A 115,343-nucleotide genomic window follows, 5' to 3' on the forward strand; every position below is an offset into this window, starting at 1 on the left:
GTAATCTATCTGCTCGCTTTATGCGATGTTTTTCTTTTGCTGGAGAAGCAATGCCTCTTCCCAATGCTGTGACGGTAGCTGAGGCACCGTTCAATAGACTGTCAATGGCATCGGTTAATGCACACCTTCGGCGTGAATGCATATCAGGCGTGACAAGTGACATTGTTTTCTTCAATATAGGATGAACATTCATGGTGTTTTCGGCTGGTTGTATTTGTTTGGCGATAGATCTGATCACCAAATGCCATGAATGTTCCCTAACGTATCAACTAGACCATTGATTATTAGTAATTATTTGTGGGGATAGCTCAGGCTCTGACCCTATTGATTATCCAATATCATTGAGAATACGTGCCATATCCTCCTCATTTTCAAATATGTCTTGACGGTTATTACCTCTATGCATAATATGCAAAGGCTGATTGGGTAACACCAAACGGGGAAGTCTAGCCATGTCGTTACATCCTTGTAGCGAGAAGATTGTTGTTTCGTTATTACATCAGTTTAAGAAACTAGAGTAAATCAAGTTTAAATCAAGTTGGCTGACTCCTTGATTGCCGTTGTGACAATGAAGCCCTTTTGATTTAACCGAATTATCAAATTGCACCAAAACACGACCACGATCATTTTCAGGCCGCCTAATTGTTCCCATTTCTCCTATTAGTGACCAATAGTTTTCACTAGGGTCGCACTCTTCATGGCATGTAGAAGTATTATTAAATGATTTTAATTTTACTTTCGTTCCTCTATCTAACAATTGATGCCTTCCTTAATAAACATAACGCCGCAATAAAAGGCGAGCGTTAGCGAGTCCAGCCCACGCCTTTTGTGGGCGATTTTTAATTGCCTTGTTATACATTCTTACCCCGCCGATCCAACTCGCACAAGAACACTTGTGACAGATACTACGATTGCAAGAACTGACAGCCACATGGAGATATTATGCTTTGCCTCCTGTTTTTTCATGTCTAGAAGCATGAGCAGGTGGTTATAGCTTTGAAACCATTTTTTTGAGTAATCACTACTTGGTTCATATGGTTTACGCTTTCCTTCATGTTCGGTATATGGAAAGTATTTATAGAGCTGTTGAAGCATACTCTTAATCTCTTTTTGGGAGAGTTCGGCAGTTTCAGGCTCAAAAACTTTACATTCAAAATCATAAACTTCATCAAAGGTAGACATTGATCATCCTTGGTATTAATTGCTGATATCTATAGGTGTATAACAGTGTCTTTTATGAAGCCTGTGGCTTCATAATAAATATTAAAGAAGTCGCTTCATAATTCCGGTTTAATATTTCCAAATATTTGATTCTTAATAAAAACGAGATTATTTTTTTTGGCAAATAGAGCCAAAAAGTTGAAATGGGCTGGAAAAATAGAGCCAGATTTTGATTCTCTTGGAAATGAATATTTCTGTGAGAAAAAGCGATATTCATATTGAATGCTCCATTTCTATGTTCCTTTAAATCCTTTACAAGCTGATGTTTAAATTGCATTGCAATCTATTGATATTAGGTCAATATTCCATAGTTTTAATTGTTGAGCAACATCCAGAAGGATCGAGCGATAAATATGTGATGTTCGCTAGCTCAATCTCAACCAGCGACCATTTTGTTCGTAGACTTCGAATTTCGCCCATTGACGGAAGGCTTCGCGTTCCAGCATGCCGGTGTTGTATAGGTCATTACCGGCTACATTTTTGTAGATAACCACATCATTTTTACTGCCCTCTTTGCCTTCATCTATGACTCGACGAACGGCCCATGTGTGACCAATTTTGCCATTGCTGTAGAACTTGCCTGTGCTGATTTTTTCTGGATGCTCGATATGCAGTAAGGCATTTTGTTTGGCTTTTTCGAGGAGTTCGCTTAAGCCTTCTTCGGTTAAATCGACAAAGGAATCCAGCTCACGAATAGCAGCATTAAAATCTTCGGTGGTCAGAGAGACGTCTTCGGATAGCAACTCTAATTGAACAGGTTCCGTAACAAGTCTGGATAAATGCACTGGGTAGCGTCGCCAGTGAAATAAAGCATTAAAGACAATCGCCACCAGCAGGATAGCAATGATATTCATCAACACAGGGAAAAGCAGATAGCTGTAGCCCAATTGTGTGATACCTGCTCCGCCCAGAACGGCATTTAATGCAGTGGCGCCTCCTGGAGGATGGATGCAACGGGTGTAATACATCAGCACAACCGCGATACCCACGGCAATAGCAGCTGCCAGTGGTGTTGCACCAAGAAGGTATTGGCAGGTCACACCCACAGCAGCAGAAACCAAATGACCTGCAATCACTTGCCATGGTTGCGATAAGGCACCATGAGGAACAGCAAACACCAACACGGCAGTAGCGCCAAAAGAGGCAATTATCAATAACTCTGACCCCGTACTGATTGCAATATACTGTGACAGCCATTTTGTCATCAGGATGGTCACTAAAATACCGACCATCGCCCCGAATGCTGAGATCACTTTTTCGCTATGGCTGGTTCTGTTTTTCTCAATCCCCAGCCACAGCATGAGTTGTTTTAAAACATGCGTCATAAGTTAAATTAATGGGATAAAAATAAGCATAAATTATACCTATTTAAAACATCCTCTTAATATAGCGATAGGATTTAATCAATCTCGCCCCACTCTCTCGGCAAATAAAATCGGGGTGTATTGATACAGGAAAATACTGTACGCCAGCACCCATAGCAGAGTACTGAGCCATAAACTCAATAAACTGGCTGAAAAGACGCTAAACATCAGCGTTCTGACAAAGCCAGCTATCAACACGCAGATAAAAGCGACTTTAATCTTTGAAGACGCAATAATCGGTCTGCCGGTATGCCCGAGTGATACCCGTGAGATCATGCTTAAAATAAGCCCGCCCATGCCGCCCACGGTTAACGCATGCAAGGCATCATTCATACTGACATCACCGCCTGCATAGTGATAGGACAGTAGACACAAGCCAAGAGGAATACACCAGTAACTTAGGTGTAATGACCATAATAAAGGATGAGATAATGTGGTGAAAAACCGCCAGCAGGCACATCTTATTGCTGTGAGACATGCCGCTATCACTAGCATTACTGCCAGAACACCAGCGGGTATCCAGTTCTGCAATTGCAGGAAAAACACAGCCACAATTAACCAAACAGAAAACAACGCTGCCCTGTCCAGCCATAGCAAACGTGGTCTGGCTTGAATCTGTGTGGCATTAGCTGTAAACATCGGAATAATACGGCCACCGATGACTGCCATCATCAGCGTAATCAGAAATACAGCTGAATATAAACTGTTACTTGCGGTTTCAAACTGCTGCGCCAGACTGGATAGATGAAAATAAATATTGGTAAAGATCAGTAGCAGCAACACCACCACTGCATAATAATTACGTGCTTGTTTCTTCTGATAAATCAATTTAGCTAGGAACAGCCCGGCATATATAAAGAAACTGCTATCCAGCAATATCACTAACCATGATGGCAAGCCGACTCCTGGCCACATCGCAATACGCCCAACAAGCCAACACCCTACTAATAATGCACATTGCAGACCATGAATGGAGCGTAAGCCTGTCCAGGTTTGTACGGCTGTTAGCAAAAAGCCAACCAACACTGCACCGACAAAACCGAACATCATTTCATGACCGTGCCAGAGTGCGGCGGGTAAGGCATGACTCGAATTTACCCATCCATTCCAGATACCGCCCCAATACAGCAAAGCGATGATGCCAAACAGACTGGCCAGTAAAAATAATGGCCTGAAAGCGAGATCAAACACAGGCAATGAAAAAAAGGCACGGCAAGATTTTATAGACATAAGCAGCTACCAGAAGATAAAACAGTGAGCCCTTTCGGGCTCAGCTGTTGCTTTGGGTTAAATAATGTCGTCATGTGGGCCGAATGTTTCAAAATGGATGCGCTCTGCTGGCACACCATTCACATGCAATTGCAGACGCACAAAGCGCATAAAGTCCAGTGGTCCACACAGATACACCTCGACATTATTAAAATCGACTTTGTCTCTGAGCAGGTTGATATCCATCAAACCCGTATGAATATCTTCTGAGACATTCGTTTCTTCGCTATACCAATAAAAATCATGCAGATTAGGACGAGCCTGTTTCAACACCGTCAAACGCTGTTTAAATGAATGTTGCTGAGCATTTTTGCAGGTATGTAAAAAGAAGATATCGTGCTGGTAGGCTTTATCACTGACTAAGGTTTCCAGCATAGACATCATTGGCGTTAAGCCGACACCGCCAGAAATCAACATCACCGGTCTGCTGGGCTTCGTCAAAAAGAAAGCACCCGCCGGTGGCATTAACTCGACTTTATCACCGACGTCCACCGCATCATGCAGATGATTAGACACCATACCTTTTATAGGAGAATGCTCACGTTTCACACTAATGCGGTAATGATCAGGGTGATATTTATCTGAAAGTGAATATTGGCGAATCTCAATATTCTCGGCATTATCAGGTTTCACTCTGACGGCAATATACTGGCCCGGCTGATACTGTCTTATCGGCTGACCATCCACCGGTTCAAAAATAAAACTGGTCACTAACTCAGACTCTTTGATTTTGTCTTTGACCCGAAACGCCCTAGGTCCGGTCCAGCCACCCTGCTCTTCTTTGCTGTTCTGATAAAGCGCTTTTTCGCGGTTGATTAATACCGTTGCCAATAACTGATAGGCTTTTATCCAGGCCTCAGCCACATCGTCGGTGAACTCATCGGGCGCTAACTCTCGTAAGGTTTCAATCAGGTGATGACCGACAATCTGATATTGCTCAGGCTGAATATCAAAGCTGGTGTGTTTCTGTGCAATACGCTCGACCAACTCGCCTAGCTCACCCAGGTTATCAATGTATTTGGCATAAGACGCCACCGCACTGAACAAGGCAAATTGCTGGCGACCGCTTTTTTGATTGCTCAGATTAAAGATATCTTTTAACTCTGGATTGGCGGTAAACATACGCTGATAAAAATGATCAGTGACTGCTGTGCCGGCCCCTTCCAGTAAGGGAATCGTGCTTTTTACGATTTGAATAGTATGTGTATCTAACATGTTGTCCTCGCTGTGCTGTTTTTATGTATTACTACTCACATATTGCAGAAGCTATGCCAGATAAACCCGCTTATATAATTCAATCACTTAGTCAGTTATACTTTATTAATCGTGTCTTTATGACCTAGATAATAACGGGTCATAATGACCTACTCATGTTTTTCTAACCTGATTAAAAAGAACAGCATAATGCCATTAAACAGCCATCACCTTTTAGTCGAAGTCGCCCTCGATTTAGCCAATAGTTTGAATACAGGAGATCGGTTTGATCGTCTGTTAGGTTCAATAAGAAAAGCCATCGCCTGCGATGCTGTGGTATTACTCGGTTTTCGTGATGACATGCTGACACCACTCGCCATGCAAGGCTTGTCTTCAGATGTATTAGGCAGACGTTTTTTACTTAAAGAACATCCCAGACTGCAACGCATTTGTGACTCAAGCAAACCACTGTTATTTGCTAACGACTGCGATTTACCGGATCCCTATGATGGCTTGTTGGTATCTCAGTTAGGTAATTTACCGATTCACTCTTGTATGGGCTTACCCCTTTACTCAGATGACCAGCTTATTGGTGTGGTAACGCTCGATAGTCTCAATGCTCACGCTTTTGATGACATTGAATTAAAAACACTGGAATTAATCACGGCTTTATCCGCCGCTACCTTAAAAACGGCACTGGAGTTTAAGAAACTGGAACTCAGTGCACACCATGCTCAAGAAGTCGTCAAAGAGTTAACCCAGGAAGCCTTATTAAAAGACGGCGGCGAGATTATTGGGCAAAGCCCAGTCATGCAAGCGCTGAAAAACAATATTGAGCTGGTGTCTGGCTCCAATTTTACGGTGTTAATTACTGGCGAAACCGGCGTCGGTAAAGAGCTGGTTGCCAGGAAAATTCATCAGCTTTCAGATCGTAAAACGGCTCCGCTGGTCTATTTGAACTGTGCTTCCCTGCCAGAGTCCTTGGTTGAAAGTGAATTATTTGGCCACACCAAAGGCGCGTTTACTGGTGCAGATAAAGCACGGGCTGGTAAATTTCAGCTGGCTAATGGTGGCACCTTATTTCTGGATGAGGTGGGCGAATTACCTCTGAGCACACAAAGTAAATTATTACGGGTATTGCAGTCGGGTGAGATTCAACCTGTCGGCCAAGATAAAGTCGAACATGTGGATGTGCGCATTATTGCTGCCACCAATAGAAATCTGGAAAAAGAAGTAGAAAATGAACAGTTCCGTTCCGACCTTTATCATCGTCTAATGGTGTACCCCATTCACCTGCCCAGCCTAAAAGATCGAGGGGACGACGTGTTGCTTTTGGCCGGATATTTTCTCGAACGCATCAGTCGCCAATTGAACATCCGCCAGCTTCGATTAACGTCAGAAGCCAACACCAGCCTGCTTAATTATTCCTGGCCCGGCAATGTACGTGAACTCGAACATGTAATCAGTCGAGCAGCGTTAAGAGCGAAAGCTGCTTCACCTCATCAGGCGATTGTGTCACTCACTTCTGAGTTACTTGAAATTACAGCTGATAAACCCGTATCTAGCCTCGCTGAGCTAGATACCAATCCAACTAACAACCTGCCCAATATGAGTTTAAAAGCAGCGACGGAAGCCTTTCAAAAAAGAGTCATCGCCCACGCATTACAACAAGCCGAAGGTAACTGGGCACATGCAGCAAAACAGTTGCAGATGGATCGTTCAAATCTTATCCGCATGGCGAAACGTCTTAACATCACCGTTCAAAAAAATACGCAGATAACGTTTAACTAACTCGATATAAGCACACGAGAAAAAGAGCAGACTTATTTTTCCAACTCACTGTCAGGTGTTCTAACGTTTTGATTCTCTGGTTCCATCTGGAGGGCAAAACTTTCTAACCTATGAAAATAATCAAGTTCGATGATCTCTTGACTCTTACCTATGAACTCTCTGCTCTTAAAAACATATTCTGCTCAGCCCCTGGGTAAGTTGGATTCCATTCTTTGTCCATTTCATCGCCTAAATAACGATATTCGGTGGTTGAGAAAACTATTTGAATTCCAAGGTTTTCACATAAGTCTTTTAGCGCTTTAATAAATCTGTCTAAGTCATGAACGTGTGTCTCATGTTGCTTAGGTGTATCGAGAATAAGAAATTTAAATCCAGATGCCTTATTCTCTGTTAGAAGCTGTAATAGGGCGGCGTGGTATGCCAGAATTGCCCTGCTTCGTGTGCTACCTTTTAGCTGTTTGATATTTTCTTTTCCAAGAATTGGAACAAAATCATCCTTGAATGTAATGTCTCGGCTGATATTGCTGGTGTGTATCTTCTCTAGCCAAATTAGATAGAGTTCTCTTAAATTAGCTTTTAACCTTGCCAATTCTGGAATGTTTACTCGTCCTGTAGATAAAGATTGAACATTCTCATATGCAGTCTTTCTTTCTAATAACAGCTTAAAATGATTCTTCTCAGTTTTTTCTAAGTCGATGACATCTCCTAACTTGTTTTGCAGTTCAAATATTGAATATTTTATCTCAGAAATGGCGTCAACTAGCGCTGTTGTGTAACCCTGCTCAATAGTTTTGTTTCTCTCTGAAGACAGTTCTTGTATTTCATTTTCTATATCATCCTTTCTTTTTTGTAGCTCCGATACTCTTAGTTGATCAGAAACGCTATTTCTCTCAAGATCTTTTATCTGGTCTTTTAGATATAGTAGGTTTTTACTATAGCTGGCTGAGCTTGGAGAAAATAACTGGCAGTTTGTGGAACCGCATATTTCATCAATTGATAAAAATACTCTTCTAGCTTCTTCATTCAAGTTTAATGTTTCTATTTCAGTATTTATTTCATGTACTATTTTTGAAGTACTTTTTGTCCTATTTTTCAATTCAATTATAGAGTTTTCTATCTTTCTTACTTCCGATATCTTTTTAGATATCATCCTTTCCAGTATATTTAATGCTTCATCTTCGCTTGATCCAGCTTGTTTTAATCCTTCAAACTCTGACGTTAGCTGAGATATTTCATTCTCAATTTCTGATGAGTTTTTATTGATATCCTTACAAGCCTCTTTTGTGCTTTCAAGTTTTCTGGAATGAACCTCAATTCGCCTATCTAGATCAGATAACCTCTCTTTGGCCGAGATCATCTTCTTTTTCTTTTCAAAGTAGTTTTTTGCAGGAAGTCTCAGTAAAAGCCTTATCATTTCAGAGAATTGATCTTTTATAAAATTTGCCTGCGAGTAATATATGTTCGAGTAACCTTCATCTTGATCGGTATAAAAAATTGGAAGCAATGTAGATAAGTAGGGTTTAGTTGCCTGATTGTTGTTTCCTACAAGATATGGGAAATCAATGTCAAGTAATCCAAATAAATATTCACTATAGTCTTGTTCATTATAAAATCGTTGTTTAATGTTGTTTTTTTCAGTTACCTCAATATCAACATCTCGACTATAAATTCTCTTTATTGATAATGGGTTACCATCTATAGATACCTTTAAGACTACGTGGCTGCATCTTTCATAAATGTCATTTCTAAAAGTTGTTGGGAATCCTAAGCAGAAAGGTATTGATTGAATTAGAGGGGTTTTCCCACATCCGTTTGGTCCGTATAACTGGGTGATGTCTCTTCCAAACTCAAGTACATTAGAGCTGAGCCCATTGCTTCCAATAGCAAAAACCTGAATGCTTATAAGCTTCATACTAGCTCCATCTTGAGTTGTTTAGATACGAGAATATTTCTGTATGCCATTTTAATTTTTGACAAATTGTAGGAAAGGTCATTGTCATTAGACATTGCTTTGTCAATTACTTTTTTCCCCAAATGGGTGATTTCTAGCTTTCCTTTTCTGTTTTGAATTTCAACTAGTTTGCAATTCTCTAAGAAAGTCATTGCTTTAATGGTGCGCACTCTCAAATTCGCTGACCAGCCAACATGCTGTGCAGATCCTTTAAAGCCGGGAACACTTTGCTCTAAGCTTTCGCCCACAAGTTGTCCTAGCTCTGGAATTCTTGGCTTTCTCCTGTCTTTAGCCATTAACAAAATGATTAGGCAGATTAGTGGTAGCTGGAATAGGGCTTCGTTATCTAGGAGGTGTTCGCTGTCTTTTTTATAAGACGAAGCTTCAATCCTTAGTCCAGAATTTTGCACTTGTTCATAGAATTCATCGATATTCATGATCTATCCCTAACAATCTCTGAAAAAAGGCCGCCCAGTGCCAATTTTTCATTTATTCCATAGCTAATATCTTCTGACTCTAAATCGGTGATAAATTCTTTAATTGGAATTCTTAATTTTTTAAATTCTATAACGCCACCACTCCCGATGACATTATCAATTACACCTTTAAGTTTTGATTGTATAGTGTAAAAGTCTAGATCTTGAATTATGTGTCTATTGTTTCTAACCCATTCATCCCAGTCTGTTTTACATTGTGAACAAAATTTTATGATTTCTTCGTTAGCCCCACTAGAGGATAAAGTCCTTTGTATTATTGAGGCATTTTTTATGGCCTTGGCGTCGCCACCTGATGAAAGAATTTCATATGCTTCGCTAGATATACTTAGAATTGATAGTAGATCTTTAACTGATATTCCTGCTTTTTTCTCAATATTTTCAGAAGTCCAATCTTTTATTACGCCCTCTGATTTATTCTCAACCAGTTCTAATAATTTTGATAGTATTTCGTTGGATTCAGTGTGCCCTAAGTCAATTTCACTATATTGATGAATCTTTTCTCTTGCTATAGGAATAAAGTTGGCATCACCGACTTTGAGGTACTGAATATCAGTTTGGAATTGGAGTTTTGATATTCTTTCTTTGATTTCCCCTTCTGCCAATGGGGCTTTTATATTGTCGGAATATAGATCGTTGAATTTTGAGACTAATAGTTTCGAAAACTTATTTGCAAAAACACCTTTTTCGATGTCGTCTATGAGGCTCTCAACATCGTCTGAATTGTTTATGTTTGTTTGAAATATTACATTGTTGCAATTACTATCGAAAACCACGGTGTTAAGTAATAGTTTTCCTATAAAGCTATTTTTTAGCTTGTCATTAGATTGCTTTTTGGGGTCATTTATTCTGCTGTTTATCCCAAGTATTTCGCTTAATGTCCAATTATGATTCTGTTTGCTATTCGTCTTTACCTGAAAAAATATGTAGCCAAGACCATTTTTATCCTGTTTTCTAATTACAAAGTCATCGTGTAGGTCGCAATAAACCCTGTCTATTGCTCTGTCTTCCAATATAGATAATGCGGCAATAGCTGCTGATCTGCATTGCGCCCGAAATCTTCCAAAAGAGTCTCTACCACTTTGTTCGCGAGGTTTTTTTGTTTCTAATACCATTTTTTAGATACTCAGTGTTCAATTTTAAGTTGCCAACGTCTGCTTTTTGTCGAAATCGGCCTTACTACACCCACGTATAACAGTGTCTTTTATGAAGCCTGTGGCTTCATAATTCCGACTTAATACTTCAAACATTTGATTATTAATAAAAACGCGATTAATTTTTTTGAGAAATAGAGCCAAAGAGATGGAATGGTCTGTGAAAATAGAGCCAGATTTTGATTCTCATGGAAGTGAATATTTCTCTGAGAAAAAGCGATATTCATATTGAATAATCCATTTCTATATTCCTTTAAATCCTTTACTAACTGATGTTTAAATCGCAGTACAATCAATTGATATTGGCTGAATATTCCATAAATTTAACTATTGAGCAACATTCAGAAGCATTGGATGATAAAAATCTGATGCTAACTCGCTTTACCTAAGCAATAACCATTTTTTCATACACTTCAAATTTTACCTATTGACATAAGTCTTTCTACTCCAGCGTGCTGATAATGTATCCGTCATTACTCTCTGTAGATAACCACATCCTTTTTAGTTCTCTCATTTTAAACCTATTACGAATCACACAATGCATTGAAGCTGAGATTGTAGTGTTTCCTATACCGATATATAGTTATACTTACTATCGATATTTAGAGACAATAAAAACCAAATGACTGAACGACATGCAGATATTACCTCCGCTTTATTCAGTCGTGGTCGTAAATACGATCATATGGCATTGCTTGAACAGATTGATGTCACTGGTTCAATTCGCGCAGCAGCATCAGCATTAGGCATGTCGTATAAAACAGCATGGGATGCTATTGAAGCTATCAATAATATGGCTGATAGTCCTTTGGTAGAGCGTCGTAAAGGTGGTCGTGATGGTGGAGGAGCACGGTTGACGGCTCATGGCCGCCGTCTTATCACCACATTTCACCAACTTGATCAGGAACGAGCGCGCGTGCTGCATCAATTAAATGAGGTCATTGATGACTTTGATGCCTATTATCAGCTCATCAGGAGATTTGATTTGAAAACCAGTGCTCGTAATCAGTTTCTTGGAAAAGTGAAAACGATCAAGCAAGGTGAAATTTCAAACGAAGTGATTTTGGATATCGGTGGTGATGATGAAATTGTTGCCAATATCACGTCGGATAGTCTCGAGCATCTTAAACTAAAGCAAGGAACAGAAGCCTACGCGATGATTAAGGCATCATGGGTGATTCTGACCTTGGATCATCAGTTAAAAACCAGTGCCCGTAATAAACTCACTGGTAAAGTCGCACGCTGCCATGAAGGTGCTATCAATACAGAAGTCATTATTGAACTCAACGGTGGCAAAACACTGGCCGCCACTATTACCAATGACAGTGCCAATGAATTGCAGCTTAAACCGGAAACACCCGTTACGGCGTTAATTAAAGCATCCAACGTCATCTTAGCTGTTGCGAATTAATACTGAGAGTTCACAATGACGACATTACAAAAATACCTTACCGCCCTTTTCTTTTTATTTGCCATTAGCAATGTTCAGGCGCAAACCGTGATGGTGGCCGTGGCCGCGAATTTCACCAAGCCGATGCAGGAAATTGCGGCTGCCTTTGAGGAAGAGACCGGTAATAAAACGGTCCTGTCTTTTGCCTCATCCGGTAAGTTTTTTGCTCAGATAAAAAATGGCGCGCCTTTTGATGTGTTTCTTTCTGCCGATACCGCCAAACCATTAGCGCTTGAAGAAGCGGGTCTCAGTGTCAAAGACACTCGTTTTACTTATGCTAAGGGCGCGTTAATTTTATGGTCCCCCAAACCCGATTTTGTCGATAGTCAAAGTTCGGATGTGCTGAAAACCGATCAGTTCAAACATCTGTCTTTAGCTAATCCTAAGCTTGCCCCTTATGGCTTAGCCGCAATCGAGACATTAAACAATCTGAGTGTTTATGAGGATGTTGCTAAAAAAATCGTGATGGGAGAAAACATTGCACAGGCCTATCAATTTGTTGCTACGCATAATGCCCAACTAGGTTTTGTGGCTTTGTCGCAAGTGATGAAACAAGGCAAGCTAAGTTCAGGCTCGGGTTGGATTGTGCCTAAAGACCTCTACTCGCCTATCCGTCAGGATGCGGTATTACTTAAAAAAGCAGAGCATAATGACGCGGCAAAGGCCCTGCTCGACTACCTTAAATCAGACAAAGTCCTGGCGATTATCGAATCCTATGGTTACTCACACTAAGCCCAAATTAACCTAAGACATCATGTTCAGCGACGCGAATCTCACTGCTATTTTACTGACGGCGAAACTGGCTAGTATCGTGACTATTTTGCTGTTACTCATCAGTACACCTATCGCCTGGTGGCTAGCCCGTACCCACTGTCGTGCCAAGGTGGCTATCGAGGCATTGGTAGCGATGCCGATTGTACTACCGCCATCGGTTATTGGCTTTTATTTATTAGTCGCCATGGGACCTGAAGGTCCGGTGGGACAATTGACTCAGGCACTTGGTTTGGGCACCTTACCTTTTACCTTTAGCGGGCTGGTGATTGCCTCTATTTTTTATTCCCTGCCCTTTGTCGTGCAACCGATACAGCTGGCCTTTGAAAATATTAGTGAACATTATCTGGAAGCCGCTGCCACGCTGGGTGCGAGTCCACTTGATCGCTTTTTAACGATTGCTCTGCCACTTGCTCTACCCGGCTTTCTGACGGGTGGGATACTGGGGTTTGCTCATACGGTCGGGGAATTTGGCGTGGTGTTAATGATTGGTGGCAATATTCCTGATGTCACTCGCGTGGTCTCTGTGCAAATTTATGACTACGTTGAGGCTTTAGAATACGACCAAGCATGGGAGCTATCGGCCATTATGATTGCGTTTTCATTTGTCACCTTGTTATTGCTCTACCTGTTTAACCCCAATAAAAGAAAACTCGCATGAGCAAGTCTGGCATCGAAACCCGCTTTTATCTGGAGCATCCCGGCTTTACACTGGATGTTGATCTGAGCATACCTGCTCAGGGTGTCACGGCTTTGTTTGGCCCGTCTGGTTCGGGGAAATCCACCATTTTGCGTTGTATGGCGGGTTTGGAAAAAGCCCAAGGCAAGTTCATGTTTAATGGTGATGTCTGGCAAGATGACAACACCTTTACCCCACCTCACCAGCGTCCAATTGCCTATGTGTTTCAGGAGTCGGCCTTATTCCCTCATATGAGTGTGATGGCCAATTTGAATTATGCTTTTAAACGCAGAAAACAAAGCAATACCGACTTTCCTCTGGATAAAACCATTGCTTTATTAGGCATTGAACATTTACTGGATCGTAAACCAGCCAAATTGTCGGGCGGTGAAAAGCAGCGGGTTGCCATTGCCCGAAGTCTGGCAGTGAACCCAAAACTGTTGTTAATGGATGAACCTTTAGCTGCACTCGATGTAGCCAGAAAACGAGAGTTTCTGCCCTTTTTAGAAAAGCTGCATGACACCTTAAAAATGCCGGTGATTTATGTCAGCCACTCCCCCACAGAAGTCGCACGATTAGCCGATCATATTGTATTGCTGAAAGAAGGTCAGGTTGAGGCTTCAGGTGCACTTAATCACACCCTTTCCCGACTGGATTTATCGTCACAACTGGATGAGCAGGCCAGTGTCATCATTGAAGCCAGGATTGAACAACTTCAGTCTGAATGGCACCTTGCTGAAGCCGAGTTTGATGGCGGCAAGATGTGGGTAAGAGATATGAACTTTGTTATTGGTAGTCAGGTTCGTCTGCAAGTGCTGGCGCGAGATGTCAGTCTCACCCTATCGCCTGATGAAGACTCCAGTATTGCCAATACAATAGAGGCCATCATCGAAGAAGTCGGCGCTGGTGATCATCCAGCCATCTTATTAGTGAGACTTAAGGTAGGTGCGAACTATTTGCTGTGTCGTCTTACCTCACGTTCGTTTCATCACCTTGGTGTCTCTGTCGGTGATGATGTCTGGGCACAAATTAAATCTGCCGCCATTATTGAATAAACGTACTGCATTTCTGGCTATTCAGCTCTTTCCATCTAAATAAATATCATTCGTTTTACACCATTCATGATCAGGATCAATGTGACGGTGGATACTCAGTTTTATCATTGCCGACAGCTTTTCGGAACACATAAATGTTCAGACCTACTCGACAATGGATAATTGAGGCTCAATAGCAATGAACTCAGATACAACCATAACCGCATCTTCTCTCTATGAAAGAGCCTTAGGCGCCTATCTTGGTTTTGCCTGCGGTGATGCGCTGGGTGCCACCTTAGAATTTATGACCCCGGAACAAATTCACGAAACTTACGGCCTTCATAAAGATATTACCGGTGGTGGCTGGTTAGGTTTACCACAGGGTCATGTGACGGATGCCACCGAGATGACACTCACATTAAGTCAGGCCATTATTGATGCTCAAGGCTGGGATATTAAAGTGGTGGCTGACTACTTTGTGGTGTGGTTGAGCAAACATCCGACTGACATCAGCGAGGCTGTGCTTCGAGGTATTCGTCGTTATAAAAATACCGGTGACTTGATGGCACCTTATGATGATCACGATGCAGGTAACGGTGCCTGTAGCCGTATATTGCCTCTGGCTTTGATTTGTCTATATCAGGATGAGGCGTTTGAAAGCTGGCTGTGTGAGCAAAATCATTTTACGCACCACAATAGCCTTTCTGACCGAGCCAGTCAGATGTTGGGCTATTTGATAAAACATTTAATTCGCCAAGAAACTGATTTGGCCGAAGAAACAGTTGCTGAATTCATTGAAAAAGAGCCCCAGTTTGCTTTCTCACCCTACCCTGGGCATAGCTCTGGCTATATCGTTGATACGATACAAACCGTGCTGCACTTTTTCCACACGACCGATTGTCTGGAAGCCTGTATCACTAAGACAGTGAATATGGGGGGAGATGCTAATACCGTCGGGGCTCTCGCCGGTATGTTAGCAGGCGCGAAATATGGTGTGGGAGCGATTCCAGAAAGATGGTTAAAACAACTCGATCCCGATATTTCTGAACTGATTAAAAAGCAGACCACGACCTTATTATCATTAGCTGAAAAACTCGCTGAACAAAATCCTTAACACCTTTCTGAGATGAAGACGAAGTGTTATGTCGCTTTGCACGGGTGAGCAAGGTATAATTCTTTCCTATATTCAATAGACTATAGCTCCCTGAGTTTATCTCTCTCCCTTTAAGAAGTTCAGTCTTGATTGCGGAACAACGCTAGGTCTTATTTTCATATCCTCTGAACAGCCATCACGCATATTCGTGATTATTAATTGAGTTCCTATGTCAGATACCGCTTTTTCGTCCCTCCCCTTATCTCAACCGCAACTGGATGCTTTAACCTCATTAGGTTATGACAGCATGACAGCCATTCAGGCAGAAACATTACCCTGGTTATTAAAAGGCCGTGATGTGGTCGCCCAAGCGAAAACTGGCAGTGGTAAAACGGCGGCGTTTGGTATCAGTGTTTTAGCTAGTATCAACCCACGTTTTTTTGGTGTGCAGGCATTAATTTTGAGCCCAACCCGAGAGCTGGCAGAACAAATCACCACCGAATTAAGAAAGTTAGCGCGTTTAATGCCGAATATAAAAGTCACGACTCTATGCGGTGGTAAACCTATCGGTCCACAAATTGCGTCATTAGAGCACGGTTCACATATCGTCGTCGGCACACCAGGTCGTGTGAATGACTTACATAGCAAAAACTGTTTAAAGTTAGAGCAACTAAAAGTACTGGTTCTCGATGAAGCGGATCGTATGTTGGATATGGGCTTTACAGAAGTCATTCACCATATCATTGATCAAACACCGTCATCACGTCAGACCGCCCTGTTCTCCGCCACCTACCCAGATACCATTCAGCAGATGAGTGAATCCATCCAAAAGTCACCGGTGTCAGTTAAGGTTATCTCAGAACATAAACAAGACATCATTGAACAACTGTTTTTTGATGTTAATAAAAATGAACGTGATCAGGCATTAATCAAGTTAATTCAACACTACAAACCAAGTAATGCCGTCATCTTTTGTCATACCAAAAAGCAGTGTGATGAAGTGGCTCAGTGGTTATCCAGTCAACAGATACAAGCAGCGGCTATTCATGGTGACCTTGAACAGCGTGATCGTGATCAGGCACTGATTCGCTTTGCCAATACCAGTTGCCCAGTCTTAGTGGCTACCGATGTCGCGGCCAGAGGTCTGGATATCGCCTCACTAGAAATGGTCATTAACTATGAATTACCACGTGATCCGGAAGTATATGTGCACCGTATTGGCCGCACTGGTCGTGCAGGACAAAAAGGCATGGCGATGAGTATTGTGACACCAGCTGATGCGCCACGTGTCGTCGCCATCGAAAACTATGTCTCAGAACCGGTTCACTATGGCAACTTATCTAAACTAAAAGCGGATTCTGGCTTCACGCTGCAAGGCAAAATGACCACCATCCAGTTGGATAGTGGTCGTAAAAATAAAATTCGTCCGGGTGATATTTTAGGTGCTTTGACCGGCGATGCCGGTTTAAACGGTCAGCAAATAGGCAAAATTGATATTCGCGATATGTCTAGCTACGTTGCCGTTGAAAAAAGTGCCCTTAGACAAGCCATGAATTACTTAGCTAAAGGCAAAGTGAAAGGCCGCTCTGTTCGCGCCAGACAAATTCGTTAAGTGATTCCTGTTTATCGCTTTTCAAGTACGTAAGTACGCCACATTGCATATTTAGGTAAAAAGTCGATGGCGGCTTTTATCTCAAAACCACTTTGTCTGAATTCATTTTCAATGGTTTGCTGATTAATCACAAAGCGGTTTTGGTAATCACGTGCGTGGCGTTTTTTCTCTAATTTTTTACGACGCCAGGCTTTAAAGTTACCATCCACCCATAACGAAATAATTACAGTTTTTTGGGTTACCCGGTGAAACTCTTTTAGCAATGCCAGTCGATCTTGTGCATCACCAATATGATGAATAAGACGAATACAGAAAATATTTTCCACGAAATTATCTGGAACATCCAAACTAAACGCAGACGACTGGAAGGCTTCAACCCGATCAGTAATGGCCTTGTCACGATAACGCATGCCGGTATTTATCATGTCTTGACTATAATCACTGGCAAAGATCTGGCGTTGTGGTTGTTCACATAATAAAGACCAGAATCGGCCTGTACCACAAGGTACGTCTAGTACCGTTTTTGGATCACCGGCTATATTCAGTGCTTTTCTAGCTACTTGATGATCACGCCAATTAGATAATTGACGCCATAAGCCATCCTGATGCTTTTCAAAATAGGCCTTCGCATGTGTATCATCATATTTACCTGAAAATTCAAGCGGTGTTTTAGTATCTGTCATCATCTCATCACCTACATCATGTGGAATGAAGTGAAGTATGGTGAACAAATATTAAAAGAGACTTAACGGTATATTTAAGTAATTCTAGAGAACGGTTCTAAAAAATAATGATATAAGGCCGTTTTTAATAACGCTGCCTTATTATCTGATAACACGTTAATAAACATTACGTTATCAATATATATGTAAAATCTGATTTTCTATAAGCGAGGATAATCGATGGAGTTACCACTCGATAAGCATGCTGTTTTACGGATTATGGCTAGACCCAGTGATGTCAATATCGCTGGTGATATTTTTGGTGGTTGGTTAATGTCGCAATGTGATATTGCCGGTGGCATTTATGCTAACCGTATTGCTGGAGGCCGTGTTGTCACTGTCGCCGTCAATAATTTTCAGTTTATCGCGCCCGTTCTCGTTGCTGATATTGTTAGTATTTATGTGGATACAATGCGTATTGGCACAACGTCTATTACCGTGAAAGTGACTGTATTAATTGAACGTCGCGATGGGAAGAATGAAACAACAATGAAAGTGGCAGAAGCCGATATTGTTTATGTGCATATTGATGAAAACCGCCAGCCCGCGGCTATTACTCAGAAATGAGCTCGATACATAAAATATAAGGCCTTAACGGCCTTATATTTATTTCTTAAAATGAGAAGTTTACTCAGACAGCTTGCTTGGTGGCAGTAGCTTCTTTTCTACCATTTTTTACCTGTTCAGCTGCCTCTTTAGCGATGGGATCAAGATCAGCACCACCCGCATCAAGATATTCCACTAAGTCTTCTTTCATTTTTCTGGCCCAAAAGCGTTTGATATGACTGGCAACACGTTCTGCTGCTTCTTTGTCTTCATAAGCGCGATTATTAGCCGCAATTTGGTTAATCATTTTGACCAAAGTTTCAACCGGACTATGACTCATTTTGTTACTTTCCTTACATTGCCCTACGGGCTATTTCGTTATCATGTTGAGTAAACGGATCGTGATAAATGACATGACGACCAGAACGGGCAAAGCCAACCAGCTTCAATCTAGCAAGCTGAGCTTGCTCAATCGCAAGTGAAGTAGGTGCAGATACCGCTACCAGACACCCAAAACCGGCACTGGCCGCTTTTTGCACCATCTCATAGCTGGCACGACTGGTGACCAATACAAACCCTTCGTGTGGTGATAAGCCGGCTTTAACATGTGCGCCGATTAATTTATCCAGTGCATTATGTCGGCCAACATCTTCTCTTGTCAGTACGATATTACCTTCAAGATCACACCAGGCAGCAGCATGGGTTGCTCCTGTCACTTGCTGTAACTGTTGGTATTGTTTGATGTTATTCAATCCGATCTGGATAACATCATCTGCGACTTGTACAGATTGAACAGGTTCAATAGGACGGATGGCTTGCTTAAGCGATTCAACACCACATAAACCACAACCTGTTCGCCCTACTAAGCTACGGCGACGTTCACGTAATGCATCAAACTTCTCATCATCAATCATCAAACGTACGCTGATGCCATTACTATTCGACTGCACATGGATATGGCTGACCTGATCGGCGTTATCAACAATATTCTCGGTCAAACTAAAACCCAAAGCAAAGTCAGCCAAATCAGCTGGTGTCGCCATCATCACCGCATGAGAAATCGTGTTGTAAACCAATGCAACAGGCGTTTCAACGGCAATATCGTCATGCTGATATTGGGTAGCCGATTCATTTTTATGAATGGCTACCTCAACATCGACCGTCGTTTTATCAACGCTTGTCATTACTCAGCTTCTACCTCTGAGTGAGCTGTGTCTGCTGCACCTTTCAGTAGTTTCATCTGCAAGGCTTCAAATGATTTGAAGTTTTGCTGCCACTCTGAAGGTTGGCTGACTCTCTCAACCTGAACGGCTGTCACTTTATATTCAGGACAGTTAGTCGCCCAGTCAGAGTTATCTGTTGTAATAACGTTAGCACCACTTCCAGGATGATGGAATGTGGTATAAACCACACCTGGCAAGACTTTATCAGTAATGCGAGCACGTAATACAGTTTGTCCTGCTCTACTGGTAATGCCTAACCAATCATTTTCCTTGATACCCCGTAGTTCAGCATCAGATGGATGAATATCCAATACATCCTCATTATGCCAAGCCTGATTGTCTGTACGACGGGTTTGAGCACCCACATTGTATTGAGACAAGATACGGCCTGTAGTCAGTAATAATGGGAAACGGCTGTTAGTACGTTCGTCTGTCGCTACATACTCTGTGACACTGAAACGGCCTTTACCAATCGGGAAGTCATCCACATGCATGGTTGGCATACCTACTGGATTTTCATCGTTACATGGCCATTGAATACTGCCCAGCTCATCAAGACGATCATAGTTCACGCCTGTAAATGTTGGTGCCAGTGAAGCAATCTCATCCATAATTTCTGATGGATGGTTGTAATGCATTGGATATCCCAGTGCATTAGATAAATCCACTGTGATTTCCCAGTCTTCCTTACCTGCTATTGGTGGCATCACTTTACGTACACGGTTGATACGGCGTTCTGCGTTAGTGAATGTGCCATTTTTTTCCAGGAATGAAGAGCCTGGTAATAAGACATGTGCAAATTTAGCAGTCTCATTCAGGAACAGATCCTGAACAATCAAGCATTCTAAAGAACGTAAGGCTTTTTCAACATGTTGTGTGTCTGGATCAGACTGAGCAATATCTTCACCCTGAACATATAAGGCTTTAAATTCACCGGCAATGGCTGAATCAAACATGTTTGGAATTCGCAGGCCTGGCTCATTATCCAGTTTCACACCCCAGACTGATTCGAAGTGTGAGCGTGCAGTATCATCTGCAACGTGTTGATAGCCTGGCAGCTCATGTGGGAAAGAGCCCATATCGCATGACCCCTGCACATTATTCTGACCACGTAATGGGTTTACACCTACACCTTCACGACCGATATTACCCGTTGCCATTGCCAGGTTGGCGATACCCATAACCATGGTAGAACCTTGGCTATGTTCAGTCACACCAAGACCGTAGTAAATAGAACCATTTTTCGCTGTTGCGAAGGTTCTGGCCGCTTGACGTACTTTGTCTGCTGCTACACCAGTTGTCGCCTCAACCGCTTCAGGTGAATGGCGTTCATCACGAATAAATTCACGCCATTTTTCATAACTTTCCATATCACAGCGACTTTCTACAAACGCTCTGTCTTCCAGACCTTCGGTAACTACAACGTGTGCAATGGCATTGACCAGCGCCACGTTAGAACCTGGACGTAAAGCTAAATGCTGTGCTTTTTTCAAATGCGGTGTTTTCAGCAGATCAATATGACGTGGATCGGCCACAATCAAATCGGCACCTTCACGCAGGCGACGGCGCATTAATGAACCAAACACTGGATGCGCATCCGTTGGGTTAGCACCAATGACCATGATGACATCAGATTTCATCACAGAATCAAAATTCTGCGTACCAGCTGATTCACCCATGGTTACTTTCAAACCATAACCCGTTGGCGAGTGACATACACGAGCACAGGTGTCGGTATTGTTATTACCAAATGCCGCACGAACTAATTTTTGAACCAAATAACTTTCTTCATTAGTACAGCGTGATGAAGTAATACCACCGACACTTTCACGTCCATATTTGGACTGAATATCTTTCAGACGTGTCGCCGCAAAGTTAATCGCTTCTTCCCAGCTGACTTCTTGCCAAGGCTCGGTAATTGACTCACGAATCATCGGTGCTTTGATACGGTCTTTATGCGTCGCATAACCAAAGGCAAAACGACCTTTCACACAAGAGTGGCCATGGTTTGCATCGCCGCCTTTGTAAGGCACCATACGCACCACTTTGTCGCCTTTCATTTCTGCTTTAAATGAGCAACCTACACCACAATATGCACAGGTGGTGACAACACTATGTTCAGGTTGGCCCATTTCGATGATGCTTTTTTCCATCAGTGTAGAAGTTGGGCACGCCTGTACACAGGCACCACAAGACACACACTCTGAATCCATAAAGTCTTCGTCTTGACCCGCAGCGACTTTGGAGTCAAAACCACGACCATCAATGGTTAAAGCGAAGGTGCCTTGCACCTCTTCACAGGCACGCACACAACGCGAGCAAACGATACATTTGCTTGGGTCAAAACTGAAATACGGGTTGGAATTATCCTTCTCGCTATCCAGATGATTTTCACCTTGATAACCATAACGGACATCACGCAAACCAACATCACCTGCCATATCCTGTAACTCACAGTTACCGTTGGCAGGACAGGTCAAACAGTCTAAAGGATGATCCGATATATATAGCTCCATTACGTTTCTGCGTAATTTCGCCAATTTGCTGTTTTGCGTAGTGACTTTCATGCCTTCATCAACTGTCGTTGTACATGAAGCCGGATAGCCACGTCGCCCTTCAATCTGAACAGCACATAAACGACAGGAACCAAAAGATTCCAGATTGTCGGTGGCACATAATTTCGGGATATTAATATTCGCTAAGGATGCTGCACGCATCACTGATGTCCCTTCAGGAACAGTGATTTCTACACCATCAATTTCTACGGTCACTAAGGTCTCAGATACACGAGCTGGTGTACCGTAGTCTTTATTTGGATTAAATGTTTCAACTCTCATTTCGTCACTCCTAGCGCGATGCGCTGAGTTCTTCTGGGAAATATTTCATTACGCTTTGTACAGGGAATGGTGTCATCCCACCCATGGCACAAAGCGAACCGTCTACCATGGTTTCGCATAAGTCTTCGAGTAAGACCCAGTTGGCATTGGCATTTTCTCCATTACGGATTCGGTCAATAACCTCAACACCACGTGTGGACCCGATACGACATGGCGTACATTTGCCACAAGACTCGACTTTACAAAACTCCATTGAAAAACGGGCTTGCTCTCCCATATCCACGGTTTCATCAAACATGACCACACCGCCGTGTCCTAATACGGCACCAACAGCAGCGAATTCTTCATAGTCAACGGGAGTATCCCATTGGCTGGCAGGTAGATAAGCACCTAACGGACCTCCTACTTGCACAGCTTTTAATGGTTTCCCGGTCAGCGTACCGCCGCCGAAATCTTCCATTAATTCACGCAGACTGATACCAAAAGCGAGTTCAACCAGCCCACCTTGCTTCACATTACCTGCCAACTGCAAAGGTAGTGTGCCGCGAGAACGACCCATGCCATAGTCAGCATACGACTGACCACCTTTATCCATGATGTAAGGCACAGCAGCAAATGACAGAACGTTATTTACAACGGTCGGTTGTCCAAACAAACCGACAATCGCTGGTAATGGTGGCTTGGCTCTAACTAAGCCGCGTTTGCCTTCCAGACTATCTAATAAAGAGGTCTCTTCACCACAAATATAAGCACCCGCCCCCAAACGCACTTCTAAATCAAATCGTTTGCCCGAGCCTAGAATATCTTCACCCAGATACCCAGCTTTGTAAGCACGTTCAATCGCCTCATTCAACAGTTTATGAGCGACTGGATATTCTGAACGGAGATAGATATAACCTTGTGTTGCATGTACGGCCAAACCAGCGATAGTCATGCCTTCAATCAGCATTAAAGGATCACATTCCATGACCAGACGATCTGCAAAGGTGCCAGAGTCACCTTCATCCGCATTACATACAATGTACTTTTGTTCCGATGGGGTATCTAAAACGGTTTGCCATTTAATACCGGTAGGGAATGCAGCACCACCACGACCACGCAGGCCAGAAGTTTTGACTTCGTCGACAATATTCTGAGGTTGCATTGCAATGGCATTTTTCAAGCCGTTAAAGCCATCCAAAGCAATATAATCTTCAATTGAAACTGGATCTGTAATGCCAGAACGGGCAAATGTCAGTCTTTGTTGCTTTTTGAGGAATGGATGATCCTCAACCAGACCAATGCAGCTCTCATGTTGTTGATTGCCTTCCAGCATGCCAGCATCAAATAACTCTGAAACTTGCTGGGCACTAACGGCACCATAACCAACACGACCCTGTGCGGTGTCAACTTCAACAAGAGGTTCAAGCCAAAGCATGCCACGGCTACCGTTACGAACGATAGTGGCATCCAGACCACGTTGTGTAATTTCTTGCTGAATGGCTTCTGCTAATTGATCTGCACCCAGAGAAAGTGCGGTTGTATCGCAGGGAATATAAATACGCTGACTCATTAGCCGACCTCCTTCATATCTTGCTGATGGGAAGCGACTAATTCATCAAAACGCTCCAGACTGACGCGGCCATGAATATCGTCATCAATTCTGATCGAGGGGCCGGTAGCACAGTTGCCAAGGCAGTAGACGGGTTCCAGAGAAAACTGTCTGTTTGCAGTGGTTTGATGATAATCAATACCGAGTGATTGTTTAGCATGGGCTTCTAAAGAACGGCAACCAACAGCCTGACAAGCTTCAGCACGACATATCTCAATGGTATGTTTGCCAGGCGGAGTAGTTCTGAAATGGTGATAGAAACTGATTACCCCATGAACTTCTGCACGCGTTTGCAATAAAGACTCAGCAATCTGTGCAACCGCTTTTTCAGGGATGTAACCAATTTCGTTTTGAATCGCATGCAAGATGGGCAACATCGCACCAGGCTTATGTTTTAGTCCATCTATAATTAATTGAATAGACTGTTCAGTCCATTCTTTACCAACTGTCATTATATATCTCTCCGTTATCTGAAATATGCACAACTTGACATATTTGATTTATCTTATTTTTATTATTGACAAGACATTAGCATAGAGATTCCGTGATAAAAATATGCATTTATACGCATATTTAAAAACTGTGAATTACTATCTAGTTTTTATAAAAGTATGACCAGAACAAAGTCATAAAATTTCCTGCTCAGGTATGGAGGCCGAATTAAGTGCAACCTGGTTTATATTCGCACCATCTCTGTGCATAAAAAACATCAGCTTTGGACAGAAACACACTAACTCATTGATTTTAATTAACAATAAAAACTGGCACGGTTACTGCTAACTATTAATTACAAACAACTTTTCAGCTGCATTTTGTTTGTATTTCTCTCTTGTCTACGTGCTGAGCCTTGGGGTGAACAAAAGTTCACCCCTTTTTTTTGTGTCAAATTCTTCGATTAGTTCTGTTAGCATAGCCATACTATTCATCGGCAAATATTCTCTGAATTCTATGCATCAGCGCACTATTGAAGACCTTCAACAAGATCATGATTTTGTCACGGTTAACCCACATGCTGAAAAGCGTACCCGATATGTACTTTTTCTCACCATCGTTACGATGGTTGCAGAAATTATCGCCGGTACAGTATTTGGCTCTATGGCCCTGCTTGCTGATGGCTGGCATATGGCAACTCATGTCGTCGCCTTCCTGATTACTTTATTTGCTTATTCTTATGCAGCAAAAAATAAAGCCAATGCGGCATTTGCTTTTGGTACAGGAAAGGTAAGTGTTCTGGGCGGTTTTGCCAGTGCGATTGCATTAGGCGTTGTGGCTTTAATGATGTTACTTGAGTCAGTTGAGCGTCTGGTTAACCCACATCAGATCGAATTCAGTGCCGCTGTCATTGTTGCTGTCATTGGCCTTGTTGTTAATCTGGTTAGTGCTCTGTTATTAAAAGATAACCATACGCACAGTCATGGGCATAGTCATTCACATCATGATCACAATTTAAAAGCAGCTTATATGCATGTATTAGCTGATGCCTTGACCTCCATTCTTGCCATCATCGCCCTCATTGGTGCGATGTACCTTGGTTGGCTATGGTTAGATGCCACGATGGGTATTATCGGTGCAGCCATTATTAGCATCTGGGCTATTGGCTTAATACGAGAAACCAGCCCAATCTTACTCGATGGCAGTATTGATAAGACCTATAGCCAAGCTATCCAGAACCGTATTGAAAGTGATGCTGATAATCGTATCGTTGATTTTCATATATGGCATGTCAGTGCAAACCACTTTGCTGCCATCATTTCTATCGTGACATCCGATCCTAAATCCACCCATCATTACAAGTCATTACTCAGCGAATTTGATCGTCTTTCTCATATCACTATCGAAGTCAATCAATGTCACGATAAGTTATGTGACCATTAAAAATTGATTTATAATGAATTTTTAAAGAAAACCTCCAGCTTCGCTGAATATTCTAAATAGGCGGTACGAATACTGCATTAAGCTACCCATAATCAATTAAAGCCACCTGAGAGATATGGATATGCTGAATATTGACATCAGCGACTTTCTTCAAAAACATCAATTACCTGATAGTTATCAAACTCTTGCACGAGACTGGTATCTGCCCATAATAGAAGAAATAGCTTCGCACCAAAATGATGCAAAAAGAACAATTACTGTTGGTATTAATGGTGCACAGGGATCAGGGAAAAGTACACTAGCGCAGCTGGCTGTTTATATTCTCACTCACCATTATTCCTTGAGTGTTGTCTCTCTATCATTAGATGATTTCTATTTTACACAGCAGGAACGAACACAACTGGGTCAGGGTATTCATCCTCTTCTAGCTACACGAGGCGTGCCAGGAACGCATGATATAACGCTTGCCAGAAGAACTATTACTCAGATCATCCATCAGCAATTTCCAGTGAGCATCCCACGTTTCAATAAAGCAGAAGATGATCGCTTCCCTGTTGAGTCTGCAGAAGTCATTAATCATCCTGTTGATGTGATCGTACTTGAAGGATGGTGCTTAGGTGCAGAAGCGCAACATGAGTCATCACTTATTCACCCTATCAATGATCTGGAAGAAATTGAAGACAAAGACCAGGCATGGCGTCGCTATGTTAATGAGCAATTAGCACGTTTTTATCCAAAACTATTTGAGCTGATTGATATCTGGATCATGCTGAAAGCCCCATCATTTGATTGTGTTTATCAATGGCGCTTGGAGCAGGAAAACAAATTAAAGCTAAGCTTGTCAGAGAGTGATAAGCAAACACAGATCATGGATGAAAAAGCGGTCGGACGCTTTATTAAATTTTATCAACGTATTACCGAAAATACCCTCAACACGCTGCCTAACAAAGTGAACTATCTATTTGAACTCGATGAAAACCGTCAGATAACAAAATTAACGACACCTGCTAGATCCGCTCTGAAGATTAACTCGCCTTGCCAATGGTTAGTGTTTACCGATATGGACGGTAGTTTATTGGATCATCACAACTATCATTTTGATGAAGCCATTCCAACCTTAACAGCGCTTGAACAAAATCATATTCCCGTCATTCCCGTGACCAGTAAAACCGCTGCTGAAGTTGAATTAATCAGAGACAGTTTGACTAACCAGCATCCGTTTATCATTGAAAACGGCGCAGCAGTTTATATTCCGGAAGGTTACTTTGAAAAACAACCGGAAGGGACTGAGAAACGAGGCAAGTACTGGGTGAAAAGTTTTGTCCAGCCGCGCAGCTACTGGCAGTCGCTCATTAATCAGCTTCGACCTCAATATCAACATGAATTTGTTACCTTTGCTGATGCAGGCATCGACGGCATTATTGCTATGACCGGTCTGAATGTGCACGCAGCGGCTTGTGCAGCCAGACGAGAGTTTGGCGAACCTATCTCCTGGCATGGCAACGGCAATCTCAAACAACAGTTTATTGCTGAGCTCTCCGCATTAGGTGCCAATGTCCTTGAAGGTGGTCGTTTTATTCATGTATCTGGGCAATGTGATAAGGGACAGGCACTAAAATGGTTAACAAATATTTATCAGGAAGCGATGCCTGAACAAGTTATACAAACCTTAGCGATAGGTGATAGCCAAAATGACAAAGCCATGCTTGAACAAGCGGATCATGCCTTAGTCATCCGTTCACCTGTGCATGGGCTACCTGATATCGACAGAACACATAATTTAACTGTGTCCACATTTTTTGGTCCTAAAGGTTGGGCTGAAGGCGTCACTCAAATCATCGATGCAAAGCTGCATTCCGATTCATTTAACTTACCCCGAGGCAATCATGGCTGATTTTCACCAGAATGGGATTATTACCACACTTCATAATCTAACCAATCGTCACTTAGCTGATTTAGAAAGTGATCTAGTACAGTTCAGCAAACAGAGACCGATGGGATTACTCCTGCCCTCTCTTTTTTCAGAGCTTGAAGGCGACGCCTTACCGCAAATTATTCAACAGTTAAAAACCGTCCCCTATTTATCTGAAATAGTCATTGGACTGGACCGTGCTGATGCTGATCAATATCGACATGCAATTCAGTTCTTTTCTACATTACCGCAACACCATCGCATTTTATGGAATGATGGCCCCAGACTCACTGCCATAGATGAAGAGCTACAGTCATTAGGGCTGGCACCGAAAGAAAAAGGCAAAGGTCGTAATGTCTGGTATTGCATGGGTTACATCATTGCTTCAGGTAAAACTGAATCTATTGCCCTGCATGATTGTGACATCGTGACTTACACCAGTGATTTACTGGCACGATTGATCTATCCAGTTGCTAACCCAATGTTTAATTATGAATTTTGTAAAGGCTATTATGCCCGTGTTGCCAGTGGAAAACTTAATGGCCGTGTAAACCGTTTATTGGTCACCCCGCTCATACGCGCATTAAAAATGGTCGTTGGCAACCAACCTTATCTTGAATATATGGATAGCTTTCGCTACCCATTAGCAGGCGAATTCTCTTTCAGACGTGATGTCTTATCTGATATTCGTATTCCCAGCGACTGGGGTCTGGAAATTGGTGTGTTATCGGAAATGCATCGTAACTATGCCAATAACAGACTGTGTCAGGTCGATGTTGCCCAAGTTTATGATCATAAACATCAGGAATTATCACCGGATGATCAACAGGCTGGCTTATCAAAAATGTCGATTGATATCGCCAAATCGCTATTCAGAAAATTAGCAACAAAAGGCACTGTTTTCACGCCGGAATCATTCCGAACACTGAAAGCCACCTATTATCGAATCGCTCTCGACTTTGTGGAAACCTACCATAATGATGCTGTGATGAATGGACTGCACTTTGATATTCATCAGGAAGAAGAGTCGGTGGAAATGTTTGCTAAAAATATTATGGATGCAGGCCAGATGTTCCTGGAAAATCCGATGGAAGTCCCCTTTACCCCGAGTTGGAGCCGGGTTCAAAGTGCACTTCCAGATATTTTTGAAAGAATATATGAGGCTGTTGAAGCCGATTATCAGGAATTTTCTGCATAAGGAACACCGAAAATGACACCTAGTGATGAGCAACTACAACAATTACAAGAGACAGTTCTCCATCATCTCACCGCTATTTATGCTGAAACTTCTCCTGAGTTATCGCTGGACACATTACGCGATGACATCATCAACATTATGCGCTTGAATCAGGACTACAAAGAAAGTTTTCCGCACCGAAATAACTGGGATCAAAACGACATTATCCTGATTACCTACGGTAATAGTGTTAAAAAAGAAGGTGAAGCACCTTTAAAAACACTACACCGTTTCCTGAATAAAGAAGTCAGTGGCTACATCAATGGTGTGCATATTTTGCCATTTTTCCCCTACTGTTCTGATGATGGCTTTGCTGTCATGGACTATTACGAAGTCAATAAAGCCTTAGGAGACTGGCAAGATATTGAAGCTATCGCCAATGATTACCGTTTGATGGCGGATCTTGTCATCAATCATGGCTCCAGCAGTGGTACCTGGTTTAAGAATTTTATTAAAGGGGATGGACCAGGCCATGATTATTTTTATACCACAGCACCTTCTACTCCGATAAGTCAGGTCGTCAGACCAAGAACCAGTCCCTTATTACGTGAAACAGAAACACATGATGGGACAAAATATGTCTGGTGTACCTTCAGTCATACTCAAGTGGACTTTGATTTTCGTAATCCTGTGGTCCTAAAGGAATTTATAAACATAGTCCGTTTTTATCTGGATAAAGGCGTTCATATTTTCCGACTGGATGCCGTCGCTTTTTTATGGAAAAAGATCGGTACTAACTGTCTTAATTTGCCAGAAACCCATGAAGTCGTCCGTTTAATGCGAAGTTTAATTCAGCATGCCGATCCGGATGCAGTCATCATTACTGAAACCAATATCCCTAACCGGGAAAACCTGAGTTATTTTGGTAACGCCAACGAAGCACACTGCATCTATAATTTTTCATTGCCACCATTACTGGTGAATACCCTTGTCACCGGTGATTGTTTTTATTTAAAACAATGGTTAATGAGTATGCCGCCAGCGCAACACGGTACAGCCTACTTCAACTTTATTGCGTCCCATGACGGTATTGGCCTTAGACCTGCTGAAGGATTACTCAGCGAAGCCGAAATTGCCTCTTTAATCAGTACTATGCAGCAATTTGGCGGACGTATATCCTGGCGTGAAGGTGAGAACGGCGTAAAAAAACCTTATGAAATCAATATTTCATTGTTTGATGCTCTGCAAGGCACAACTTCCGGCAAAGATGAGTGGAATATAGACCGTTTTATTTGTGCACATGCCATCATGTTGGCATTAGAAGGTATTCCCGGCATTTATATTCATAGTTTACTTGCCACCAGTAATGATATTGATAAGTTAGAACAAACTGAACAAAACCGTTCTATCAATCGTCATGAATGGGATGAAGAAGCTTTGATGACAGAATTGAGTACACCAAGCTCCCAGCATGCTCAGGTATCTGGTTTACTAAAAAAGCTGATTCATTTGAGAAAACAGCAACGGGCTTTTCATCCTAATGCCACTCAGTTTACACTTCACCTTGGCGAAAAACTGTTCGGTTTCTGGCGACAAAGTATGGACAGAAGACAAAGCATCTTCTGCATCTATAATATTACGGATACTGAGCAACCGCTTCGTATAGCTAACTTAAACTTAGTTGTCACAGATCGATGGTGGGATCTGATTAGCGGTGTTATTCTTGATGGTTCATCTGACGTTATTACAGTTGCACCATACCAAGTGCTATGGATTACAAATGGCTGAGGTATTGTCATCAGACTTTCATACCTATCAGCTAAGCTATATAAAAAATAAGGAACAATGAATGCAACCAGTTAAAAAAATACGCAAATGCCTATTCCCTGTAGCAGGTTATGGCACACGATTCCTGCCAGCAACCAAGGCTATGCCAAAAGAAATGCTTCCTGTCGTCAATAAACCATTGATTCAATATGGTGTTGAGGAAGCTATTGAAGCAGGTATCAACCAAGTTGGATTTATTACGGGCCGAGGCAAACGTGCTATAGCAGATCATTTTGATACCAGCTACGAATTAGAGCATCAGATTCTTGGTACAAGTAAAGAAAAACATCTCGAAGATATCCGTGCGGTCATGGATACCTGTGACTTTATCTTCATGAGACAGCGTGAAATGTTAGGTCTTGGTCACGCTATTCTGACAGGACAACCGATCATTGGTGATGAACCATTCGCTGTTATTCTGGCTGATGATCTTTGTGCCCGAACTGATGAAAACGTATCAAAGCGTGCCTTAGGTCAGTTAGTTGAATTATATGAAAAATATAATTGCAGCGTGATTGCTATTGAAGAAGTCCCTGGTGACAATATCAGCAGTTATGGTGTGATATCCGGCCGTGAAATCGAAGACGGTGTTTATGAAGTTGACGATATGGTGGAAAAACCAAAACCAGAAGATGCCCCAAGTCATTTGGGTATCATCGGACGCTATGTATTAACACCCGATATTTTCGAATACATTGAACAAACAGCGCCAGGCGCCAACGGTGAAGTCCAAATCACTGATGCTATCCGCACTTTAGCAAAAGAAAAACGTGTATTGGCACTGAAATTTAAAGGTCACCGTTTTGACTGCGGTAGTATCGACGGCTTTGTTGAAGCAACCAATTATTACTATCAGCGTGACCACGTAAAAAAATAAACCGTATTTGAGTTCGAAAAAAAGCCGGCTATATAGCCGGCTTTTTTATATCGTTTTACGGTGGCCTTTGGGCTTCCATGCAGGGGCAATTACATTCGGCATGGTAGATTTCTGTAATAGCCTGGCTGGTGCCAGAGTAAGCTCACCATAACGGTAATTCACTTTATCTACCGTCTCATTAAGATGTTCTCTGTGCAGATTAGGCTGTTCAAATAAATCCAGTTGTTTCCCTTGCCGGGGCGATATTGCTGTCACCTGTACTTGCCAAACACCTTGCCCTGACCAGTAAAAATCAACAAAGGCTTTGCATAGCTGATAAATAACTTGTCCATCATCCGTATAGACACCCGCATGTGCTTTTGTTTTAAGCCAACCCCTCTCCGTTTTTAAGCCGATAAAATAACACTCGGCCTGATAACAAAAACAACGCATCCTGACCGCTACTTTTTCTGCCATATGCTGTAAGTATGTCAGGATGATATTTTTTTGAGCCGTTTTAGGTGGCAAAACTTTTCCATGCCCAATTGTCTTGGGTGCTTTCACATTAAAATTTAAAGGTTCCGGATCCAGGCCCTGCGCCATTAACCATATTCGCCGACCTAGATGACCAAAGCGTTTCGACAGTAAACTTATTGGCATTTTTTTCATTTCACCACAACGCTCTACACCGTAATGTTTAAGAAAGCGGCCAATACCTTTATTAATTCCACTCAGCGCTGTCACCGCTTCTGGTGCCAGCACTTCAGCAGCTAATTCTGGATGAATCACTTTCAACCCGTCAGGTTTAGACTTTTTAGCAGCGAATTTCGCTGTAGTTTTATCTCCACTAATTCCTACGGAGCAACGTAAACCAGACGTTTGCCAGACTCTTTTTTTAATTAAATATCCAATGTCTGTCGCCCCACGATATAAGCTTTGGCAACGACTTAAATCCAGAAAAGCTTCATCCACACTAAATACTTCCACATCAGGCGTAATATCGATGAGCCCTTCCATAATCCGGGTTGATAACTCAGCATAACGATAAGGACGTGAAGGCGCCTGAATCAGGCCAGGACATAACTGCCTTGCTTGTTTCAAACGCATACCAGTGTGCACACCAAATGATCTGGCTTCGTATGAGCAGGTAATAATGGTCGTTCCCTGCTGGCCATTAGTCACCGCGACCGGTTTCTGAAACCAATTCCGGTTATCCATTTGCTCAACCTGAGCAAAAAAACAATCCATATCAATTAAGGCAATCATCCTTGACCACGGTGCAGATGAATCCGAATCCATTAATTAAGGATACGTTCGCAACTGCCCAACCACCACGCCTTGTACCCGTACCCGGCTGGCAGGCAATGTTACAGGCTCATAATTCACATTGGCAGGCATTAATGTCACTGTGCCATCATTGTTGATCAATAATGTTTTCAAGGTCGCATCAAAGCCATCAACTAATGCCACAACAATATCGCCATGACGAGCAGTCGGCTGTGATTGCACAACCACATAGTCACCCGACATAATGGCCTTATCAATCATTGAGTCACCGTTGACCTTCAGGACAAAACGGCCTTTACCGGTAAACATATCGCTTAAATCAATTTCGGACTCATCAGCGACAGCTTCAACTAAACGGCCAGCAGCAATTTTTCCCTTTACTGGCAAAGTGACGGCTGCCAGCGGAACAGGTTCAGCTTGTTCAGTTAAATGCAAGCCTCGTGTTCTTCCGACATGCCTCTCCAAAAGTCCGGCATCAACTAATGCCTGAATATAGCGATGGGTGGTGCCCTGAGACTTAATCCCTAAGCCTTTGGCAATCTCAGAAACTAACGGTGAACGTCCCTGTTCATCAATGTAATGGCGAATAAAATCCAAAGTATCTTGTTCACGTTCAGTCAGCATCATCTCTTCCTTTTAGAGAAAATATTGAGAAGAGAAAATATAGAGAATTTATTCCTTTTGAGCAAGCATTATTTTTATGAATTTCCTCATGAACAGGAAGTACTTATATCTTTGTTATTAAAGGAGTAAATTTAAGCAAAAACTAGACTTAATGCGGTTTTTCAGCGATAATTGTTGCCTTTTCAAGCCTTTCATCATCGAAGGCTTACCTCTCATGACTCAGTCAAAATCAAAATAAATAAGCTCTACGCCTGTCACGCATGCGTATGTATGAGTCATAGCTCAGTTTGGTTTATAAAGGGATTCTATGTTTAATCTGTTACTAAAACGTCCACAGAACATAAAAAATGATGTGCTGTCTGGGCTTACTGTTGCGTTAGCACTGGTGCCAGAAGCCGTTGCTTTTGCTTTTGTCGCTGGTGTTGAACCTTTAGTCGGATTATATGCCGCTTTTCTCGTCGGATTAATCACCGCCGCTATTGGTGGCCGTCCTGGCATGATTTCAGGAGCGACAGGTGCTTTAGCTGTTGTGATGGTGGCTTTGGTTGCACAACATGGCGTTGAATATTTATTTGCTACCGTGATTTTAATGGGCGTTTTACAAATTCTGGCAGGTGTATTCCGGCTGGGGAAATTTATTCGTATCGTGCCACTACCGGTCATGCTCGGGTTTGTAAATGGACTGGCCATGGTGATTTTTCTGGCCCAGCTTAAATCCTTTAAAGTCACAGGTGAAAATGGCGAAGAACAATGGCTGTCCGGTGGGCCGTTATGGTGGATGTTAGGTCTGGTCGCGTTAACCATGGCGATCAGCTACTTTTTACCGAAATTGACCAAAGCCTTCCCATCATCTTTAGCCGCTATTATTGTTGTCACCCTAGTGGCGATTGGTGTACATCTTGATATTCGTACAGTAGGTGATATTGCCTCTATTGCTGGCGGCTTTCCTGAATTCAGTATTCCAATGGTACCTTTCAATCTCGATACCTTACTGATTATTGCTCCCTACTCATTTATCCTGGCATTTATTGGTCTAACAGAATCTCTGCTGACCTTAACGCTGATTGACGAAATCACAGAAACCACCGGTCGCCCTAATAAAGAATGTATTGGCCAGGGTGTGGCTAACACCGTAACAGGCTTTTTTGGTGGTATGGGCGGTTGCGCCATGATTGGTCAAAGTATGATCAATATTAACTCGGGTGGCCGTGGTAGATTATCCGGTATCTCAGCAGCGTTGTTTTTACTGTGCTTTATTTTATTTGCATCACCACTAATTGAAATCATCCCTATTGCTGCTTTAACCGGGGTCATGTTTATGGTGGTATTAGGCACTTTTGAGTGGGCCAGCTTCCGTTTACTTGGGCGTATCCCACTACCTGATGCCATTATCGGTATTTCCGTCGCCGTGATTACCGTCTTTACTGATCTGGCTATCGCGGTAATTACTGGCATTATCATGTCGGCGCTGGTGTTTGCATGGCAACACGCGAAACATATTTATCTGAAAAGTTATAAAAATGAACAAGGCTCTATCGTTCATGAATTGAATGGGCCATTATTTTTCAGCTCGATTCGCAACTTTAATGAGTTATTTGATCCGAAAAATGATGATGCTGACGATATCATTCTTGATTTCAAAAACTCACGCGTTTATGACCATTCAGCAATTGAAGCTATTGACTCCCTGGCCGATCGTTATATCAAAGCGGGTAAAACGCTGCATTTACGCCATTTAAGTGAAGAGTGTAAGCAACTGCTCAACAATGCAGCTGATCTTATTGAAGTCAATGTAATGGAAGATCCGCACTATCATATTGCTGATGATAAGCTGGCATAAAAGCCAAATAACTGCTATCTTAAGCCCATAATAATAAGTTAAATTTTGTATAACCCATTGAACTACGAGAAAAAAGATGTTAAAAAAAATTGATAAACTGCTGATAGAAAAATTTCCACATATTATTCTTGGCTTTACTGTTTTTTGGCTGTCACTGATTGCTTTCGGCCTATATAACCACTAAGCCAACCAGCAGTAACATTAAAAAGCCAGTCCATGACTGGCTTTTTTTATGCTCAGAACTATTTCCATTCGACAAGTTGTTCATTTTTGATCTAGGTCAATGCCCAATATCTCGGGTAGGTCAATAATAATCTCATGCTGTTTAAACAGCATAACATTCTCAGTGAGGAGATTATTATGGAAAAAATTGAACACTATATTCATGACAACTTTGCCGCATTAATCTGCGTGATGTCTGTTGGCTGGTTAGTACTTGTTGCCTATGGCTTTATCATGTCTTAACGCAATTACGGTATCAATAGCTCAAAACTCGCCCGGGCAATACACTGACCATTCAATAAACATTCAATCTCATGTGTGCCCGGGTAATATTTTCTAGTCGATATCTTCTGTAAAGTATGTCTTTTTTGTATCTGAAGATATTCAGCTTCTGCTAAACGCATATTTTTCCACTTAAAGACTTTTTCCCGGCTTGTTTTTCCACTAGCACCAACAAAACGTATTCTATAATCTAATACAGCGTGTTGAACCTGTTTACTAAGCATTTCAAGTTCTAACACCAGTGTTTGACCAAGTAATAATTGTGAGTGGGAAAGACGAAATTGCACTTGCTCAATGCTAACCGACTGGCTAAAGCCTAATAGCGGATACACATCAGCTATTCCTTGTTTGACCAAACTCCTTAAAGCATGACGAATCACCCAAGAAGTATTCTCAGAAGCATTTTTTTGCCACTCAGAACAGACATCAATAACCATTTGAGGATGGTCTTTACTGATATCGTTAATGTTATTAGCAACTGAGCGTCTGACATACAGACTCGGGTCATTTTTTAACTTATCAAGAAGCGGCCATATCAGTGCTGGATCATGACGTAGCTCAGTCAACTGCTGTGCCCAGGGTAAGCGAGGCCGGATTCCTTCAGAGGCTAATCGCCTTACATGTTCATCATCATGCTCAGCCCATACCAGCATTTGCTGATAGGTTTCATCAAAGTAAGCCTTCAGAAAAAAACGAATAGCGAACTCCCCCGTAAATAATGGAGTGAGTTTTTCAAGCGCAGCAAAAGAAATATTTCGATGCTCCAGACCGTATAAAGCAACATAGTCAATTAATGGCCAGGCTAAATAATGTGCCCAGCCAGAAAACTGTTCTTCTCTTAGGTATTCAGCCGCCTGTAACAGAATAGCAATCGCATCAACATAATCATCAGGCAGGTAGACATGCAAACTCCTAGCAAGGTAGTCTGCACGTGCCTTGAGCTCTAGCTCATCCAGTTTCAGTAATACTGTCTCAATAAACTCAGTCACAGCAAAATCTGGCCATACTGAGTGAATCAGTGAACCAAGTTCATTAACTGCTGAGATATTAAGTTTATTTTTGAGTTGTTCAGCCATAAAAAAAGCCGCGATGAAATCGCGGCTTTTATCATACGATATTCTGTCTTAGCTTAGGCAGTTTTTTTACGTCTGCGCATTGCTGTGAAACCCATCAGACCAGAACCAAACAACCATAATGCAGCAGGTACTGGCACTTCGCTAACTGGTGGGCAGTATGTACCATCAACAGTTAATGATGCCCAGAATACATCTTCTTTTATTTTATCAAATACGGCTGTAAAGCTAATGCCAGCAAGAACTTCATCAAATAAGTTTGAACTTAACTCAAATACATCAACACCGCCATCTAACTTACCAATGTATGTCAGATATGGAAAATGATTATCCAGTGTCCATAAGCCATCAGAGAACCATGAACCGTTGGCATTTGATTTAACTGATAATGTAGCCGAGGTGATTTTTAGGGTAGGCTCATTGATAGCATCAAAATCCATGTAAGCTTCTGAGGTTTTTCCAAAACCGAAAAAACCATAGTCATCGTAGTTAGTTACTTCAGCATCTAAAGTAGTTGAATAAGCTTGGGGATTGTCACATGTTGAACCACTATCGCCACAACCACCATGATGATGACCACCATGATAAAACGTTGCTGAAGCAACACTTGAAAAACCTAATAACATAGCAGCTACTAACATAGCCGATTTATAAAATTTCATAGAATTATCCTTATTTACTATGCAACCCGGCCATCTTAAAAAGATCCGTGGCTTTCCGTCACATGGCTCACACCAAAGTTGGCTTAAAATTCAATATGCAATCACTACCTGCACAATACATATTAATGATTGATAATTAGCTGAACAATTGTACTTTGGTACTAAATAGTAAATTAATCAGCTATCTACAGACTTTTTTATCAAATACCACCCTTAATATTTGATAAAAACATGGGAATATCTCCCAGTCAGATGCATTGTATTATCTTAGTTTCCATCAGAACAATTGTACCTTGGTACTAATTCTAATTTTTTTAACGTTTTTTTGTAAAAACGGCTATCGATTCAACATGTGTGGTGTGTGGAAACATATCCATAATACCGGCCGCTTCCATAATATAACCATGTTGGTTAACCAGCTCACCAGCATCACGTGCCAATGTCGCCGGATTACAGGACACATACACCAAACGCTCAGCACCTAATGCAGCAAGTTGATGCAAGACTTCAAACGCCCCACTTCTTGGTGGGTCCAATAGGATTTTATTAAAGCCTTTTTTAGCCCATGGGTAATCTTTCAATTCTGTTTGTGTCAGATCCGCTTGTTCGAATTCAGCATTCTTTAATGCATTAAGCGCAGCATTATTTTTAGCATGCTGAACAAGCGCCGCGTCACCTTCAACGCCAACTACTTCTGTCACTCGTTTAGCTAAAGGCAAAGTAAAGTTACCTAGGCCACAGAACAAATCAAGAATCCGATCTCCTTGCTGAACATCCAGCAGAGTCATTGCCCGTTGAATCATTTTTTCATTAATACCGGCATTTACCTGAGTAAAGTCACTCGGTTCAAACTGTAATTTTAAACCCGCTTCCGGAGCGTAACTCAGCTGTGCTGACTCAGGCCATAATAAGGATATGGTATCAGGGCCACCAGGCTGTTGATAAATCCATAAATTATTTTCCTGACCAAAACCAATCAGTGCCTTTTTATCGGCATCAGATAAGGCATCCAGATTACGAAACACCAGTGCAACGTTTTCATCATCCATTGCCACTTCAATCTGAGCGATGCGATTGTAGGCTTCCAACCCGCCAATTAGTGAGGCTAAATCTGTTAAACGATGACCCACACGTGGATCTAAGACTTCGCATTGCTCAAGCATGGCAATATATGGAGAGGACTTTTCTCTAAAGCCCACCAGCACCTGTTCTTTTTTCGCTACATACTTAACACCGAGGCGCGCTTTACGACGATATCCCCATAATGGCCCTGTCAATGGCTCTAACCATTGCTCAGGAGTGAGATTGCCAAAGTGGGCAAAGTGTTCAGCCAATGTGGCTTGTTTATGAACTAACTGGGCTTCGGGTGACATATGCATCAGGCTGCAGCCGCCACAAATACTAAAATGCTGACATTTTGCTTCGACCCGGTCATCAGCAGCAGACAATACTTCTATGGTGCGCGCTTCATCATATTTTTTATGAACTCGACTATATTGAAAGTTCACTTTTTCTCCGGCTAACGCGCCATCCACAAAAACAGTTTTACCTTCAATGCGAGCAATGCCTCTACCATCGTGTGATAAAGATTCAATCTCTGCTGTAACGGGTTCTTGCGGTATTCTTTGTCTGCGGCTGCGTCTTGCCATGGTTTATCTCTTATCTCTGAAAAATAAAAAATCCAGTGATGTTTTCACACCACTGGATGTCGTTATTATAATCAATCTGGAGGATTTATTTCTGTTTCCAGCTGCCACCTTGTTGATACCACCAGCCTTTTGCGGCATTACTTATCCAGCGCTGTGCAAAGGTTTGCTGGATATCATTCTGCCATTCCGGATGACCATTTGCTCTGGCGATTTCAGCATAAAGTGCTTTACGATCATTATTTTCGGCGGCAATCAGACTATTCAGCTGATTACGATCTTTTAATGGCACAGACTTGGCATCACGTAGCGCAATAAAACCATCATCGGTTAACCCTATCGCGCCACTATCATAGAAAGATTTCAGGCTTTCAAAACGTGTTTTCATGCTCGACTGTAATGCATTAATTGCCGGTGTATTAATATTGATATCAGCACTTGCTGCTTCGGCTTGCGGTACTATCCAATTCAATACAGACATAGCAAGTGGCATTCTGGCATCGGATGCTGATGATTGTTTATCCTGCTTCTCAGGTTGAGAAGTATCTGCAGGTTGTGTTTCTGGGCCCCACACATCTTCAATAATCCTGTCCGCGGCTTTCTCAGCCGCCGCTGCTGGAAAATAGATATTAATGGTGACACACGAGACCAACATTAGTCCCGACACCGTGCCAGTTAACCATTTTATGATTTGCATAATCTCTCCTTACTCAATTATCGGTCCAGAACTATTTTGTACCGCTTTGATACGTTCTAATAAATCTGCCCAGTCCACTCTACGCGTATAGCCGATGACATCAATCCACGGTGGTAAACCGCCACCACCTTTTACAATATAGTAACCCTGATCAGTATCTTCGATGCCAGCCATTTCGCAAACATCATTCCGTAAATGACAAGAAAGCCCTAAACGTTTATAAGAGAAGTCGTCAAAAAAGCGTAAAAAACTTCTCGAAATCATGCCTGACGCCCCACCGCCCACCTGCGTTAAATTATCCACGGCGCGTTGACTGATGATGCGTTTACCCGGATTATCTTCAGAGGTCGCCAACTTGGCATCAAATTGTACAGGCTGCCAGTTAGACAAGCGTAAGTTATATATTTCTCCGGAAACACGTCCGGTAATCTTTCCAACATCAAACGTTTTTGTTATCAATGCTAAGTCTAAATCCTTCATATCAATATTGGCATACAGTTGTGGTAATACACCTAAAGGATCGGTTAAACGTAAATCACGAATGACTGTTGTGCCATCAAAAACTTTGACCTGTAATGCACCATCAATAGTGAGTTTATGAGACTGATAACGTACATGAGGAATCACGCCAGATAACTTACCGTGCATTATTGGCCAACCCAGTGCCTGCGTTAAACTTTCCATAGATATCGGTAACAATAAACCATCAAATGACCAGGTTATCTGTTTATCTTCTTGTTGTTGCAAACTCAATTGATTAATTTGAAGTTCACCATCCAAAACAGGAATGCTGGTTTCCTTAACTAATTTAAAGCCGTTTTTAACGGTTTGCGTATGCAACTGACCAGCACCAATATCGATGGAATAAAGCTTAGCTTGCTGCCAGGATAAATAGCCATCTAAAGGCGCTTCGCTATTGGTCCAAACCAATTCACCATTCATGTTCTCAGCGTTATAACGTTGCTGACTATCTACAACACTCACATTATTCAATGTGGCTTTAAGTTGATGCTGCATATCAGACCAACTGATCGATGATGAGACCTGACCAGATAACTGTAAATCAGCAGCGGCAGTGCCCACCATGAAAGGTTTCACCCATGTCGAATAAAACGACGATAGTGTTTTTACAGTAACATTCGCTTCAACCTTGCTTGGCACGTTATCTATTACTTCAGCAATAGCCTCTACATTGAACTGTTCTGACTGATTTAACTTAATATCCGCTAAAGTCCAGTGATTTGAGTCTGCTTCATACTTACCATCAACACTTAACTCAATGGCAGAAGTAGATAAATCGACAAAGACAGGATCACTATAAACCTGACCTGCCATCAATGAAGATGAAGCAATAAAGTCCCAAGTATTATCGGTATTATGTAAGGAGATTTCTCCCTGCGTTGTTACATTCTCAGCCACCTGACTTGCCGTCGTATTACTAAAACCCAAGTCAGTGAATTGCCATTTTGCAGTAGCGGAGACTATTCCCTGTTTGTTTCCATCAATACGTGCTTGCAGAGATATTTGCCCTTGAGGCTGCCAGTCATTTACAGCATTGACGTATTGTTTATCCAAGAATTGAGGTAACCATTTCTGTAGTGCTGACAAGGGAATATTCTGAGCATCAATATCTGTGTCCCAATGCAGTTGATCAAGACTAATATCAAGGTTTACCGTACCGCCATCCAGTCTCAGATTTTGTAGCTGGATATCATATTGTTCGTCTTCAGTATTGGCATCAATTTTGAACTGAATACGCTGCTGACCTAACTCAGGCTGAGAAAACTGTAAGGTACCTGAATGACAACGAAATGCATCGGTTAACCAAGCGGCCTTTTCACACTCAAATGTCACATTGCGTAATTGATTTAGTGGTGCAGCTAAGCTGATTTGAGCCGCCTGGCCTGAGAGTTTCAGACCATCAGAGCTAAATTGGACATAAGTTTTCAGCTCTTTTGCATCAAATTTTTCTGCCCAGCTATGTTCAATATCAATTTGAATAGCTTGGATAGCCAATACGGGCAGAGACCATATACATAGCCATAGAAAAACTGACTTTAGCGTCAGATATTTCATTATCAGGCAGGAAAAACGCCTGTTGAAATGTAACGATCACCACGGTCACAGACAATACTGACAATCACAGCATTTTCTACCTGCTCAGAGACTTTCATTGCTGCAGCTAAGGCCCCACCGGATGACACACCAGCAAAAATACCTTCCTCAGCGGCCAGTCGTCGCATCATGGTTTCCGCCTCATCCTGTGTCACATCTAATGTCATATCAATGCGTTCTGGTTCGAAAATCTCAGGTAAATACGCCTCGGGCCAACGACGAATTCCTGGAATACTCGCACCTTCAGCCGGCTGCACACCAACAACCTGAATCTCAGGGTTTTGTTCTTTTAAATACCGCGATGTGCCCATAATCGTACCGGTAGTGCCCATTGAGCTGACAAAATGGGTAATTTCACCTGCTGTATCAGTCCAAATTTCGGGCCCCGTTGTTTCATAATGAGCCAGTGGATTATCAAAGTTACCAAACTGATTCAGTACCTTGCCTTTGCCTTCTTTCTGCATCTGTAAGGCTAAATCTCTGGCAGACTCCATACCCTCGGTCAAAATAAGTTCGGCACCATAAGCTTTCATGGAAGCACGACGCTCGGCGCTACTATTTTCCGGCATAATCAGAATCATCCGATAACCTAATATAGCCGTCACCATCGCCAGTGCAATACCGGTATTGCCACTGGTCGCTTCAATTAAAGTATCACCAGGAGTGATATCACCACGTAGCTGAGCTTGCTGAATCATACTTGCCACAGGCCGATCTTTGACTGACCCTGCAGGATTGTTACCTTCCAGTTTCACCAGAATAGTATTACTCGACTTGCCGGGAATACGCTGTAATCTGACTAACGGTGTATGGCCGATAAAGGCTTCAATGGTCGGGTAAGATTTCATCAATTTGCTTCCATTAACACAACATAAGCAATCGCATACTCATGATCATCACTCAGGCTTAACATGGCCTTATCTATCTGCATTTTCTGTTTCAGTTCAAGTCCCACTTTCTCAAACTGTAATTCTGGCTTGCCAAGTGAATTATTTTTGACACTGATATGACGCAGGCTTAAACCATCACGAAAACCTGTTCCCATCGCTTTAGCTGCCGCTTCTTTTGCTGCAAAACGTTTTGCTAAAAAATTAGCCGGTTTAAGTTGTAATCTGAACTCGCTGAACTCAGTATCACTAAGTATTCTTTCAGCAAATTTATCACCATGTTTATCGAGTAAGGCCTGCATTCGGGGAATATGAACCAGATCTGTGCCAATGCCGATAATCATCCCCGGCGCGCGTCCTGCATCAACTGCTTCATCTCGCGAACGGCCGCCTGAAAACCAGTAAAAACAGAACGAGCCACTATGGCATGACCGATATTTAATTCCACCAGTTCAGGTATGGCCGCGATTTTCTGTGTATTGTGGTAATGCAGACCATGCCCTGCATTGACCTGTAACCCTCTTTTATGCGCTTGTTTTGCTGCTTCCGCAATAATGGCTAACTCTTGCTCTGCTTCTGCATCCGTCTCAGCTTCGGCATAACGGCCCGTGTGCAGTTCTACGATAGGTACACCACAGGCAACAGCAGCTTCGATTTGACTTAAATCAGGATCGATAAATAAAGAAACACGCACATTTGCAGCGGCTAAACGCTGACATGCTTCCTGCATACGAGATAATTGTCCCGCAACATCCAAGCCACCTTCGGTAGTCAGCTCTTCACGTTTTTCAGGCACCAGGCAGCAATCTGCAGGGCGATATTTTTCAGCCATTGCCAGCATTTCTTCAGTGACTGCCATTTCCAGGTTCATTTTTGTCTGCAGGATATCACTTAACATGGCGACATCACGTTTCTGAATGTGTCGACGATCTTCACGCAAATGCAATGTGATGCTGTCTGCACCAGCTTGCTCTGCTTCAATTGCTGCCTGTATCGGATCAGGATAACGTGTGCCACGAGCCTGACGAAGTGTTGCAATATGATCGATGTTGACACCTAGATAAATAGACATGAATCTCCAAACTCAGTTTGTTTTTGTATTAAATTGATTAAGACCAGCAAATAACTGACGACTGTGTAGTGGCCGTCCGCCCAGATAATAATTTATCACCGACCGCATCATATGTTTGATTTCTTTCAGGCTAAGCTCATCAAACCCTGTTTCTTGTTCGAGGTGACGCAGACTTCGTCCTGATACCGTATTCTGCAAACGTTGACCAAATACGCGATGAGGACCGCTGTCAGGATGGTAGATATAAATACCATCATCTTCAATGCCTTCTCCCGACTCTACATCCACAGTTAATGCCAAGCCATAGCCCAAGTGACTAAGCAACGCTTTTTCAAATAAACGTAGTGTAATCTGCTCATTATTATTTTGCTGGAGCGAAGATAAAGCCTGGCGATAGGCATCAAAAATGTCTGGCTCAGCTTCATGAACAGGGAGTAATTTTACCAACAACTCATTCATATAGAGCCCGCACAAACTAGCATTGCCAAGCAAACGATAACCCGGCTCATCTTTTTCTATCTGGCTTAACGTAACTAAGTCACCATGGCCATACCAGCTTAACCATAAAGGCTGGAATATCTGTATGGGTGATGAACGTTTCTTTGTTTGCCTGAGACCTCGAGCGACCAGACTCACACGACCATGATCACGCGTTAGTGCATCGACCAGAGAACTGGTTTCACGATATGGTCTTTGATGTAGTATAAAGGCAGATGTCAGCTCCACAAGCGATCACTACAAATCGTCGTTGTAACCCAGATTTCTTAACATACGTTCATTGTCAGACCAGCCTTCACGCACCTTGACCCAAATCTGTAAAAACACTTTACAGCCAAACAGTTGTTCCATTTCCAGTCGGGCATCCTGACCAATAAGCTTTAATTGTTCGCCTTTTTTGCCGATTACAATCGACTTCTGGCCGCTTCGCTCGACATAAACAACAGCGCCAATTCGGAACATGCCCTCTTCTTCCTCAAACTGTTCAATTTCTACAGTGAGTGAATAAGGCAGCTCCTGACCGAGATAACGGAATAATTTTTCACGAACAATTTCGCCAGCCAGAAACCGAGAACTGCGATCAGTTAACTGATCTTCATCAAAGATCATTTCGCCTTCCGGCATTAACTTCGCTATTTCCTGCTCCAGCACATCTGTATTCATGCCTTTTCGTGCAGAAATAGGCACAACCGCAGCGAAATCATACTGTGGTGCAAGCTGTTGTATTTGTGGTAATAAGTCAGATTTATCTGATAATTTATCTGCTTTATTTAACACTAAAATAACTGGCGAACGCGCATCTTGTTGAATGCGTTTTAATACGCGCTGATCGTCTTCGGTCCATTTCAGTCCTTCCACCACAAACAACACCACATCGACATCATCAATCGAGGCTGCTGCAGCACGGTTCATATAACGATTCATCGCTTTTTTACCATCACTGTGCATGCCCGGCGTATCGACATAAATGAACTGCCCTTCAGCAGTAGTTTTAATACCCAGGATACGGTGGCGAGTGGTCTGAGGCCGACGTGAGGTAATACACAGTTTTTGGCCAAGAATACGATTAATCAATGTCGATTTACCGACATTAGGACGACCAATAATGGCTACATAACCGGAACGAAATGGTGTTGAGTTCATTGTTTACCTTCAATTAAGGTTAAGGCACGTTCAGCGGCTTTCTTTTCAGCTTTTCGGTGACTGCTACCCTGAGCAACAACCACCTTATCTAACAAGGTAATCTGGCAAGAAGCTTCAAATACCGGTTGTTTTTTATCGGTTTTTAACTCTTTCACGCTATACAAAGGTAAGGGCTGCTTACGGCTCTGTAATAATTCTTGTAAACGTGTTTTGGGATCTTTGACTGTTTCTGTAACATCGATAGCATCTAACCGTTCAGCAAATAATCTTAAAATAAGATCTTTAACCTGGGTCAGGCCACTATCGAGATAGAGTGCACCTAATATAGCTTCAACAGCATCAGCCAGAATAGACTCACGTCGAAATCCACCGCTTTTTAACTCACCCGGCCCCAGTATTAATACATCACCCAATTTTAACTCACGGCCAAGTTCAGCCAGAGTTTCACCTTTCACTAAAGACGCTCTTAACCGACTTAATTTTCCTTCCTTAACCTGAGGGAAACGGTTAAATAACTCTTCAGCAATCACAAAGCTGAGGATAGCATCGCCCAGATATTCCAGACGTTCATTATTTTTTGGATCTGCGCTACGGTGCGTTAATGCCTGCTGTAAAAAGGCGCTATCTTTAAATTCTACTTTTAACTGTTTGCACAGGGCTTTTTGCCGCTGGGTTATCATTATAGCTTTGGCTCTACATCAATTTCTTTGTGGAAATGACCCACAAGGTCAATCTGGGCAAAAAACGGTTTTCTGACTTCATAGTCGATGACAATCTTGGTCACATAGCCTGTATTTTTACCACGAAACACTTCAACATCATCGCGTTTTACACTACTGATATAACCAATATTAAAACGCTTGGAAAGCAAGGTTTGCACTTCATTTTTAGATAAGTTGTTATTACGCAGCTCAGTTTTCATATCATCCATAATCTGTACCACACCGTAATACTCCTGATACATCGGCACCAAACGAATCGCTAATGTGACAAAAAAAGCGATCAAGGCCAGGACAATGACCCAACCGATTAACGTCATACCTCGTTGGTGTTTCATCACAATCTCCTTATTCAATCGATTTACCTAAACGATTCCAGACAATACCACCTTCATTCCAGTCCCAACTCATCCAGATCAGAAACGCTTTACCGACCAGATTTTCTTCTGGGACAGTACCCCAGTAACGGCTGTCATTACTGTTATCTCGGTTATCACCCATCACAAAATAGTGTCCTTCAGGTACCACCGTTTCACCTTCTACGCGTTTAATACCCGGTTCAACAAGTATTAAATGTTTATGTTCACCTAATTGCTCAGAGCGTAATTCTGATCCTGGAGCAGCAATATTGATCATGCTTTCCGGCTTTTCAAGCGGCTCTTGTGCTACAGGTTTACCGTTAATATAGATCGTTTTATTGAAATAGCCGACTTTATCGCCAGGCAAACCTACAACCCGTTTGATGTAGTCAACATCTGGATCGTCTTTATGTTTTTTTACCGGATAACGAAACACCACAACATCACCGCGTTGTGGCTCACCCGTATCGAAAATTTTTGTATTAAGCACTGGCAGACGAATGCCATACGAGAATTTATTCACCAGAATGAAGTCACCGATATGCAGCGTTGGCACCATTGATGATGATGGAATCCGGAAAGGCTCTGCAACAAATGAACGAATCACCAACACCAATAATATAATTGGAAAGAAAGAGCGTGCGTATTCCACCACGACAGGTTCTTTTGCATTATTATCACGACGTGGAGCCCAAAACAGCTTGTCGATTAACCAAATCAAGCCAGTGATGGCTACCAGTAAAACCATGATTGCGGGAAAACTCACTGTTTAACGCTCCTACCTGTTTATGAATTTTTTGACAGTTGTAAAACAGCAAGGAAAGCTTCTTGTGGAACATCCACCTTGCCGACAGATTTCATCCGTTTTTTACCTGCTTTTTGTTTTTCTAATAATTTACGTTTCCGAGAAACGTCACCACCGTAACATTTTGCCAACACATTCTTACGCATCGCTTTGACTGTGGAGCGCGCAATAATATGACCACCAATCGCTGCCTGAATCGCAATATCAAACATTTGACGAGGGATAAGCTCTTTCATTTTTTCCACTAACAACCTACCGCGACTGACACTAGTATCTTTATGCACAATCAGTGATAAAGCATCAACACGCTCACCATTAATCATGATATCCAGCTTAACCAGATTGGCAGGTTCAAATCTGACAAAGTGGTAATCGAGTGAGGCATAACCACGACTGACAGATTTCACACGATCGAAGAAATCAATGACCACTTCATTCATCGGAAGTTCATAGGTCAATGCCACTTGCTTACCCATGTACTGCATGTTCTTCTGCACACCGCGTTTTTCAACACACAATGTAATAACCGCACCAAGATGATCTTGTGGAACAAGAATGTCAGCACGGACTATTGGTTCACGAATTTCTTCAATCGTACCGATATCTGGCAGTGATGATGGGTTTTCAACACGAACGACTTCACCATTTTTCTTCAAGACTTCAAACACCACTGTCGGTGCAGTAGTAATCAAGTCAAGATCGTATTCACGCTCCAGCCGCTCTTGGATGATTTCCATATGCAGAAGACCAAGGAAACCGCAACGGAAACCGAACCCTAAAGCTTGTGAACTTTCTGGTTCAAAAAATAATGAGGCATCATTTAAACGCAGTTTAGATAAGGCTTCACGGAAATTTTCATAGTCATCACTGCTGACAGGGAAAATACCGGCATAAACCTGCGGCGTTACTTCTTTGAAACCCGGCAACATTTTATCGGCGCCATGATGTGCATGGGTCAATGTGTCACCTACCGGTGCGCCATCAATTTCTTTCACACCTGAAATGACGTAGCCTACATCACCACAATCCAGCACATCACATGGTGTACGTTTAGGTGTAAATGTGCCGACTTGATCAACCTGATATTCATGTCCGGTCGACATGACTTTGATTTTATCTTTGGTTTTCAGCGAGCCATCAACAATACGCACTAAGGAGATGACACCCACATAACTATCAAACCAGGAATCAATAATCAGCGCTTTTAATGGGCCATCTGGATTACCTTTAGGTGCAGGGACTTTGGCTACCAGCTCTTCCAGCACATCTTCGATACCAATGCCTGTTTTAGCACTACAACGTACTGCATCCATGGCATCAACACCGATGATATCTTCAATTTCTTGAGCAACACGTTCAGGTTCAGCCGAAGGTAAATCAATTTTATTCAACACGGGTAAAACTTCTAAACCCAGTTCGATCGCTGTGTAACAGTTAGCGACACTCTGTGCTTCAACACCTTGAGCTGCATCAACAACTAAAAGCGCGCCTTCACAAGCAGCTAGCGAACGAGATACTTCATAAGAAAAGTCAACATGGCCTGGCGTGTCGATAAAATTAAGCTGGTAAGTTTCACCGTCACGCGCCTTGTATTCCAGAGAGACACTCTGTGCTTTGATGGTAATGCCACGCTCGCGCTCGATATCCATAGAGTCGAGTACTTGTTGTGACATTTCCCGCGCAGTCAGACCACCACAAATTTGGATAAAGCGATCAGCAATAGTGGATTTACCATGGTCAATATGGGCGATGATAGAAAAGTTACGTATATTCTTCATTTAGTTACATTTTCATTAGTGACGTCGGTGGCCATTCCGAACAGTTAACATAGATTTTGCATGACATGCATTGTTCCCGCTGGCAGATGATATTGGCCTTTGAGTCACGCGCTCAGCAAATGACTGGATATTATACGCATTTCACTGTCACAAAACGATAATCTAGCTTGTCTATAGATAAAACGTGACATATGACAAACACTCTGACACTCTGTCACCGGTCTTAGATACGAATTAATCTCAACAAGGCTTTCTCACTAGAAAAAAAGAACTTTTGTGGATAACAATCATCATGGATAACGCTGTCCTGTCCGGCCCGATCATTCCTACCTTTTTACGCTTTGCCATTCCTTCCATTCTGGGCTTATTAGCCATCACCACGGCCAGCATTGTGGATGGTATTTTTGTGGGTCAATTCGTCAGTGCAGAAGGTTTGGCAGCCATTAATTTACTTATTCCTTATCTATCATTGATATTTGGTCTGGCTCTGATGTTATCGATAGGTGGTGCCGTTCGAGCGGGTTATTACTTCGGACAAAAACAGTTTGATGCCGCGTCAGATGTGTTCAGCCAATGTCTTATCACCATTATTGTGATTGGTTTGAGCTTTATGCTGCTTTCCTGGATATTTGCAGAGAATATTTTGTTTTTCCTCGGTACACCCGATTCGATACTGCCTTTAATATTGCCTTATTTTTACATCATCAATGCTGTATTAGTGGTTCAAATATCGACCATGGTGATGTATTACTTTATTCGTCAGGATAATGCCCAAACCCTGGCTTCTTCTGCATTGATCAGTGGCGCTATCATCAACATTGTTCTAGATGCACTATTTATTATCGTATTTGACTGGGGACTTAAAGGTGCAGCAGTAGCCACAGCCATTGCCCAAACTATTCAGCTAATAATGCTGGGGCGCTACTTTTTACGAACACAGAAAAAGCTATCTTTTTCATTAATTCAACACCACTGGTCTGAAATCAAGCCAGCAATGTTTAATGGCGGCTCCGAGTTTATCAACGAAATATCAGGAGGCCTGGTTATTTTAGTGCTGAACTGGCTATTAGTACGCCGGCTCGATGTTGAAGGCATCGCTGCATTTGCCGTTATCAATTATCTGATTTTTATCAGCTTGATGTTGTATTACGGTATTTCAGATGCACTACACCTGGTCGTCAGTCAAAATCATGGTGCAAAGAATGTACAGCGTATCCGTCAATTTTTGCTTACCGCCCTGAGCTGTATTTTGTTTATCAGTATCAGTCTGACGCTTTGTTTAGTCTTTTTCCCCGAACAAATCAGCAGATTGTTTTTAGATAAAACAGCAGAAAATACTTTGCAGTTGTCCAAACAATTTATTGCTTTGTTATGGCCATTATTTCTGATTAATGGTGTTAACGTCATTATGTCTATTTACCTAACAGCCATCCAAAAACCTATTCCATCAATGGTTATTGCCTTATCCAGAGGTTTATTTTTGCCGATCCTGCTATTACTGATTTTATCCTGGTTATTACCTGAGCCTAAGTTTCTGATCGCTTTACCGCTTTCAGAGTGGCTGACCTTTATCATTGCCATTATTCTATTCAGCATCTATCGGCCAAGTAAACAAACTCAGCCTTCAGTTATTTAATAGCAATATCTATTGCAGCCCATTCAATATCGTCAGAAAACAACACTTCATAACAAAAATGTACCCTGTGCGCTTAGCATAATGACAGTAGTAACTTAGGTTTACCTCAATATTCCTAAAACACTGTAACCATCTTTTTCTAACAAACAGACATCGGATAAAATCGAATCTAATGAAGGGCTAATTGTTTTATGAGGCTCTCATCACCGATAGAAAGTAATGACATATCAGCATTTATTTTAATAGCGGTGATTTAGATAAAAAAAGAGCCGTTGATTCTCATCAACGGCTCTTTAACTTCAGTTGTGTGAGTTCGATTACTCTTTAATTTCTATCGCTAGGAATTGAGCTGAACCGCCACGTTGTACTAACACTGGAATAGGTTTATTCGCAGGAAGCTTTTTCGCTACCTCAATAAACTGGTGAGGGTCTTTAATTTCAGTGTTATTCAGACTCAGAATAATATCTCCAGGTCTGATACCTGCCTTAATAGCTGGGCCTTGCTCAACTTTCATGACCATAACACCACCTTTTTCTACTTCGAACTGCTTACGCTGTTCTGGGGTGATATCAGCCACTTCCATTGATAGACGGTCATCAACAAATCGGCCAGGTTTGGTGCTGTTGCTAGCCAAGGCTTCATCTTTTGGCAACTCTTCAATCGTTACCTTAAGCGTTTTATGCTTGTTGTTACGCATGACTTCAACATCTACTTCTTTACCTACTTTTGTTCTACCAACGATAGGAGGTAAGTCAGAAGATGTCTCTACTTCTTTGCCATCAAAATTAAGAATGACATCGCCCGTTTTAAATCCAGCTCGAGCAGCCGGACTGTTATCAACAACACGAGAAATCAGTGCACCACTTGGTTTTGGCAAGCCAAAAGACTCAGCTAATTCACGCGTCACATCTTGAATAACTACACCTAACCAGCCACGGCTGACATAACCTTGTGATTTAATTTGTTCAACAACGTTCATGACAGTATCAATTGGAATCGCAAACGATACGCCCATGAATCCGCCGGTACGACTGTAAATCTGTGAGTTTATGCCAATAACTTCACCATCAAGGTTAAATAATGGGCCACCTGAGTTACCCGGATTGATCGCGACGTCTGTTTGAATGAATGGCACATAACTATCACTTGGCAAGCTACGACCCAGTGCACTGATAATGCCTGCGGTAGCAGAGTAATCAAAGCCGAATGGTGAGCCGATGGCTAACACCCATTCACCTACTTTGAGATTATCTGAATCACCCAGTTTGACTGTTTTTAGATTTTTAGCATCTACTTTTAACAGAGCGACATCACTTCGTTCGTCACTGCCTAAAACTTTAGCTTCTAACTCAGTACGGTCACTGAAACGAACAATAATTTCGTCTGCATCTTTAACTACATGATGATTAGTCAGAATATAACCATCAGAAGAGATAACAAAACCTGAGCCTAAAGACTCACTTTCGCGGGGAACAGGAGCGCCACCACCTTGTCCTCCAAAAAACTTTTTAAGGAAATCATCCATGCCTGAACCTTCAGGTAATTCTATACCTGGCGGCAACATAGACGTAGGTGTTTGTTCGGTTTTGTTGTGAGTTCGGATATTGACAACAGCATCACCATTATCGGCGACAAGTTCAGTAAAGTCAGGCAATGAACGAGCTTGGACGCTAAAACTCAGCGTTAGCCAAGCAAACAGCATTGTCAACGCCGCCCAATTTTTGTTTACTCTCATTTGAAGTCCTCATTTGATTTGACATAGATACCAGCATCATGATGACTCATACGATGTTTCACCCATACAAAGCCAGTAATCAGTCCTAATAGACCAGACACTATTTGCAGCAGTTCCCCACCACCAGCCAAACGGACGAGAATTGATGTAAAAAAAAGTAAAATAAGTGGCAGCATGTACATAAGAAAAGCACCTGAAAGTAATGCTTCTTCAGGAATAGACACTGTCACCTCCTGACCAACTTCCAGATTACCTTCATCTTTTACTGCAATGCGCGAGAATTTTTTTCCAACGTGTTTAGCAAGTAGACCAGTGCCGCAGCCTTTACGAGCCTGACATTGACCACAAGTCGATTGTCTTTCAGCTTCGACCCATACTAGTTGGTCTTGACGGCTGATGACTGTCGCTTTCTGCTCAATCATTGTTGGTTAACTGGCGTGAACGCAATCGTACTACCAATCTTTTCAACAGTAACCGCTGGTACTTCGCCGACGACTGTCACAAAGTGAGCATTCATAATAGTACCGAAAGCATTGATCCCCCCGACGTGAGAGGCACCATGTAAATGATTGTGTTTAGCCCGAATTTTTTCGATGAATACCGAAACTGAGCTCAAACCGTCGCTATACACTCTCTGCTCGACATCCGCACCATTATTTGCTCGCAAACGATTTTGTAAAGCAACCAATGCAAAGCCATCAGGCAGCCAATTAACTTGCCATTCGAATTCATGAGGATGCTTCTCGATATCAATAGGTTTACCCGGTTCAGTTTTATGCCAGACCATATCATCATCAGCTAGTAACGATTTAAACTTATAGTCAGGAATTGGTTCGCCTGTACTCACTGATGAAAATGAAAATGTTTCCAGAACATCCCCATCCTGACCGACAAGTTCAGACTTTAAAAGAAGGTATGTATCAGCATCGACCCATAAATGATAACCATAACGATAATTGTCGATTGGTGTAATCAATAATTGATAAGCTTCTTTACCAGCGATTCGGCTTTTACCACCCATTTCAACTTCATAATAAGGTGCAGCTGAACTGAGTCGTCGAGGCAAGTCACTAGGAAAACCTCTTCCTAATGGACGTCGACTAATGTTGACCTGCTTCCCATCGGGATTGATGCAGGTCACCATATCATTACTACGAATGACTTCTCTGGCTGCACCATTTAAAGAAATCATTCTTTCCAGTTCTCCATTTTCATCTGCACGATGAAAAATGCGTATCGACTGTAAGTTTCTACCAGACTGGTAATTAAACACGCCTTCATAGGTTAATGTTTTTGCCGCTGAAGTCATTTTCTCAAGGATCTGCATTGCTTCAGGGTTATCAGCACTAGCAGTTGTTGAGAATGATACAAATGTGACGACTAACAGGTGGAGCAAAAAACGCATTAGTGGCTACTCCTCACCGTATGAAACAACTCTGGCGTATGAGAATAAGCCTGAAGCACCGGCATATTCGTTGTGATCCACTAAATAATCATTCAGACGATCTTCAACTTCAGACTCCCCCACTGTCCAGCGGTTTGAATCAGCAACCTGAGTTTGCTGCTGCATAGGCTCAGATTGTGCCATATTGGTCGTTGGCATGACTGTCTGAGGTTGTGACATCAGGCCAACCACTGCCAATGCGCCAATAGAGGCAGCAGCAGCCAAACCAGCTGTTTGTTTCCAAAACCAGTCAGGTAATGCAAACACTTTCGCTGTTTGTGTGTTTTCTGTTGGTTGTACATTCACCCCAGGCTCATCACTAGATAAGGCCTGTTGTATTCTGTCTGTTAAATCAATTTGTTTATGCTCTGTCACATAACCATGTAATAAATCACTTGAGAACTGATATCTCATATAATCTTGTTTGGCACTATCATCTGATTTCATCAATGCCAGTAACTCATCAAGCTCTTGCTCATTAAGTTCGCCATCAACAAACGCTGACAATAATTCTTGTTGCTTGATTGTCATAGTTCCTCTCCACCCATAACTGCTTTGACCTGTTTATCTATTGCCTCTCTGGCGCGAAATATACGCGACCTAACGGTCCCAATTGGACAATCCATTGCCTGTGCAATTTCCTCATAGCTCAGACCTTCAAACTCCCGCAGTTTGATAGCCGTTGCCGTATCTTCAGGCAATTCCTGAATAGCATCATGAATTGCCTGTTGTAAGTCATCACTCATTAGACTACTTTCGGGTGTCTCAAATTCCTTCAACTCGGGCGCATCGTAATAAATAGTTGCATCCATAGCATCAACGTCACTGACAGGCGGTCTTCTGGACGCTGCTGTCAGATAATTTTTTGATGTATTAATTGCAATACGATACAGCCAAGTATAGAAAGCACTATCACCTCTAAAGCCTGGTAAAGCGCGATACGCTTTTATAAACGCTTCTTGCGCTACATCCATCGCTTCAACAGGATCATGAACAAACCCTGTAATGACGTGAATGATTCTTTGTTGATATTTCATAATCAACAAATCAAACGCCTTTTTATCACCTGCTTGTACGCGCCGTACTAGCTCTTGATCCACATTCATCCTATCATCCGGCTTGAATCGACACGTCTATCATTTCTTTAAATTCAGCTTGATTGACCATGTCGATTTAACTTTGTTCCACATTAAGTGCAAAATAAACGTTCCTATTGTACCTGTATAGAGCCTTATGACCACAACGCATCATTACGATATTTTAATCATTGGCAGTGGCACCGCCGGACTCACTCTCGCTTTACATATGGCAAATGATGTCAAAGTGGCTGTAATTTCCAAGGGTCAACTTGAAGAAGGCGCATCTTTGTATGCTCAGGGAGGCATCTCTGTCGTACTTGATAAAACCGACTCCATTCAGTCCCATATCGACGATACTCTGCGGGCAGGTGCGGGATTATGTAGCGAAAAAGCGGTTCGTTTTACTGTTGAGCACGCCCGGGAAAATATAGAATGGTTAATCAAACAGGGTGTGTCATTCACGCGGGACGGAATAACATCAGAAACCTATCATTTAACGCAAGAAGGCGGACACAGCCACCGACGCATTATCCACTCTGCAGATGCAACTGGCAGAGAGGTGGAAACAACCTTACTCGATAAAGCCAAAGCACATCCAAATATAGAACTTCTTCCATACCATATTGGTATTGACCTCATCAGCAGTAGCAAACAGCTAGGTGAAAAAGAAAACCGTATTCTTGGCTGTTATGTACTCGACATCAAAAAAGATCAAGCAAAAACACTGTTAGCCCCAATAACTGTTCTGGCTACTGGTGGCGCAGGAAAAGTCTACCTTTATACTAGTAACCCTGATGTGTCGACGGGAGATGGTATTGCAATGGGATGGCGCGCAGGTTGCCGTATTGCCAATATGGAATTTATTCAATTCCATCCCACCTGTCTGTTTCACCCACAAGCAAAATCTTTTTTAATTAGTGAAGCACTGCGCGGAGAAGGCGCCAAACTGGTGCTAGCCAATGGTGAACGTTTTATGGAACGTTTTCATCCTCAGGCTGAATTAGCGCCCAGAGATGTGGTTGCGCGCGCAATTGACCATGAAATGAAACGTACTGGTCATGACTGTGTTTATCTTGATATTACACATAAACCAGCGGCCTTTATAAAAGAACATTTCCCCACCATTTATCGACGCTGTTTGCAATTTGGCATTGATATAACTAAACAACCTATTCCTGTGGTTCCTGCAGCACACTACACCTGTGGCGGCATCATGACAGACTTAAATGGTAAAACCGATGTGTCGGGTTTGTATGCCATTGGTGAAACAGCACATACCGGTTTACATGGCGCTAATCGTATGGCCAGCAATTCGTTATTGGAATGTCTGGTGTTCGCTAAATCAGCAGCGGATGATATCAAAAAACAATTACCCCTAAAGACATCAGCTATTGTGCCGCAGTGGGACGCCAGTCAGGTTCATCCTGCAAAAGAAGCCGTGGCAATCAGTCACAACTGGGATGAGTTACGACGCGTTATGTGGAACTATGTGGGTATCGTCCGGAAAACAGATCGTCTGCTTCGGGCGCGACAACGGTTGCAAGTACTACAAGCTGAAATTCGTGACTATTACAGCAAGCATCATATTAGTGCCGACTTGCTTGAATTACGCAATCTGGCTGATGTGGCCGAGCTGATTATCGAATCTGCATTAAGTCGAAAAGAAAGTCGAGGGCTGCACTATATTCTGGATTATCCTGAAACATATAATAGCCAGCCAGGCACTGAAACCATCATTCAGCCCAAGCATCAGGATCACGAAGTTGTACCCTAAGCCTTCGCCAGTCTTGTTTATCAACCGCATCTATTGGAATCATTAAACTGTGGCATTGCCACCAATGTTGTGTTCTGAAATAAATGAACATGACGTGTGGGAATTGAGTACTTGTTTTCAATTTAAATGGACCCGATACAGCGCCTGTTTCGTATTTTAATAACCACTTGTTGTCAGAATTCATACTGACTTCAATCAATGAATTCTTGCCATCACTGGCACTATATCGGCGATACCAGTGTATAAACCCTGCACAAACCAAAACCATCAACATCAGTATAAGTGGCGTATTGTTATCCATACTCCATAACAATAAACTGATAGCCAGGATATGCAGCGAAACCATATACACAAATAAACCTTGTGATTTTGCAATCGTGACTTTCATTCTTGAATGTCCTTTATTTTCATCCCTGTTTTACCGCGCTTTATACAGTTAGAATAAAACCTGTTAATCATAAATCGCAATACAACTATGAATGTTCAAACGCTTTTACAAAGCACACCTACAGTAAACTATCTTAATGAGATAAATGACTCGACCTCTCCTGTCGCTATAGCTCTGCCCTCTTTCAGCGTGATTGAGGTGACGGGCGATGAAGCTGAGAGTTTTTTACAAAACTTACTCACTAATGATGTTCGCACTTTAACGCCTAATACTGCTCAGCTAAGTGGTTTCTGTAACCCTAAAGGACGTTTATTAAGTCTGTTTTATCTCATCAAACAAGAACAGGACTTTTTATTAATTGTCGCTGCAGATTTAGCTGAAAGCATTGCCCAGCGTTTATCTATGTTCAAACTTCGTAGTAAAGTCGACATTACTGTTAGTACTGAACTGAAGGTGATGGCTTACCTCAGCCAAGCACCGCTGACAGATCAGGCAAGCGATTTCTGGTCAGGTGTATCAGCCAATGACCAAATATCGATTTACCTTCCAGGTAATATTCACCGTTATTTAACCATCGCTTCTGCTGAGACAAGTATCAAGGAAAATAGCCATATTGGCGCGGAAAATCTTTGGACAAGTGCGGATATACAAGCTGGATTGCCTATGGTTTATCTGCAGAGCAAAGAGCAGTTCACACCACAACAATTAAACCTCGATGTAGTAGGTGGTGTCAGCTTTAAAAAAGGCTGCTATCCAGGTCAGGAAGTGGTTGCCCGCCTGCATTATCTCGGAAAACCTAGTCGTCGTTTATTCCTTGCTCAATTAAAAACAACAGAAATACCTGAGCCGAATATTGAAGTAACAGATGAATCAGGCGAAGTAGCAGGACATGTTGTACGGGCAGCCATGCTCGATTCAGACACACTTATCTGCCAATTAAGTCTGAAGTTAGCTGCTCGCGATAAAACATTATTTGTTAATAATAACGAAGTATTGGAATTAAACGCTTTAATCGAGGACTAGCAGTAAACTTAATCCAATGCCAGTTTTTTTAGTTTATAGCGTAAGGAACGAAAACTTATTCCAAGCTTTTTAGCAGCGGCAGTCTTATTCCAACGCGTTGACTCCAGCGCATCAACAATAAGCTGTCGCTCCTGATCTTCCAACTGGGATTCTAAATCAATCTTATCTGTTGTCTGACTATCGTCGGAATCAGCCGATGAAACAGTGTTTAGAGGAGAGTCAGGCAACATTAAATCTGCTTCATGAATCACTGTGCCATCGGACCACGTCATCGCTCTTTCCAGAATATTTTCGAGCTCACGAACATTGCCAGGAAAAGAGTATGCACATAAAGCACGAATAGCATCCTCCCCTATCATCGGTTTTGCCTCGCCACTTTTAGCCGCAATCAGCTCAAGAATATGCTCAACTAATAAAGGAATATCAGCTTTACGCTGTCTGAGCGGTGGCACTGAAAGTTCAATAACGTTTAAACGATAAAACAAATCTTCACGGAAAATGCCCTGCTTCACACACTCAGCCAGGTTTTTATGGGTTGCCGATAAGATACGAACGTCAACACTAATTTCTTCATTGCCACCAACCGGTCTGATGGCCTTTTCCTGAATCGCTCTAAGTAATTTCACCTGCATCATTAACGGCAAATCAGCTACTTCATCCAGAAATAATGTACCGCCATTAGCAGCCTGAAACAGGCCCTGTTTATCCGCGACAGCACCTGTAAACGCGCCTTTTCTATGACCAAAAAACTCACTTTCCACTAACTCTGCCGGGATTGCACCGCAGTTAATCGGCACAAAAGCCTCACTGGAACGACTGCCTAACTCATGGATTAAGCGTGCGACTAATTCTTTGCCTGTGCCTGACTCACCCGTAATATACACAGGGGCCTGACTGCGAGCTAATTTACTGATTTTGTTCCTCAAAGAACGAATAACATCGGTATCACCCAATAATTTATCTCTTGAACGTCGCTCTTTTACATCTGTTCTTAGCGGAGATAAATTTAGTGCTGAGTTCACTAAGTCACGTAAAACTTTGAGCTTAAGTGGTTTTGATACAAAATCGAAAGCGCCTGACTTAAGCGCTTCAACAGCCAGATCAATATTACCGTGTGCGGTAATAACAGCTACTGGGCAATTTGGATAAGATTTTTGAATAGTACGGACAATATCTAAACCATTACCATCGGGCAATCGCATATCAGTAAAACAAAGATCAAAAGCTTGTTGTTTTAATGCCTGATTGGCTTGGGCAACACTCTCGGCCGTCACACAATCAATCGACATACCTGATAATGTCATCGTCAGCAGTTCAAGGATATCGGGTTCATCATCTATGACTAATGCTTGTCTGTTCATTGCTTAATCATTTCCTGCCATTCGTTTGGAAAGCTTATACGAAAAAACCCTTTATTCAACTCATCGTGAATATAATTCAAACGCGCCCCATTGGCTTGACACAACTCCCGAGCCAGATATAAACCCAGTCCGGTTCCTCCCTGCCTCGCTGAATGAAACGGCTCAAATAAATGCGCCCGAACATCCTCCGGTACACCAGGGCCATTATCGATAATATCCAGGCAGACCTGTTTGTTTTGCTGCTCTACGACGATCTTGATACACGGTTTTAACTCCTGATTCGAATGAAACCAGGCATTATCCATCAGATTCCAGATAACTTGATGTAATTGCTCAGGATCCATTGCGATATGGATATCAGAAGTACTTACCTGCAATGAAATATCTTCATCATCCGCTTGTTTTATATCAGAAAACTCACGAATAAACTTCGACAACCACACATTTAAAACCAGCATCGATGGTTCCGCTATTTTTCTTCGACTCATTTGCAAGATGGTCTCGATAATATTATTCACTCGCTGTGTGTGCTTCAAAATAATTGAAGTCAGCTTAGTCATCATGTGATCCGCGGCATATTGCTCTGCAAGCAGCTCACCTGCATGACTGATCGCGCCCAGAGGATTGCGGATTTCGTGTGCAATGCTTGCAGTTAAACGACCCAGTGAAGCTAATTTAAGTTGTTGGGCCTGTTGTGCCAGTGCCGATGTGTTTTCAATGTAAATCAGGATTTCACCACTATCAAGCTGTGTTGCAGATGCTTGTACCTCTGGCAGCTCAGCGCGCGCCTGAAACGGCAGAAACGCATTTGGACTATGCTGTTGCCATAACCAAACCTGCTCACCCAGTTCAGGCACATTTTCACGTAGGTTAAACCCTGAATTATTATCTGCAATACCTAATAATTGTCTTGCTGAGGCATTAAGCATGGTTACATTGCCATGACTATCTAAAGCCAACACACCGGTATGCATTTGACTGATAATATGCTGATTTAATACCGCCAGATTTTCTACATCTCTAGCACGCTCTTCAGCCAGTACCTGTGAAGTTTGTAATTTTTTGGATAACCATTGTGCCAGCCAGGCTGTCACAAAAAAGGTTGCCCCTAATATTCCAGCCTGACTGTATTTCGTTACACCATCACCAGCGATTTGTGAATAACTGACTTCAAGCAGAACAGCTAAAGTTGCCATAGCAGCAATAAAAGCAGCGAGACGGCCAGGCATCAAGGCGCCACCAGCCACTACCACAACTAACATCAGTGAGCCTAATCCCGTATGCAAGCCACCGCTGGCATGAATAATGATGATCAGAGCAATGATATCAATCACTGCCTGCAGACTTATCTGCGTTTGAACATCTCTCCAACGTCGTGACGTTAAAACCAGCAACACAGACGCCGACAGCAGATAGGTAAGACTAATAAAGCTATATAAACGGGGATCCGCTTCCCCCAGAAACTCGGGCGGTAACTTTAAGTAATAAACCAGGAAAAGTACAGTAGCAAGAAATAAACGGTAGCTGGCAAAAACGGTTAACGCACGCCAGGTAGCAGGATCCTGATAATACGGCTTATACGAATCAGGCAGTGAACTCATTTTGACTCGTTAAAAGCCTCTAGATGTTGTGTTGAGCAAAAATAATGGTGATTTTGTTGTATTGCTTCATGCTCAGAGACATGTAAGCCACACTGTTCACAACGTACCATTTTTTCCATTCGGGCCTGCTCATCTTCTATTTTTGCCTTTCGCAGCAAATGAGTGATGATGATATAAAGCAATAGACCAATAGCAATTAAAATAAGAATTCGCATTTTTCACCTCAAAAAAAAGGGTATCGACATAGGATACCCTTTTTCTTTTATTTTTAGTGGCGTCTAGCCACGAGAAGCACGTTTACGCTCGTGCTCCAACAAAAATTTCTTACGCACACGGATAGCTTTTGGTGTGACTTCAAGTAGCTCATCATCACCAATGAATTCTAGTGCTTGTTCCAAACTCATTCGGATAGGTGGCACTAAAGTGACTGCTTCATCAGAACCTGATGCACGCATATTCGTTAATTGTTTACCTTTTAATGGGTTAACAACCAGGTCATTATCACGTGAATGAATACCAATCACCATGCCTTCATACACTTCATCACCATGTCCGATAAACATACGTCCACGATCTTGTAGGTTGAAGATAGCAAATGCAACGGCTTTACCCACACCGTTCGCTATCAACACACCATTAATACGCTTACCGAAACTACCCGCTTTCATCGGCGCATAATGATCAAATACGCTATAAATCAGGCCCGTACCCTGAGTCGCTGTCAAGAACTCTGTACGGAAGCCAATCAAGCCACGTGATGGAATAATGAAGTCAAGGCGAACACGGCCTTTACCATCTGGCACCATATTTTTCAGGTCAGCACCACGCTCACCCATTTTTTCCATCACGGTACCCTGATGCTCTTCTTCGATATCAATGGTCACAGATTCGAACGGTTCTTCTTTAACACCATCCACTTCACGGATAATTACTTCCGGACGCGAAACACCTAGTTCGAAACCTTCACGGCGCATGTTTTCAATAAGAACTGACAGATGTAGCTCACCACGACCAGAGACTTTGAACTTATCTGGATCGGTAGGTACTTGCTCTACACGTAATGCCACGTTATGAATTAACTCACGATCGAGACGCTCTTTGATTTGACGAGTGGTAATAAACTTACCGTCTTTACCTGCAAATGGAGAGTTATTGACCTGGAAGGTCATCGTTACTGTTGGTTCATCAACAGAAAGCGGTGGCAAGGCTTCTACAGCATTGGGGTCACATAATGTGTCAGAAATATTTAATGGGTCTAAACCGGTAAAGGCAATAATATCGCCAGCTTGTGCTTCTGCCACTTCTTCGCGTTGTAGACCTAAGAAGCCCATTACCTGCTGTACACGACCGTTACGTTTTTTACCTTCACGGTCAACAACTGTGACAGGTGTATTAGTTTTTACGCGACCACGCTCAATACGGCCAACACCGATAACACCTACATAGCTGTTATAGTCCAATGACGACACTTGCATACGGAAAGGACCATCTGCGTCCACATTCGGATGACTGACTTTATCCACGACCAATTCAAATAGTGGCGTCATATCACCACCACGAACGGTATCTTCCATGCCTGCAAAACCGTTTAAGCCTGATGCATAAATAACATCAAAGTCGAGCTGCTCATCAGTTGCATCCAGATTAACGAATAAATCGAAGGTTTGGTCCAATACCCAGTCCGGACGAGCAGAAGGTTTATCGATTTTATTAATAACCACAATAGGTTTTAAACCTAATGCTAATGCTTTCTGTGTGACGAAACGCGTTTGTGGCATGGGTCCTTCTGAAGAGTCAACCAGCAACAATACTGAGTCAACCATCGACAGAACACGTTCTACTTCACCGCCAAAATCAGCATGGCCCGGTGTATCGACGATATTGATATGATAATCGTTCCAACGAATCGCTGTGTTTTTCGACAGAATGGTAATACCACGTTCACGTTCCAGATCATTAGAGTCCATTACGCGCTCGGTTAACTCTTCATGTTCGCCGAAAGTACCAGACTGACGAAGAAGTTGATCAACCAATGTTGTTTTACCATGGTCAACATGGGCAATAATGGCTATATTGCGGAGCTTAGAAATATCTCGTTTGTTTGTCATTTTTTGAATTCTGTATAAGCATGTCTCGCATGCGGAAAAAATATGCCCTTAGGCGCTTATTTGTTTTTTCGATAAATGTGGTTGCAGTGTCGTTAACATCAATTTGTGCATACCAAGACCTGCTGCGATGACATTACCTTTGTTGAACAAATTATCTGTACCTTCAAAATCAGTCACCATTCCACCAGCCTCTTCGACCAGAAGTAATCCAGCAGCCATATCCCAGTTTTCTAATCCCATTTCCCAGTAGCCATCAACGCGACCTGCCGCAACATAGGCAAGATCAAGTGCTGCTGAGCCAGTACGGCGAATATCAGCTACCTGAGGAAATAACGCTTTAAAACTATTGAAATAGGCATCATGAAATGATGGATATTTGAAAGGGAAACCCGTCGCAATCAATGCACCATTAAGCTCCCTGCGTTTGGTAACACGCAGTCGACGGTCATTGAGCTTGGCGCCTTCACCACGGCTTGCAGTGAATAATTCATCGCGCTGAGGATCATAGATAACGGCATGCTCTACACGCCCTTTGACTCTGACAGCAATCGATACACAGTAATGCGGAAAACCATGCAGAAAATTTGTTGTACCATCCAGTGGATCAATAATCCACACTGTTTCATTATCACCTGAGCGGCCTGACTCTTCAGCCATAATAGCGTGGTCAGGATAGGCTTTTTTTATTACATTGATGATTTCTTGCTCTGCCAGGCGGTCAACATCTGACACGTAATCATTTCGACCTTTTGTAGTCACTTCAAGATGCTGAACATGCTGCAGTGAGCGCATGATCATAGAGCCAGCATTACGCGCAGCCCTGATTGCTATATTGAGCATTGGATGCATAAACAAATTTTTCCAGAACGATAGGTGCTTCAGGAGTACATTGAAGAACAATGACTCACACTAAAGCTGACTATTATACCAACTATTTCTTTATGTATCTGTTGTAATATTAAAACTATCCTTTTTCATAATGTGAATGGACAGCAAAAATATTTCTTGCTAGCGTATGTTTTATGTTGCGAATTAGCAATATAATATCCACGCCAATTTAACTGGTACTTTAAGGAGATAAAAATGAAATCATTAGCAAAACTGAGTGCTGTAATCCTGCCTTTAGCTATGTTGACTGCTTGTGCCAACACTGCTGAAATGGAAGCGCTGAAAGCCTCTGTAGAATCAGCTCAATCAACTGCTGATTCAGCTCTGGTCGCAGCCCGCAATGCTCAAAGCACTGCCGATACAGCGCAACGTACTGCAACTGACGCAGAACTGGCTGCCATGAACGCCCAGAAAGCTGCTGATGAAGCTCAATCAACTGTCGAAGAATGCTGTGCAAAAATCGATCGTATGTTTGAAAAAGCGATGAGCAAATAATCTAACTTTTAGATTACCTCATAAAAAAGCCGGAACATTTGTTCCGGCTTTTTTTTGCCTCAAATAAATCTATTCAGTTAGAGCGCATCACTGGAAACTTGCGCAACCCAGACAGATATACCAGCCGCTTCACTAATCTTATCAGCCATTTCTGCGGCTTCTTGTTGTGAGTTAAATGGACCAATCAGCATTTCACCAACGGCACCAGATTTAGCTGGCCAGAACAGAGCATTCAACTGTAATGTATTAATCGCCTGACGCGTTTTTTGTATCGCTTTCGGGCTCAGACCAGCATGAACAAACCAGACATCATCCACAATATCTAAAGGCTCTTCGCCTAAACGTTTAACAATGCTATCTTGCGCTTCAACTAATTTTTCTGTGAACGCCCAATCATTATCTCCCGGTAATTTATCCTGAGCATCCAGAATCGCTGCGACCATCGGTGTCATATTTAAACCCTGACGCTTATCAATATCACTATGCGGCTTATTCACTTCAAGATATAACTTACCATCACGAACGCCCGCTTTATCAGGCTGATAAATAATTTCTACCGGTGTATTTACGGAGGCAATATTAAACAAATGTTGGATATCTTCCGGGAAAAGGCGAATACAACCATGACTCACCCGCATCCCTACTCCGTACGGCTTATTTGTGCCATGCAACAGATATCCAGGCATGGATAAACGCATTGCATACGCACCGAGTGGGTTATCTGGACCAGCAGCGACCACTTTAGGTAGCGGATCCCCTTTTTTCAGATGTTCTTTTCTGATTGATTCTGGTGGTGTCCAGGTTGGGTCTTTTCGTTTCTGAGTAATTTTAGCTTTACCCAATGGTGTGCCCCACCCTTCACGTCCAATCCCAATAGGATGAGTAATGACTGTTTTCGTTTCTCCCGCTTTTGTTTGCGGATAGTAATACAGACGTAACTCGGCAATATTAATAACAATGCCTTTCTTATCAGCTTTAGGCAAAATAAAGCGGGTCGGGATAATCACTCGGGTATTTTCGCCGGGAAGCCATGGATCAACATCGGGATTGGCTTCAACGATATCGTTATAACCTAAGTCAAATTGACGGCCTATATCGAGTAGTGTGTCTTGCGCTCTGCTATATACCACCATGTTGTGACCCACAACGGTTGAGTCAGCGGAATTAAGCGCAAAAGTAGTTGCCATAGAAGGTGCCGATACCGCAAGCCCTACAGCAAGAGCCAACAACCGTTTCAACATTGATGATTCCTATTAATCCAAGAATAAAGCTGCATATTGTACTTGATTAAATATAATCTTCACATTCGGTAAAAACGTGCTTTGAATCAGAAAAAGGGCTAAGATCAGCCTTTACCTTAAACAGCAAGCTAGCGTACTCTACTTCAATGAAAAAATATTATTTGCCATTACTTATCGGTCTGACCTGTTTGTCCCTGTCTGGTTGCTCTTTTTTTAAGAAAGAAGAAGTTAAAGCAGATGAAAGCTGGAGTGTAGAGCGTATATATAACGAGGCAAAAGCCGCACTCGATATCGCAGACTACAGCAAAGCGATTACCTACTACGAACAACTTGAAGCCCGTTTCCCTTTCGGCGAATATGCTCAACAAGCACTGCTTGAGTCCGCATATGCTTACTACAAATCAGATGATCCTGAGACAGCTATCGCAACTATTGACCGCTTTATGCGTGTTTACCCACTGAATCCGAATATTGATTACGCCATTTATTTACGTGGCCTGGTCAATTTTAATCGTGACATTGGTTTATTAGAAAAATATATTCCTCGGGATGAATCTCAACGTGATCCAGGCGCTGCTGAGGATGCACTGCGTGATTTCAACACATTGATTAAACGTTTCCCAACCAGTCGTTATGCCGAAGATGCCGCGCAGCGCATTGTTTACCTTCGTAATCGACTGGCGCAGCATGAAGTTAACGTAGGTAACTACTATATGCGTAGAGGCTCTTATCTGGCAGCGTTGAATCGTGGTAAGTATGTGATAGAAAACTATGACCGTACACCTGCCATGCCAGATGCGTTAGTGATAATGGCAAAAGCCTATAAAATTCTTGGTATGAGCGATCTTTCTGATGATGCTCTACGCGTACTTAAAATAAATTATCCTGGTCACCCAGGTATTGCCGAAGTCACACAGACTGAAGTGCAATAATTTATCAAAAAAAAGCCCGCCTCTGATTAACCAGAGGCGGGCTTTTTTTATATCTATAACAGTTTAAATAGCGTCCTGATTCTGCTCACCCGTACGAATCCTGATAGCTTGTTCCAATGGTGTAACAAAAATCTTACCATCGCCGATACGGCCTGTATTAGCTGCTTTAATAACTGCTTCAATAACACTATCGACTTTATCATCACTCACAGCGATTTCTAATTTCACTTTGGGTAAAAAGTCGACCACATATTCAGCGCCTCGATAAAACTCGGTATGCCCTTTCTGACGACCAAATCCTTTAACTTCGGTGACAGTCATCCCAGTCACACCAATATCAGAAAGTGCCTGGCGAACATCATCCAGCTTAAAAGGTTTAATTATCGCTTCAATTTTTTTCATCGTAGTTCCTTACTCTATAGTTGAAGTGACGGTGTATCCTGATGTAATAGGATATCGGCGGTCCCGGCCAAAAGCCCGGCTACTGATACGAATACCCGGAGGTGCCTGCCGCCTTTTGTATTCATTACGATCTACCATTTTAATGACTCTTGCAACCATTTCAGCGTCATAGCCCTCATCTACCAGATCTTCAAAGCAACGCTGATCAGCAATATAACGCTGCAGAATTTTATCCAGGACAGCGTAGTCAGGCAGACTATCCTGATCCAATTGGTCCTCTGCCAGCTCAGCTGATGGGGGGCGTGTAATAATTCGTTCAGGAATCACCATGGATTGTTGATTTCGGTAATGGCTTAGCTCGTACACCAGGGTTTTATAAACATCTTTTAATGGCGAATAACCACCTGCCATATCACCATACAGTGTCGAGTAACCCACAGCCATTTCGCTTTTATTACCGGTCGATAGCACCATTGAACCTGTTTTATTGGATAAGGCCATTAAAAGAATGCCACGACAACGTGCCTGAATGTTTTCTTCTGTGGTATCGGTAGGCAAGCCATTAAACTCATCTGCTAATGAGTCAATAAAAGCATTAAATGTTGGCTCAATCGAAATAATGCTGTACTTAACGCCCATCCCATCAGCCATTAGTTTTGCATCATCCAGACTCATTTGAGAGGTATAACGCGACGGCATCATCACCGCATGCACTTTCTCAGCGCCAATTGCATCAACGGCCAGTGCCATGGTTAAGGCAGAGTCAATACCGCCTGATAAGCCGAGTACTACCCCAGGAAAATGATTTTTTTCAATGTAATCCTTCAGGCCAAGCGTTAGCGCTTTGTATATGGTGGACAACTCTTCTTCAGGCTCGCACAAGGTACCAGATAAGGATAAAGCGCCTGATGCATCCCGCTTGATGCTGACAGGAAATAAACCAAACTCTAATGCTGGCGCCTGTGCGACTTTTTCGCCTGCAGCATTGATTGCAAAAGAATAACCATCAAATACCAGTTCATCCTGACCACCATATTGGTTGACATAGATAACAGGCAGACCCGTTTCAGAAACACGCTTATTGACTTCAGCCTCACGTAGCGGCCATTTACCAACGCGATAAGGGGAGGCATTTAAGTTAACAATTAACTCAGCACCAGCTACTTTTGCTCTGGCAGCAGGCTCCTGAAACCAGATATCCTCACAAATGGTAATACCAATGTTTATGCCACGAAAATCAAAGACCGTAGCATTATCTCCTTCAACGAAATAACGCTTCTCGTCAAAGACACCATAGTTAGGTAACTGCTGCTTGTGATAGGTACAAATAACCTTGCCATCATCAATTAACGATGCAGAGTTATACAAACCCGATTCAGCATCACCGGCTGGATGACCGACTAACACGGCTACATTATCCAGCTTACTCGCCAAGGTGCTTAATGCTTTACGAACCCGCTTCAACAAACCGGGGCGGAGTAATAAATCTTCTGGAGGATATCCGCTCAGTGTCAATTCAGGAAAAACAACTAAATCGGCGTTATGCTGTTGTTTTGCCTGATTTGCAGACTCAATAATCCTATTAACATTTCCTGCGACATCACCTACTACGGGATTTATTTGTCCCATCACCAGCGTGAGTGTTTGCATTTATTTTTTATCCATCATTGCCAACATAATGTCGCCAATTTCGGCTGGCGATCGGGCAATACCACAACCGGCAGCTTCAAGTGCTTTTAACTTCGCTTCAGCAGTACCACTGCCGCCACTGATAATCGCGCCGGCATGACCCATACGTTTGCCTGCAGGAGCAGTCAAACCAGCAATATAGGTGACAACCGGTTTAGAAACATGTGCTTTGATAAACTCGGCCGCATCCTCTTCAGCATGGCCGCCAATCTCGCCGACCATCACAATACCTTCTGTCTGTGGATCATTTTCAAACAACTCAAGACATTCGATAAAGTTCATACCGTGAATCGGATCACCACCAATACCTACACAGGTACTTTGGCCTAATCCATTTTGTGTTGTCTGATGAACCGCTTCATAAGTCAGCGTACCCGAGCGAGATACAATGCCGATTTTTCCGGGCTGATGGATATTACCGGGCATAATGCCAATCTTACATTCACCTGGTGTAATCAGTCCCGGACAGTTAGGACCTATTAGCCGTGCATCATAGCTATTCAAAGCATGTTTGACGCGTAACATATCCAGTACTGGAATGCCTTCAGTAATACAGGCAATCACTTTAATACCTGCATCAGCCGCTTCCAGGATCGCGTCGGCTGCAAATGCTGCAGGCACATAAATCATGGTGGCATCAGCACCCGTTTGTTCTACGGCTTCATGTACCGTATTGAACACAGGTTTATCTAAATGTGTCTGTCCACCTTTTCCAGGTGTCACACCACCCACAAATTGTGTATCGTAAGCAATGGCTTGCTCGGAGTGGAATGTGCCTTGTTTGCCAGTAAAGCCCTGACAAATCACTTTGGTTTCACGATTGATTAAAATACTCATGCCTGCGACTCCTGAGCTGCCGCTACAGCTTGACGCGCAGCATCGGTTAAATCATCGGCAGCATATATACTCATTTCACTATTTTTCAATAACTCACGACCTCGTTGAGCATTAGTGCCCTCGAGTCTGACAACAACAGGTAATGATAAACCGACCTCTTTCGCTGCCTGAATAATGCCTTCGGCAATCAGGTCACAACGAACAATACCACCGAAGATATTGACTAAGATCGACTTCACTTTTTTATCAGAAAGAATCAACTTAAATGCTTCAGCGACACGAGCAGCTGTTGTACCACCACCAACATCTAAGAAATTAGCAGGCTGCCCACCTTCTTTCTGAATTAAATCCATGGTCGCCATTGCCAGACCGGCGCCGTTGACCATACAAGCCACATTTCCATCTAAAGAAATGTAGTTAAGACCAAATTCACGGGCGATGACTTCTGCTTCATCTTCCTGGCTCGGATCAAACATCTCTGCCAAATCGGCATGACGGAATAAGCCGTTATCATCGAGATTAATTTTTGCATCAACGGCAAGTAAGTCGCCATCATCGGTAACAACAAGTGGATTCACTTCCACCAGACTGGCATCGTTTTCTGTAAACAGTTGATACAGGCTTTGCATAACAGACTGCAACTGCTTAAAGCTATTTCCAGTCAATCCCAGGAAAAAGGCAGCACGGCGACATTGATAGCCCTGTAAACCAACGACAGGATCCACATATAAATTCAGTATAGCTTCAGGTTGTTGTTCCGCTACGGCTTCGATATCCATACCGCCTTCTGCTGACACCATAAATACAATACGTTGAGAACTGCGATCAACCAGTACGGCCAGATAGATTTCACGACTGATACTGGTTGGTTTTTCCACCAGAACCTGCTGCACAGGCAAACCTTCAGCAGTGGTTTGATGCGTGACAATATTCTTTCCCAGCATACTGGCAGCAGCTGACTCAACATCATCTAGTGAACTCACCACTTTGACACCACCGGCTTTGCCGCGACCACCGGCATGAACCTGTGCTTTAACCACCCAGCGCTCGCCCGCTAATAACTCAGCCGCTTGCCGAGCTTGAGCAGCTTCAGCAACGGCTTGTCCTTGAGGTGTAGGCACACCATACCGATTAAATAATTGTTTGGCCTGAAATTCATGCAGATTCATTGTATGTTCTTGCCTTACTTAGTTGTCTTTTCAACCTTCACACAGTTTATCTTTGAAACAAAGTGTGATTTGTTGATAAAAACAAGATCTTAATTCAACGTCGAAAACGTTATATTTTCTCGCAATAGCACAATAATTACCATCACTACACATGATATAGTTCATGCCGAATGCCATAAATGAGTTTTTACATGTTAACGCTATACCCAGAAATAGAACCTTATCAAACCCATTTGCTTGCGAGAGAAACCTTATCCTCTGGTAAAAAACACGAAATTTATGTAGAAGAATGCGGCAATCCATCAGGGATTCCGGTGGTTTTTCTGCATGGTGGGCCGGGCTCTGGTTGTCGTCCTCAACATCGCCAATATTTCAACCCTGAAAAATACCGTATTGTGTTATTTGATCAACGTGGCTGCGGACGTTCAATTCCCAGCGGCGAACTTGAAAACAATACCACTGCGCATCTGGTTAATGATATGGAATATATCCGAACCAGCCTGGATATAGATAAATGGGTGATTTTTGGCGGTTCCTGGGGCGCGACTTTGGCACTGTGTTATGCCAGAGATCACGCTGACAACGTCATGCACATGATATTGCGTGGTACATTTCTGGGTCGGCAGCAGGATATTGACTGGGTGTATGCCGCAGGCGGGGCTTCAAAGTTATTTCCGGAAGCATGGCATCGCTTAACTCACATGCTCGATTCGTCTGAACAACAAACCCCGCTCAAAGCCTATTACACGCGATTAACTGATCCTGATGAATCATTGCAAATGTCTGCTGCCACTCTTCTGAATAGCTGGGAAGCGACCATTGTGACCTTACGCGATCATGAATACGAGCCAGATTTAACAGAAGCTCCCGGGCCATTAGCTCACTCTCGTATCCAGTTACATTTTGCGTTGAATCAATGCTTTATTGGAAGCCGTCCAATATTAAGTGAGATAGCATCGATACGTCATATTCCTACCTGGATTATTCATGGTCGCTACGATATTGTCTGCCCACTTCAAGAATCCTGGGAACTGCATCAGGCATGGCCTGAAACAAGATTAACCGTATTGCCTGTTGCTGGTCATGCTGCCGGCGAACCTGCTGTGATAGATGCTTTAGTGCAAGCAACTGATACCTTAGCGGATGAACTGCAGTGATAGCTTTATTACAACGTGTTAAACAGGCATCAGTGGATGTGAATGAACAATGTATTGCACAGATCGATCAGGGATTGCTGGTATTTGTAGGTATTGAGAAAGGTGATTCTTCTGAACTGATTGCTCGTCTGGTAGAAAGAGTCATCAATTACCGACTGTTTGCTGATGCGGATGACAAGATGAATCTCTCCGTGAAAGATATTAATGGCGGATTACTGCTTGTCCCGCAATTTACCTTGGCAGCTAACACACAAAAAGGGCTACGTCCGAGCTTTGCTTCTGCTGCACCACCTGACATAGGATATCAATTGTTCAATGAGTTTGTTGATGCCGCTAAACAGCAGCACCTAAAAGTCGATACTGGTCAGTTTGGTGCCGATATGCAGGTTAAACTTATTAACGATGGGCCAGTCACTTTCTGGCTTCATAGCTAACCACCGTTACAGGATTTTTTGAATGCGCATTATCAGAAACTTTATTGTTGGTCTTTTACTGGTATTTATCGGTATTGCAGCGATCATGTTTATCCCCTCACCACAACCACCTGCCAGTAAACCATGGGAAGTCACCGTCATGCCTGATAATAATATCAGCGTCTTTGGTATTCATCTGGGCAGTACCGACTATAAAACCGCGCAACAACAACTTCGCATATTTGGGAAAACGGCTATTTTCACTGATCCCGATGATAAAGCCACAGTCGAAGCCTACTTCGATAGTGTGAATTTAGGCGGACTGTCGGCCAAGATGATTCTCAATCTGGATGTTCCACAAGATAAAATCGCAGCTATGCTGACAAGAGCCTCGGTGGGAAAATTACAACCCAGTGGTGCGCACCAGCATGAATTGGTTGAAGAAGACAAACAGTTTTTATTATCGTCACCTGTAGCAGCTATTACCTACATTCCTAGTGTTCGCTTGAGCAGAGAGATGGTTAAGGAACGTTTCGGTGAACCTGACAGCATTGATGTAGGCTTACCTGATGATGAAGGTAATACAAGTGAAAGCTGGACTTATCAGGCACTGAATTTAACCGTTATATTCGGAAGCAGTGGCAAGACTATCTTAATTTATCAAACTAAATAAGTGTGTCTTTTTGTGCCAGTTCGTAAAACTGCTCTTCGCTCACAGGCTTGCTGAATAAATACCCCTGAGCCCCCTGACAAGTATGCTGTTTGAGGTAATTTAACTGTTCTATCGTTTCTACGCCTTCAGCGACAACCATTAATCCTAAGCTTTCGCTCATTGCCAGTATCGCATTAACGATGGCGGCATCGTCCTTATCTGAAGTGACATCGCGAATGAAACTGCTATCAATTTTCAGGACATTCAAAGGGAACTGCTTCAGATAAGACAATGAGGAATAACCTGTACCAAAATCATCAATCGCCAAACTGATGCCCATGTCACTGAGCTCAGATAAAGTAAGCGTTGCCAACTCAGGGTCTTCCATTAACATGGTTTCTGTAATTTCCAGTTCAAGGTTTTTTGTTGGCATTCCGGTTTCCGCTAGAATATAACGGATGCGGCTAGCTAAATTACCGCCTTTAAATTGTCTACCTGATAAATTGACAGCGAGCTTAAAATCATCCGCCAGCTTGTCTTTCACATTTAAGAAACTGTTACAAGCTTGGGTCAGAACCCATTCACCCACATGTTCAATCATGCCGGTATCTTCAAGAATCGGAATAAATTCGGCGGGTGAGACCAGCCCCCATTGGCTACTATTCCAGCGTAATAACACTTCGGCACCGTTCATTTTCCCAGTTTCAAGCTCAACCTGTGGTTGCAGGTGAATAAAAAACTCTTCTTGTTCGACCGCACGTCTTAAAGCTGTCTCCATTGCAAGACGTAATGATGCCTGAGCATTCATATCAACTGAGTAGAATTGGAAATTATTCCGCCCTGTTTTCTTCGCATGATACATTGCGGCATCAGCATTTCTAATCAGCATATCGACATCTCGACCATCTGCAGGATAAAGGCTGATGCCAATGCTTGGGCTGATATTAATTTCAACATTATCAATAAGATAGACCTGAGACATCGCATCTATAATTTTTTCGGCAACTTTACCGACGTATTGTGCTGAGCGGATATCTTCCAGAATGACGGTAAATTCATCTCCGCCAAGTCTGGCAACGGTATCACCTTCACGAATAGTATTTTTAATCCGCGTTGCTACTTCACGCAACAGACTATCACCCGCTTTATGACCCAGTGAATCATTAATATGCTTGAAATGATCCAAATCTAAAAAGCAAACTGCAAGCCGGCCTGAGTCACGATGTGCTTTGTGGATAGCATGCTCAAGGCGATCATTAAACACACTTCGGTTAGGTAAGCCCGTCAGACTATCTATACTGGCCAGGTTGGTCAGTCTTTCCTCATTCTGGCGTTGAGTCGTAATATCCTCAAACAACCAGATAGAACCATTTTGCGGGGCTTCAGCTTCGATTGATTTACCCGCCATAGCACACCAGAATCTATCACCATTTTTGCGAACTAATTCCAGCTGAGCTTCATAACTTTCCCCTACTGAAAGATATTGAGCAGCATGTTCACCAAACTGCTCATAAACTACCTGGCTTGGATAGATAAACTGTGTTTTTTGGCCTTCAATCTCGTCGCGTTTGTATTGAAATAATTCTTCAAACTTTTGATTAACACGAATAACTTTACGATCACGAATATAAGCAATACCAACCATCGCATTTTCCAGAATCGTATTCAATTCTGACGACATTTGGTGCAATTGCTGGTTAGTTTGTTTCCATTTTGTAATGTCTGCGATAACACAAACCCAGACAAACTCCTCATTCCCACTTAATATACGACTGACAGAAATCCATAGTGAGAATGCTGACCCATCCATACGAATGCCTTCATACTCTCCATTTGACTCATCATCATGCTCTAAATCATCAACCGATTCCGGTCTCTGTTTTTCAGCAAAAAAATGAAATAAGTGCTGGCCGAGAATATCTTTAATGGTGCCGCCAAACATAGTGGCTCCAGCAGGGTTAATATCAATGATATAACCCTCTTCATTCAATGACAGAATCGCTTCTGGGACACCATTCAGAATTGCTCTCAACTGTTGTTTCTTATGCTGCATAGTAACTTTTGCTTTGCTGTAATCAGCAATGAGGTTTTGCGTTACCTCGGCAAAATGATTCAAGTCGCGAGCCAGCATAGAGACTTCATTTTGAGTTGATGTCACCGACATTCTTGTCTCAAACCGACCTTCAGAAAGTGCCCGAATAGAATCTTTGATCAACACTAATGGTTCATTGATTCTTTTTAAAAGAATATAGGCAAACACCAAGACAGCCATCATAATGAGGATACTGACTAATATAATTTGCCACCATGAATAATCGGCCGAAGAGGCATCACTCGTGATCTCTCTATAGTTATAAAGATTGATATGTTCAGTTAACTGATTCAGATCTGCTGTTAGCGCCGACATCATATCAATGGAAACTTGCTGTTCTTTGGCCAGCATAGTTTGAGTGACGGTATTTTCTTTTTCTATTGCAATTAAACCGCTCTCGCCTCCCATCAAAACTCTGAGTGACTCCACTTGCTTCTCTATCGCTTGTAAAGTCTCTGTCACGTACAGCAATTGAAATGATTGACCTGAGAAAGCATCAATATCCTGCTCTATCTGAGAAAAAATACTGTCGAACTGTATTTTTGATTGGCTAAAACTTGAGGGGTCATCTGTCTGGAGAAACAACTTATAGTTTAATAAACGAAGTTGATGAATATGACTTTTTAGAGGATCAGCCAGAGCTAAAAGAGAAACCAGGTTATCGTTGCGTAATCGTTTTTCAAGATTATCCATCAACAACAATAATGCTGCCGAAACCTGTTCATTTCCTTCTTGCTTGGCTTTTATATCTTTTGTTAATTCAAGTTGATGCTTTTTTAATTGATAGAGTTTTGAGTCGAGCTGTAAATAATCCTGATAAGTCTTCAAAAGCGACTCTAGCAGACGTTGTACTTGTTGCTCATCATCTAAGGTATGTGTGAGTAATTCTGCATTTTCCTGAAACGAATTTTCAAGTGGCGTTCGGTCTGCAAACTGGGACAAGGCAGATACCGTAGCTGAGCTGAGAAACTGTTGCTGGCGCTGGGAGAGAAGTAATGAAATTTGGCTGAGTTTGCGGCTACTCGATTCCAGTGGCAATAGATGTTCGACAAAGATTGACTGTGTTTCGGACATCAGGTTATTAGCGTAATTTGCCATCACGCCCATCCCAATGACAGCAATCAATGTTATTGCAGCCCACAACTGGAGCAAATGTTTGATACTCCAGTTTTTAAACATCTGATTGTTCACCGTTTTGAAGTAACATTTTAGCTTTCCATTGCTTTAATGTTGGTTATTATTATCTTTATCTTCTAATTTACTTTGCTTGGCAGACTCATCAGATTCAGGTGTTACTTCATCATCATCCATTAATACCCGATTGGCCGCACCATCCATATCATCGTATTGACCATTACGAACTGCCCAGAAAAAAACGGCTACACCAATAATACCAAGTAATAACATACCTGGGAGCAACCCATAAATGACTTCCATCACATACTCCAAACTATTGCCTTTCGTTAAGCGATGAAATCAGGATAAAACAAGCACTGACTTATAACAGATAGTGTCAGCACTTATTGTTTTTTCATAAACCTTCCGATTCGAGCAGAGTTTCCGATAACTAATAATGAACTTATCGGCATCGTTATCGCAGCAACTAAAGGATTTACCCATGCACACATCGCTAATGGCACCATGATAACGTTATAACCAATAGAAAGCATTATGTTCTGACGAATGATACGTAACGTTGTTGTTGCCAAAAGTTTTGCTTCTGCAACCTTAGCCAGTTCTTGATGTGATAATACAACGTCTGCACTTTCTACAGATACATCTGTGCCGGATGCCAATGCCATTCCCACATCAGCTTGAATTAAAGCTGGCGCATCATTTACGCCATCCCCTATCATGGCAACAATATCACCTTGAGCTTGCAATGATTTAACAACCGCTGATTTATCTTGAGGCAAAACCTCCGCAAAACGCTGTATATTTGGAAATGATTGTGTAACCGCATTAACCACCTCCAGACGATCCCCACTTAACACGGTTACTTTGGCACCGGTCGACTGTAATAATTGAACCGTTGCCAAGGCATCGGTCCGCAGAGAATCTGTCAATCCAATAATGCCTTGCAACTCACCATCAACAGCAACAGACACGCAGCTGATACCTTGCTTCTCATTCTGCAAAATATTGCTATTCAGACTTTCAGGAAAATGAACACCCTGCGAGTTCAACCACTGGCGAGTCCCAACGAGTACGTGTTTATTATCAATGACGGCTGTCACACCTCGTCCTGGTGTAGTGATAAATTTTGTTATCGGTATCAGTTTTAACTGTGCTGATGCTGCGGCGTCACATATTACCGTCGCAATAGTGTGTTCTGAATGTTGTTCTACGGAAGCCGCCAATCTGAGCAACTCTGATTCAGTTACTCCTGCACAGGGTGCGAGTAAATGAACATTTAACTGTCCTGTCGTTAAGGTACCTGTTTTATCAAACACAAAATGATTAACTGATGACAGACGTTCCAGTGTTTCGCCTTGCTTGACCAGAACTCCCTGCTGAGCTCCTACCCCAGTTGCAACGGCCACAGACATTGGTGTAGCTAAACCAAAAGCACATGGGCAGGTAACCACTAATACTGAAATAGCTGCGAGTAGTGCGGTTTCAAAATCAGACTGTACCCAATATATAAACGTAATGGTTGCAAGTGTTAATGTTATCAACACAAACCATGGAACGATTCTATCGGCTAATGTTTGAATAGGTGCTTTTGAAGCCTGTGCTTCGTCCATCAATGCTACAATTTTAGCTAAAGCCGTATTACGTAATACCTGCTCAACCTGAACCTGAAAAGCACCTTCACCATTAATACTGCCGGCAACCACAGAGTCTCCGGTTTGTTTAACTACCGGTACGGATTCACCTGTCAACATCGACTCATCCACTGCGCTATCACCAGACACAATAACCCCGTCTACAGGAATACTTTCTCCAGGTTTAACTAAGATGGTTTGTCCTATTTTCACTGAGCGTATTGGCACAACCTCAGTAATATCATCGACGATAACTGTTGCAAATTTAGGCTGTAATTCCAGCATCCTTCTGGTGGCAGACAGTGCTTTTTTCTTTGAAATAGCTTCAAGATAGCGACCAACTAAAATCACAAACAAGAAATTGACCACGGTATCAAAGTAGACGTGACCGGTGTCTAGTGCTTTTATTGTGGCGTAGGTCGAATATAAGTAGGTTGACGTGGCCCCAATCGCAATCGGTAGATCCATTGTCAAATAGCGTTGCCGCAAGCCACTTATGGCACTACGAATAAATGGATAGCCCGAATAGAATAAAGTCGGCGTGGCTATTAGAAAACCGATCCAGTGAAACCATTGACGAAATTCTCCATCACTTGCCCCGCTGTATAAAGCGATGGATACCCACATCATATTCATCATCGCAAAGCCAGCAAAAGCCATGCGATAAAGTAATCCACGATGTCGTTTCGCTAAAGCACCTTCAGCCATTTCAGGATCAAAGGGTACTGCAGCGTAGCCTATTTCCGCTAAACGGTATAGAACGGTAGATAAAGAAGTTTTTGAGTTATCCCAGCTTAGTTTCAGCCTTTTTGCCGTTAAATTCACTTCAACATTAACGACACCTGTTAATCCGGAAAGGGCATTTTCAATCAACCAGACACAGGCGGCACAATGAATGCCTTCTACCAATAAATGAATCGTACGCTGATTTTGAGTAATGTCGGTATAGTCGGATTGAACTTCGTCAAGATCATAAGCAGACAAGTCCCCTAATCTATCAGGAGGGGGAGCAAGTGTTTCCGATTGAGAGGTCTTAGCATAAAAGCTTTGTAAACCAGCGCCATATATTGTCTGGCACACAGTTTGACAGCCATGACAACAAAAGACCCGCTCAGTCCCGTTAATCTCTACTTTAAACTCATTTGTATCGTCAACGGGTAAACCACAATGATAACAAGGTGTTGTCAAAACTAATCCTGCGTTTCAGATCTGAAATAGTATGATTGCTACGGATTAATTTGTATCCGACGGGTTAGGACATATTTATCCTCTCCACGACGTGCTTCAATAATAATGTCCCAGCTACCAGGCAAGTGAAAACTCACATCAGTCACAAAACTACCATGTCCAGACGGCTGCATATCAGCTGAAAAGTCCTGACGTTTATCAGATGGTCGATAGGCGAAGAACTTCACAGAATCCAGTAATAAACCAGCTGAATTTTGTCCTGTAATCACTGCTTCATAGGTTTGCGTTTGATTCACTCTTGATGCGGAAGGAGTGAGTAAAATACCTGACCAGCCGAGGTTTTTTTCTCTAATAATCTCTTCTTCTGTTTTCGCGTACGCCTGACCTTTTTCATAAAAATCTTCGATAACCAGATTAGGTGGCGACTTAAAGGCTAGATAAATAAATAATGCGTTAGCGCTTAAAAATACCAATAAAAATACAAGCAGACCCAGTACCCATGGGTTTTTCAGTGCTTGACTATTTTCTTGCGAAATATTCATTCTCATCCTCATCTACTACTCAGGCGCCATAAACATACTTTCGTATGAAGTCGATATCGCTGAATTATTTAAGACAACAGCTTTAAATTCTATCGGCATCAGACCATTCTGTACTTTGTCACCCGGCACTCTAACCAGCGCAGTCACAGGTACCACTTTACCCGGCTGAACAGTAATTGTGTCACCCATATCATGTAGGGTCGCACCTTCTAATCCGAGTACATCGTAACGCACTTCGATTGGATTTTTGGTTTTGTTTAACAACTTCAATGTGTATTTATTCTGGATCGAACCATCACTCAGACGAACATATAATGGCTGACGATCATGAATAACCTGAAACTCCGTTGGCGACAAAGTGAAAAAGCCATAAATAATGCCTGACAATGCTGTCAGCAAAATTAAACTATATATAATGACCCGAGGTCGTTTATACATGACTAAGACGTTTTTATCGTGGTGCAGTTCCTTATAGGAAGCATAACGAATCAAGCCCCGTGGCTGGTTTGTTTTATCCATGATGCTGTCACAGGCATCAATACACATGCCACAAGTGATACAGCCTTCCTGCTGTCCCTTTCTTATATCAATCCCAGTTGGGCAAACGGCAACACACACTTTACAGTCAATACAGCTACCCTTGGATTCATCTTCAAGCTGACCTTTTTTTAGTTTACCCCTAGGCTCACCACGTTCTGCATCATAGGCAGGCAAGATAGTGTCCTGGTCATACATAACACCTTGAAGGCGGGCATATGGGCATAGCCAGAAACACACTTGTTCACGCATGAAGCCAGCAAATATATAGGTAAATACGCCAAATACTGCCATTGCAATCCAAACAGGTAGTGGTGCTTGTAATGTAAAGATCTCAGGCCACAACTGATAAGCATCCGTAAACCAAGCAGCAAATGAAATACCTGTAATCAGCGCAATAGCAATCCACAAGGAATGCTTTGTCAGCACACGTGCAACTTTATCAAGTGACCAAGGTGCTTTTTTAAACTTCATCGCTTTCTGAGGGCTATCCCCTTCAAGCTTAGTTTCGATAAAAGTATAAATATCAGTCCACACCGTCTGGAAACAGAAGTAGCCGCAAAAGACGCGCCCAGCAATGCTCGTCACAGCGGCCAATAAAATAGCAAAGAATAATAATGTTAACGACAACATCCAGATATCCTGAGGATAAATCGTTAACTGAAAGAAATTAAATTGACGGTTTGGAATATCAAACAAAATAGCCTGATGTCCATTCCAGCGAATGTATGGGCCTAAAAAGAATATCAACCAAACAGACATCCCTATCCACTTGCGAAGTCTAAATCGTCCTTTAATACGTTTGGCGACCACTTTCTGGTCACCAGTATTCACATGCCAATCAGAGACTTCTTCATAGATTTGGGTGACATCATCATTGACGTTTGTTTGTGTTTGACTCATATCATCTCCGGAAAAAGATTTATGCTCTGCATTTTAACACAGGCACAACCTAATATTAGTACTTACTGATATTAATTCGTTATAAAAAAGCCGACTTTTGCCGGCTTTTTATTTACCTGAACAAACTGTCAGATAACGATTATTTATCGTCTAAATTTTTCATGATTCTATAACCGATGACACCTATCACAACAATGGTAAGTACAACGGATACAATCGCCCCAATAACAACTGCGTCAATATGCATATCTTCTCTCCTGAATAAGATTTCATCCCTCCCAGCAGTTAAGCTGAGAGGGTTGATATTGATTACTGTCCACCACCTAATTGATGAACATAAACAGCCAATTTCTTAATTTCAGTTACGGATAAACGCTGAGTTTCGTCACCTTCATATTCAGGCTCTTCATCCCATTTCTCAGCCTCAAGTTTAACTGCAAGTTTTTCATTCCATGCAGGCATGATCGCAACACGTGTCAGTGGATCTGATGGATCATTAACACCATGTAAAATAGTGTAGCGAACTTCTTCTGGTGCACCTGAGAAGCGCCAGATTTTATCGGTCAGATTCGCTGAGCCTAACTCATGAATACCCTTAGCATCTGCACCATGACATCCGACACAACCTTTTTCGTTAAACAACTTCCAGCCGGCTTCTGTAGCTTTACCATTTGATAAGTTTTCAACAAATTGAACCAAACCATCAACTTCTTCTGGTTTTAAGGTTTTCTCATGCGACATCATCATGCCATGACGGCCAGCAGCAATTGAATACAGAATAGTGTTGATATCACCACCATATAACCAATCATCGTCAGCCAGAATTGGGTAACCAGAATTTTTAGCTGGAACACCACCAGTACCATGACATGCTGCACAGTTATCACCGAATAACACTTTGCTCGAACCTACCGCGTAGTTTCGCATCTCTGTGTCAGCAAGAATTTCTGCTGCTGTCATCGAAGCCAATTTTTCTTCATATGGCGCTCTGACATCCTGAACTTTTGCCAGATCTTCTTTGTACTCTTTAATCTGAGTCCAACCTAACAGTCCTTTTGTACTGCCATTAATCAATGGCAGTGATGGATAAAGGATAAAATAAACCAATACCAACAAACCACTTAAGTACAGGGCATTTGTCCACCAACGTGGAGGTGGGTTCTCTAACTCTCTGATGCCATCCCATTCATGCCCTGTATCTGGCACTTCATTAGGATTCTTTTTATTATCAGCCATCATCATTTCTCCGAATTTGTATCGTCATCGTCCTGCAGCATGGTGCGGTGGGATTCTATTTTGTCTTTATTTTTAGGGTTAAGAACCCAAAAATAGAGCACCACCATCAGTACAAAAATTACTACTGTAAACACCAAGCCAAACCAGTCAGTTGCTGTCATTTCACTCCAATTAGTATGAAAATACTCTTGAAGCTTACTCACGATATGACCTGCCGGGTTCAAAGTGGACCATAGTTCCCAACACTTGTAGATAAGCTACCAGCGCTTGCATTTCAGTTTTACCTTCTACTGCAGCCGGCGCATTTTTGATTTGCTCATCAGTATATGGAACACCCAACACTTTCATTGCGCGAAGGCGTTTTTCCATGCCAGCACCATCAATGGTTGCATGCTCTAACCATGGATAGCTTGGCATAACAGATTCAGGCACAACCGAACGCGGGTTATGTAAATGCTGGATATGCCATGCATCAGAATATTTTCCACCTACACGTGCTAAGTCTGGTCCAGTACGTTTTGACCCCCACTGAAATGGATGATCGTACTTTGACTCAACAGCCAGAGAGTAATGACCGTAACGATCTTTTTCATCACGGAAAGGACGAATCATTTGTGAATGACACAAATAACAGCCTTCACGTTGATAGATATCACGACCTGCTAATTCAAGTGCTGTATATGGACGAACAGTTTTCAACTCTTCATAGTTCGGATGCACTTGATCCTCAAATGTTGTTTTGAGGTAAAACAAAGGAACAATTTCTACGATACCGCCTACTGAAACAACCAGTGCTGTTGCTAACACAAGCGCCCAGATATTTTTTTCCAGTTTCTCTTGAAAGGTAACTGGTTTATTAGAATTATGATCAGACATTCCAGTCTCCTTAAATGTTAGCAGCTGTTGCCATTGCAGCCGATGGCTTCGCAATCGCACGACGGATAGTCACAGTGACGTTAAATAACATAATGCAAGCACCTGAGAAGAAAATCAGTCCACCCATAGCACGCATTGCATAGTAAGGGTGCATTTGAGCAACTGACTCAACAAAGGTATATGCCAAGTTACCGTAGTCATCATATGCACGCCACATAAGGCCTTGCATGATGCCTGATACCCACATAGCAGTGATATAAACTGCTGTACCAATTGTGGCCATCCAGAAGTGGAGATTCACCAAACGGACTGAGTACATAGTGGTTCCCCACATACGCTCAACCATATGATAAAGCGCACCGATAGACACCATAGCTACCCAGCCTAATGCACCTGAGTGAACGTGTCCGATGGTCCAGTCGGTGTAATGTGATAATGCGTTAACAGTTTTTGCAGCCATAACAGGGCCTTCAAATGTTGACATCGCATAGAATGCTAAAGAGACAATCAGGAAGCGTAAGATATAGTCGGTACGCAGTTTGTCCCAGGCACCACTCAATGTGAACATACCATTGATTGCACCACCCCATGACGGAATGATCATCGCTAATGAAATAGCGGCACCTAATGAACCGGTCCAATCAGGTAACGCAGTATATTGAAGATGGTGAGCACCTAACCAAACATAACCGAAGACTAATGCCCAGAAATGGATAACAGATAAACGGTATGAATAAACAGGGCGATTCGCTTGTTTAGGTACAAAGTAATACATGATCCCCAAGAAGCCCGCAGTCAGGAAGAAACCAACCGCATTATGGCCCCACCACCATTGAATCATCGCATCTTGAACACCAGAGAAAAGTGAATAAGATTTAAATAATTCAACCGGGATAGCCAAGCTATTCACAACATGTAAATAAGTAATCATGACCATCATCGCAATGAAGAACCAGTTTGCAACATAAATATGTGAAACTTTGCGAATTGAAATAGTCATAATGAAGTTAAAGGTGTAAACCAACCAAACTGCAGCAATCAGAATATCAATTGGCCATTCTAATTCTGCGTATTCTTTTGATTGAGTATAACCAAGAGGTAAGGTAATGACAGCGCCAAGAATAACGAGATTCCAACCCCAAAATGTGAACCAGGCTAACTTATCACTCCACAGACGCGTACGGCATGTGCGTTGTACGATGTAATAAGCTGTAGCCATTAGTGTTGAACCACCAAAAGCAAAAATAACCGCATTGGTGTGTAAAGGACGTAAACGACCAAAACTGATATATGGATTATCAAAATTCAGGACTGGCCAAGCCAATTCTGAGGCGATATACACACCGATACCGGTGCCAACGACCAAGTAGACGCATGCCATATAGGCAAACCACTTGACCACTTGATAGTTATATTGTTGTTGTTCCGCTTGCATAGCGACCACACCTTCTCTCTTTGGAAAACTCTCTCTCAATTTTGCTGAAAACCACACAACAAAATCAGGACCCTTTTCTACGTGCTTCAATGAATATTGAAAACAGTTAGAATTTTACATCAATCATTGGATTTGCTTCACATCAAAACATTGATCTAGATCAAACGTAGTGTGATAAAGCACACTGTGCTGTGAAATGCCCCACCCGCACGTAACAGGGAATTTTCCTAAGAACAAAATGTCTGGTCAAGTTGACTACCGTTCACAGCAGATATAAAACATGTATTTATATTAATAAAACAATCAGTTACAAAATTTCTATAAAAAAAAAGAAATATCAATAATGTCAAGATAAGGGATGATTGCGGCTTATTAAATTTGCTCGTCTTTAAGGACTGACGATCAGTATCACTGCACGTTCTTCTGCTAACAGTAAATTGTATGTATGGCAGGCTGATGACAATGCCATAAACTCGGTACCGATGCCCTGTTCATTAAAATACTGGGCCGTCTGTAAGAGAGGAAAAGAAAGGCCGGCTTCAGTCGCAAAAATAATTACTTCTGGAGCCAGCGCTTTTATTGCAGAAAGAGTGTCTGCTGATAAGTTTTGAATATTACTGACGTCAATATTTTCTATTATTTGGTTTGGCGTCAAAACAAACCCTGGGTCATAAGACTTAAGAATTTGTGTATTTTTCTGGCGAACAGTAACTGACTGTTCACTATAAGAGTGGATTTGGTTAAATTCGAAAACCGCTTCCTGACTCAGTTTCATCTGTTCTACTGCTGATAACCTGCCGCATCGTTCACGCGGTCACGCAACTCTTTACCAGGTTTGAAATGCGGTACGTACTTTTCATCTAACTGAACAGATTCACCACTTTTTGGGTTACGTCCAACGCGTGGTGGTCGATGATGTAAGGTAAAACTACCAAACCCGCGAATTTCAATTCTATCTCCTTGTGAAAGGCTATCGCTCATCTGTTCTAAAATGAGTTTAACTGCAAGCTCAACATCACGATAATTTAATAGAGATTGTTTTTCAGATAAAACTTCAATCAAATCTGATTTGGTCATGTCTTTAAAATTCCTGGAATAATGCGCTAAACACCGATAGCAAATATCGGCTTTAATCTTCTGAATCCATTAGAGAAAAACCCCTGACAAAGTCAGGGGTTTATCTTTAATTTGAAAAACGATTAATTGTCTTTCTGATCCATTTGTTCTTTCAGCAAATCACCCAGAGTAGTGTTGCCTGCAGAAACATTACTGTACTCTTTCACAGCTTCTGATTCTTCTTGATCATCTTTCGCTTTGATAGAAAGAGTTAGCGTACGATCTTTACGTGACATGCCAGTAAATTTAGCTTCAACATCATCGCCAACAGCCAGAATTTTACTTGCATCTTCAACACGTTCACGAGCAATATCTGCAGCACGAACATAACCTTCAACGCCTTCAGCTAATTCAATTGTTGCGCCACGAGCATCAACAGCAGTAACTTTACCGTTAACAATGCTACCACGTGGATTTTCAGCTAAATAAGCAGAGAACGGATCATCTTGTAATTGTTTAATACCTAAAGAGATACGTTCACGTTCAGGATCAATCGCTAAAACAACTGCTTCAACGTCATCACCTTTCTTGAAGTCACGGATCAATTCTTCGTTGTCTTCTTCCCAAGAGATATCAGACAAGTGAATCAGACCATCAATACCGCCGTCTAAGCCAATAAAGATACCGAAATCAGTGATTGACTTGATAGCACCGCTAACTTTGTCACCTTTATTATGGGTCATTGCAAACTCTTCCCAAGGGTTAGTTTGACATTGTTTAATACCCAGTGAAATACGGCGACGTTCAGCATCGATATCCAGCACCATAACTTCAACTTCATCACCCAGTTGAACCAGTTTAGATGGGTGAACGTTTTTGTTAGTCCAGTCCATTTCAGACATATGAACTAAACCTTCAACGCCATCTTCGATTTCAACAAAGCAACCGTAATCAGCAATGTTTGTGACTTTACCGTGGATGCGTGTGCTGTTTGGATAACGACGAGCGATATCTTTCCAAGGATCATCACCCATTTGTTTCAGACCAAGAGAAACACGTTCGCGTTCTTTATCGAATTTCAATACTTGAACTTCAATTTCATCACCAATAGCAACGACTTCTGATGGATGTTTAACACGTTTCCAAGCCATATCAGTGATATGTAACAGACCATCGATACCGCCCAGATCAACGAACGCACCGTAGTCAGTCAGGTTCTTAACAATACCTTTAACTACTTTGCCTTCTTCCAGCGTTTCTAATAACGCTTCGCGTTCTGCACTGTTTTCTTCTTCCATAATCGCACGACGTGAAACAACGATGTTGTTGCGTGGACGATCAAGTTTGATCAGTTTGAATTCGAGTTCTTTATTTTCCAAGTGAGTAGTATCACGAATTGGACGAACATCAACCAAAGAACCAGGAAGGAATGCACGAATATTTTCCAGATCAACGGTGAAACCACCTTTAACCTTACCAGAAATAATACCCATAACGGTTTCACCCGCTTCAAACGCGTGTTCCAATTTAGTCCATGCTTCGGCAGCTTTCGCTTTATCACGTGACAGTTGTGTCGCACCAAAACCATCTTCTAATGATTCCAGAGATACATCGACTAAGTCACCAATAGAAACCGTTATCTCACCATTTTCGTTCAAAAACTCTGAAACGGGGATAGCGCCTTCTGATTTCAGACCGGCATTGACCATAACAACATCAGGACCAACATTGACTACCGTACCGGTAACAATTTTGCCTGGTTGCATTGGAGTTGAATTTAGACTCTCTTCGAAGAGATCAGCAAAGCTTTCGCTCATTGTTAAATATCCTTGACCCTGTTGAGGAAACAAGATCACCTAATTAATCACTCGCTTATGCGAGATCGTTAAACATCCCATTCGACAAGTATCGAACAGGCACCAAAAATTTAAATTGCACAATAGCTGCACACTTTTTCATATACTGCAGCGATACCTAATTCGGTAGAATCCAGTATCAATGCATCAGTAGCGGGCAATAACGGCGCGACTTTACGTTCACTATCGCGTTTGTCTCGCTCTGAGATTTCTGTAATGAGATCGGAAAGGTTACTCTCAATTCCTTTCTCTTTCAACTGCTTATAACGTCTCAACGCTCTTTCTTCCGCGCTCGCGGTTAAAAATACTTTAAATTGTGCATCAGGGAAGACAACAGTACCCATATCACGACCATCGGTGACTAAACCTGGTTGTTGGCAAAAGTCACGCTGGCGCTGTAATAGCGCTGCTCTCACAGCAGGAATCGCCGCCACTTTTGATGCTGCATTGCCAGCTTTTTCAGTCCGAATCTGCTGACTGACCTCTTCGCCTTCTAACAGTACATTGAGTCTGTCGTCATCTAAATGAAATTGCAGATCTAAAGTTTGTGCTAACTGAACAAGGGAGTTTTCATCCAAGGCAGGAATCTGATGTTTAAGACTGGCAAATGCCAACACCCGGTATATCGCACCACTATCTAAATAATGCCAGCCCAACTCTCTGGCTATCATTTGTGCAATGGTGCCTTTGCCAGAGCCACTAGGACCATCAATCGTTAAAACAGGTATATCAGCCATCAATTTCATCAACCTGCAGACCGACTTTATTAGCTAGCTCAACAAATCCAGGGAATGAAGTAGCTACGTTGGCACAATCATTAATCTGGATAGAGCCGCCAGCTTGCAGCCCCGCAATAGCAAATGACATAGCAATGCGATGGTCACTATGACTATCCACTTCACCACTGCCAATTACACCACCATTAATAACAATGCCATCTTCAGTTGGCTTGGCATCGATCCCTAATGTTGTTAAACCATCCGCCATCACCTGGATGCGATCACTTTCTTTCACCCTTAACTCTTCAGCTCCGGTCAGCACTGTCTGACCTTCGGCGCAGGCTGCAGCAATAAATAATGCAGGAAATTCATCAATGGCTAGAGGCACTTGATCTTCAGGAATTCGAATCCCTTTTAATGGCGCGTATTGAATACGGATATCTGCCACAGGCTCACCACCGGTTACTTTTTCATTGGTCAGCGTGATATTCGCGCCCATCATTCGCAAAATATTGATGACACCAATACGTGTTGGGTTTACACCAACATGTTCGAGGGTAAGATCGGAACCAGGGGCAATAGCAGCGGCCACCATAAAGAAAGTCGCTGAGGAAATATCAGCAGGCACATCTATTTTTGTTGCTGTTAATTTACCGCCACCAACAACTGACACGGTACTGCCTTCAATTTCTACCGCATAGCCCATCCCTTGTAACATACGCTCGGTATGATCACGTGTTGGTGCAGGTTCTGTCACAGAGGTTTTACCTCCTGCATATAAACCTGCTAACAATAAACAGGATTTGACCTGTGCACTGGCCATTGGCAAATCATAATGAATGGCTTTAAGGCCGTCTGTTTTATGAAGGGTAAGTGGTGGTTTACCATCGGTGGTATCGATCTTCGCGCCCATCAATGCTAGTGGCTCAGTCACACGTTTCATTGGTCTGGAGGATAATGACTTATCACCCGTCATTGTGACATCAAATCCCTGTCCCGCCAGTAGGCCAGATAACAGGCGCATGGATGTCCCACTATTACCCAGATTGAGCGAAGTTGTAGGTGCTTTAAGACCATGCATGCCTACACCATGAATGGTTACCTTGCCCTTATCAGGGCCAATAATATCCACCCCCATACCGCGAAAAACAGCAAGTGTTGCTAAAGCATCTTCACCTTCTAAAAAACCAGTAACTTCTGTTGTTCCTTCGGCAAGTGAGCCAAGCATAATCGAGCGATGGGAAATCGATTTATCACCAGGCACTCGCACCTGCCCGCTTAACTTACCACCAGGATGAACAATATATTTTTTACTAGCTTCACTAGACACGTCAGTTGGTTCCACTTTTATACTTCACTGTTATCTATCAAATCAGGATCAGAAAAACGGGTATCACGTGCTTTTTTGGCACGTGCAAAAACTTCAATCAGATAGTCCCCGTCCTCATCCTTGATGGCCTGTTCAATTTTATTAATACCTTGATGATATTCATCAAGTAAATCCAGAATGGCTTGTTTATTACCTAAACAAATGTCTCGCCACATCACAGCATCACTCGAGGCAATCCGTGAAAAATCACGAAAACCTCCAGCGGCATAGCGTAAGACTTCATCACAATCATCACGTTGCGCCAACATGCCCACCAAATTGAATGCCAGCACATGTGGCAAATGGCTGGTAGCAGCTAACACGGTATCGTGATGTTCAACATCCATTTCAAAAACTTCAGCTCCAGTCAGTTGCCACATCATTTTGATTTTTGCTGTGGCAGCTGGATCTGTTTCGCTCACGGGTGTCAGTACAACCCGATGGTCCTCATATAAAGTGGCAAATGCAGCGGAAGGGCCACTTTTTTCTGTACCGGCAATAGGATGTCCCGGAACAAACTGCTTGAAGTTATCGCCGAATGCCTCACGCGCCGCCATGATCACTTGTGCTTTGGCACTACCGCCATCGGTAATAATGGCTTCAGGTCTTATATGCTGGCTCATATCTGCAAAAACGGCTGACATCGCCCCCATTGGCACAGCAACAAAAACAACATCGGCTTCAGCAACCGCTTCAGCAATGGAATCAGCAGCCTTATCAATAACACCAAGTGCCAGTGCTTCTTGTCGGGCATTCTCACTACGTGAGTAGCCTATAACTTCGTTGACAGCACCTTTGGATTTCAATGATAAGGCGAGTGAACCACCAATCAGTCCAACACCTATTACAGCTAGCCGATTAATCATTAACCGCGTCCCAAGATACCAGATAAGGCATCGAGAAAACGTTGGTTTTCTTCAGCTAAACCAATACTGACCCGAAGGTGCTGCGGTAAACCATAATTAGCTACTGGGCGAACAATAACGCCTTCATATAACAGTTCATCATAAACTTCAAAAGCATTGGTATGCACATTGACTGTGATGAAGTTCGCTCTGGAAGGAATGTATTGCAAACCCATTTTTTCAAAGCCAGCAATAAGTTGTTTCATACCCGCTTCATTGACTTCACGTGTTTGCTGTAAATAAGCTTCATCTCCCAAAGCAGCCACTGCAGCTGCTTGAGCCAGATTACTGACATTAAATGGTTGTCTGACACGGTTAATCAAATCCGCCACTTCCGGATGTGATAAAGAGTAGCCAACACGTAAACCAGCCAAACCAAAGGCTTTAGAAAATGTACGGGTGATAATCAGATTATGAAAATCTTGTAACCACGGTACTGAGTTTTCTTCCATATTGAGGTATTCAACATAGGCTTCATCCAGTACGACCAACACCTTTTCAGGGACTTTTTCTAGAAATAATTTAATTTTCTCAGGTTCTAACCATGTACCGGTCGGGTTATTTGGATTTGCAATAAAAATAACTTTTGTACGCGAGCTAATGGCTTTATGAATAGCATCCAGATCATAACCATAGTCTTTCGCCGGAGCCACGACAGCCTTTGCACCAATAGCTTGAGTGACGATGGCATACACAGCAAAAGCGTGTTCTGAAAAAACAACTTCATCACCTGGCTCGGCAAAAGCGCGTGCCACCATTTCCAATACATCATTGGAACCATTGCCCAAGGTAATCTGCTCAGGCGCTACCTGATGTTTATCAGCCAGGGCCAATTTTAATGCGTAGCCGTTGCCATCCGGATAACGTGCCATTTCTTTGGCTGCCATTGCCACTGCCGCCACTGCCGCTTTAGGTGGACCAAGCGGATTTTCATTGGAGGCCAGCTTAATGACATTACGAACACCATACTGACGTTGTAACTCTTCAATAGGTTTACCCGGGACATAAGGTTGCAGTTGAGCAACCCCACTTACAGCAAGATCACAAAAACTCATTTCTGCTCCGTTTTATTTCTGAAGCTATCGAAAATCAACAAAATGGCGCCAATACAGATCGCAGAATCAGCCACATTAAATGCTGGCCAATGGTAGGTACCATAATAGACATCCAGAAAATCGATCACATAACCATGCACAAAGCGATCAATCACATTACCCAGGGCACCGCCCAGGATTAATGCTAAAGAAGCCGCTTCCAGTTTCGCATCCGTTTTTAAGCGCTTAAGCCAAAACAGTAAGATGATACTCACCACAATGGCTAAACCGCTAAAAAACCAACGTTGCCAGCCGCTTTCTGCAGCAAGAAAACTAAATGCCGCACCATGGTTATACGCCAAAGTAATATTAAAAAAGGGCAAAACGGCTATAGACTGATACAGCTCCAATGCACTATTTGCCCACCATTTGCTGAGCTGATCAAATACAATCACCAAAGCAGAAAGATTCAACCATTTCAGCATGCTATTTATTTAAGCGAACCGTCTTAGCTCGCCATCTCCTTCGATATTGTCAACACAACGACTACATAACTCAGGGTGTTCGGGATTTTGTCCGACAGAGCTAACTTGGTGCCAGCAGCGATCACAACGCTCATATTCAGCAGCTTTGATACTGACTAACACCTCAGGCATACTGGTCGAAACAGCTTGTTTAGCTGCTTCATCATTCAGGCTGTGGAGAGTGACTTTAGAAGTAATCAATACAAACTTTAATTCATCCTCAAGTTTGCTTAATAAAGCCAATAAACTATCATCAACAAATAAGCTGATTTCAGCGGTCAAACCACCTTTAATCTTCCCTGCATTACGTTGATTTTCGAGTTCCTTAGCAACCACCTCTCTGACACTAAACACTTGGTTCCAGAAAGCCAAATCAAAGTCGGTGTTTTGAGTTAATGGTGCTAACTCATCACTCCAGAGATTAAGTAATACAGATTCATTACGCTCACCCGGTAAATATCCCCATAATTCATCAGCAGTAAAACTTAGAATAGGCGCCATCCAACGTACCATCGCTTCCAGAATATGGTACATGGCTGTTTGTGATGAGCGTCTGCCCAAGCTATCTGTCTGCATGGTGTATTGGCGATCTTTAGTGATATCCAGATACAAACTACCCATTTCATTGGCACAGAAATTATGTAATTTCTGATAAATCACATGGAACTGGTAACTTTCATAAGCCGCCAGAATATCTTGCTGTAAGTGATAAGCACGATCTAAGGCCCAACGGTCTAAAGGTAATAAATCGTTAACTGCAACCATGTCATTAGCCGGATCAAAATCATCAAGATTCGATAAAAGATAGCGAGCGGTATTACGAATACGGCGATAAGAGTCAGCAGTACGTTTCAGAATTTCATCAGAAACGGTCATCTCACCACTGTAATCAGCTGAGGCTACCCACAGACGAATAATGTCTGCCCCCAGATTGTTCATCACTTTCTGTGGAGAAACAGTGTTGCCCAACGACTTAGACATTTTTTTACCATTGGCATCAACAGTAAAGCCATGAGTCAATGCTGCTTTATAAGGTGCTTTACCTGTTGTCGCCACCGAAGTCAGCAAGGATGACTGGAACCAGCCACGATGTTGGTCGCTCCCTTCCAGATATAAGTCAGCAGGACGATTCAGATAGTCACGGCGTGCTAAAACACAGGCATGCGACACACCTGAGTCAAACCAGACATCCAAGGTATCTGTAACCTTTTCATATTCAGCCGCTTGCTCACCTAATAAAGACTCAGGCTCTAAATCAAACCAGGCATCAATACCTTCTTGCTCTACTTTCTGAGCAACAGTTTCCATCAACTGTTCAGTATCAGGATGTAATTCACCTGTTTGTTGATGAACAAATAACGGAATCGGCACACCCCAGGTACGCTGACGTGAAATACACCAATCAGGACGTCCTTCCACCATATTTTCGATACGCTTTTGTCCCCAGGCAGGCATCCAGTCTGTATCGGCAATGGCTTTCATCGCGGCACTTCGCAGACCATTCTGGTCCATGCTAACGAACCATTGTGGCGTTGCACGGAAAATGATCGGGCTCTTATGACGCCAGCAGTGCGGATAGCTATGTTGGATATCGATATGCGCCAACAGTGCGCCTTTTTCTTTCAAAAGCGCGATAACATCCGGATTCGCTTTAAATACAGATTTGCCAGCAAAAATCGGCGTATCCGGTAAAAACACCCCATTACCACCAACCGGATTATCGACTTTTAAGTCATATTTCAGACCAACAACAAAGTCGTCTTGACCATGACCTGGAGCAGTATGAACAGCCCCTGTACCAGCATCAGCAGTGACATGGTCACCTAAAATAACGGGTACTTGTCGGTCGTAAAATGGATGCTGGAGCAGTAAACCTTCCAGTTTTTCGCCTTTAAAGCGCGCCACTACTTCGGCTTCAATGTCATAACGTTGAAGCGCCGCTTCATACAATGATTCGGCTAAAACCAGTTGCTCGTTATCTGCTTGTAACAAAACATAAGTGAATTCAGGATTCACCGAAACAGCTTGATTAGCAGGTAATGTCCAAGGCGTGGTTGTCCAGATAGGTAAACTTACAACACCGTTACCTGACTGACCCACGGCTTTTTCAAAAGCATTTTGGTCAACAACATTAAAACGCACATCAATTGCTGGCGAGGTTTTATCTTCGTATTCAACTTCCGCCTCTGCTAAAGCAGAACCGCAGTCCACACACCAGTGCACAGGTTTCACACCTTTATGCAGGTGGCCTTGCTTAGTGATTTGTCCTAAGGTACGGATGATGTCAGCTTCAAAGCTGAAATCCATCGTCAAATAGGGATTATCCCACTCACCCAAAACACCTAAACGTTTAAAGTCTTCGCGTTGACCATCCACTTGTTTCGCAGCATAATCACGACAGGCCTGACGAAACTCTTTGGCAGTGACTTTTACACCAGGTTTACCCACTTTCTTCTCGACATTCAGTTCGATAGGCAAACCATGACAATCCCAGCCGGGAACATATGGCGCATCAAACCCACTCAAGGTTTTAGACTTGATAATAATATCTTTTAAAATCTTGTTAACGGCATGACCAATATGGATATCACCATTTGCATAAGGAGGACCATCATGCAAAATAAATTGTGGTCTACCTTTGGCCTGTTCACGAATTTTTTCGTAGAGATTAATGTCTTGCCAATGTTGCAGCGTTTGAGGTTCACGATTAGGTAAACCGGCTTTCATCGGAAATGCTGTTGCAGGTAAATTTAACGTTTGTTTGTAGTCAGCCACAAGATTCTCGTAGAGTAGGAAAACTAAAAGCGGTGATTATACGGATTTTTATTGCCGACCTAAATCATTGAAAGCACTTTTATTTACACTCTGTGCTTATGCAAACAGGATTATTTGCAGTAGAATGCCGATTTTAACCCATCACAATTGAGCTGACGCTTTATGTCCATATCAAAAAAGGTGATCATCCGCGGACTAACTTTAGAGGGTGGAAAGTTTCGTCCCAGTGACTGGGCTGAGCGCTTATGCGGAGCGGTAGCTTCTTATGGCCCTGGCCGTCGCATCATTTTTCACCCAAGTGTCAGAATGGCGACATTAGATGGCGTCAAATGCGTGGTGATTGATGCAGACTTAGAACAAAGAGACGAAATGCTTTTCGACTTTCTGGTCGATTTTGCCAAAGACAACAAGCTACAAATCGACCACACCGATAATTTCGACTCAGAGCAACACTAAGTTTCCTGCTCAGCATCAGGCCAGTTCTGAATATAATTTTTTAGCAGCTTATTCTCAAACTTGGCTTTTTTCAGCAGCTCTTCCACGATATCGGTAATAGATAACATACCTTCCAGCTTGCCTTTATAGACAACAGGTAAGTGACGGATATTATATTCCACCATTTTATTCATCACTTCTTCGAGCGTGTTATCTGGTTCACAGGTATGCGGATTGGGGGTCATGGCATCACTGACCAACCTCTGATGCCACTGTTCTGGATCGGTATCCAGAATTTTCAGAATATCCCGTTCTGATAATATTCCAATCATCGCACCATTAGGTTCAGTAATGATTAATGAACCTATCCGGTGTTCCATCAACATAGCAACCGCTTTATCCAGACTATCTGTTGGCGATAAGCCAATGACAGGTTTACCTTTATTTTTGGTAATCGATCTGACTTTCATGGTCCTGCCCCTCTTCTCTGAGTGCTGAGGCCTATTCTGCTTGAGTCAGTAAGTGTTTGGCAACAAATAAGAAAAAAGGATTGCATGATAATTCATGCAACCCTTTGTGGAACTACCAGTTGTAAGTAGCTGAAGCAATGACTCGACGACCATCACCGAAGTAACACACCAGATCCGTACACGTGGTTGTGTATTCACGATCAAATAAGTTACTGACATTTAGCGCCAGTCTTACATCATCAAAGTCATAACGGAGACTGGCATCAGTTAATGTGTAACCGCCGGTTTCAATATCGACGCTCTGATTACCACTTATTGGACTCAAATTGTCTCTACCAATATAAGTGCTTTCTCCTATATAACGTAAGCCAGCGCCCATTCCCAAGCCTTTCAGTACACCGCTTGTTTGTGTGTAATCCGGCCATACACTCGCTGTTTGGCGTGGTTGATTAGGTATCAGGCTATCTTTTTCCCAGCTATTAGGGCTTTTAGTAATACGCGCATCTACATAGCTATAAGCTGCTGAGAGCTTAAGTTGCTCTGTTAACTCCAAACCAACTTCAATCTCTATACCGGTAGAATTCACTTCACCGACCTGACGAGAAATATTATTGGTACCAGAAAGATCATATTCAGTTATCACATAATCATCTTTGATTAAATCAAAAGCCGCTAAACTAATAAAACCATCAATATTTTTGGGTTCATATTTAACACCAACTTCATATTGTTTGGCTTTTTCTGGATCAAATAAATTGCCTTCCACATCAGTACTGGTTACTAAGTTAAATGATTCGCTATAACTGATATAAGGTGATAGGCCATTATCGAATTTATAAAGCAGACCAACGCGACCTGAAAAGTCTTCCGCTGATTTATCTGCATCATTAGCTGTGTTATTTGAGAAATCTACATCAACATCATTTTTGACCCAGTCATAACGCCCACCAATAAGCAAGCGCCAATTTTCATAAGCCAGTTGATCCTGAATATAAAGTCCGGTTTGACGTGAGTAGACATCCTTCTTATTGCTAAGAGACAAATTACCAACGGCTGAACCATACACAGGATTTAAATAATTAATAGCTGAGGCTGTTCCACTGAAATTCTTTTCTGTTGAATCAGAATACCGCCAATCAAGACCAATAAGCACATCATGAGTTAGCTTTCCACTATCAAAATGAGCTAACAGCTGATTATCTACAGCAAATGCGTTTAAATCTTCTTTCCTTCTGGATGCTTCTCTTCCTTGTATCCCTTTCGTTAAGTCGCTCGCTAATATATTTCGACTGATCCCTAATGCTTTAAAATCAAGATTGACGTGATCATAACGTGTATTTTGTCTGAATGACCATGTGTCATTAAATGCATGGGAAAACTCATATCCAACAGATCGATAATCACGATCAAAGTTATTAAAATCTTCCTCACCATCAAAAAATCCAAATTCTCGGTCGTATACCTTCGCCCCACCTTTAAAAGCACTAAATGTCTTCAATAATGTTGGTGAAAAATGACTATTAAAGCTATAAGTTTGCTTATCATGCTGCTCTAGAGCCAGTACTGTTAATTGGGTGTCGTCACTGATATTCCAGGTTAATGACGGAGCCACCATCTTCCGTCTTGAATCGTTGTAATCAACTTCGGAATTACCATCGTTTCCGACAAAGGTTAGGCGATAAAGAAGCTTGCCTTCATCATCGACTTTGCCACTAAAATCCCCTGCCAACTCAAAGAAATCATCACTGCCGGCTGATAGACGTAGCTCATGCAAAGTTTCTTCTGTAGGGCGTTTGCTGACTAGGTTGACCAAACCACCCGGTTGCGCCTGTCCATAAGTGACGGAGCTCGGGCCACGAATCACTTCTACACGTTCTAATGCATAACTATCTGCTCTAGGCAGACCATAAGTACTGGTTGGTATCAAGAGACCATCACGATACACTTGGTTTTTAGCATCAAAGCCTCGCAAGCTGAACCAGTCATAACGCGTATCGTAACCGTAAGGCACACTTAAACTTGGCGTGTATTGCAAAGCCTGTGTGACTGTTTTTACACCACGATTAATGAGCTGCTGCTGTGTCACCACCGAGATAGACTGAGGCGTATCAAAAATAGACGCATTGGTTTTTGTTGCGCTTGTGCCTCTCTCAGCATGATAACTATCGATAGGGTCATACGCTGACAAGCTGGTATGTTGTCCGGTGACAGTGACTACCGGTAAATCGGCTGATTTATCACTACTTTGAGTCAGTCGATAACTTGTGTCTGATTGCTGAACCACAGATAGAGGTGTGCCTCGCAACAATATTTGCAGGCCTTCACTAATTTTATAATCCCCTTTCAGTCCTGAGGTTTTATAAGGTGCAGCGAGTTCTGGTGAAAAACTTAATAAAATACCAGCTTGCCGTCCGAACTGATTCAGAGCCGTCGCCAAATCACCTGCGGCAACATTAAAGGTTCTTTTTTCATTACTCTGCGCTGATACTTGCTCCGCTGCCAGTGCAGATGTGGTAGATAATACAGTTAAGCCAGCCGCAGCGAGCAAAGCTGTGGTCAGCGTTACTGCGCTTAATAATGCAGGTTTATTGAACATGAGATTCCTCACTTTCCATTAACAAATAGTGTCTATTTGTTGTGTCACGTGAGAATGAAAAACAGACCAAAAAATTTAACTTGTTTGCTGTGGTTTCAACGTTATCCAATAACGTGTTCTATACACTAACTCAAGCTGAAGTGTTGCAGCTAAGGCTTTTAAGACCTGATCTATCTTGTTTAGAGGGTAAGTACCAGAAACCCGCCGATCGGCTATTGAAGGGTCACAACGTAACCAGCCATGATGATAATTTTCCAGCTCAGTCAGTACATCAGCCAAAGGTAAATTATCAGCCACTAATATATGTTGTTGCCATGCCAAGGCCTCATCTCTGGCAGGCATAATGGAGCCCAACGGATCATCAGTAAAACTGACCTGATGACCTGCTTTAATCAGCAGCGGTGAAATTTTATTCTGTATAAGAACATTCACAGCCCCCTCATAAACAGCGACTAAAGCCGCATTGTCACGCTGTCTTACATAAAAACGGGTGCCCAATGGTTGTAAGTCAGCCCAGGGAGTGTGTAATAAAAAGGGTCTGCTATCTTTTCCTGTTGTGATAACAACATCACCTGCCAGCAAAGTAAGGTAACGCTGCTGCTCTGAATACTGTACTGAAAATGCTGTATTGGCATTCATATATACATGCGTACCATCAGCCAGAGTTACCTGCCGGGTCTCAGCAGTGCCCGTATGGTAATCAGCCATTAATGGGGAAAGAAGCGCATCATTCTTTAATAACGCCCATGAGCCACCGCTGACAATCGCGATACCTGCCAATGATTGCAAAAAATGACGGCGACTTTTAGCCGCTTTATCAAAAGATTGGTGAGTTACCGCTCGTGTAAGTGGTGAGCTTAGAGAACTCAGCTCATTATTAACCTGCTCGATTCTTGACCAGGCCAGCTGATGACGGGCATCGGCCTCAAGCCATTTCTGCCATTGCTGCCTGAGCACATGGTCATCATCACGTTCACTTAAGCTCAGATACCATTCAATAGCCTCTAATGCGATTTTTTGTTCTATTTGAATGGCTTCAGACATTGTTTAGTTCACGCTGATGGCAAAATAACATTGGGCAGCAGCACGACTTAGATAGCGTTTAACTGTAGACACCGAAACAGACAATTTCTCAGCAATTTCCTGTTGTTTCATTCCGTCCAGTTGAGCATAAAGAAATGCACGTTTCACATCCTGCGGCAAACCTTGTAATCGCTGATTAATCGCCACTATCGACTCAATAATAATAGCCTGCTCTTCTTCAGAGGGGTGTAAATCTTCAGGTATCTCAGCAATAGCCTCTAAATAGGCTCTTTCAACATATTGACGTCGCCAATGGTTAGCGACATTACGCTTGGCCAGCGTGGTCAGAAATGCACGCGGCTCTTCTAACAATAGCTGTTCCTCACGCGCCAATAAGGTCACAAAAATATCATGGGAAATATCAGCAGCAGATTCCGTTGACCCCACTTTGCCTCTTAGCCAGCGAAATAACCAACTATGGTGTTGCCGATAAAGACTAGCGATGGTTTGTTGCTCTGACTCCTGATAAACGGACATAGATTGCCTGACGAGTTAAGTAAATAAGAATCATTATCATATAATACTCAACCTTAATCAGGCAATAACTATTCAGCTATCAGAGATGTTCGCGAGTTGCCCGGAAGTCGATATCAGGCCAGCGTTCCATCGTCAGATCAAGATTTACTCGTGTTGGGGCGATATAAGTCAGATTGCCTGCGCCATCCAGTGCCAGATTTTGTGATGCTTTCTTTTTAAACTCTTCCAGTTTGCGTTCATCATCACAGTACACCCAGCGAGCGGTATATACCTGAACAGCTTCATACGCACATTCCACGTTATATTCACCTTTCAAACGGTGAACTACCACGTCGAACTGAAGCACACCTACCGCACCCAAGATAAGATCATTATTATCCAGCGGACGGAATAACTGAGTTGCACCCTCTTCACTCAGCTGCTGTAAGCCTTTTAATAGTGCTTTATTCTTAAGAGGATCTTTTAATCTGACCCGACGGAATAACTCAGGCGCGAAATAAGGAATACCGGTGAACTGAAGCACTTCGCCTTGGGTAAAGGTGTCGCCAATCTGAATGGTGCCGTGATTATGCAACCCTAAAATATCGCCAGGATAAGCTTCTTCAGCCTGCTCACGCTCAGCTGCCATAAAGGTCACCGCATTGGCAATAGTGACATCCTTGCCAATTCGTGACTGATGCAGCTTCATACCTTTTGTGTATTTGCCAGAACACACTCGTAAAAAGGCAATACGGTCACGATGTTTCGGATCCATATTGGCCTGAATCTTAAATACAAAACCGCTGAACGCTTCTTCGGTCGCATCCACTTCACGTGTTTTTGTTTCACGTGGCTGTGGTGGTGGTGCATATTCGACGAAAGAATCCATCAACTCGGTAATACCAAAGTTATTCATTGCTGAACCGAAAAAGACTGGGGTTAGACGTCCTGCCAGAAATTCATCCAAAACAAATTCATGGCTAGCACCACGCACTAATTCAATTTCTTCGCGTAAGTCTTCGGCCATACTGCCAAACAGCTCATCCAATCTGGGATTATCCAAGCCCTCAATGATTTCTCCGGCTTCTTTGCTGTGCGGCTCAAACAAATGCACACTGTCATTTAATAAATGGAAAATACCTTTGAAGCCTTTACCCATCCCGATTGGCCAGGTAATCGGCGCACATTGGATGTTCAGAATCGTTTCGACTTCATCAAGTAGTTCAATCGGTTCACGACCTTCCCGATCAAGTTTATTAACGAAGGTCAGAATCGGCGTGTCACGCAGACGACAGACTTCCATTAATTTGATGGTACGTTCTTCAACACCTTTTGCACTGTCAATCACCATCAAGGCCGAGTCAACAGCGGTTAATGTCCGGTAGGTATCTTCCGAGAAGTCAGCATGACCCGGAGTATCCAGAAGATTAACGATACGATCACGATATGGAAACTGCATTACAGAAGACGTTACTGATATGCCCCGTTCTTTCTCCATTTCCATCCAGTCTGATGTAGCGTGACGATCGGTTTTCCGGGATTTAACACTCCCCGCCATCTGAATCGCACCACCGAAATAGAGCAGCTTTTCAGTTAATGTCGTTTTACCGGCATCCGGATGCGAAATAATCGCAAAAGTGCGGCGCTTTGATGCTGCTTGTTGAACTGGGCTAGATGACATGAATGTAGTGCTCTTATGAATACTAATATTCTGAAGGTTCAGAAAAGTCGCCTATTTTCGCTGAAAACGCATGGGGAAACAATCAAACAAGACAAATCCTAATGCGATTAACACAACAGACATATTAGCGAGACGAGATTTTGTGGTAACTTTTAGCTTCTTCATAAGGCTGTAACTATGTCACGGAAAAAAGTAGCACGACACAAAGCGATCATTGACGAACTGACTATCAACCCTTCTATGCGGGTAAGTGAATTAGCAAAAACACTGCAAGTTACCACTGAAACTATTCGTCGAGATTTAGAAGAATTAGCAGAACAAAACCTGATTAGTCGTACTTATGGTGGCGCCTTGCTAAGACAGGCAGCTGAACCTGTCCTCAATGAACGTCATAAAGCTAATCTGGCTGAGCGTGCAGCCATTGCCAAAAAAGCCGCTCCGACATTGAAAGGAGCTAAAGTACTGATGATAGGTTCAGGGGTCACCACGGTTGAAGTTGCTAAACGTATCGCCTATGAAATGAATAACATTACCGTCATTACGCATGCTTTTGGTGTGGCCACGGTTCTATCATTCAATCCGACTATCAAGGTCATCATGGCGCCTGGTCTTTATCATGGTGAAGAAGGCGCTACACATGGCTCTCAGACCTGTCAGTTTTTATCAGATTACACAGCTGACTGGGCTATTCTCGGCGCCAGCAGTCTGGCACCTACAGGGCCAGCAGATGCACTCACCGATGCCGCAGATGTGTATAAACAAATGATTCGCCAAAGTGCTAATAATATGGTGGTTGCTGATCACAGTAAATTTGATCGCATGGCAACAGCCCGCTATGCCAGATGGAATGAGATTGATCACTTAGTGACTGATCGTCAACCCAGCGGACCATTAAAAAGAGCCTTAATGGCTGATAAAGTAAACATCATTGAGGCGGCAGTCTGAACACCACCTCAATGATGAATATCTTTTAGACATGTTTAGATAAAGCATCTAAAAAGAAATCAGCTTCATAACGTGTCAATGTCAACACAGGACGCAGCTTCAAGGTCGCTCCATATTTTCCTGCTGCACCAATCAACACACCCGCATGTTTTAAACCATTGATAATTTGTCGGGTTTTGCCTGGATCGGGGATATGTTTATTATCTCTTTCACCAATATCAATCCCCAGAAATAAGCCCTGACCACGTACATCTGCAATGAAAGATGACTGCTTTGCCATAAACTGAAGTTGCTGCTTGAGATAAGCCCCCATCTTGCGTGCATTTTCCTGCAGATTGTCCTGTTGAATTGTATCGAGGACCGCCTGACCAGCTGCCGCAGCAACAGGGTTACCACCAAAGGTATTAAAATAGCCCACATCAGCACAAAAGGATTCCAGATAATCTGGACGTGTTGCGACAGCAGCCATAGGGAAACCATTTCCCATCGGTTTTCCCATTGTCACAATATCCGGCGTCAATCCATGAAAATCAAAGCCCCAGAATGTATCCCCCATTCGGGCAAATCCAGGTTGAACTTCATCAGCAATGAACACACCACCAGCGTTACGTACTACTTGAACTGCTTGTTTTAGAAAACCTCGTGGTTCTGAAAAAATACCATCCGATGAGAAAATCGTATCCACTAATAATGCAGCTACTTTGATGCCACGCTGTTCAAGTGTTTCAATAGCCTCAGTGACTTTCGCAGCAAAGCCTCCACCAATATCTTCACCGTAAACAGAGGAAGACGGTGCCGGAATAGCGACCACATTATCAGGCAAACTGCCCTGCTTTAAGATCGATGGTGACACTGTTGTCACTAAACTGGTATTACCGTGATACGCATCTTCTGTGACAATAAAACCAGTGCCGCCAGATGCATGTTCTGCCAGACGCATAGCCAAATCATTAGCTTCACTGCCCGAACAGGTCATCACCACATTAGATACAGACTCTGGCAATGTTGCTTTTAATGATTCCAGATAATCATCGACGACAGAAACCAGATATCGTGTATGTACGTTTAATGTCGCAATTTGCTTGGATACAGCAGCGACAACTCTTGGGTGACAGTGCCCAAGACAAGCCACATTATTATAAAAATCAAGATAACGTTTACCATCAGTAGCCACCATCCAGGCGCCCTGAGCAGAGACCATTTCAATCGGACTCTGATAAAACAAAACAGAGGCGGCGCCCAGGTTATCTAAGCGTCTTTCCACATTTTTCTCATATTTGCCAGATTTCGCTTCAAACGCATTCATATCGAGAATGCGTTTTTCATTCAATGGTAATTTTTCTTGTTCTTCATGTTCATCCAAGTAGCGCTGAGCTAACTCAATAGTACCGGCAGTATATTTGTCAAAGCCCGCTTCTGCTGCCGTTTCCGTTTCAGGATGACTGGCAACCCAGGCGGTTAAAAGCAAGCGACGAAACATGACAAATGTCGAAATCATCGCTTCATCTTCTGCTGATAACGGTGCCACGCTTTTATAACCACGTACCCAGGCGCGTTCTAATTCTGGTAATAACGGCGATAATTCAAGAAATGAAACGGCTGAAGCAAAATCGTACATAAACCAGCTAAAGCCACAGTCATCAAAATCGATAACACCGAGCTCATGTCCATCTGCCAATAAGTTGGCTAAACGCAAATCAGCATGCACCAGACCAAAATGATCCGTGCCTTCACCATATTCCGCCAATTTAGCATCGAGTACTTCACACAGCCTTTCCAGTAGGTTTTTACCCTGCTCATCCAGCCCCAAAGCCTCACGCCAATCACCCCATAAAGACTGATGGCCAAAAGCACTATCAAAATTCCATTTTTTACGCTCAAATGTCTCGGGTAATGTCCATTCTTTGGCGTGCAAATGCAGCTTTGCTGATGTCGCACCCAGTAACTCAAAGCCTTCCACCAGCGACTCATCTTCACTCGGCTGCTCACCAGGAAGAAACTCAAATGCCACCACATATCGAGCTGTACCATCATCGTCAAACTCGGCTACCAGAGAACCATCTTGCATAGCGAGCGGCTCTGGTGTGTTCAGTACTTGCTGCTGACGTAATGACTGTATCCACATCAGCTCAGACAAAATCTCATTTTTAGAATGATAATCCGGTCGGTGGACTCGAATAATAAACTGGTTATCACGCTGCTTATCTTTGATTAAAAATGTGGCATTTTCTGACACAGTCAATAATGAAATTGTGGCATCTTCCGAAACACCCCACTGAGGAAGTAAACCTTTCACACCGCGCGTTAAGCCTTGAACAAACAAGGAATTATATAAACCAGCCATAAAAACAAACCTCTAAAAACTGTATGGATTAGCCACATTTATATATCCATTTTTACTGACTTGCAATATTTTTGTTGCAAAGTGCAAGATTTATGTTAAAAATACAGTCACAACATCATTTAATACATATCTGGAGAATTGCATATGCTTACATCTATAAAGAATAAATCTGTCATTGTCACTGGTGGCTCAAAAGGGATTGGTAAAGGCATTGCCAGTGTATTTGCAAAACAAGGCGCTAAAGTGATGATCGCTGCTCGTGGCGAAGAAGCTGCGAAACAGACTGTTGAAGAAATTACTGCCAACGGTGGCACGGCTGATTATTATTTATGTGACGTCTCAAACTGGGAGCAAGTTCAGGCATTAGTCGCCTATACCGAAGACAGCTTTGGCAGCGTCGATATTCTGTGTGCAAATGCTGGTACCTTTCCACAAAAGAAAATTGTCGACTTAACTCCTGAAGATTGGGATGACATCATGTCAGCCAATCTGAAAAGTACCTTCCTATGTGTCAAAGCCTGTATTCCACAGTTCGACAAGCAAGGTAAAGGTCGTGTGGTTGTAACCTCATCTATCACAGGCCCAATCACAGGTTATCCTGGCTGGTCTCACTACGGTGCGACTAAAGCAGGACAGTTAGGCTTTATGAAAACAGCGGCAATGGAACTAGCACGCTACAACACAACAATTAACGCCGTGATGCCGGGCAATATTTACACCGAAGGTTTGGCCGATTTAGGTGAGGAATATCTGAATAGTATGGCTGCAGCGATTCCGTTAAAACGTCTGGGCGCTGTGGAAGATATTGCTAATGCTGCCTTATTCTTTGCAGCCGATGAAGCTGCTTATATCACTGGACAGCAAATTGTAGTTGATGGTGGTCAGACCTTACCTGAGTGTATGGAAGCCGTAGATGAAATCTAGCCACTGAATTTCCTGCTGCAGATACAAAAAAGGCACTGATGAATCAGTGCCTTTTTTATTGAACATACCTTATTTAATTTAAGCTACCGATGCAATAGCTACTTCGTCGGCATTACTTGCACTTGCTACCATTTTTATCGCAATGAACTTAGAGGTCGGTGTGAACGTTTTATCCCCATAACTTTCCAGTGGGACTAAAGGATTCGTTTCTGGGTAATATGCCGCTGCCTGACCTTGTGGGATGTCATAACTCAGCAAGGTAAAGTTAGACACTTTTCTTTGTTTACCATCTTCCCAGACGGTAATCATGTCCACTTTCTGTCCGTGTTCCAGACCAAGACGTTTAATATCCGCTTCGTTAGCTAAGACCACATCACGCATGCCATAAACGCCACGATAACGGTCATTCATGCTGTAGATCGTTGTATTGTATTGATCATGTGAACGCATGGTTTGTAATATCAGATCTGGCGTTTGCCCTTTCATGGTGACCTGATCCTGCAGTAAGGTTTTTGGTAATGGATTGGCAATAAAGTTAGCCTTGCCTGTTGAGGTATTCCATTCATAATCCGCTGCAGCATTACCTAAATAGAAACCACCCGGATGTTGAATTTTCTTACTGAAATCCTCAAAGCCTGGAATCACATCAGCGATTAAGTCACGGATGCGATCATAATCTTCTACCAGCCATTCCCAATCCACCGGTTTATTACCTAATGTAGCTTTGGCAATACCAGCAATAATAGACGCTTCAGAGCGTAATAAAGGTGAAAACGGTTTTAACTGACCATAAGAGATATGTACCATGCTGAACGTATCTTCAACCGTCACACCTTGCAAACCTGATTTCTGAAAGTCTTTTTCAGTACGCCCCAGACAAGGCAGAATCAACGCTTCTTTACCCGTAACAAGATGACTACGGTTTAACTTGGTTGAAATATGCACGGTCAGATCACAGTTTTGCATAGCATTGTGTGAGCGCTCGGTATCCGGTGTTGCCTGAACAAAGTTACCACCGAGTCCAAAGAACACTTTCGCCTGACCTTTCTCCATCGCATCAATAGCATGAACTGTCGTATGGCCATGATCACGTGGCACTTTAAAGTCAAAGCGTTTTTCAATAGCATCCAGCAACCATTCCGGTGGTTGCTCATCGATACCCATCGTACGATCACCCTGCACATTACTATGACCACGTACGGGTGATAATCCCGCACCAGGACGACCGATATTGCCACGTAATAATTGCAGGTTAACGATTTCCTGCACTGTCGGTACTGAATGCACATGCTGCGTGACACCCATTGCCCAGCACATAATAACGCGCTCAGCTTTGCAATAAATCTTAGCGGCCATTTCAATTTCAGGCAGAGTCATACCCGATTGTGATTCAATCAGTTCCCAAGGCGTATTATCAATTTCTGCAAAATAGTCATCCATGCCATGCGTATGCTCTTTAATAAAGGCATGATCTAATATGGCAGCTTTACCTTTTTGCTGCGCTTCGCGATCCCATTGCAATAAGAATTTCGCCATACCACGGATAGCCGCCATATCGCCGCCTAATGCAGGTCTGAAATAAGCACTATTGGTAGGCTCAGACTCATTCGTCAGCATTTCAAGCGGGCTTTGTGGATGTTGAAAGCGTTCCAGACCACGTTCTTTTAACGGGTTGAAACACACGACATGTGCACCACGTTTTACTGCTTCACTCAGCGGTTCCAACATACGTGGATGGTTGGTGCCAGGATTCTGACCGATAACAAAAATTGCATCTGCTTCAGCAAAATCTTCAAAAGTAACGGTACCTTTACCCACACCCAGTGTTTCTGACATACCAATACCGCTGGCTTCATGGCACATATTGGAACAGTCAGGAAAGTTATTGGTACCAAAGGCACGTACAAAAAGCTGATACAGAAATGCCGCTTCGTTACTGGCACGGCCTGAGGTATAAAACTCTGCCTGATGCGGTGAGTCCAGTTGGTTTAAATGTTTGGCAACTGTATCAAATGCTTCTTGCCAGGTAATGGTTTCGTAGTGATCTGTGTCTGAGTTATAGCGCATCGGATGCGTAATACGACCTTGTGACTCAAGCCAAAAGTCACTTTCTTTTAACAACTCAGTATTACTGTATTTAGCAAAAAATGCAGGGGTCACTTTACGGCCTGTAGCCTCCCAGTTAACCGCTTTTGCACCGTTTTCACAAAATTTAATCATGCCTTTTTCAGGCGTTTCTCCCCAGGCACAACCTGGGCAATCAAGACCGTGATCCTGATTTGTTTTCAGCATCGCACGGATGTTGGAGATAGCATTTTTGCTACCCAACCAGTTACGAGTAACACTGATAAGTGCACCCCAACCAGCAGCTGGACCATTGTAGGGCTTGTAGTGACTCACTAGGACATCTCTCCGGACAAGATAATAAAAACAGCTAACAACCGCCCATGAAAACAAAGCATTACGCTTGCTCTAATAGGCATCTCGTCGTTGTAGCCGAATAAGGTAAGTGAGATCAGAACGGCATGTTCTGCACGATGAACCAGAATCTAATCGTTAATGCTAAATTCTGTCATCCTTCTGATCATTGCGATCGTGAATATTATAATTTGCTTCTATAGCCCGCATCAATATTACATTGAATTTCAGGAAAAACTTCCTTTGCAAACTATTAAAAATTTGCCTTTAAAAACAGTAAAATAAAATTAACTTAATATTAACTATCTTTATGTTAAGATAAATATTTGTCTAATCGGGTAAGCCATGTCACCACAAAATATGGATGATTTGGATGTCATCATGCAGCAATGGAAACAAGTGGGTTTAGAGACCGATGTCGAGGCGATCAAAGTCGTTGGCCGGATTTTACGCTTAGCCAAAACCATAGAACAGCAACTGGCCGAATTACATCGAAGCTTTGATCTTAAGCCTGGGGAGTTTGATGTTCTCGCCACATTAAAACGTGAAAACCAACGTTATTTAACACCGTCAGAACTATACCAAAGCATGTTCTTAACCTCTGGTGCCATGACAAGTCGGCTGGATAGACTAGAACAGAAAATGCTCATCCAGCGCAAACATTGTCAGCAGGATCGTCGCAAAGTATTGGTTTCCCTAACCAGCAGCGGTAAAAAGCTTATCAACACCGCCTACCCGGCCCACTTTGTATTACTTGAAAAACTGCTTTCTTCTATAAAAAGCCAAGATAAAGCCTTACTGGCGAACTTACTTAAGTCGACACTTGCCTCTATTGACTCACAAACCACTGAGAAACTATGAATCAAACATCGTCGCCAACGAGGGCGCTTATCTTATTACTGGCAGCACTAACGGCGTTAACTCCACTTGCCATTGATGCTTACCTGCCTGCCATTCCACAGATGGCTAACGATTTAGCCACCAGCATTCACGATACTGAAATCTCCTTAAGTCTCTATTTAGCAGGTTTTGCCATAGGTCAGATTTTTGGTGGACCATTTTCTGATCATTTTGGACGTCGAGCGGCAACAGGAAGTGGTTTAACGATTTTCTGTTTAGGAACACTTGGTGTTATTTTCAGCCAGGACATTCATAGTGTGTGGCTATTTCGGGTTGTTCAAGCTATTGGTGGTGGCGTTGCCGTAGTCAATGCAGCCGCTGTGATTCGTGACTTAAGCCATGGCAAAGACAGTGCCAGACACCTTTCCAATATGGCTGTCATCATGATGCTTGCCCCTTTATTAGCGCCACTTATCGGCATGCTGATTCTGCATATCAGTGGCTGGCGACTGATTTTTGTTTTTTTATTAGTCTACGGTTTAGCTGTCGGCATAGCGTTGTTTTTCCGACTGCCTGAAACCCGTAAAAAAGCGACCGAACGCACCAGCATGTTCAAACGCTATGGCATGGTACTGTCTCATCGTTGTGCACTGGGTTTTATATTTTCTCAGTGCTTTGCCCTTGCAGGCATGTTTGCTTTTATCACTGGTTCCCCATCAGTCTATATGGGCTATTTTGATATCAGCGAAACGATCTATCCGTTTTTGTTTGGTTTAAATGTGATCGGTATGATGCTGGCCAACCGCTTAAATATTCGTCTATTGCACTATTACAAACCGCAATTTTTATTAGGCGCAGGGCAAGCCGCACAAATTCTGACAAGCTTGATTTTATTACTCTACGTCAGTATCGTCGCTCAGCCTCAACTCTGGTTGGTGGTGAGTTTACTAATTTTATTTATTGCATCAATGGGTTTGATTGTCTCTAATGCCACATCCAGCACGGTAGAATTTTTCCCTTATAACAGTGCGACGGCAACGGCGTTGTTGGGCTCTATTGGCTTTGCTGCTGGCGCGCTCAGCGGTTCGCTGGTTGGTTTACTCGGTGATGGTACACCGTGGCCGATGGTTGCCATCATGTTTGCCTGCTCTTTATTAGGCCCTATCCTCAGGACAGTGCTGCAATACGGCCAACAACAGCCTCAAACTCAACAGTAATTTTTAACCCCGTGTTAACTGTCAGCCATCTATGCTATGCAGGTAAACAATGATAGAGGTATTCATGAAGTTAGCTTGTGTCAGACAAAGCAAAGTACTCACACTATTGAGTGCTATATTGTTGCTGTCAGCATGCGTTTCCATGCCTGCGAGTCCTGACTACAAGCAACAAATTGAGCAACAACAAGCCCTGCCAGCCTGGTCACAATCTGCTGATGCTATTCCTGTTGTTTCACTTAATAGTCTGATTGATTCAGAGCAACTTAATCAGCTGCTGGAAACCGCTATCGACAATAACCCCACATTGCAGCAGACCTGGTTAACATTACAAATTCGTCAGGCACGATTACAACAGACTGATGCAGCACACAAACCACAAGTCAGTGCGGGTGCCAGTGCCATGCGTAGCGAAAATGCCTCGGATAACTTTACCAGTAATATTGATATCAGCTGGCAGGCCGACCTATGGGGTAAGTTAAAAAACAATAGTCAGGCGGCCAGTAAAGATGTGGCCGAACAAGCTCTGCTTTATCAGGCGGCCCGAGACAGTTTAGCCGCTGAAGTGATGAAAGCCTGGCTAAATCTGACCGCCACATCACATGCGATTGAAATAGAACAGCAGCGCTTAAAAACGCTGGAGCAAAATGAAAGCTATATTCTGCAACGTTACAGAAATGGTATCGGCACATTAGAAGATCTGGATAATGCCCGTAGTGCCAGCGCACAATCGAGGGCGAATCTGGCTGCCAATCAAGAAGATTACCGTCAGCAACAGCGTGACTTAAAACAGTTATTAGGCCTGAGCAACAGTGAGGATATAGTCGCTCCTGATAAATACCCGCCAGTGGAACTGGCGTTAGCTGATTTACCGGAACAAACTCTGGCACGCCGGCCCGATTTACAAGCTGCCTATACCGCGATTGAAGCCAATCAGTTACGGACCAAAGTGGCTTATAAACAGCTACTACCCAATTTAGATCTCGGCGCTGCACTCAAAGATGCTGCCTCCTCACCGCATCAGGCTTTAATGGCTTCGCCGCTGTGGTCATTACTGGCGCAATTGACGGCTCCCATTTATCAAGGCGGAGAACTCCGCGCTGCAGCCAAAGAAGCTGAATTAAACGAAGCTTATAGCTACCAAAGCTACCGTGAAACTTTATTAACAGCGATTAACGAAGTGGAGCGATACCTGAGTCTGGAACAGAATCTGATGACCCGTCAGCAGCATATTTCCGCGGCTTTAAAAAGTGCTCAGAACAGTCTTAAACAATATCAAACAAGTTATCGAACTGGTCTTGTCGATATTCTGGATTTATTAACTGTTCAACAACAAACCTACAATCTGGAAGCCACTCTGGACAATCTGATTTACCAACGCTTAATTAACCGCATTAATCTTGGCTTAGCACTGGGCCTGGGAACAGCATCATGAAACGCCACCTACCAAAAATCATTTTATTCATCATTGCTTGCTGTATTTTATTTATCACTGTCGGCGTGGTAAAACACCTGTCCGAAGTCCAGGCTAATCGCCCTATCCCCACAAAAAAAGAGCAAGCACCGAGTCCAGATGTATCTGTCATTAAAGCCGTCCCTGGTAGCTATGCCTCTGAAGTCAAAGCCTACGGTGCTGCCAAGCCACACTTTAATATCACCTTAACCGCGCAGGTGGCCGGGCAGATTGACTCCATCGCTGCACAATTTGAAACGGGTAACCGTTTACAAAAAGGCACCATACTGGCGAAGCTGGAAAATAGTGACTATCAGGCTGCTGTTGAAAGTGCTCGTCAGGCATTAAGCTCAGCTAAAGTCAGTTTGCTTGAAGAACAACGTCGCGGTCTGCAGGCGCTCAGTGAATGGCAATCATCAGGACTAAAAGGCGAACCTGACTCAGATTTAGTGTTACGTAAACCCCAGCTTGCTGCCGCTAAAGCAGCCGTAAAACAAGCTGAAGCCAGCTTAAAAGCCGCTGAAAAAGATCTGTCACAATCCGCTATCAAAGCTCCTTTTGATGCGTTAGTTATCAACCGTGCGGTATCTCCTGGCAGCTATGTGCAAACAGGAACAGAGGTTGCAACGTTGTATAGCACTGATCGTGTTGAAATCAATGTGGCGCTGTCTGCACAAGAGTGGAATAACTTACCAAGTATGGCAGTACTTAATAGTGGAAAGTGGCCTGTTAAAGTTGAAAGTGTCGAAGATCATCACATCTGGAATGGCCGCATTTTAAGAGTAGAACAGAGTCTGAATGACGAAACACGCCAACGTAGTTTAATCATTGCTGTTGATAATCCACTTGACCTCGAACCGGCATTATTTCCTGGCACCTTTGTCAGTGCATACATTAAAGGCAGAAATGTTGCTGGCGTCTGGAAATTACCTACCAGCGCCTTAAGTCAACGTGGTGAAGTCTGGTATGTTTCAGCGGATAACACCTTGCAAAAATTCAGTGCCAATCCATTATTTTCCAGCGCCGGTTATATCTATATACAACCTCCGGAATCATTAAATGATGCGCCGGTTATGATCCTGGTTAGTCCGTTAAATAGCTATCTTGAAGGCATGGCTGTTAAGCCGGTTGAGGTATCGCTGTAATGGTAAAAAAATCATTCTCAAGTGGGATTATAGGCTGGTTTGCCGCCAATCCGGTGGCTGCTAACTTATTAATGATTCTGGTCATCGTGCTGGGTGTACTGGAGTCAGGCCAATTACGTAAAGAAGCCTTCCCCAGCCAGGATCCGAACTCTTTAACCATCTCCGTATCGTATGACAGTGGCTCTGCCAAACAGTCTGAAGAAGGGCTGGCGATAAAAATAGAGGAACAGCTGGAAGACGTGATTGGTATTAAACGTATTACCAGCACCTCAACAGGCACTGGCGTGACGGTGAACGTTGAAAAGCAGAGTGATTATGATTTAGACACTTTGTTACGTGATGTCAAAACCAAAGTCGATGCGATATCCACCTTTCCAGCTGATGCCAAAAAACCGGTTATTGAAAAAGCACAGCGTGAAGAACACTCACTGTGGTTACAGTTGTATGGCGATACCGACAGACACAGCCTGCAACAACTTGCTTACAATTTAAAAACTGATTTGATCGCCAACCCCAATATCAGCTCAGTCAATATTTCTGGTTGGCTGGATCCGATGATGGCGATTGAAGTTGATGACGGCAAACTTCAGTCCTACGGCCTGTCTTTATCTGATGTGGAAAAAGCGATTAACGCCAGTTCATCTAATACCATGACAGCGGTATTACGCAATAAAACGGTTTACTTACAACTAAAAGCATCTGAGCAGGCTTACCTGAAACAGGACTTTGCCGCCATTCCATTGCTCACACTTGCTAACGGTAATCAATTAATGCTGGGGGAAGTCGCCAAAATTAATGATACCTATGATGACAGCACGTCGGTGTTATCCCGCTTTCAAGGCCATGACAGTATTGCATTACAAGTTATCACCACAGGTCAGGATGACATCACCAATACGGTTAATGCTGCTAAAAAAGTAGCTGAGGAATGGCAACAAGATGGCAAGCTGCCTGATAACGTCAAGCTCGAAGCCTGGTATGACCGTAGCGAATCGATTAAACAACGCCTGGAATTACTGGTTAAGAATGCTTTTACCGGCATTGTTATGGTCTTCATTCTCCTGGCTTTATTCCTGAACCTGACTGTCGCTTTCTGGGTGGCCATGGGACTACCGTTTATCTTCTTCGGCACCTTATATTTTATGGGTGGCAGCTTTATGGACTTGTCACTCAATCAGTTCACCACCTTTGGCTTTCTATTGGCATTAGGTATTGTGGTGGATGATGCAGTCGTGGTGGGTGAATCGGTTTACGACGTCAGGTCGAAAGAAGGCGACACTATTGAAAATACCATCAAAGGGACAATGATCGTTGCGATTCCGACCTTGTTTGGTGTCTTCACCACAGTTGCCGCATTTTATGCCTTATCACAACTCGAAGGTGGCTTAGGCAAACTGTATTCACAATTTGCTGCTGTCGTGTCTATCTGCCTGATTTTATCGATTATCGAATCAAAATTAATTCTACCCGCACATCTTGCTCATCTGAACACACGCCGTCAGATCAGTAAACATGGATTATTAAAAATCTGGCATACCATCCAACACACAATGGATAGTGGCCTGCAATGGTTCAACCAATCATGCTACCGCCCAGTGATTAATTACGCATTAAACCAACGTTATGCGGTCACTGTGTTGTTTATTGCTTTGTTTATTTTTGTGATGTCTATGCCGATGACTGGTATGGTCAGACTTAGCTTTTTCCCTTCTATTCCAGGCGATACCGTCCGAGCTCAGCTCACAATGCAAAATGATGTGAGCTATGGGCTGACGCATACTGATCTGGCTTTGATGGAGAAACTGGCTTATCAGACAGACAAAGAATTAGGTGGTAACGACGATATTGCTAATCTGCAAATTTTGTCATCCAGTGATCAGGCAGGTACGGTCACAGTCGAACTGAAGCCTAGCGCACCCTATGACATTACAACGTTCACCCGTCACTGGCGCAAGTTAGTCGGCCTACCTGAAGGTGCGAAAACTGTCAGTGTCAGATCGCGACATGGCTCAGTGGATGATCTCCGTATTGAATTACGCGCTAATGATGATCAGATTCTTACATTGGCGGGTAACGATATTAAAAACATCTTGAAGACGATCCCCGCTATCAGTGGTATTGACGATAACCTTGAACCGGGTCAGCCA

Annotated in this window: 101 protein-coding genes, 2 pseudogenes and 1 riboswitch (1 of these 104 running past the window's edge); of the genes and pseudogenes, 30 read left to right on the plus strand and 73 right to left on the minus strand. The window is 42.7% G+C overall.

Annotation, left to right across the window (positions count from 1 at the left end; translation table 11 throughout):
- From BM232_RS14745 to hmpA, 7 genes and pseudogenes are all read right to left on the minus strand, one after another.
- Positions 1-238: pseudogene (locus BM232_RS14745) on the minus strand (hypothetical protein); the annotation flags it as partial.
- Between the two features lie 90 nt (positions 239-328).
- Positions 329-454 carry a hypothetical protein gene (locus BM232_RS15175; RefSeq protein ID WP_281248256.1) on the minus strand — a complete coding sequence of 42 codons (126 nt, stop codon included), beginning with the start codon at positions 452-454 and terminating at the stop codon, positions 329-331.
- A 45-nt stretch (positions 455-499) separates the two neighbouring features.
- Positions 500-757: a hypothetical protein gene (locus BM232_RS14750; RefSeq protein WP_143092244.1), complete on the minus strand. Its 258-nt coding sequence runs from the start codon at positions 755-757 to the stop codon at positions 500-502.
- Between the two features lie 104 nt (positions 758-861).
- On the minus strand, positions 862-1,182 hold the full coding sequence (locus tag BM232_RS01355) for a hypothetical protein (protein ID WP_091711406.1): 321 nt from the start codon (positions 1,180-1,182) through the stop codon (positions 862-864).
- Positions 1,183-1,586: 404 nt separating this feature from the next.
- A complete protein-coding gene (locus tag BM232_RS01365; protein WP_091711408.1) occupies positions 1,587-2,546 on the minus strand; it encodes an HPP family protein in 960 nt (319 codons plus the stop codon).
- Between the two features lie 78 nt (positions 2,547-2,624).
- Entirely contained in the window at positions 2,625-3,815 is a 1,191-nt protein-coding gene (locus BM232_RS01370; protein WP_091711409.1) for an NnrS family protein, read from the minus strand.
- Positions 3,816-3,872: 57 nt separating this feature from the next.
- Positions 3,873-5,069: an NO-inducible flavohemoprotein gene (hmpA, locus tag BM232_RS01375; RefSeq protein ID WP_091711410.1), complete on the minus strand. Its 1,197-nt coding sequence runs from the start codon at positions 5,067-5,069 to the stop codon at positions 3,873-3,875.
- Between the two features lie 189 nt (positions 5,070-5,258).
- Here hmpA and norR point away from each other — a divergent pair, with 189 nt between their 5' ends.
- Positions 5,259-6,839, plus strand: a complete 1,581-nt coding sequence (gene norR / locus BM232_RS01380) for a nitric oxide reductase transcriptional regulator NorR (protein ID WP_091711411.1) — start codon at positions 5,259-5,261, stop codon at positions 6,837-6,839.
- A 148-nt stretch (positions 6,840-6,987) separates the two neighbouring features.
- On the opposite strand, the gene BM232_RS01385 is transcribed toward norR, so the two are convergent.
- The 3 genes from BM232_RS01385 to BM232_RS01395 are packed head-to-tail and all read right to left on the minus strand — an operon-like array spanning position 6,988 to position 10,399.
- Positions 6,988-8,751 (minus strand): AAA family ATPase, encoded by a 1,764-nt coding sequence (locus BM232_RS01385; protein ID WP_091711412.1) that lies wholly within the window; start codon positions 8,749-8,751, stop codon positions 6,988-6,990.
- Positions 8,748-9,227 carry a hypothetical protein gene (locus BM232_RS01390; RefSeq protein WP_091711413.1) on the minus strand — a complete coding sequence of 160 codons (480 nt, stop codon included), beginning with the start codon at positions 9,225-9,227 and terminating at the stop codon, positions 8,748-8,750. Before BM232_RS01390 ends, BM232_RS01385 begins: the two co-directional genes overlap by 4 nt.
- The gene (locus tag BM232_RS01395; RefSeq protein ID WP_091711414.1) at positions 9,224-10,399 is read right to left on the minus strand and encodes a dsDNA nuclease domain-containing protein; all 1,176 of its coding nucleotides are present in this window, start codon (positions 10,397-10,399) and stop codon (positions 9,224-9,226) included. The genes BM232_RS01390 and BM232_RS01395 overlap by 4 nt, the downstream gene beginning before the upstream one ends.
- Before the next feature lie 661 nt (positions 10,400-11,060).
- Here BM232_RS01395 and BM232_RS01400 point away from each other — a divergent pair.
- The 6 genes from BM232_RS01400 to dbpA all read left to right on the plus strand — a co-directional run bounded on the left by BM232_RS01400 (position 11,061) and on the right by dbpA (position 17,077).
- Entirely contained in the window at positions 11,061-11,849 is a 789-nt protein-coding gene (locus BM232_RS01400) for a TOBE domain-containing protein (RefSeq protein ID WP_091711415.1), read from the plus strand.
- A gap of 15 nt (positions 11,850-11,864) precedes the next feature.
- Positions 11,865-12,620 (plus strand): molybdate ABC transporter substrate-binding protein, encoded by a 756-nt coding sequence (gene modA, locus BM232_RS01405; RefSeq protein ID WP_091711416.1) that lies wholly within the window; start codon positions 11,865-11,867, stop codon positions 12,618-12,620.
- A gap of 22 nt (positions 12,621-12,642) precedes the next feature.
- Positions 12,643-13,320 (plus strand): molybdate ABC transporter permease subunit, encoded by a 678-nt coding sequence (gene modB, locus BM232_RS01410; protein ID WP_177207234.1) that lies wholly within the window; start codon positions 12,643-12,645, stop codon positions 13,318-13,320.
- Positions 13,317-14,393 (plus strand): molybdenum ABC transporter ATP-binding protein, encoded by a 1,077-nt coding sequence (gene modC / locus BM232_RS01415; protein ID WP_091711418.1) that lies wholly within the window; start codon positions 13,317-13,319, stop codon positions 14,391-14,393. The genes modB and modC overlap by 4 nt, the downstream gene beginning before the upstream one ends.
- Before the next feature lie 178 nt (positions 14,394-14,571).
- Positions 14,572-15,486 carry an ADP-ribosyl-[dinitrogen reductase] hydrolase gene (gene draG, locus BM232_RS01420; RefSeq protein WP_091711419.1) on the plus strand — a complete coding sequence of 305 codons (915 nt, stop codon included), beginning with the start codon at positions 14,572-14,574 and terminating at the stop codon, positions 15,484-15,486.
- A gap of 208 nt (positions 15,487-15,694) precedes the next feature.
- Positions 15,695-17,077, plus strand: a complete 1,383-nt coding sequence (gene dbpA / locus BM232_RS01425) for an ATP-dependent RNA helicase DbpA (protein WP_091711420.1) — start codon at positions 15,695-15,697, stop codon at positions 17,075-17,077.
- A gap of 11 nt (positions 17,078-17,088) precedes the next feature.
- Here dbpA and BM232_RS01430 read toward each other — a convergent pair whose 3' ends face one another.
- Positions 17,089-17,763 (minus strand): class I SAM-dependent methyltransferase, encoded by a 675-nt coding sequence (locus BM232_RS01430; protein WP_091711421.1) that lies wholly within the window; start codon positions 17,761-17,763, stop codon positions 17,089-17,091.
- A gap of 216 nt (positions 17,764-17,979) precedes the next feature.
- Here BM232_RS01430 and BM232_RS01435 point away from each other — a divergent pair, with 216 nt between their 5' ends.
- Complete coding sequence (locus BM232_RS01435) at positions 17,980-18,366, plus strand: acyl-CoA thioesterase (RefSeq protein ID WP_091711422.1); 387 nt, start codon at positions 17,980-17,982, stop codon at positions 18,364-18,366.
- Positions 18,367-18,430: 64 nt separating this feature from the next.
- Here BM232_RS01435 and BM232_RS01440 read toward each other — a convergent pair whose 3' ends face one another.
- The 5 genes from BM232_RS01440 to BM232_RS01460 are packed head-to-tail and all read right to left on the minus strand — an operon-like array spanning position 18,431 to position 24,448.
- The gene (locus BM232_RS01440; protein ID WP_091711423.1) at positions 18,431-18,685 is read right to left on the minus strand and encodes a formate dehydrogenase subunit delta; all 255 of its coding nucleotides are present in this window, start codon (positions 18,683-18,685) and stop codon (positions 18,431-18,433) included.
- 13 nt (positions 18,686-18,698) lie between these two features.
- Positions 18,699-19,529 (minus strand): formate dehydrogenase accessory sulfurtransferase FdhD, encoded by an 831-nt coding sequence (gene fdhD, locus BM232_RS01445; protein WP_091711424.1) that lies wholly within the window; start codon positions 19,527-19,529, stop codon positions 18,699-18,701.
- Positions 19,529-22,405 carry a formate dehydrogenase subunit alpha gene (gene fdhF, locus BM232_RS01450; RefSeq protein ID WP_091711425.1) on the minus strand — a complete coding sequence of 959 codons (2,877 nt, stop codon included), beginning with the start codon at positions 22,403-22,405 and terminating at the stop codon, positions 19,529-19,531. Before fdhF ends, fdhD begins: the two co-directional genes overlap by 1 nt.
- Positions 22,406-22,415: 10 nt before the next feature.
- The gene (locus BM232_RS01455; protein ID WP_091711426.1) at positions 22,416-23,957 is read right to left on the minus strand and encodes a formate dehydrogenase beta subunit; all 1,542 of its coding nucleotides are present in this window, start codon (positions 23,955-23,957) and stop codon (positions 22,416-22,418) included.
- Entirely contained in the window at positions 23,957-24,448 is a 492-nt protein-coding gene (locus BM232_RS01460) for a formate dehydrogenase subunit gamma (protein WP_091711427.1), read from the minus strand. Before BM232_RS01460 ends, BM232_RS01455 begins: the two co-directional genes overlap by 1 nt.
- A 496-nt stretch (positions 24,449-24,944) precedes the next feature.
- On the opposite strand from BM232_RS01460, the gene dmeF reads away from it, so the two are divergent.
- From dmeF to galU, 5 genes are all read left to right on the plus strand, one after another.
- Positions 24,945-25,871, plus strand: a complete 927-nt coding sequence (gene dmeF, locus BM232_RS01465; RefSeq protein WP_091711428.1) for a CDF family Co(II)/Ni(II) efflux transporter DmeF — start codon at positions 24,945-24,947, stop codon at positions 25,869-25,871.
- Between the two features lie 121 nt (positions 25,872-25,992).
- Positions 25,993-27,765, plus strand: coding sequence for an HAD-IIB family hydrolase (locus BM232_RS01470; protein ID WP_245752790.1), 1,773 nt, complete (start codon positions 25,993-25,995; stop codon positions 27,763-27,765).
- Complete coding sequence (locus BM232_RS01475) at positions 27,758-28,981, plus strand: glycosyltransferase family protein (RefSeq protein ID WP_091711430.1); 1,224 nt, start codon at positions 27,758-27,760, stop codon at positions 28,979-28,981. The genes BM232_RS01470 and BM232_RS01475 overlap by 8 nt, the downstream gene beginning before the upstream one ends.
- A 12-nt stretch (positions 28,982-28,993) precedes the next feature.
- On the plus strand, positions 28,994-30,748 hold the full coding sequence (locus tag BM232_RS01480; RefSeq protein WP_091711431.1) for a sugar phosphorylase: 1,755 nt from the start codon (positions 28,994-28,996) through the stop codon (positions 30,746-30,748).
- Between the two features lie 61 nt (positions 30,749-30,809).
- Positions 30,810-31,664: a UTP--glucose-1-phosphate uridylyltransferase GalU gene (galU, locus tag BM232_RS01485; RefSeq protein ID WP_091711432.1), complete on the plus strand. Its 855-nt coding sequence runs from the start codon at positions 30,810-30,812 to the stop codon at positions 31,662-31,664.
- A gap of 45 nt (positions 31,665-31,709) precedes the next feature.
- Here galU and BM232_RS01490 read toward each other — a convergent pair whose 3' ends face one another.
- Together BM232_RS01490 and lexA are read right to left on the minus strand one after the other, a co-directional pair.
- Positions 31,710-32,942 (minus strand): DNA polymerase Y family protein, encoded by a 1,233-nt coding sequence (locus tag BM232_RS01490; RefSeq protein WP_091711433.1) that lies wholly within the window; start codon positions 32,940-32,942, stop codon positions 31,710-31,712.
- Between the two features lie 3 nt (positions 32,943-32,945).
- Positions 32,946-33,557 (minus strand): transcriptional repressor LexA, encoded by a 612-nt coding sequence (gene lexA, locus BM232_RS01495; RefSeq protein ID WP_245752791.1) that lies wholly within the window; start codon positions 33,555-33,557, stop codon positions 32,946-32,948.
- Positions 33,558-33,861: 304 nt separating this feature from the next.
- On the opposite strand from lexA, the gene BM232_RS01500 reads away from it, so the two are divergent.
- The gene (locus BM232_RS01500; protein ID WP_091711435.1) at positions 33,862-35,394 is read left to right on the plus strand and encodes a SulP family inorganic anion transporter; all 1,533 of its coding nucleotides are present in this window, start codon (positions 33,862-33,864) and stop codon (positions 35,392-35,394) included.
- 470 nt (positions 35,395-35,864) lie between these two features.
- Here the strand turns inward: BM232_RS01500 and BM232_RS01505 are convergent, their stop codons facing one another.
- The 14 genes from BM232_RS01505 to lepA all read right to left on the minus strand — a co-directional run bounded on the left by BM232_RS01505 (position 35,865) and on the right by lepA (position 49,352).
- Positions 35,865-36,974 (minus strand): DNA alkylation repair protein, encoded by a 1,110-nt coding sequence (locus tag BM232_RS01505; RefSeq protein ID WP_091711436.1) that lies wholly within the window; start codon positions 36,972-36,974, stop codon positions 35,865-35,867.
- Between the two features lie 53 nt (positions 36,975-37,027).
- Positions 37,028-37,633: a VPLPA-CTERM sorting domain-containing protein gene (locus BM232_RS15020; protein ID WP_091711437.1), complete on the minus strand. Its 606-nt coding sequence runs from the start codon at positions 37,631-37,633 to the stop codon at positions 37,028-37,030.
- A gap of 17 nt (positions 37,634-37,650) precedes the next feature.
- Positions 37,651-37,726, minus strand: a riboswitch (cyclic di-GMP riboswitch).
- Between the two features lie 221 nt (positions 37,727-37,947).
- Entirely contained in the window at positions 37,948-39,282 is a 1,335-nt protein-coding gene (rlmD, locus tag BM232_RS01515; RefSeq protein WP_091711438.1) for a 23S rRNA (uracil(1939)-C(5))-methyltransferase RlmD, read from the minus strand.
- Positions 39,283-39,367: 85 nt separating this feature from the next.
- Positions 39,368-39,976, minus strand: coding sequence for a YdbL family probable chaperone protein (locus tag BM232_RS01520; RefSeq protein WP_091711439.1), 609 nt, complete (start codon positions 39,974-39,976; stop codon positions 39,368-39,370).
- A gap of 9 nt (positions 39,977-39,985) precedes the next feature.
- Positions 39,986-41,992: a translocation/assembly module TamB domain-containing protein gene (locus BM232_RS01525; protein ID WP_143092245.1), complete on the minus strand. Its 2,007-nt coding sequence runs from the start codon at positions 41,990-41,992 to the stop codon at positions 39,986-39,988.
- A 62-nt stretch (positions 41,993-42,054) separates the two neighbouring features.
- Positions 42,055-42,939, minus strand: coding sequence for a cysteine synthase CysM (cysM, locus tag BM232_RS01530; protein ID WP_091711441.1), 885 nt, complete (start codon positions 42,937-42,939; stop codon positions 42,055-42,057).
- Positions 42,939-43,322: a holo-ACP synthase gene (acpS, locus tag BM232_RS01535; protein WP_091711442.1), complete on the minus strand. Its 384-nt coding sequence runs from the start codon at positions 43,320-43,322 to the stop codon at positions 42,939-42,941. Before acpS ends, cysM begins: the two co-directional genes overlap by 1 nt.
- Positions 43,319-44,050 (minus strand): pyridoxine 5'-phosphate synthase, encoded by a 732-nt coding sequence (pdxJ, locus tag BM232_RS01540; RefSeq protein ID WP_091711443.1) that lies wholly within the window; start codon positions 44,048-44,050, stop codon positions 43,319-43,321. Before pdxJ ends, acpS begins: the two co-directional genes overlap by 4 nt.
- A 12-nt stretch (positions 44,051-44,062) precedes the next feature.
- The gene (recO, locus tag BM232_RS01545; RefSeq protein ID WP_091711444.1) at positions 44,063-44,776 is read right to left on the minus strand and encodes a DNA repair protein RecO; all 714 of its coding nucleotides are present in this window, start codon (positions 44,774-44,776) and stop codon (positions 44,063-44,065) included.
- 9 nt (positions 44,777-44,785) lie between these two features.
- Entirely contained in the window at positions 44,786-45,691 is a 906-nt protein-coding gene (era, locus tag BM232_RS01550; RefSeq protein WP_091711445.1) for a GTPase Era, read from the minus strand.
- A complete protein-coding gene (rnc, locus tag BM232_RS01555; protein ID WP_091711446.1) occupies positions 45,688-46,371 on the minus strand; it encodes a ribonuclease III in 684 nt (227 codons plus the stop codon). The genes era and rnc overlap by 4 nt, the downstream gene beginning before the upstream one ends.
- A complete protein-coding gene (locus BM232_RS01560) occupies positions 46,371-46,748 on the minus strand; it encodes a DUF4845 domain-containing protein (RefSeq protein WP_091711447.1) in 378 nt (125 codons plus the stop codon). The genes rnc and BM232_RS01560 overlap by 1 nt, the downstream gene beginning before the upstream one ends.
- A gap of 10 nt (positions 46,749-46,758) precedes the next feature.
- A complete protein-coding gene (gene lepB / locus BM232_RS01565) occupies positions 46,759-47,535 on the minus strand; it encodes a signal peptidase I (RefSeq protein ID WP_218153275.1) in 777 nt (258 codons plus the stop codon).
- A gap of 20 nt (positions 47,536-47,555) precedes the next feature.
- Entirely contained in the window at positions 47,556-49,352 is a 1,797-nt protein-coding gene (lepA, locus tag BM232_RS01570; RefSeq protein ID WP_007145690.1) for a translation elongation factor 4, read from the minus strand.
- A gap of 292 nt (positions 49,353-49,644) precedes the next feature.
- On the opposite strand from lepA, the gene BM232_RS01575 reads away from it, so the two are divergent.
- Positions 49,645-50,988 (plus strand): MATE family efflux transporter, encoded by a 1,344-nt coding sequence (locus BM232_RS01575; RefSeq protein ID WP_091711449.1) that lies wholly within the window; start codon positions 49,645-49,647, stop codon positions 50,986-50,988.
- Positions 50,989-51,305: 317 nt separating this feature from the next.
- On the opposite strand, the gene BM232_RS01580 is transcribed toward BM232_RS01575, so the two are convergent.
- The 5 genes from BM232_RS01580 to rpoE are packed head-to-tail and all read right to left on the minus strand — an operon-like array spanning position 51,306 to position 55,274.
- Positions 51,306-52,724 carry a DegQ family serine endoprotease gene (locus tag BM232_RS01580; RefSeq protein ID WP_091711450.1) on the minus strand — a complete coding sequence of 473 codons (1,419 nt, stop codon included), beginning with the start codon at positions 52,722-52,724 and terminating at the stop codon, positions 51,306-51,308.
- Positions 52,721-53,146 (minus strand): SoxR reducing system RseC family protein, encoded by a 426-nt coding sequence (locus BM232_RS01585; protein WP_091711451.1) that lies wholly within the window; start codon positions 53,144-53,146, stop codon positions 52,721-52,723. Before BM232_RS01585 ends, BM232_RS01580 begins: the two co-directional genes overlap by 4 nt.
- The gene (locus tag BM232_RS01590; protein ID WP_091711452.1) at positions 53,143-54,129 is read right to left on the minus strand and encodes a MucB/RseB C-terminal domain-containing protein; all 987 of its coding nucleotides are present in this window, start codon (positions 54,127-54,129) and stop codon (positions 53,143-53,145) included. Before BM232_RS01590 ends, BM232_RS01585 begins: the two co-directional genes overlap by 4 nt.
- A 6-nt stretch (positions 54,130-54,135) precedes the next feature.
- Positions 54,136-54,699: a sigma-E factor negative regulatory protein gene (locus tag BM232_RS01595; RefSeq protein ID WP_091711453.1), complete on the minus strand. Its 564-nt coding sequence runs from the start codon at positions 54,697-54,699 to the stop codon at positions 54,136-54,138.
- Positions 54,696-55,274, minus strand: coding sequence for an RNA polymerase sigma factor RpoE (gene rpoE / locus BM232_RS01600; protein WP_007145701.1), 579 nt, complete (start codon positions 55,272-55,274; stop codon positions 54,696-54,698). Before rpoE ends, BM232_RS01595 begins: the two co-directional genes overlap by 4 nt.
- Before the next feature lie 127 nt (positions 55,275-55,401).
- On the opposite strand from rpoE, the gene nadB reads away from it, so the two are divergent.
- Positions 55,402-57,021 (plus strand): L-aspartate oxidase, encoded by a 1,620-nt coding sequence (gene nadB, locus BM232_RS01605; RefSeq protein WP_091711454.1) that lies wholly within the window; start codon positions 55,402-55,404, stop codon positions 57,019-57,021.
- Here the strand turns inward: nadB and BM232_RS01610 are convergent.
- The gene (locus tag BM232_RS01610) at positions 56,981-57,409 is read right to left on the minus strand and encodes a protein YgfX (protein WP_091711455.1); all 429 of its coding nucleotides are present in this window, start codon (positions 57,407-57,409) and stop codon (positions 56,981-56,983) included. The two genes, nadB and BM232_RS01610, sit on opposite strands and share 41 nt — an antisense overlap.
- Before the next feature lie 87 nt (positions 57,410-57,496).
- Here BM232_RS01610 and ygfZ point away from each other — a divergent pair, with 87 nt between their 5' ends.
- Positions 57,497-58,432: a CAF17-like 4Fe-4S cluster assembly/insertion protein YgfZ gene (ygfZ, locus tag BM232_RS01615; RefSeq protein ID WP_091711456.1), complete on the plus strand. Its 936-nt coding sequence runs from the start codon at positions 57,497-57,499 to the stop codon at positions 58,430-58,432.
- Between the two features lie 8 nt (positions 58,433-58,440).
- Here the strand turns inward: ygfZ and BM232_RS01620 are convergent, their stop codons facing one another.
- The 5 genes from BM232_RS01620 to suhB form a co-directional block, all read right to left on the minus strand.
- A complete protein-coding gene (locus BM232_RS01620; RefSeq protein ID WP_091711457.1) occupies positions 58,441-59,793 on the minus strand; it encodes a sigma-54-dependent transcriptional regulator in 1,353 nt (450 codons plus the stop codon).
- Positions 59,790-61,394 carry a sensor histidine kinase gene (locus BM232_RS01625; RefSeq protein WP_091711458.1) on the minus strand — a complete coding sequence of 535 codons (1,605 nt, stop codon included), beginning with the start codon at positions 61,392-61,394 and terminating at the stop codon, positions 59,790-59,792. The genes BM232_RS01620 and BM232_RS01625 overlap by 4 nt, the downstream gene beginning before the upstream one ends.
- Positions 61,391-61,609: a PP0621 family protein gene (locus tag BM232_RS01630; protein WP_007145707.1), complete on the minus strand. Its 219-nt coding sequence runs from the start codon at positions 61,607-61,609 to the stop codon at positions 61,391-61,393. Before BM232_RS01630 ends, BM232_RS01625 begins: the two co-directional genes overlap by 4 nt.
- Before the next feature lie 63 nt (positions 61,610-61,672).
- Complete coding sequence (typA, locus tag BM232_RS01635; protein WP_091711459.1) at positions 61,673-63,502, minus strand: translational GTPase TypA; 1,830 nt, start codon at positions 63,500-63,502, stop codon at positions 61,673-61,675.
- A 48-nt stretch (positions 63,503-63,550) separates the two neighbouring features.
- A complete protein-coding gene (gene suhB / locus BM232_RS01640) occupies positions 63,551-64,351 on the minus strand; it encodes an inositol-1-monophosphatase (protein ID WP_091711460.1) in 801 nt (266 codons plus the stop codon).
- Between the two features lie 234 nt (positions 64,352-64,585).
- Between suhB and BM232_RS01645 the strand changes: the two genes are divergently transcribed.
- Entirely contained in the window at positions 64,586-64,885 is a 300-nt protein-coding gene (locus BM232_RS01645; RefSeq protein ID WP_007145710.1) for an Lpp/OprI family alanine-zipper lipoprotein, read from the plus strand.
- A 77-nt stretch (positions 64,886-64,962) separates the two neighbouring features.
- Here the strand turns inward: BM232_RS01645 and BM232_RS01650 are convergent, their stop codons facing one another.
- Positions 64,963-66,126, minus strand: coding sequence for a L,D-transpeptidase family protein (locus BM232_RS01650; protein ID WP_091711461.1), 1,164 nt, complete (start codon positions 66,124-66,126; stop codon positions 64,963-64,965).
- Positions 66,127-66,272: 146 nt separating this feature from the next.
- On the opposite strand from BM232_RS01650, the gene BM232_RS01655 reads away from it, so the two are divergent.
- Positions 66,273-67,058 carry an outer membrane protein assembly factor BamD gene (locus tag BM232_RS01655; protein ID WP_091711462.1) on the plus strand — a complete coding sequence of 262 codons (786 nt, stop codon included), beginning with the start codon at positions 66,273-66,275 and terminating at the stop codon, positions 67,056-67,058.
- Between the two features lie 63 nt (positions 67,059-67,121).
- Here BM232_RS01655 and BM232_RS01660 read toward each other — a convergent pair whose 3' ends face one another.
- The 4 genes and pseudogenes from BM232_RS01660 to sucC form a co-directional block, all read right to left on the minus strand.
- Complete coding sequence (locus BM232_RS01660; RefSeq protein WP_091711463.1) at positions 67,122-67,460, minus strand: P-II family nitrogen regulator; 339 nt, start codon at positions 67,458-67,460, stop codon at positions 67,122-67,124.
- A 9-nt stretch (positions 67,461-67,469) separates the two neighbouring features.
- On the minus strand, positions 67,470-69,110 hold the full coding sequence (locus tag BM232_RS01665; RefSeq protein WP_091711464.1) for an NAD+ synthase: 1,641 nt from the start codon (positions 69,108-69,110) through the stop codon (positions 67,470-67,472).
- Positions 69,111-69,986 (minus strand): succinate--CoA ligase subunit alpha, encoded by an 876-nt coding sequence (gene sucD, locus BM232_RS01670; protein WP_091711465.1) that lies wholly within the window; start codon positions 69,984-69,986, stop codon positions 69,111-69,113.
- Positions 69,983-71,158, minus strand: a pseudogene (gene sucC, locus BM232_RS01675) (ADP-forming succinate--CoA ligase subunit beta); the annotation flags it as partial. The gene sucD and the pseudogene sucC, both read right to left, overlap by 4 nt.
- A gap of 188 nt (positions 71,159-71,346) precedes the next feature.
- On the opposite strand from sucC, the gene pip reads away from it, so the two are divergent.
- The 3 genes from pip to BM232_RS01690 are packed head-to-tail and all read left to right on the plus strand — an operon-like array spanning position 71,347 to position 73,398.
- Positions 71,347-72,312 (plus strand): prolyl aminopeptidase, encoded by a 966-nt coding sequence (pip, locus tag BM232_RS01680; protein WP_091711467.1) that lies wholly within the window; start codon positions 71,347-71,349, stop codon positions 72,310-72,312.
- Positions 72,309-72,746, plus strand: coding sequence for a D-aminoacyl-tRNA deacylase (dtd, locus tag BM232_RS01685; RefSeq protein WP_091711468.1), 438 nt, complete (start codon positions 72,309-72,311; stop codon positions 72,744-72,746). Before pip ends, dtd begins: the two co-directional genes overlap by 4 nt.
- 22 nt (positions 72,747-72,768) lie before the next feature.
- Complete coding sequence (locus tag BM232_RS01690; protein ID WP_091711469.1) at positions 72,769-73,398, plus strand: hypothetical protein; 630 nt, start codon at positions 72,769-72,771, stop codon at positions 73,396-73,398.
- Here BM232_RS01690 and BM232_RS01695 read toward each other — a convergent pair.
- From BM232_RS01695 to ileS, 18 genes are all read right to left on the minus strand, one after another.
- The gene (locus tag BM232_RS01695) at positions 73,391-76,648 is read right to left on the minus strand and encodes an EAL domain-containing protein (RefSeq protein WP_091711470.1); all 3,258 of its coding nucleotides are present in this window, start codon (positions 76,646-76,648) and stop codon (positions 73,391-73,393) included. The genes BM232_RS01690 and BM232_RS01695 overlap by 8 nt on opposite strands.
- A gap of 45 nt (positions 76,649-76,693) precedes the next feature.
- The gene (gene ccoS, locus BM232_RS01700) at positions 76,694-76,906 is read right to left on the minus strand and encodes a cbb3-type cytochrome oxidase assembly protein CcoS (protein WP_091711471.1); all 213 of its coding nucleotides are present in this window, start codon (positions 76,904-76,906) and stop codon (positions 76,694-76,696) included.
- A gap of 83 nt (positions 76,907-76,989) precedes the next feature.
- Positions 76,990-79,425, minus strand: coding sequence for a heavy metal translocating P-type ATPase (locus tag BM232_RS01705; protein ID WP_091711472.1), 2,436 nt, complete (start codon positions 79,423-79,425; stop codon positions 76,990-76,992).
- Positions 79,426-79,463: 38 nt separating this feature from the next.
- On the minus strand, positions 79,464-79,967 hold the full coding sequence (locus BM232_RS01710; RefSeq protein ID WP_091711473.1) for a FixH family protein: 504 nt from the start codon (positions 79,965-79,967) through the stop codon (positions 79,464-79,466).
- 15 nt (positions 79,968-79,982) lie between these two features.
- Positions 79,983-81,407 (minus strand): cytochrome c oxidase accessory protein CcoG, encoded by a 1,425-nt coding sequence (gene ccoG, locus BM232_RS01715; protein WP_091711474.1) that lies wholly within the window; start codon positions 81,405-81,407, stop codon positions 79,983-79,985.
- Positions 81,408-81,716: 309 nt separating this feature from the next.
- Entirely contained in the window at positions 81,717-82,643 is a 927-nt protein-coding gene (gene ccoP / locus BM232_RS01720; protein WP_091711632.1) for a cytochrome-c oxidase, cbb3-type subunit III, read from the minus strand.
- A gap of 2 nt (positions 82,644-82,645) precedes the next feature.
- A complete protein-coding gene (locus tag BM232_RS01725; RefSeq protein WP_007145726.1) occupies positions 82,646-82,804 on the minus strand; it encodes a cbb3-type cytochrome c oxidase subunit 3 in 159 nt (52 codons plus the stop codon).
- A gap of 34 nt (positions 82,805-82,838) precedes the next feature.
- The gene (gene ccoO / locus BM232_RS01730) at positions 82,839-83,519 is read right to left on the minus strand and encodes a cytochrome-c oxidase, cbb3-type subunit II (protein WP_091711475.1); all 681 of its coding nucleotides are present in this window, start codon (positions 83,517-83,519) and stop codon (positions 82,839-82,841) included.
- A 10-nt stretch (positions 83,520-83,529) separates the two neighbouring features.
- Complete coding sequence (gene ccoN / locus BM232_RS01735) at positions 83,530-84,954, minus strand: cytochrome-c oxidase, cbb3-type subunit I (protein WP_091711476.1); 1,425 nt, start codon at positions 84,952-84,954, stop codon at positions 83,530-83,532.
- A gap of 388 nt (positions 84,955-85,342) precedes the next feature.
- Entirely contained in the window at positions 85,343-85,729 is a 387-nt protein-coding gene (locus BM232_RS01740; RefSeq protein ID WP_091711477.1) for an MTH938/NDUFAF3 family protein, read from the minus strand.
- Between the two features lie 5 nt (positions 85,730-85,734).
- Positions 85,735-86,031 (minus strand): integration host factor subunit beta, encoded by a 297-nt coding sequence (locus BM232_RS01745; protein WP_007145730.1) that lies wholly within the window; start codon positions 86,029-86,031, stop codon positions 85,735-85,737.
- Between the two features lie 122 nt (positions 86,032-86,153).
- The gene (rpsA, locus tag BM232_RS01750; protein ID WP_091711478.1) at positions 86,154-87,827 is read right to left on the minus strand and encodes a 30S ribosomal protein S1; all 1,674 of its coding nucleotides are present in this window, start codon (positions 87,825-87,827) and stop codon (positions 86,154-86,156) included.
- 110 nt (positions 87,828-87,937) lie between these two features.
- Positions 87,938-88,603, minus strand: coding sequence for a (d)CMP kinase (gene cmk / locus BM232_RS01755; RefSeq protein ID WP_091711633.1), 666 nt, complete (start codon positions 88,601-88,603; stop codon positions 87,938-87,940).
- The gene (gene aroA, locus BM232_RS01760; protein ID WP_091711634.1) at positions 88,596-89,915 is read right to left on the minus strand and encodes a 3-phosphoshikimate 1-carboxyvinyltransferase; all 1,320 of its coding nucleotides are present in this window, start codon (positions 89,913-89,915) and stop codon (positions 88,596-88,598) included. The genes cmk and aroA overlap by 8 nt, the downstream gene beginning before the upstream one ends.
- A gap of 17 nt (positions 89,916-89,932) precedes the next feature.
- Positions 89,933-90,820 carry a prephenate dehydrogenase gene (locus BM232_RS01765; protein ID WP_091711479.1) on the minus strand — a complete coding sequence of 296 codons (888 nt, stop codon included), beginning with the start codon at positions 90,818-90,820 and terminating at the stop codon, positions 89,933-89,935.
- A complete protein-coding gene (gene hisC / locus BM232_RS01770; protein ID WP_091711480.1) occupies positions 90,820-91,914 on the minus strand; it encodes a histidinol-phosphate transaminase in 1,095 nt (364 codons plus the stop codon). The genes BM232_RS01765 and hisC overlap by 1 nt, the downstream gene beginning before the upstream one ends.
- On the minus strand, positions 91,911-92,378 hold the full coding sequence (gene lspA / locus BM232_RS01775) for a signal peptidase II (RefSeq protein ID WP_091711481.1): 468 nt from the start codon (positions 92,376-92,378) through the stop codon (positions 91,911-91,913). The genes hisC and lspA overlap by 4 nt, the downstream gene beginning before the upstream one ends.
- Positions 92,379-92,387: 9 nt before the next feature.
- Positions 92,388-95,192 (minus strand): isoleucine--tRNA ligase, encoded by a 2,805-nt coding sequence (gene ileS, locus BM232_RS01780; RefSeq protein ID WP_091711482.1) that lies wholly within the window; start codon positions 95,190-95,192, stop codon positions 92,388-92,390.
- Positions 95,193-95,354: 162 nt separating this feature from the next.
- Between ileS and BM232_RS01785 the strand changes: the two genes are divergently transcribed.
- Positions 95,355-95,648 carry a DUF3579 domain-containing protein gene (locus BM232_RS01785; protein WP_091711483.1) on the plus strand — a complete coding sequence of 98 codons (294 nt, stop codon included), beginning with the start codon at positions 95,355-95,357 and terminating at the stop codon, positions 95,646-95,648.
- On the opposite strand, the gene BM232_RS01790 is transcribed toward BM232_RS01785, so the two are convergent.
- From BM232_RS01790 to BM232_RS01810, 5 genes are all read right to left on the minus strand, one after another.
- Positions 95,645-96,097 (minus strand): CBS domain-containing protein, encoded by a 453-nt coding sequence (locus tag BM232_RS01790; protein ID WP_091711484.1) that lies wholly within the window; start codon positions 96,095-96,097, stop codon positions 95,645-95,647. The two genes, BM232_RS01785 and BM232_RS01790, sit on opposite strands and share 4 nt — an antisense overlap.
- A 112-nt stretch (positions 96,098-96,209) precedes the next feature.
- Positions 96,210-98,693: a TonB-dependent siderophore receptor gene (locus BM232_RS01795; protein ID WP_091711485.1), complete on the minus strand. Its 2,484-nt coding sequence runs from the start codon at positions 98,691-98,693 to the stop codon at positions 96,210-96,212.
- Positions 98,694-98,768: 75 nt separating this feature from the next.
- Entirely contained in the window at positions 98,769-99,737 is a 969-nt protein-coding gene (locus BM232_RS01800; RefSeq protein WP_091711486.1) for a FecR domain-containing protein, read from the minus strand.
- Positions 99,738-99,740: 3 nt separating this feature from the next.
- Positions 99,741-100,253: a sigma-70 family RNA polymerase sigma factor gene (locus BM232_RS01805; RefSeq protein ID WP_091711487.1), complete on the minus strand. Its 513-nt coding sequence runs from the start codon at positions 100,251-100,253 to the stop codon at positions 99,741-99,743.
- Positions 100,254-100,332: 79 nt separating this feature from the next.
- On the minus strand, positions 100,333-101,913 hold the full coding sequence (locus BM232_RS01810; RefSeq protein WP_091711488.1) for a peptide chain release factor 3: 1,581 nt from the start codon (positions 101,911-101,913) through the stop codon (positions 100,333-100,335).
- A gap of 177 nt (positions 101,914-102,090) precedes the next feature.
- Here BM232_RS01810 and BM232_RS01815 point away from each other — a divergent pair, with 177 nt between their 5' ends.
- The gene (locus BM232_RS01815) at positions 102,091-102,858 is read left to right on the plus strand and encodes a DeoR/GlpR family DNA-binding transcription regulator (protein WP_091711489.1); all 768 of its coding nucleotides are present in this window, start codon (positions 102,091-102,093) and stop codon (positions 102,856-102,858) included.
- A 25-nt stretch (positions 102,859-102,883) separates the two neighbouring features.
- Here BM232_RS01815 and BM232_RS01820 read toward each other — a convergent pair whose 3' ends face one another.
- The gene (locus BM232_RS01820; protein ID WP_091711490.1) at positions 102,884-105,202 is read right to left on the minus strand and encodes an aminotransferase class III-fold pyridoxal phosphate-dependent enzyme; all 2,319 of its coding nucleotides are present in this window, start codon (positions 105,200-105,202) and stop codon (positions 102,884-102,886) included.
- 144 nt (positions 105,203-105,346) lie between these two features.
- On the opposite strand from BM232_RS01820, the gene fabG reads away from it, so the two are divergent.
- On the plus strand, positions 105,347-106,126 hold the full coding sequence (gene fabG / locus BM232_RS01825; protein WP_091711491.1) for a 3-oxoacyl-ACP reductase FabG: 780 nt from the start codon (positions 105,347-105,349) through the stop codon (positions 106,124-106,126).
- A 78-nt stretch (positions 106,127-106,204) separates the two neighbouring features.
- Here the strand turns inward: fabG and BM232_RS01830 are convergent, their stop codons facing one another.
- Complete coding sequence (locus tag BM232_RS01830; RefSeq protein ID WP_091711492.1) at positions 106,205-108,526, minus strand: FdhF/YdeP family oxidoreductase; 2,322 nt, start codon at positions 108,524-108,526, stop codon at positions 106,205-106,207.
- A 363-nt stretch (positions 108,527-108,889) separates the two neighbouring features.
- On the opposite strand from BM232_RS01830, the gene BM232_RS01835 reads away from it, so the two are divergent.
- From BM232_RS01835 to BM232_RS01855, 5 genes are all read left to right on the plus strand, one after another.
- Positions 108,890-109,405, plus strand: coding sequence for a MarR family winged helix-turn-helix transcriptional regulator (locus BM232_RS01835; protein WP_091711493.1), 516 nt, complete (start codon positions 108,890-108,892; stop codon positions 109,403-109,405).
- Positions 109,402-110,601, plus strand: a complete 1,200-nt coding sequence (locus tag BM232_RS01840) for a multidrug effflux MFS transporter (RefSeq protein WP_091711494.1) — start codon at positions 109,402-109,404, stop codon at positions 110,599-110,601. The genes BM232_RS01835 and BM232_RS01840 overlap by 4 nt, the downstream gene beginning before the upstream one ends.
- Positions 110,602-110,665: 64 nt before the next feature.
- Positions 110,666-112,033 (plus strand): TolC family protein, encoded by a 1,368-nt coding sequence (locus BM232_RS01845; protein ID WP_245752792.1) that lies wholly within the window; start codon positions 110,666-110,668, stop codon positions 112,031-112,033.
- Entirely contained in the window at positions 112,030-113,196 is a 1,167-nt protein-coding gene (locus tag BM232_RS01850; RefSeq protein WP_091711495.1) for an efflux RND transporter periplasmic adaptor subunit, read from the plus strand. The genes BM232_RS01845 and BM232_RS01850 overlap by 4 nt, the downstream gene beginning before the upstream one ends.
- On the plus strand, positions 113,196-115,343 hold the 5' portion of the coding sequence (locus tag BM232_RS01855; protein ID WP_091711496.1) for an efflux RND transporter permease subunit. The gene runs 981 nt beyond the window's last position; the window shows 2,148 of its 3,129 coding nt (coding positions 1-2,148); its start codon is at positions 113,196-113,198; its stop codon lies beyond the right edge, outside the window. The genes BM232_RS01850 and BM232_RS01855 overlap by 1 nt, the downstream gene beginning before the upstream one ends.

This window comes from Methylophaga sulfidovorans, assembly GCF_900114205.1.
Lineage (GTDB): Bacteria > Pseudomonadota > Gammaproteobacteria > Nitrosococcales > Methylophagaceae > Methylophaga > Methylophaga sulfidovorans.

Excerpts from the sequence above, each read along its gene's own strand:
- BM232_RS01610 (WP_091711455.1), bottom strand. The coding sequence starts at position 57,409 with ATGAAAGTCACGATTGCAAAATCACAAGGTTTATTTGTGTATATGGTT.
- era (WP_091711445.1), bottom strand. The coding sequence starts at position 45,691 with ATGAACTCAACACCATTTCGTTCCGGTTATGTAGCCATTATTGGTCGT.
- pdxJ (WP_091711443.1), bottom strand. The coding sequence starts at position 44,050 with ATGTCTATTTATCTAGGTGTCAACATCGATCATATTGCAACACTTCGT.
- pip (WP_091711467.1), top strand. The coding sequence starts at position 71,347 with ATGTTAACGCTATACCCAGAAATAGAACCTTATCAAACCCATTTGCTT.
- BM232_RS01665 (WP_091711464.1), bottom strand. The coding sequence starts at position 69,110 with ATGCAAACACTCACGCTGGTGATGGGACAAATAAATCCCGTAGTAGGT.
- BM232_RS01455 (WP_091711426.1), bottom strand. The coding sequence starts at position 23,957 with ATGAGTCAGCGTATTTATATTCCCTGCGATACAACCGCACTTTCTCTG.
- dbpA (WP_091711420.1), top strand. The coding sequence starts at position 15,695 with ATGTCAGATACCGCTTTTTCGTCCCTCCCCTTATCTCAACCGCAACTG.
- BM232_RS01390 (WP_091711413.1), bottom strand. The coding sequence starts at position 9,227 with ATGAATATCGATGAATTCTATGAACAAGTGCAAAATTCTGGACTAAGG.
- BM232_RS01820 (WP_091711490.1), bottom strand. The coding sequence starts at position 105,202 with ATGGCTGGTTTATATAATTCCTTGTTTGTTCAAGGCTTAACGCGCGGT.
- BM232_RS01800 (WP_091711486.1), bottom strand. The coding sequence starts at position 99,737 with ATGTCTGAAGCCATTCAAATAGAACAAAAAATCGCATTAGAGGCTATT.
- fabG (WP_091711491.1), top strand. The coding sequence starts at position 105,347 with ATGCTTACATCTATAAAGAATAAATCTGTCATTGTCACTGGTGGCTCA.
- BM232_RS01590 (WP_091711452.1), bottom strand. The coding sequence starts at position 54,129 with ATGCGTTTTTTGCTCCACCTGTTAGTCGTCACATTTGTATCATTCTCA.
- ygfZ (WP_091711456.1), top strand. The coding sequence starts at position 57,497 with ATGAATGTTCAAACGCTTTTACAAAGCACACCTACAGTAAACTATCTT.
- BM232_RS01560 (WP_091711447.1), bottom strand. The coding sequence starts at position 46,748 with ATGAAACACCAACGAGGTATGACGTTAATCGGTTGGGTCATTGTCCTG.
- hisC (WP_091711480.1), bottom strand. The coding sequence starts at position 91,914 with ATGAGTTTTTGTGATCTTGCTGTAAGTGGGGTTGCTCAACTGCAACCT.
- draG (WP_091711419.1), top strand. The coding sequence starts at position 14,572 with ATGAACTCAGATACAACCATAACCGCATCTTCTCTCTATGAAAGAGCC.
- BM232_RS01395 (WP_091711414.1), bottom strand. The coding sequence starts at position 10,399 with ATGGTATTAGAAACAAAAAAACCTCGCGAACAAAGTGGTAGAGACTCT.
- rnc (WP_091711446.1), bottom strand. The coding sequence starts at position 46,371 with ATGATAACCCAGCGGCAAAAAGCCCTGTGCAAACAGTTAAAAGTAGAA.
- ccoG (WP_091711474.1), bottom strand. The coding sequence starts at position 81,407 with ATGAGTCAAACACAAACAAACGTCAATGATGATGTCACCCAAATCTAT.
- ccoO (WP_091711475.1), bottom strand. The coding sequence starts at position 83,519 with ATGTCTGATCATAATTCTAATAAACCAGTTACCTTTCAAGAGAAACTG.
- rpoE (WP_007145701.1), bottom strand. The coding sequence starts at position 55,274 with ATGAATGTGGATCAAGAGCTAGTACGGCGCGTACAAGCAGGTGATAAA.
- BM232_RS01745 (WP_007145730.1), bottom strand. The coding sequence starts at position 86,031 with ATGACCAAATCAGATTTGATTGAAGTTTTATCTGAAAAACAATCTCTA.
- nadB (WP_091711454.1), top strand. The coding sequence starts at position 55,402 with ATGACCACAACGCATCATTACGATATTTTAATCATTGGCAGTGGCACC.
- BM232_RS01655 (WP_091711462.1), top strand. The coding sequence starts at position 66,273 with ATGAAAAAATATTATTTGCCATTACTTATCGGTCTGACCTGTTTGTCC.
- lepA (WP_007145690.1), bottom strand. The coding sequence starts at position 49,352 with ATGAAGAATATACGTAACTTTTCTATCATCGCCCATATTGACCATGGT.
- BM232_RS15020 (WP_091711437.1), bottom strand. The coding sequence starts at position 37,633 with ATGAAATTTTATAAATCGGCTATGTTAGTAGCTGCTATGTTATTAGGT.
- BM232_RS01575 (WP_091711449.1), top strand. The coding sequence starts at position 49,645 with ATGGATAACGCTGTCCTGTCCGGCCCGATCATTCCTACCTTTTTACGC.
- modA (WP_091711416.1), top strand. The coding sequence starts at position 11,865 with ATGACGACATTACAAAAATACCTTACCGCCCTTTTCTTTTTATTTGCC.
- BM232_RS01430 (WP_091711421.1), bottom strand. The coding sequence starts at position 17,763 with ATGATGACAGATACTAAAACACCGCTTGAATTTTCAGGTAAATATGAT.
- BM232_RS15175 (WP_281248256.1), bottom strand. The coding sequence starts at position 454 with ATGGCTAGACTTCCCCGTTTGGTGTTACCCAATCAGCCTTTGCATATT.
- BM232_RS01520 (WP_091711439.1), bottom strand. The coding sequence starts at position 39,976 with ATGCAAATCATAAAATGGTTAACTGGCACGGTGTCGGGACTAATGTTG.
- ccoN (WP_091711476.1), bottom strand. The coding sequence starts at position 84,954 with ATGCAAGCGGAACAACAACAATATAACTATCAAGTGGTCAAGTGGTTT.
- BM232_RS01505 (WP_091711436.1), bottom strand. The coding sequence starts at position 36,974 with ATGGCTGAACAACTCAAAAATAAACTTAATATCTCAGCAGTTAATGAA.
- BM232_RS01470 (WP_245752790.1), top strand. The coding sequence starts at position 25,993 with ATGCTGAATATTGACATCAGCGACTTTCTTCAAAAACATCAATTACCT.
- BM232_RS01385 (WP_091711412.1), bottom strand. The coding sequence starts at position 8,751 with ATGAAGCTTATAAGCATTCAGGTTTTTGCTATTGGAAGCAATGGGCTC.
- BM232_RS01475 (WP_091711430.1), top strand. The coding sequence starts at position 27,758 with ATGGCTGATTTTCACCAGAATGGGATTATTACCACACTTCATAATCTA.
- BM232_RS01620 (WP_091711457.1), bottom strand. The coding sequence starts at position 59,793 with ATGAACAGACAAGCATTAGTCATAGATGATGAACCCGATATCCTTGAA.
- BM232_RS01845 (WP_245752792.1), top strand. The coding sequence starts at position 110,666 with ATGAAGTTAGCTTGTGTCAGACAAAGCAAAGTACTCACACTATTGAGT.
- BM232_RS01645 (WP_007145710.1), top strand. The coding sequence starts at position 64,586 with ATGAAATCATTAGCAAAACTGAGTGCTGTAATCCTGCCTTTAGCTATG.
- dmeF (WP_091711428.1), top strand. The coding sequence starts at position 24,945 with ATGCATCAGCGCACTATTGAAGACCTTCAACAAGATCATGATTTTGTC.
- BM232_RS01480 (WP_091711431.1), top strand. The coding sequence starts at position 28,994 with ATGACACCTAGTGATGAGCAACTACAACAATTACAAGAGACAGTTCTC.
- BM232_RS01490 (WP_091711433.1), bottom strand. The coding sequence starts at position 32,942 with ATGGATTCGGATTCATCTGCACCGTGGTCAAGGATGATTGCCTTAATT.
- ccoP (WP_091711632.1), bottom strand. The coding sequence starts at position 82,643 with ATGGCTGATAATAAAAAGAATCCTAATGAAGTGCCAGATACAGGGCAT.
- BM232_RS01365 (WP_091711408.1), bottom strand. The coding sequence starts at position 2,546 with ATGACGCATGTTTTAAAACAACTCATGCTGTGGCTGGGGATTGAGAAA.
- ccoS (WP_091711471.1), bottom strand. The coding sequence starts at position 76,906 with ATGGAAGTCATTTATGGGTTGCTCCCAGGTATGTTATTACTTGGTATT.
- rlmD (WP_091711438.1), bottom strand. The coding sequence starts at position 39,282 with ATGGCAAGACGCAGCCGCAGACAAAGAATACCGCAAGAACCCGTTACA.
- modC (WP_091711418.1), top strand. The coding sequence starts at position 13,317 with ATGAGCAAGTCTGGCATCGAAACCCGCTTTTATCTGGAGCATCCCGGC.
- BM232_RS01650 (WP_091711461.1), bottom strand. The coding sequence starts at position 66,126 with ATGTTGAAACGGTTGTTGGCTCTTGCTGTAGGGCTTGCGGTATCGGCA.
- BM232_RS01740 (WP_091711477.1), bottom strand. The coding sequence starts at position 85,729 with ATGAAACTGAGTCAGGAAGCGGTTTTCGAATTTAACCAAATCCACTCT.
- BM232_RS01660 (WP_091711463.1), bottom strand. The coding sequence starts at position 67,460 with ATGAAAAAAATTGAAGCGATAATTAAACCTTTTAAGCTGGATGATGTT.
- cmk (WP_091711633.1), bottom strand. The coding sequence starts at position 88,603 with ATGGCTGATATACCTGTTTTAACGATTGATGGTCCTAGTGGCTCTGGC.
- BM232_RS01690 (WP_091711469.1), top strand. The coding sequence starts at position 72,769 with ATGCGCATTATCAGAAACTTTATTGTTGGTCTTTTACTGGTATTTATC.
- lexA (WP_245752791.1), bottom strand. The coding sequence starts at position 33,557 with ATGATGCTGACTGAACGTGAACAAGATACTTTGGATTTTATTCGCCAT.
- BM232_RS01400 (WP_091711415.1), top strand. The coding sequence starts at position 11,061 with ATGACTGAACGACATGCAGATATTACCTCCGCTTTATTCAGTCGTGGT.
- BM232_RS01695 (WP_091711470.1), bottom strand. The coding sequence starts at position 76,648 with ATGTTTAAAAACTGGAGTATCAAACATTTGCTCCAGTTGTGGGCTGCA.
- norR (WP_091711411.1), top strand. The coding sequence starts at position 5,259 with ATGCCATTAAACAGCCATCACCTTTTAGTCGAAGTCGCCCTCGATTTA.
- lspA (WP_091711481.1), bottom strand. The coding sequence starts at position 92,378 with ATGCTGAAATGGTTGAATCTTTCTGCTTTGGTGATTGTATTTGATCAG.
- BM232_RS01595 (WP_091711453.1), bottom strand. The coding sequence starts at position 54,699 with ATGACAATCAAGCAACAAGAATTATTGTCAGCGTTTGTTGATGGCGAA.
- acpS (WP_091711442.1), bottom strand. The coding sequence starts at position 43,322 with ATGATTATCGGCATTGGCACAGATCTGGTTCATATTCCCCGAATGCAG.
- BM232_RS01795 (WP_091711485.1), bottom strand. The coding sequence starts at position 98,693 with ATGTTCAATAAACCTGCATTATTAAGCGCAGTAACGCTGACCACAGCT.
- BM232_RS01805 (WP_091711487.1), bottom strand. The coding sequence starts at position 100,253 with ATGTCCGTTTATCAGGAGTCAGAGCAACAAACCATCGCTAGTCTTTAT.
- hmpA (WP_091711410.1), bottom strand. The coding sequence starts at position 5,069 with ATGTTAGATACACATACTATTCAAATCGTAAAAAGCACGATTCCCTTA.
- BM232_RS01355 (WP_091711406.1), bottom strand. The coding sequence starts at position 1,182 with ATGTCTACCTTTGATGAAGTTTATGATTTTGAATGTAAAGTTTTTGAG.
- BM232_RS01370 (WP_091711409.1), bottom strand. The coding sequence starts at position 3,815 with ATGTCTATAAAATCTTGCCGTGCCTTTTTTTCATTGCCTGTGTTTGAT.
- BM232_RS01435 (WP_091711422.1), top strand. The coding sequence starts at position 17,980 with ATGGAGTTACCACTCGATAAGCATGCTGTTTTACGGATTATGGCTAGA.
- suhB (WP_091711460.1), bottom strand. The coding sequence starts at position 64,351 with ATGCATCCAATGCTCAATATAGCAATCAGGGCTGCGCGTAATGCTGGC.
- modB (WP_177207234.1), top strand. The coding sequence starts at position 12,643 with ATGTTCAGCGACGCGAATCTCACTGCTATTTTACTGACGGCGAAACTG.
- galU (WP_091711432.1), top strand. The coding sequence starts at position 30,810 with ATGCAACCAGTTAAAAAAATACGCAAATGCCTATTCCCTGTAGCAGGT.
- BM232_RS01500 (WP_091711435.1), top strand. The coding sequence starts at position 33,862 with ATGTTTAATCTGTTACTAAAACGTCCACAGAACATAAAAAATGATGTG.
- fdhD (WP_091711424.1), bottom strand. The coding sequence starts at position 19,529 with ATGACAAGCGTTGATAAAACGACGGTCGATGTTGAGGTAGCCATTCAT.
- BM232_RS01810 (WP_091711488.1), bottom strand. The coding sequence starts at position 101,913 with ATGTCATCTAGCCCAGTTCAACAAGCAGCATCAAAGCGCCGCACTTTT.
- sucD (WP_091711465.1), bottom strand. The coding sequence starts at position 69,986 with ATGAGTATTTTAATCAATCGTGAAACCAAAGTGATTTGTCAGGGCTTT.
- BM232_RS01625 (WP_091711458.1), bottom strand. The coding sequence starts at position 61,394 with ATGAGTTCACTGCCTGATTCGTATAAGCCGTATTATCAGGATCCTGCT.
- BM232_RS01815 (WP_091711489.1), top strand. The coding sequence starts at position 102,091 with ATGTCACGGAAAAAAGTAGCACGACACAAAGCGATCATTGACGAACTG.
- BM232_RS01725 (WP_007145726.1), bottom strand. The coding sequence starts at position 82,804 with ATGACAGCAACTGACTGGTTTGGCTTGGTGTTTACAGTAGTAATTTTT.
- BM232_RS01710 (WP_091711473.1), bottom strand. The coding sequence starts at position 79,967 with ATGAATATTTCGCAAGAAAATAGTCAAGCACTGAAAAACCCATGGGTA.
- typA (WP_091711459.1), bottom strand. The coding sequence starts at position 63,502 with ATGACAAACAAACGAGATATTTCTAAGCTCCGCAATATAGCCATTATT.
- BM232_RS01585 (WP_091711451.1), bottom strand. The coding sequence starts at position 53,146 with ATGATTGAGCAGAAAGCGACAGTCATCAGCCGTCAAGACCAACTAGTA.
- BM232_RS01835 (WP_091711493.1), top strand. The coding sequence starts at position 108,890 with ATGTCACCACAAAATATGGATGATTTGGATGTCATCATGCAGCAATGG.
- BM232_RS01440 (WP_091711423.1), bottom strand. The coding sequence starts at position 18,685 with ATGAGTCATAGTCCGGTTGAAACTTTGGTCAAAATGATTAACCAAATT.
- BM232_RS01765 (WP_091711479.1), bottom strand. The coding sequence starts at position 90,820 with ATGATTAATCGGCTAGCTGTAATAGGTGTTGGACTGATTGGTGGTTCA.
- BM232_RS01850 (WP_091711495.1), top strand. The coding sequence starts at position 112,030 with ATGAAACGCCACCTACCAAAAATCATTTTATTCATCATTGCTTGCTGT.
- fdhF (WP_091711425.1), bottom strand. The coding sequence starts at position 22,405 with ATGAGAGTTGAAACATTTAATCCAAATAAAGACTACGGTACACCAGCT.
- BM232_RS01840 (WP_091711494.1), top strand. The coding sequence starts at position 109,402 with ATGAATCAAACATCGTCGCCAACGAGGGCGCTTATCTTATTACTGGCA.
- BM232_RS01580 (WP_091711450.1), bottom strand. The coding sequence starts at position 52,724 with ATGAGAGTAAACAAAAATTGGGCGGCGTTGACAATGCTGTTTGCTTGG.
- BM232_RS01460 (WP_091711427.1), bottom strand. The coding sequence starts at position 24,448 with ATGACAGTTGGTAAAGAATGGACTGAACAGTCTATTCAATTAATTATA.
- cysM (WP_091711441.1), bottom strand. The coding sequence starts at position 42,939 with ATGAAATCTTACCCGACCATTGAAGCCTTTATCGGCCATACACCGTTA.
- rpsA (WP_091711478.1), bottom strand. The coding sequence starts at position 87,827 with ATGAGCGAAAGCTTTGCTGATCTCTTCGAAGAGAGTCTAAATTCAACT.
- BM232_RS01630 (WP_007145707.1), bottom strand. The coding sequence starts at position 61,609 with ATGCGAATTCTTATTTTAATTGCTATTGGTCTATTGCTTTATATCATC.
- BM232_RS01790 (WP_091711484.1), bottom strand. The coding sequence starts at position 96,097 with ATGAAAGTCAGATCGATTACCAAAAATAAAGGTAAACCTGTCATTGGC.
- BM232_RS01785 (WP_091711483.1), top strand. The coding sequence starts at position 95,355 with ATGTCCATATCAAAAAAGGTGATCATCCGCGGACTAACTTTAGAGGGT.